Consider the following 115,343-nt stretch of genomic DNA (forward strand, 5'->3'; position numbering starts at 1 on the left):
CCTGACTGGTCGGTCCGGCCGGGTCCTGGCGGCGGAAGGCGGCCGTCGGTGACGGAAGGCAGCCTCGGTGACGGTTCCGGCGGGGACGAATCGGGTCGGCACCACCGATGCCGCCGAAGCGGTCGGGCGAAGGGACGCACGGGCGGGGCGGCACGTCGGGACCGACGCCCGGACTGGTACAGAGCACCAGGGGCTGGAGGGAGCCGTCGGCGTCCGACCGGGGCAGCCGACCGGGGTGTCCGACCGGGGCAGGATCGCCGTTCGCGGACTGGTGAGTCCACAGGTTGGGTGGAAGTTTTCCACAGAATTGTCCACAGGGGGAGACGGCTTTCGGCGAGCAGAGGTAGCGTCATCGCGATCGATCTGCGACGGGGCGCAGGGCCGGTGGCAGGACGGACTCGGGGGAGGCTGCGCGGCATGCGCGACATCGAAGCGACCGCGTCGGGGCGGGAGGCGGCGGGCCGGGCGACGGTGCCGGACGGAGCGGCGGCGCCGGATCAGGGGTCGGCGGCCGGGCGTCCGCGCATTCCGGCCGTGCCCGGATTCGTGCCTCGGGTGCGCACGGTGGCCAGGGGCGGCGGGCAGGTGTCGCGGTCGCCCAAGGCGGCGGGCAAGGCGCTGCGGGAGCGGGTGCCCAGGGCCTCGCACTCGTCCTTGGTCCTTCCGTCCGCTCGGCCCGATGCCGTGCGAGCGGTCGAACAGTCGAATCTGGGCAGGGTTCCCGCTCTCGCCCCGATACGGGTGGGGCGGATGGCGGCCACACCGTTCGCCTTCCTGCGTGGCTCGGCCGGACTGATGGCGCACGACCTGGTGGGCACGCCGGTCAGCGGGGTGGGTGCCCAGCTCTGCGGCGATGCGCATGCGGCCAATTTCGGGTTGTACGGCGATGCGCGGGGCAGCCTCGTCATCGACCTGAACGACTTCGACGAGACCGTGTTCGGCCCCTGGGAATGGGACCTCAAGCGCCTCGTCACCTCGCTGGTGCTGGCCGGGCGGGAGGCCGGGGCGGACGAGGACACCTGCCGCCGGGGCGCGTACGACACGGTGGGCGCCTACCGGCGGACGATGCGGCTGCTGGCCGGACTGCCCGCGCTCGACGCCTGGAACGCCATCGCGGACGAGGAACTCGTCTCGCACACGGACGCGCGGGATCTGCTCGGCACGCTGGAGCGCGTCTCGGAGAAGGCCCGCAGCAACACCAGCGCCCGTTTCGCCGCCAAGTCCACCGAGGACTCCGGGGAGGGAGGCCGCCGCTTCGTCGACGCCCCGCCCGTGCTGCGGAGGGTTCCGGACGAGGAGGCCGCGGCGGTGGCGGCGGCGCTGGGCGGCTACCTGGACACGATCCCCGAGGAGCTCGTGCCGCTCCTGGGCAGGTACGCCATACACGACGTGGCGTTCCGGGTGGTCGGTACGGGGAGCGTCGGCACCCGGTCGTACGTGGTGCTCCTGCTCGATCACCGGGGCGAGCCCCTGGTGCTCCAGGTGAAGGAGGCACGGCCCTCCGCACTCGCGCCGTACCTGCCGGCCATCGGGTTCGACGTGCCGGAGGTGGCGCACGAGGGGCGCCGGGTGGTGTCGGGGCAGAGACGAATGCAGGTCGTGAGCGACATCCTGCTGGGCTGGGCCACCGTGGACGGGCGTCCCTACCAGGTACGGCAGTTCAGGAACCGCAAGGGCAGCGTGGACCCGGCGGCTCTGGCGGCCGACCTGGTGGACGACTACGGCCGGATGACCGGGGCGCTGTTGGCGCGGGCCCATGCGCACAGCGCCGACCCGCGACTGATCGCCGGATACTGCGGCAAGAACGATGAACTGGACACGGCGGTGGCCGCGTTCGCGGTGACGTACGCGGACCGTACGGAGGCGGACCACGCTGAGTTGCTGCGGGCCATAGCGGCGGGACGGATAGCCGCCGAGCGGGGCGTGTAGGGCGTGCGGAGGCGGTGTCGCGCCACCGTGTGTCCTCGGGGCGGCGGCGGTGCCCATACGCTGGTCGGGTGACGCACGAAGCCGCCGGGGTGCCGACCACCCGGAACGACGATGACCGACAGGACGACGACCGGCAGTACGAGCAGCACGCCCGGCCCGAGCGGGACGGTCGGCCGGCCGACGGTGGGCCGGAGACCGGCGCCGCCGGGAGCACGGGAGCCGCGGACGGGGCGGCCGAGGAGCAACGGCCCGAGGCGCGGCTCGCCAGGGCTGTACGGGCGGCGGAGCAGGCGCTGATCGAGTTCGAGATCGCGGTGGAGACCTTCCGGGTCGAGATCGAGAACTTCTCCCGGCTGCACCACCAGAAGCTCGGGCCGATGTACGCGCGTCTCGACGAGCTCGATGCGCAGATCTTGGAGGCCCGGGCCGCCAGAACGGGTGATCCCGAGGATCTGCGCAAGGCTCGGGAGGCTCGGGCGGCCGTGATGCCGATGCCGGGTGTCGACGAGCTGTTCTACGACTGGATCGATTCCGATGGGCTGTCCCCCGAGGCGGCGGCGATGCTGAACGAGCAGCCGGTACGGCCGCCGAAGCGGGTCCGGCCGACCGAGGAGGCGCGCAAGCTCTACCGTGAGCTGGCGCGCAAGGCCCACCCGGACCTGGCTCAGGACGAGACGGAGCGGGCCCGCCGGGAGGAGTTCATCACCCGCGTCAACGCCGCGTACGGGCGTGGGGACGAGGTGCTGCTGGCGGAGCTGGCGCAGGAGTGGGCGGCGGGTCCGGCGGTGCCGGAGGCGGAGCCGAGCGAGAGCGAGGAGCTCTACGCCCGGCTGAACTGGCTGGCCGAGCGCAAGGAACTCCTGACGGCGCTGGCGCGCGAGCTGGAGGAGAGCGCCATCGGGGCCATGCTGCGGATGGCGCCCGACGATCCGGACCGGCTGCTCGACGAGATCGCCGATCAGTTGCTGACCGAGGTCGCCCGGCGCGAGGAGGAGCTGGCGGAACTGGTGCAGTAGCGTTCCTGGTGACTCAGGAGCGTTCGTACGAGAGAAGGAACCCCCCATGAATTTCGCCCCGCTGCCCTCGTTGGATGCCGCGGCGGTTCCGTCGGACGGCTTCGTGCTGGACGTCCGGGAGGAGGACGAGTGGGCGGCCGGGCACGTCGAAGGCGCCCTGCACATTCCGATGAGTGACTTCGTGGGGCGTTTCGGCGAGCTGACCGAGGCCGTCGGGGACGGTCGGCGCGTGCATGTGATGTGCCGGGTGGGCGGCCGGTCCGCCCAGGTCACCCAGTACCTGGTGGGCCAGGGCATCGATGCCGTCAACATCGACGGCGGCATGCTCGCCTGGGAGGGCGCCGGGCGCCCGATGGTCACCGACAACGGCAGCCCGGCCGTCGTGCTCTGAGACGGCCCGGCGCGTCCACTCGAACCGGAGAAATCCTGAGCCAGCGACATCCTGAAGCCGGAGGCGTCCTGGACCGGGGGTGCTGAACGAGGGGTCTCCCGAACCGGGAGGCGTGCCGGTGCCGTCCGGCCGGCGTGCCGTGGAGGTCAGCCGAGGAGGTGGGCGGCCAGCAGGTCGCCCAGTGCTTCCTCGTGCGCGGCCGCCGGGCCGAGGGAGAGTTCCACCTGTTTCGCCCAGGCATGGAAGCGGTGCAGTGGGTAGTCGGTGTCCGCGCCGAAGCCTCCATGCAGATGCTGTGCCGTCTGCACGACCCGTCGCACACCGTCCGAAGCCCAGATCTTCGCCACGGCGATGTCGCCCTCGACCGGAAGGGCGCCACCGGCCCCGGTGGACAGGCGCCAGGCCGCCTGCCAGAGCGTGACCTCCATGGCCTGAAGGTCGATGTAGCGGTCCGCGGCCTGTACGGCGACGGCCTGGAAGGTCGCGATCGGATGGCCGAACTGCTCGCGTCTGCCGGTGTATTCGCTCGTCATGGCGAGCACGGCCTCGCCCAGTCCCAGTGCGAGTGCGCACGTTCCGGTGGTGAGCAGGGCGCGCAGCCACTCCCAGGCCCCGGGAGTGTCGATCAGCGCGTCGCTGCCGACGCGTACGGAATCCAGCCGGACCTCGGCGAACGGTTCACCATTGGTGGAGATCTGCTCGGCCAGGGTGATGCCTTTCTGGGAGGGCCGGACGAGGGCGAGGACCGTTTGGCCCTCGTCCGTACGGGCGGGAACGGCGATCCAGTCCGCGGATCCCGCCCACGGCACCCCCGTCTGCACTCCGTCCAGCACCCAGACGGAGTCGTCGCACCCGCGGTCGGCCGCGTCACGGCGATCGCCACCGGGAGCATCATCCGGGGCGCCACGGGGGGCATCTCCCGCGATGCTCCCGGTGGGGGCGTCGGTGGCGCTCCCGGCGCCTTCGACACGGTCCCGGCCGGTGGAGCTCCCACTCGCACGGCCTTCGCCGGATCGTTCGTCGTTCGCCCCTCGGCCCATTCCGGGGGCCGTTCCACAGTCCGCCATCCGGGCCTGCCGACGGGCGGTGACGGCGAGATCCGCCGGGTCGTGGCCGGAGCGGCCGTTGGCCCCGACGGTGAGGACCAGTTCCCCCCGGCCGACCCGGGGCAGCAGGCCGGCGGCAAGCGAGGGGTCGCCGTAGCGCTGGAGCGCCATCGCGACCGCGCTCGTCTCCAGCAGCGGTACCCGAGCGAGCACCTTCGCGGACTCCCGCAGCACCAGGCAGAGCGCGACGGGATCCAGCCCCGCTCCGCCGTGCTCCGGCGACAGCGTCAGGCTCAGCAAGTCGCTCGCGGCGAGCCGGGCCCACAGAGGCCGGTCGATGTCATCGGCCACCGCTCCCGCCACGAGGGCTGGGCTGGGCACACCGTCGGGTGCGACACCCGAGAAGACCGCTTCCGCGGCCTCCGCGGCCGCCTGCTGTTCCTCGGTGAAGGTGAAGTCCATCGTCCCGTCCTTCCGCGAACCGCCGTTCCTGTGCCCGTACCTGACGGAGCGTCAACTTAGAACAAATTCTACGGGAAGGGAACAGGAAGGCGTGAGCGGGCGTGCGAGGGGCGGGTGGAGGCCGAAGCGGGGTGAGCGGAGCCGGTGCGGCGGAGCGGGCGGATGTCGCGGGCGGGGTCAGCGGTCGAAGTCCAGCTCCACCTCCGGTGTCGCCGGATGGGACTGGCATGCCAGCACATATCCCGCGTCCGTCTCTTCGGGTTCCAGCGCGAAGTTGCGGTCCATCCGGACCTCGCCCGACACCAGGAACGCCCGGCAGGTCCCGCACACACCGCCCTTGCAGGCGTACGGCGCGTCGGAGCGGCTGCGCAGGATCGTCTCCAGCAGCGACTCGCCCTCCGGCACCGGCCAGGTGCCGGACCGGCCGTGCAGGGTGGCTGTGAGGCTGCTGTGGGCAGGCGCTTCGGGCCGGGGCCCGGTGACCGTCTCCGGGCCGTCGTCCACGTGGAAGATCTCTTGGTGGATGCGCGAACGGTCGACGCCCAACCCGCGCAGCGCGCCCTTTGCCGCCTGCACCAGTCCGAACGGCCCGCACAGATACCAGCCGTCCACCTCCGCCACCGGGAGCAGCGCCGGCAGCAGCCGGCCGAGCCGGTCCCGGTCCAGTCGGCCGGAGGGCAGGCCCGCTTGCTGCTCCTCCCGGGAGAGCGCCGTGACCAGTTGGAACCTGTCAGGGTGGCGGTCCTTCAGGTCGGCGACCTCGTCCAGGAACATCGTCGATCCGGCCGTCCGGTCGCTCCGGATCAGGCAGAAGGAGGCGTCCGGCTCCCGTTCCAGGAGCGTTGAGGCCATCGACAGCACCGGGGTGATTCCGCTGCCCCCGACGATCGCCGCGAAGCGCCCGGGGCGCGGCATGAGCACGAAACCGCCCATCGGGGGCATGGCCTCGACCACGTCGCCCACGACGAGTTCCTTCAGCGCGTAGGTGGAGAACACGCCGCCGTCGACGAGCCGGATGCCCACGCGCAGTGTCGGACCGGCCTGCTCCCCGGTGGCCGGGGAGCAGATCGAGTACGAACGGCGGATCTCCTCGCCGTCGACGGTGTAGCGGACATTGAGGTGCTGACCGGGTTTGTGGCGGAAGGTCTCGCGCAGCCCGGGCGGCACGGCGAGGGTGACGGCCGCCGAATCATCCGTGAGCCGTTCGATCGCGTGGACCCGGAGCGGATGGAACATCTACAACTCCTTGAAGTGGTCGAACGGTTCGTGACACGTCACGCACCGGCGCAGCGCCTTGCACGCCGTGGAGGAGAACCGGCTCAGCAGTTCCGTTTCGGCCGAGCCGCAATGCGGGCAGCGGACCGAGAGTGTGAGCGGGACCGGACCGCCGGCGGGGGCCGCGGCCGTGGCGTCGCACGGGCGCGGGGGCGCGATGCCGGACTCGGCCAGCTTGCGCCGACCCTCCGCGCTGATGTCGTCCGTGGACCATGCCGGGGAGAGCACGGTGACCACGGAGACGTCCGGTATGCCGTGGTCGTTCAGTACCCGCTGGATGTCGGCGGACATGGCCTCGATCGCCGGGCAGCCGGTGTACGTCGGGGTGAGGCGCACGGTGACCCGTCCGGGGGCGAGCACCTGCACGCCGCGCAGTACGCCCAGCTCCTCCAGTGTCAGCACGGGCATCTCGGGATCGGGCACGGAGCCCGCCAGCCGGTGCAGTTCCGCTTCGAGAGGGGTCTCGGTCACCATGTCGCCCCCGGGTGGCTGCGATGCAGATGCTGCATCTCGGCGAGCATCCGGCCGAAGGGTTCGGTGTGGATGCCCTGACGTCCGGCACCCGCCGTCCAGGCCGTGCACCGGGGGCCGTCCGGCACGGTCAGCGTGGCCCGCTCCAGCACGTCCGTGACGGATTTCGCCCAACCGTCCCGCAGCGACGGCCAGTCGACCTCCACCCCCTCGACGGGCTGGAACAGCTCGCCGGTGAACCGCCAGAGGGAGTCCACGGCGCGCTGCATCCGCTCATGACTCTCGGCCGTGCCGTCGCCGAGCCGCAGGGTCCAGTGCTCCGCGTGGTCCAGGTGGTACGCGACCTCCTTGACCGCCTTCGCCGCCAGACCCGCGAACGGGCCGTCGCCCACCGCCAGTTGCCCGTACAGCAGGTGCTGGTAGGCGGAGAAGTAGAGCTGCCGGGCGATGGTGTGGGCGAAGTCGCCGTTCGGCAGCTCGACCAGTTGGACGTTGCGGAAGGCGCGTTCTTCGCGCAGATACGCCAGTTCGTCCTCATCGCCCACGAGGGAGAGCAGCACACGCGCCTGCCCCAGCAGATCCAGTGCGATGTTGGCCAGCGCCACCTCCTCTTCCAGCACGGGGGCGTGGCCGGCCCATTCCCCCAGCCGGTGCGAGAGCACCAGCGCGTCGTCGCCGAGGGCGAGTGCCGCGGTCACAGGTGCTTCACCCCTTCGGGGATCTCGTAGAACGTCGGGTGCCGGTAGGGCTTGTCGGCGGCCGGTTCGAAGAACGAGTCCTTCTCGTCCGGCGAGGAGGCCGTCACCTGGGTGGACGGAACGACCCAGATGGAGACGCCCTCGGACCGGCGCGTGTACAGATCGCGTGCGTTGCGCAGGGCCATCTCCGCGTCCGGGGCGTGCAGGCTGCCCGCGTGGGTGTGGGACAGTCCGCGGCGCGAACGCACGAACACCTCCCACAGCGGCCAATCGGTCGAGCTGCTCATGCCGTCGCCTCCCCGTTGTTCCGTACCGGTGTGTGCTTCGCGGCGTACGCGGTTGCCGCGTCCCTGACCCAGGCGCCTTCCTCGTGCGCCCGGCGGCGTTGGCCGATGCGCTGCTCGTTGCACGGGCCGTTGCCCTTGAGGACCTCCTGGAACTCCGTCCAGTCGATCGTCCCGAAGTCGTGGTGTCCGTGCTGCTCGTTCCACCGCAGGTCCGGGTCCGGGAGGGTGAGGCCCAGGGCCTCGGCCTGCGGGACGCATATGTCCACGAAGCGCTGCCGCAGTTCGTCGTTGGAATGCCGCTTGATCTTCCAGGCCATCGACCGCGCCGAGTGGGCCGAGGCGTCGTCCGGCGGGCCGAACATCATCAGGGAAGGCCACCACCAGCGGTTCACCGCGTCCTGCGCCATTTCGTGCTGGGCCGGGGTGCCGCGGCTGAGGGCGAGCAGCAGCTCGTACCCCTGGCGCTGGTGGAACGACTCCTCCTTGCAGATGCGGACCATCGCCCGGGCGTAGGGGCCGTAGGAGCAGCGGCAGAGCGGCACCTGGTTGGTGATCGCGGCGCCGTCCACCAGCCAGCCGATCGCTCCGACGTCCGCCCAGGTCAGCGTGGGGTAGTTGAAGATCGATGAATACCGCTGGCGGCCCGCGTGAAGCTTGTCGAGCAGCTCGTCACGGCCGACGCCCAGCGTCTCCGTGGCGCTGTACAGGTAGAGCCCGTGTCCTGCCTCGTCCTGCACCTTGGCCATCAGGATCGCCTTGCGGCGCAGCGAGGGTGCCCGCGAGATCCAGTTGGCCTCCGGCTGCATGCCGATGATCTCGGAATGGGCGTGCTGGGCCATCTGCCGGATCAGCGAGGCGCGGTACGCGTCAGGCATCCAGTCGCGCGGCTCGATGCGCTCGTCGGCCGCCACCGCGGCGTCGAAAGCCGCTTGGAGCGCCTCCTCGGCCCCCCCGGCCCCACCCGCTTCCGTCTGCGTCGTCTGGCCCGCAGTCACTGCCGTCATCCCGGACTCCCTACCGACCGACCGATCGTTCGGTTCGCTGTCTACAATGGTGAGTCGACGGCCCGTAGGGTGTCAACCCTGTGGACAACTCACCGGGATCGACGGGGATCGGGGCGGGATGGATTCGTACGACCAAACGGACGGCGAGAACGCGAACGGGGGAGCTTCGCCGGGACCGGTGCGGGGGCGGCACGGGCCCGGCGAGACCACGTCGGCCGCCGATCCGGAACCCGGCCGAGCCTCCCCGGGCGGTATCGCCGCACTCTCCCTTCCGTACCAGGCCGTCGCGGCGATCGCGCTGTCGGTGATCGGGCTGGTCGCCTGCGCCCATCTGGCCATGGTCTTCCTGCACGTCGCACCGTCCAACACCCTGACCAAGCAGCACGGCGAAGCGGTCGACGACTGGATCTATCCGGAGTTCGAACAGAACTGGAAGCTGTTCGCCCCGAACCCGCTCCAGCAGAACGTGGCGGTGCACGTACGGGCCGAGGTGTCGGGAGCCGACGGCCGGCAGCACACCACCGCCTGGACCAACCTGACCGGCGAGGACATCGAGGCGATACGCGGCAACGTCATACCCAGCCACATCCACCAGAACGAACTGCGGCGCGCCTGGGACTTCTACATCAACTCCCACGACAACCAGAACCGGGCCAACGGCCTGCGCGGTGAGCTGTCCGAGCGCTACATCCGCCGCATCGCGATGCGGCGCCTCGCCGGACACGACTACGGCGGGACCGTCGAGCGCATTCAGCTCCGTTCCGAGGTGCGGTCCGTCGAGGCACCCGACTGGAGCAACGAGAAGATCGGCACCAAGCCGTCCTACCGGGTGCTGCCGTGGTGGGCCGTGACCCCCGCCGACCTTCCCGGGAAGGCCGAGGGGAGCGACAAGTGAACAAGGCATCCCTCGAACGCGGGCTCGCGCGGGCCATTCAGCGCATCACCTCCTCGGCCCTCGGCCCGTATCAGAGCGCCGTCATCCGGATCGGTTTCTCCGCCACCTATCTGCTGTTCCTGCTGCGCGAGATACCGAACCGCCATGAGATGTACGGTCCCGAAGCCCCCTGGCACTGGGACATGGCGCAGCGGCTCATATCGGGCAACCAGGCGTTCACCGCGCTCATGTGGTCGGACAGCACGGCCTGGTTCGAGATCGTGTACGCGGTCGCCGTGCTCTCGGCGGCGCTGCTGATGGTGGGATGGCGCACCCGTGCCGTGTCGGTCCTCTTCATGGCCGGTGTGCTCTCCCTGCAGAACCGCAGCATCTTCATGGGTGACGGCGGTGACAACGTCATCCACCTGATGGCGATCTACCTTGTCCTGACACGCTGCGGGCAGGTGTGGTCGCTGGACGCGCGACGCGCGGCCCGTACGGCGCGCGCCGCCCGGGCCGCGGTGCTGCCGCGATCGGCAGGCGTGGAAGCACCGGTGCGGGAGGGAGCGTCCGAGGGGGCGCCGACAGGGCCGGGTGCCCTTGCGGGGTCGCCCATCGGGCCGGGCACGTCTGCGGGGGTGCCGGGCAGCGATCCGGTGAGGCCGGTACGGCGGGATGTGATCGGCCCGGCCCTCTGGGGGGCGCTGGGCCTGGTCCTGATCGCGGCCACTTTGACCAGCGGCCTCGGCGGCACCTGGTGGTTCCCGACCCTCCTGTGGGTCCTCTGGGCGGGCCACGGGCTCTGGTGGATCGTGAACCGGCGCGCTCCGCAGGGCGAGGTGCGCACCCTGCTCGATGTCCTCGCCAACCTCGTCCACAACGCCACCCTCGCCGTGATCATGGCCGAGGTCTGCCTGATCTACGCGACGGCCGGGTGGTACAAGATCCAGGGTTCGCGGTGGCAGGACGGCACGGCCTTGTACTACCCGCTGAACCTCGACTACTTCACGCCATGGCCCGCGCTGTCGGACGTTCTCGCGTCCAGCGGTCTGATCGTGATGCTGGTGAGCTACGGCACGGTGATCGTGCAGGTCGCGTTCCCCTTCACCCTCTTCAACCGGAGGGTGAAGAACGTCCTGATCGTGGCCATGATCTGTGAGCACGCCGGCATCGCTCTGCTGCTCGGGCTGCCCTTCTTCTCCATGGCGATGATCGCCGCCGACTCGGTGTTCCTGCCGACCGCCTTCCTGGTGTGGCTCGGCGACCGGGTGTCCCTCGGGTGGCGGTTGCTGCTCGGGCGCGAGGTCGACGTGCCCGGCCAGCGGCGGTCCGCCGAGGTCGAGGAGGCCCCGCAGCGAAGCAGGGGCGAAGGCCATACGCTCGTCGGGTGAGTAGTGAGAACGGCAGCAGCACCGACGGCATCGGTCACACCGGTGGTTTCGGCGGCTCCTCGGACGGCGGGAAACGGCCGACCGGGGAACTGCCCGAACCCAGGACGTCCGACGTGCCCGTAGCGGCGGTGGAGCCGACGCAGTACGACGAGGGGTACGGAACGCAGGTCGGGGTCGGGCCGCATCCGCTTCCCTGGCCCGTTGGGGAGCGATACGACCCGGAGCTGCTTGCCCAGGGGGACCGGCGCAACGTCGCCGACGCCTACCGCTACTGGACGCGGGAGGCGATCGTCGCCGACCTGGATCTGCGGCGGCACGACTTCCACGTGGCGGTCGAGAACTGGGGGCACGACTTCAACATCGGCTCCGTGGTGCGCACCGCGAACGCGTTCCTCGCCAAGGGGGTCCACATCGTGGGGCGGCGGCGCTGGAACCGGCGCGGTGCGATGGTCACCGACCGGTACCAGCATGTGCGCCACCACCCCGACACGGAGTCGCTGACCGCGTGGGCGGCGGCGGAGGGGCTGCCGATCATCGGTATCGACAACCTCCCCGGCTCGGTGCCGCTGGAGCGGACCGAGCTGCCGCGGCGGTGCGTGCTGCTCTTCGGCCAGGAAGGGCCCGGTCTGACCGAAGAAGCCCGCGAGCACGCTGCCATGGTGTGCTCCATCGCGCAGTTCGGATCGACACGGTCGATCAACGCCGGCGCCGCCGCCGCGATCGCCATGCACGCGTGGGTGCAGAGGTATGCGGAGATCCCGGCGGCGGGGCAGGGGTTCTGACAGGAGCGTGATCCCGTCGGCGGGATCACGCCTGGCGGCGGACCTCCACCATGCGGAAGCGGTTGGCCACGAAGGCGCCGTCGCACAGGGCCGCGTTCGCCGCCGGGTTGCCGCCCGAGCCGTGGAAGTCGGAGAACGCCGCGGTCTGGTTGACGTACACGCCACCGGTGAGGTTCAGCGACAGCTGGGCCGGCTCGTCCAGACAGATGTCCTCCACGGCGCGCTCCACCTCCGGGGAAGTGGTGTACGCGCCGACCGTCATCGCGCCCTTGTCGCGGATCGTGCGGCGGAGCAGTTCCACGGCGTCGGCCGTCGAGTCGACGGCGACGGCGAAGGAGACGGGGCCGAAGCACTCCGACATGTAGTGCTCCGAGTGGTCCGGCTTGTTGCCGTCCAGCTTGACGACCGTGGGCGTGCGGACCACGGCGTCGGGGAACTCCGCGTTGGCCACCTCGCGGGAGGGCAGGGCGACCTCGCCCAGCCCCGCTGTCGCCTCCAGCCGGGCTTTCACATCGGGGTTGACGAGGGCACCCAGCAGGGCGCTCGCGCGCGCGTCGTCGCCCAGCAGGCCGTCGACCGCCGCACCGATGTCGGCGACGACCTCGTCGTACGTCTTGTGGCCGGCGTCGGTCGCGATGCCGTTGCGGGGGATCAGCAGGTTCTGCGGGGTGGTGCACATCTGGCCGCTGTACAGCGACAGGGAGAAGGCCAGGTTGGCGAGCATGCCCCGGTAGTCGTCGGTGGAGTCGAGGACGATCGTGTTGACCCCGGCCTTCTCCGTGTAGACCTGGGCCTGGCGGGCGTTGGTCTCCAGCCAGTCGCCGAAGGCGGTGGACCCGGTGTAGTCGATGATCTTGATCTCGGGGCGTACGGCGAGGGCCTTCGCGATGCCTTCGTCGGGCCGTTCGGCAGCCAGGGCGACCAGGTTGGCGTCGAAGCCCGCCTCGGCGAGCACCTCGCGGGCCAGCCCGACCGTGAGGGCGAGCGGGAGCACGGCGCGCGGATGCGGCTTGACCAGGACGGGATTGCCCGTGGCCAGCGAGGCGAACAGCCCGGGATAGCCGTTCCACGTGGGGAACGTGTTGCAGCCGATCAGCAGCGAGATGCCACGCGGCGTGGCGGTGAACGACTTGTGCAGCCGGAGCGGATCGCGTTTGCCCTGCGGCTTGGACCAGTCGGCGCTCCGCGGGGTGCGGACCTGCTCGGCGTAGGCGTATGCCACGGCCTCCAGCCCGCGGTCCTGGGCGTGTGGACCGCCCGCCTGGAACGCCATCATGAATGCCTGGCCGCTGGTGTGCATCACGGCGTGGGCGAACTCGTGGGTCCTTGCGCTGATCCGCGAAAGGATCTCCAGGCAGACCAGGGCTCTGGTCTCGGGGCCCGCCGCCCGCCAGGCGGCCATGCCGGCGCGCATCGCCGGGAGCAGTACGTCCGGGTCGGTGTGCGGGTACTCGACGCCCAGCTCCGGCCCGTAGGGGGAGACCTCCTTGCCCGTCCAGCCGTCGGTGCCCGGCTGGTCGAGGTCGAATCGGGTGTGCAGCACGGCGTCGAAGGCCGCCTTGCCCTCGGCGGGGCTCAGGCTGCCTGGGGCGCCGCCGTCGCCGTACGCCTTCGGATGCTCGGGATGCGGGGACCAGTACGCGCGCGTGCGGATCGCGTCGAGGGCCTGGTCGAGCGTGGGGCGGTGCTTCTCGGAAAGCAGATGCGGGGTGAGCTCGTCGGCCATGACGGACCAACTCCTCATCGAGCTGGGCAGGGACGGATGGACAGAGTTAGAGTAACCGAACGATCGGTCGGGACAAGGGGGCCCGCCAAACCTGTGGACAACTCGTAGGGGAGGATCGCGGACATGACCACGGCCAAGCGGGACACGTACACACCGGAGACCCTGCTCACCGTCGCCGTCCGTGTCTTCAACGAGCGCGGCTACGACGGCACGTCGATGGAGCATCTCTCCAGGGCGGCGGGCATCTCCAAGTCCTCCATCTACCACCACGTCACGGGCAAGGAGGACCTGCTCCACCGTGCGGTGAGCCGGGCGCTGGACGGGCTCTTTGGCATTCTCGACGAACCCGGCGCGACGCAGGGGCGGGCGATCGAGCGCGTCGAGTACGTCACGCGTCGAACCGTCGACGTGCTGATAGCCGAGCTCCCCTACGTCACCCTGTTGCTGCGTGTGCGGGGCAACACGAAGACGGAGCGCTGGGCGATGGAGCGGCGGCGCGAGTTCGACCAGCGGGTGACCGAGCTGCTCGGGGCGGCCGTCGCCGAAGGCGATCTCCGCTCCGACATGGACATACGACTGGTGACGCGGCTGCTGTTCGGAATGGTCAACTCCCTGGTGGAGTGGTACCGACCGCAGCCGGACGGCGGCGTTGACGGCGAGCGGCTGGCGGACACGCTCGTGCGGGTGGCCTTCGAGGGGATGCGCTCCAGCGGCTGAGGCCCGGCACCCGAGACCTGGCGGGTGGGAGCGGGGCGTCCGCCCCGGCGGTCGGGGGACCGTGCCGGGCGGGATCGGGTGCCCACTATCCGGTGGCGGCTGGTCGGGCGGGGTGGGGGAACCGGTGAGCGCCGGCCGGTGGAGTGCGGCGGACGGGCCGGCTCGGCGAGGTCCGGTCGTGGTTCTGCCCGCGGAAATCCTGGCGCCCCGGCCGTCGACGGCGGAACCGCCCTCGTCATCCGCCGCTCTTCGCGGGCGCCCGGGCTGCCCGCGCGGCCCTGGCCACCGTCAGGTGAGCTCGGTGGGCTGGTCCGGACCCGGGCCCAGGTCCGTCTCCTCGAACACGAGAAGCGTGCGGGTGGAGAGCACCTCCGGAATGGCCTGGATCTTCGTCAGGACCAGTTCGCGCAGCGACCGGTTGTCCGGGGTGTGCACGAGCAGCAGGACATCGAAGTCGCCGCTGACGAGCGCGATGTGGGTCGCACCCGGCAGGGCCTGGAGTTGCTCGCGCACGGTGCGCCAGGAATTCTGGACGATCTTGAGCGTGATGTAGGCGGAGGCGCCCTGGCCTGCCCGTTCGTGGTTGACGCGGGCACTGAAACCACGGATCACGCCGTCGTCGATGAGCCGGTTGATCCGCGCGTACGCGTTGGCGCGGGACACATGAACGCGTTCGGCCACCGACCGTATCGAGGCGCGGCCGTCCGTCTGGAGCAGCCGCAGGATGTCCCGGTCGATGGCGTCGAGCGGACGCGCCGGCGGTATCCGGTCGGATACCTCGGTCTCCTCGGCCATTTGTTCAGCTGCCATGTGTCCGCGCCTCCTCGTCCTGGACGACCTGCCCCTATCCCAGGCTGTGGATAACCGTTTGTCCACAGGCTGAAGGCGCCTGTAGCCAAAATGCGCTCGCGACCGAACAATCGGTAGGTGAGGAGCGCCACAGCCGCCCCTCGACAGCACTCGACATTTCGATGTATTTCGACACCCCTCGGTTTCGGACGATCCCCGACGCCGACAGACGCCGCTCGAAACCCTCGACGCCAGGAGGTGCTTGTCATGACGGTCCAAGAGCTGCCCGGCGCGGCGGCTTACCGCCCCACGCCGCCCCCGGCCTGGAAGCCGCTCACCGATCCCGCGCCGCTGCTCCCGGACCCCGAGCCGTACCGTGTGCTCGGCACGGACGCCGCGGGCGACGCCGATCCCGGTCTGCTGCTCCGTCTCTACGGGGAACTGGTCCGCGGCCGCAGGTACAACGCGCAGGCCACCGCCCTGACCAAGCAGGGGCGGCTTGCCGTCTACCCGTCGAGCACCGGGCAGGAGGCCTGCGAGATCGCGGCCGCGCTGGTGCTGGAAGACCGGGATTGGCTCTTCCCGAGCTACCGGGACACGCTGGCGGCCGTGGCGCGCGGTCTGGACCCGGTCGAGGCCCTGACGCTGCTCCGGGGCGACCGGCACAGCGGTTACGACCCGCGTGAGCACCGCATCGCACCGCTCTGCACCCCGCTCGCCACCCAGCTGCCGCATGCCGTGGGGCTGGCGCACGCGGCGCGCCTCCGGGGTGACGACGTCGTGGCCCTGGCCATGGTCGGCGACGGCGGCACCAGCGAGGGGGACTTCCACGAGGCGCTCAATTTCGCGGCCGTCTGGCGGGCGCCGGTCGTCTTCTTCGTGCAGAACAACGGCTTCGCGATCTCCGTGCCGCTGGCGAAGCAGACCGCCGCCCCGTCCTTGGCGCACAAGGCCGTGGGGTACGGGATGCCGGGCCGGCTGGTGGACGGCAATGACGCGGCGGCCGTGCACCAGGTCCTCGGCGAGGCGGTGGCGAGAGCACGGAACGGCGGCGGTCCGACGCTCGTCGAGGCGGTGACGTACCGCATGGACGCCCACACGAACGCCGACGACGCCACGCGCTACCGCACCGACAGCGAAGTGGAGGCGTGGCGCGCGCACGATCCGATCCGGTTGCTGGAACGGGAGCTGACCGAGCGGGGGCTGCTCGACGACGCCGGGAAGGAGAAGGCGCGGGAGGCCGCCGAGCGGATGGCGGCGGCGCTGCGCGAGCGGATGAACACCGATCCGGTGCTGGACCCGATGGATCTCTTCGCCCATGTCTACGCGGAACGAACCCCGCAACTGCGAGAGCAGGAGGCCCTGTTGCGCGCCGAGTCGGAGGCCGGGCAGGACCGACAGCAGGACCAGCACATCCGTGACGAGGCGAAGGAGGGGCGATGACCACCGCAGCGGCGCCGATCGGCGGGCGGACCGCGAAGGCCAGACCCGCCACGATGGCGCAGGCCCTCGGGCGGGCGCTGCGTGACTCGATGGCCGAAGATCCCACGATGCACGTCCTCGGTGAGGACGTCGGCACGCTCGGCGGGGTCTTCCGGATCACCGACGGCCTGGCGAAGGAGTTCGGCGATGACCGTTGCACGGACACCCCGCTGGCCGAGGCGGGCATCCTCGGCACGGCTGTCGGCATGGCGATGTACGGGCTGCGGCCCGTGGTGGAGATGCAGTTCGACGCGTTCGCGTACCCGGCGTTCGAGCAGCTCATCAGCCACGTCGCCAAGATGCGGAACCGGACCGGCGGTGCCATGCCGCTGCCGATCACGGTCCGGATGCCCTACGGCGGCGGGATCGGCGGGGTCGAGCACCACAGCGACTCCTCGGAGGCGTACTACATGGCGACGCCGGGCCTCCATGTCGTCACACCGGCCACGGTCGAGGACGCGTACGGGCTGCTGAGGGCGTCGATCGCCTCCGACGACCCGGTGGTCTTCATGGAGCCGAAACGGCTCTACTGGTCGAAGGCGGACTGGTCGCCGGACGCCCCCGTGGCCGTCGAGCCGATCGGCCGGGCCGTCGTCCGCCGACGGGGGCGCAGCGCGACGCTGATCACGTACGGGCCGTCGCTGTCGGTCTGCATGGAGGCGGCGGAAGCGGCCGTCGAGGAGGGTTGGGACCTCGAGGTCGTCGATCTGCGCTCATTGGTGCCGTTCGACGACGAGACGGTCAATGCCTCGGTGCGGCGTACGGGGCGCGCGGTCGTCGTCCACGAGTCCTCCGGGTTCGGCGGTCCGGGCGGCGAGATAGCGGCGCGGGTCACCGAACGGTGCTTCCACCATCTGGAGGCCCCGGTGCTGCGGGTCGCCGGCTTCGACATCCCGTACCCGCCACCGATGCAGGAGCGGCACCACCTGCCGGGCGTGGACCGGGTGCTCGACGCGGTCGCCCGTCTGCAGTGGGAGGCGGAGAGCTGATGGCCCAGGTACTCGAATTCAGGCTGCCGGACCTCGGCGAGGGCCTCACAGAGGCGGAGATTGTGCGCTGGCTGGTGGAGGTCGGCGATGTCGTCACCATCGATCAGCCGGTCGTCGAGGTCGAGACGGCCAAGGCGATGGTGGAGGTGCCGTGCCCGTACGGGGGCGTGGTGACGGCGCGGTTCGGTGAGGAGGGCGCGGAACTTCCTGTCGGGGCACCACTGTTGACCGTGGCGGTGGGCTCCGGGGAGGACGGGGGGAGCGGGACGCCCGCAGGGGGTGAGGGGCCTGAGAGGTCCATGGGAGCTGAGGGGAGTGGAGACTCTGCGGGGTCTGCCGGACCCAGAGGGGCAGTGGGGACTTCAGGGGCCGGTGGGTTGCCGGGTGCGAGCGCGGGGTCTGGTGAGGCGGCGGGGGCCGGTGCCGGGAGGTCCGCGGAGGCGTCCGGAGGCGGTGCGACGGAGAAGTCCGGGAATGTGCTGGTCGGGTACGGGACAGGTGCGCCGGTGGCCCGTCGCCGACGCGTGCGTCCAGCGGCGTGGGCGTTGCCGGGCGTCGCGCGGGATGCGGGTGTTTCGGCCGGGTCCGTCCCGACCGCTTCCGCCGCCGTTCCGACCGCTTCCGCCGCCGTTCCGGATGCGGCGCAGGGGCCGGTGGCCGTCGTCTCGCCGCTGGTGAGGAAGTTGGCGCGACAGCACGGCCTCGATCTGCGCCGACTGACGGGGTCCGGGCGCGAGGGGCTGATTCTCCGGTCCGATGTCGAGGCCGCGATCAGAGCGCTGGCGGAGGCTCCGGCGTCCCGGACGGTGGGCCCCGCGCCCGTCACCGCCGCTTCTTTGGCCCCGCAGGCGGTTGCGGGCCCGGGGACGGCGGCGGCAGCGGCGCCGTCGGGGCGGCCGTCGTCGGTGGGCGGCACGGTCCCGGCAGCGGAGCGGATTCCGTTGCGCGGGGTACGGGGCGCGGTCGCCGAGAAGCTGGCGCGCAGTCGTCGGGAGATTCCCGATGCCACATGCTGGGTCGATGCGGATGCCACCGAGCTGATGGCGGCCAGAGCCGCGATGAACGGCGCGGGCGGCTCGGCGGCGGGGCCCAAGGTGTCGGTGCTGGCCCTGCTGGCACGCATCTGCACCGCCGCGCTGGCGCGGTTCCCGGAGCTCAACTCCACGGTGGACACCGAGGCGCGGGAGATCGTGCGGCTGCCGGAGGTCCACCTCGGGTTCGCGGCCCAGACCGAGCGCGGGTTGGTCGTTCCCGTCGTGCGGGACGCGCATGCCCGGAACGTGGAGTCGATCGGGACCGAGATAGGCCGGCTGACCGAGGCGGCACGGGCCGGGACGCTCACCCCGGCGGAGCTGACCGGAGGCACGTTCACGCTGAACAACTACGGGGTGTTCGGCGTCGACGGGTCGACCCCGATCATCAACCACCCGGAGGCGGCGATGCTCGGCGTCGGCCGGATCGTGCCCAAGCCGTGGGTGCACCGGGGCGAACTCGCCGTACGCCAGGTCGTCCAGCTCTCGCTGACCTTCGACCACCGGGTCTGCGACGGTGGGACGGCGGGAGGGTTCCTGCGCTACGTGGCCGACTGCGTGGAGCAACCGGCGGTCCTGCTGCGCACGTTGTAGCGGGGCGGTCGAGGGGACGCGGTGGGGAACGGTCGCGGTTTTCCGCTCCCCACCGGGCCCCCTCCATTCCTCTCTGTAGTTCCTTTCTTGTAGTTCCTTCCCGCCCGTGTAGTTCCTTTCCTCCCCGTCCGGGGGTCCGCCTGTGGTCGTGAGCGAGGACGCGGCCGGGGAGGAAAGCGCCCGGAGCGCCCGCAGTACCCGGCGGTCTGGGGGCGTGGTGGGGCCGGGGGCCGGGAGGACCCGTGGGAGGCCGCTGCCCGCATACTCGGGTGCATGACCGCGTATGACGCCATCGTCCTTGCCGGAGGGGCCGCCGCACGGCTCGGTGGAGCGGACAAGCCCGGGATCCGGGTCGGTGGCCGCACGCTGCTCGACCGGGTGCTCGCGGCGTGTGCGGGTGCCTCGACCACCGTGGTGGTGGGCACGCGCCGGCCCACGACGCGAGACGTGACCTGGACACGCGAGGTGCCGCCGGGCGGTGGGCCCTTGGCCGCGCTGGACGCCGGGGTCCGGTGCACCGGTGCGGAACGGTTGCTCGTGCTCTCCGCCGACCTGCCGTTCCTCGGGGAGAGCGCCGTCGCGGCACTGCTGGACGCCCTCGGCGACGGGGAACAGGAGGGAGCGCTGTGCACGGATCAGACGGGGCGCGACCAGCCTCTCGTCGCCGTCTACCGGGCCGAGCCGCTGCGCCGTGAACTCGCCCTGATCGCCGCGGAGCGCAGCGGCCTGTCCGGGCTGCCGCTGCGGCTGCTGACGGACGGACTGGACCTCGTGCGGGTGCCGGCCGACCCGCTGGCTTCCTTCGACTGCGACACCTGGGAGGACATCGCGCGGGCCCGGGACCGGATCAGGGAGCATGGGGCCGTGCTGGACGAATGGATCACCGCAGTCAAGAACGAACTGGGCATCGAACTCGACGTGGACACCGATGTCCTGCTCGACCTGGCCCGCGATGCCGCCCATGGCGTCGCTCGGCCCGCAGCGCCGTTGACGACCTTCCTGGTCGGTTACGCGGCGGCGAAGGCGGGCGGTGAGGGCGGCGGTCCGGCGGCGGTGGCCGAGGCAGCCCGCAAGGCTGCCGCGCTGGCCCGGCGGTGGGCGGACGAGAACGAGAGCCGATGATGACCCGGGACGGCAGACCCGACCCGCTTGCGGCGGAGCCGCTGCCGACACTGGGTCCGAGCCCGAGCCCGAGCCCGAGTCTGGGACCGGAACCGAGTCTGGGACCGAGACCGGGATCGGAGCCGGGACCAGGGTCGGGAGGGCGGTCGGAACCGAGGGCGGGTTCATGCCTGGGCACGGGTACGGGCACGGGTACGAGTCCGGAGCCGGTCGCAGGCACGGAACCGGTCGCGAGTCCGGAGGAGATGCGGGCAGCCGAGGAGGAGCTGGCCGTCGAGCAGGCCCTTGCCCTGGTGAGGAACCAGTCGTCGGGTGAGCCCCGTCCCGCCGGTCGGTGTGCCGCGGCGGACCAGGGCTCCGGAGCCCATTGGGCCGCCTCCGCCGGGCAGGGGCCCGAGGCCGGTCGTCCGGGCTCCGCGGCGGAGCAGGCGCACGCGGCCCGGTCCTCGGCCTCGAACGACCGCGGTGATCGGCCCTCGGCCCCGAATGGCCACGACGACCGGTCCTCGACCCCGAACCAGCGCACCGACCGTCCACAGGGGCGGGAATGGCGCGAGCGGGCGACCCCCTGGCGAGAGGCCCGCGCTCGTGCCGCCCGGTCGGGCCGCAGCGTTCCCGCACGCGCCCAGCGCCTCCCCCTTGACCAGACGCTCGGGCACGTACTCGCCGAACCGCTCGTGGCACTCACCGACCTGCCGCCCTTCGACACCTCCGCCATGGACGGCTGGGTCGTCAGCGGGCCGGGACCGTGGACCATCCGTGAGACGGCGGAGACCGGGGAAGGTCTCGCAGAAGCCGGGGAGGCGGCGGAGGCCGCAGTACCGGGCGCGCAAACCCGTCCGGGGCAGGGGTTGGGGATCCTCGCAGGGCGCCGCGCTCCCGCCAGGCTCCCCGACGGGGATGCCGTACGGATCGCCACCGGGGCGCGTATCCCGGCGGATGCCAACGCCGTGATCCGCAGCGAACACGGCCATGTCGACGAGGCCAAGGGACTGCTCCACGCGCGCTACCGGGTACACCCCGGGCAGGACATCAGGCCCCGCGGGCAGGAGTGCCGCTCGGGCGATGTGCTCCTGCCCGCCGGAGCCGTGGTGACCCCCGCCGTCCTCGGTCTGGCCGCCGCCGCGGGGTACGACGAACTGGTCGCCGTTCCCCGCCCCCGCGTCGACGTTCTCGTTCTCGGTGACGAACTGCTGACCGGTGGTCTGCCGCACGACGGGCTGATCCGTGACGCGCTCGGACCGATGATCGGTCCCTGGCTTCGGGCGCTGGGTGCCGTCGTCTCCGCTCCGCGGCGTCTCGGCGACGACGCTGTGGCCCTGCGGCACGCTCTCAGCGGCTCCGATGCCGATCTGGTCGTCACCACGGGGGGTACGGCCTCGGGGCCTGTCGATCACGTCCACCCGGTGCTTGCCGAGCTCGGCGCCGAATTGCTGGTCGACGGTGTCGCCGTCCGACCAGGCCACCCGATGCTGCTGGCCAGACTCAAGGCAGTCGGCCCCAGAGGAACGGGACCTAGAGGAACAGGACCCGCCGGACTTGCTGGACCCGCTGGAACCGGAACCGGGGCAGACGCTAGGGAAAGGACAGAGACCGGTCTGTACGTCGTCGGGCTGCCGGGCAATCCGCTCGCTGCCGTGTCGGGTCTCCTCACACTTGCCGAACCGTTGCTTCACGGTCTGGCAGGCCATGTTCCGTGTGAGCCCTACTGGGCCGTCATGCGCGACGAGCTACAGGGGCATCCGCATGACACCCGGCTGGTGCCCGTCGTCCACCGCGCGTCGGCGCCTCGCGACGCGGCCGGTGGCCGACGGAACGGTGGGCAGGGGGCCGTCGGCCCGGGAGCGGGTGGGGCGGGAACCGGAGGCGTCGCCGAGTACGTCGTACCGCTGCGCTACGACGGTCCGGCGATGCTGCGGGGCATCGCCGCAGCGGACGGGCTGGCCGTGGTGCCGCCGGGCGGGGTACGGTCCGGCACCGAGGTGGAGATCCTCGAACTACCGTGGGCGTCGGCGACGCCGTGGACGGAAGGGTGTTTCACGTGAAACTTCCCGGCCACGATGCGATGGCCAGGCGCGCTGACGAGCATGTCGTCCCCACGAGGGTGCAGCTACCGCGCAGGGTCGTCGATCGCCCGGCCCGGCAGGTGGCCAAACGGCTGTTGATGGCACTGCTGGTGCTGGCCATCACCGTGGTGATCGTCTATGTGGACCGCGACGGATACCACGACGGTGCCGATGACAAGGTGGACCTGCTGGACGCCGTGTATTACACGACGGTCACCCTCTCCACCACCGGATACGGCGACATCACCCCGTACAGCGACAGTGCCCGGCTCGCCAATGTGGTGCTCGTGACGCCGCTGCGGGTGCTCTTCCTGATCATCCTGGTCGGCACCACCCTTGAGGTCCTGGCGGAACGGACCAGGGAGGACTTCCGGCTGAAGCGTTGGAGAACCAACTTGCGTGACCACACCATCATCGTCGGTTTCGGCACGAAGGGCCGTTCGGCCATCCAGACCCTGCGTTCCTCCGGTCTGAGAAACGAGCAGATCGTCGTCGTCGACCCGGTGAGCAAGGTGATAGAGATCGCCAACGCCGAGGGGTTCGTGGGAGTGGTCGGTGACGCGACACGCAGCGAGGTGCTGTTGCGGGCCGAGCTTCAGAAGGCGCGCCAGATCATCATCGCCACTCAGCGCGACGACACGGCGGTACTGGTGACGCTGACGGCGCGACAACTCAACCGGGGCGCGAAGATCGTCGCCGCAGTGCGCGAGGAGGAGAACGCCCCGCTGCTGCGGCAGTCCGGCGCCGACGCCGTGATCACCAGCGCCAGCGCGGCCGGTCGGCTGCTCGGACTCTCTGTCCTCAGCCCCAGCGCGGGCACGGTGATGGAGGACCTGATCCAGCAGGGAAGCGGTCTCGACCTCGTCGAGCGGCCGGTGATAAAGGCCGAGGTGGGCAAGAGCGTCCGGGAAGTGGACGATCTCGTGGTGAGTGTGCTGCGCGGGCATCGACTGCTCGCCTACGACGACCCGGCGGCGAGTCCGTTGCAGTTGACGGACCGCGTGATCACCATCGTGCGCCTCCCCAGAGAGCAGGCACTCGGCACCCCGGCGCCCGGCGGTCCGCGCCCGTAGTCGTGGTCTGATCGCGGCCCTGGTCGGCGGCTGCGCGGTGCTGTACGCGTCCCCTGAGCCCCGGATCGGTGCCGGAGGCGACGCCCCGAGCCGCTGCCCGGACGTATCGCTCGCACGTATCGCCTGCAGGCATCGCCCGGACGTATCGCCCGGACGTATCGCCCGCACCGCGTGTCGGCGGGTTTGCCGACGGGTACGCGGAGCGGTGTGGACGGGTACCGCGTCACGCGTGCTGCCGGGGTCGTGCGGTGGCGCTGCCCGGTCCGTGTCCGGTGTGGCTGCCCGCCCTGCCGCGATGTTGTCGGGGCCGTGTGGCGGTGCTCCGGGTCCGTGACAGGGTTGTCCGGCTCGCGTCAGGCCGTCCGGCTCGCGGTACGGAGTAGCCTCGCGGCCATGTATGCGATCACGATCCCCCAACCCGGTGGCCCCGAGGCACTCGTGTGGGCCGAGGTACCCGATCCGGTGGTCGGCGAGGGCGAGGTCCTCGTCGATGTCGTGTCCAGCGCGGTCAATCGCGCCGACGTGCTGCAGCGGCAGGGGTTCTACAACCCGCCGCCCGGTGCGTCACCGTTCCCGGGCCTGGAGTGCGCCGGCCGTATCTCGGCGGTGGGGCCCGGCGTCAGTGGCTGGTCGGTCGGCGACGAGGTGTGCGCGCTGCTCGCGGGCGGCGGATATGCGGAGAAGGTCGCCGTGCCCGCGGGGCAGCTGCTGCCGGTGCCGGAGGGAGTCGACCTGGCGACGGCCGCGGCGCTGCCCGAGGTGACGGCCACGGTCTGGTCGAACGTGTTCATGGTGGCTCATCTGCGTCCCGGTGAGACGCTGCTGGTGCACGGCGGGTCCAGCGGCATCGGCACGATGGCGATCCAGCTCGCCAAGGCGGTGGGCGCGCGGGTCGCGGTGACCGCGGGTGGACCGGAGAAGCTGGCGCGCTGCGCGGAGCTCGGGGCCGATGTCCTGATCGACTATCGGGAACAGGACTTCGTCCAGGAACTGCGCAGGGCGACGGACGGGGCGGGCGCGGACGTCATCCTCGACATCATCGGTGCGAAGTACCTGGACCGGAACGTGAAGGCGCTCGCGGTCAACGGCCGACTGGCCATCATCGGCCTTCAGGGCGGAGTGAAGGGCGAGTTGAACCTGAACGCCCTGCTGCGCAAGCGGGCCGCGATCACGGCGACCTCACTGCGGGGTCGCCCGCTCGCCGAGAAGGCGGCGATCGTCGCCGCGGTGCGCGAGCACGTCTGGCCGCTGATCGCCGGTGGCGTCGTCCGACCGATCGTGGACCGCTCACTGCCGCTGCCGGACGCCGCCGAGGCGCACCGGGTGCTGGAGTCCAGCGCCCACATCGGAAAGGTGCTGCTGAGAAACCCCGCAGCCTGACGGTGCCCGCGGCCTGACGGTGCCCGCGGCCTGACGGTGCCCGCGGCCTGACGGCACCAGCCGCTTGACGGCAGCCTGGGCGTCCGGCGGCGCTTCGCGCGCCCAGGAGCCGTGTCGTGCGGCCGGTGCCGTGCCGATGGCTTACGGGCCCCCTCGTCTGAGGGGCCGTGCTGCGTGGCCGGAATGCCATGTCTTTGGGCTCTGGACAGCCACCCCATGGCTCTTGCGGCCCTGCGGCGTGCCTGATGGGCGTGGGGCGGGCCTGGTACCCGTGCCGACCCCGATCTTGCTGGGGCTGCGTATGTCCGATGGCCCGTCGCGCGCGCCGCCCGCCCGGCACGTACATGAGAAGACCCGGAACCACGAGGAGGCCCGGCGCACCGGTTGTCGACCGTGTGCGCCGGGCCTCCCGTTCCTTGTGTTCGAGGTGCTGCATGTGATCGCGCGGTGCGGACCGAACGACCGGGGTACGACCCGCGGGGCACTGGCTCGGCCAGAGAACCGGCTACGAGCGCGGGCCCGAGGACAGGCGGATCCGAGGGCCGGTGGATCCGAGGACCCGCGAGTCCGAGGACCGCGGTCCGGGGATCAGTGGCCCGGGATCAGAGGTACGGGCCGGTCCGGATGGCTCCGCCCTGGTCCGGGCTACCGTCCGGCTCCTCATGCATGCCGCCCGACGGAAGGGCGCGGCGCATCTGCTCAAGCTGGGCCCGCGCCGCCATCTGCTGGGCGAACAACGCGGTCTGGATGCCGTGGAACAGGCCCTCCAGCCAGCCCACCAACTGCGCCTGCGCGATCCGGAGTTCCGCCTCGGACGGCACCGCGTCCTCGGTGAACGGCAGGGAGAGCCGCTCCAGTTCCTCCACCAGCTCCGGCGCGAGCCCGTCCTCCAGCTCCTTCACGGAGCCGGCGTGGATCTCCTTGAGCCTGACCCGGCTCGCCTCGTCGAGAGGAGCCGCCCTGACCTCTTCCAGGAGTTGCTTGATCATGCTGCCGATGCGCATGACCTTCGCGGGCTGCTCGACCATCTCCGTCACCGGGACCTCACGCGACTCGTCGTCCGCGCCACCGCCGCCGATCGCCATGCCGTCCTGCCCCACCACGAGGACCTGGGGGTGCTCCTGCGACCGTTCATTCCTCGGCATCTCCATGGCGTCATTGTCTCCCACACTCACCGTCCGACACGGCGGTGCCCCCGCAAACGCTGGATCTGCCGATTGCGAGGGCACTGGAACGGCCTGGTCAGACCGGACACGCGGCACAGCGGACGCGCGGCATATCGGACGCCCTCGGCACCTGTCGGCGTCCGCCCGCCAGCGTCCGCCCGCCAGCGTCCGCCCGCCCCTGCTGCCCGCCGGCGGGCGGACGTCAGCAGGTCCGCGTGTCCGTCAGCAGGGCCAGGGCGTCAGCAGGGCCGGGGCGTCCGCGCCGTGCCGCCGGAGCGTGCCGTCAGCCGGCCCGTCGGGTCAGGGTCTGACGCGACCGGGTGATCGCCGCCGCGAGAGCCCCGGCGATCAGCGGAACGCCCACGACCAGCACGGCGAGCGTGCCCCAGGGCAGCACGATCGGCGTGTACGCCGATTCCATCGGTTCGGCCCGCATCGCCTCCATTGCCGCGCGCAGGTCGACGAGGCGCAGGGCCACCGCGGGCACCAGGCCCGTGATCGTGCCCAGGACCACACCCGTGAGCGCCACCACCAGGCACTGGAAGCCGGTCAGCGCCCGTCGCACGCTCGGGGGTGCGCCAACCGCGCTCAGCGTGGTCAGGTCCGCTTCCGCGTCCGCCTTCGCGAGGCCGGTCGTGATCGCCGCCGCGCCCAGCGTGACCACACCGGCGAACAGCGTCAGGACCAGCATGGTCGCGCTCTCCTGCCGCACGGGGCCGGTATCGAACTGGGCCCAGAAGCCGCCGCCCGCCTGGTCGAGCGCCGCGTTGGTCCGCTGCTCCTCGACGCCCGTCGGCGTATGCGAGACGGCATACATGCTGCCGGCCGGTTCGGTGTGAAGGCCGAGCCGGTCCGCGGTCTTCTGCGGGAGGATCAGCCGGATACCGGGGGTCGCGGCGTACTGCGGGGAGGCCACGTACACCTTCAGCCGGTCCGTGGTGGTCCGTGCCTTGCCCGGGTGCAGCTTCCGGTTCTCCTTGTCGCGTTCGTTGTACTTGTGGACCGCGGTGAGGGTGATCTCACCGTCCTTGGCGTACGCCGGGTTGAGCAGCACCGGGGTGCCGGCGGCCAGGGCATCGGCGGCCGCGGGGTCGTCGAGCTTCACGTAGGTACTGAGGATGTTCACGTCGGCCACGAGGATCTCGTCCTCGCCGCTGGGGAGCGCGTGCGAGGGCATGTACTCGCCCAGGCAGACCGGGGAGTTCATCAGCTCCCTGTGCTCGTCCGCGGAGAGCCGCGCCGCGAGTTCCCGGGCGCCCTTGCCCTTGAGGGGGCAGGTGTGGCCCTCGCCGGTGGGCTTGACCAGCTTCAAGGTGCCGCAGTCGTTCTCCTCCTCGTAGTAGACGCTGCAGTCGCTGCCCGCCCAGACCCGCTTGAATTCGGCGTGTCCGCCGCTGACGGGCATGTTCCGCTCGACGGCGGCGCGGGCCAGCGGCAGCCGTTCGACCGACCCGTCGCTGTTCGCCATGACGGAGAGGGTGCCCGGGGTGAGCGAGGGCGTGTACTGGTACTGGCTCTCGGCGACTCTGCTGGACATGAAGGTGGCGATCGCCACTGAACCGGCCACGGCGGCCATCACCGCGGCGACCGCAGGGGCGGTGCGACCACGGTTGCGGGCCGCGTCGCGCAGCGCCATGCGGGGCGAGAGCGGCAGCCTGCGGCCGAGCCGCCCGAGAAGGCCGACCACCACCGGGATGCAGCCGAGCATTCCCAGTTCGGCGACGACCGAGCCGACGGCGACCAGGGAGCCGTCCCCGCTGGTGGCGCCGTACGCGGCGGCGACGCAGCCGAGCGCCAGCACGCAGGCGCCCACGATGGGCAGCACCCGGGAGGAGCGCCGGACGCCGCGACGGCCGCTGAGCGACTCCAGCACGGACTGCCGACTGGCCACGACGGCCGGGGCGAACGCCGCCAGAAGGCCGGTGACCAGGCCGACCGCGGCGATGATGAGCAGGTCCGTCGGCCGCATGACGAGGGAGGCGAAACGGTGTCCGGCCCAGTCCTCCAGCATGGGCCGGAACACCGCGGTGAGCCCGAGACCGAGCACCACACCGGTCACGGCGCCGATGCCGCCGAGCACCAGACCGCCACCGAGCACCACGGCCCGAACGTGCTGCCGGTCCCCGCCGCAGGTGCCCAGCAGGCCGAGCTGGCGGCGGGAGCGGCGCGCGCCGACCGCGAACGCGGGCCCGGCGAGCAGCACGATCTCCAGGACCGCCATGGAGACCACGGTGAGGAGGGCGGCACTCCACTCACCACTCGAATCGCCCCAGGACGGGCGTTCCCCCTTCTTGAGCAGCGGGACCTCGGAGTCCGGCGGCGGGTCGAGGACGACCTGACGGGAGGTGACGAGGACGCCCGCCCTGTTGGCCTCCAGAATGTCGGGCCAGGTCACTCCCACCCCGGCCGGACCCTTGACCAGCCATTCCTTGGGGCTGGCGTTCGGCGGCAGCACCTTCTTGTCGTGGTCGGCCTTCGCCTTCCACGGGGCGATGACCGTTCCCGGGTCGGCGAACAGGGCGTTGCTCTTCAGCTCGTCCGGTCGTTCGATCACGCCGGTGATCGTGAACTTCGCCCCGTAGTTGCGCACGGTGGTCGTCGAGCCGACGCTCAGGCCGGTTTCCTTGAGGAACATTTCGGTGGCGGCCACCTCCCCCGCGCCGTGCGGGTAGGAGCCGCGCACGAGATCGGTCTTGCCGCGCGCCATTCCGTCCGAGGTACGGAATTCGTAGATGTCCGTGTCGGCGATGCCGTACTTGGAGGTGACGTTCGCCGGTACGGACTGGATGCTGATCGCGCGCGCGCCCTTGGGGAACGTGGTCGTGACATCGACCGGGGGCGGGGGCTCGTAGGGCCCCGGGCCGTCCGGCTCGACCTGCTCGTACATCTCCGCGTCGGGCATCTGCTGCAGCGGGCCCATTTGCTGGTCGGTGAAGTGGGCGTCCGCCGCACCCATCTGGGCGGTCAGCTTCTCGGCGGTGCTCGGCGTCATGCTGCGGTACGTGACGTCGAGGGCCGTGACGCCCAGCACCGGCACCGCGATCATCGCGACCACCAGCGCGCTGCGGCCCTTGGCGCGCATCGCGTCGCGTCCGGCTATCCGGAGGGCGGCACGCCAGCCCGTGAACACGCTCACTTGGCGCCCTCGCCGGTCAGCAGCGCGTCGGCCCCGACGGTGAGCGCCTGGTCGACGATCGAGCCGTCCCGCAGGAACACGACCCGGTCCGCCCAGGCCGCGAACCGCGGTTCGTGCGTCACCATCACGGCCGCGGCCCCCTGGTCGCAGCGGCTGCGCAGCAGCGCCAGCACGCTCTCGCCGGTCTCGGAGTCCAGCGCCCCGGTCGGCTCGTCGGCGAGCACGAGGCGCCGGTCGCCGACCAGGGCGCGGGCGATCGCCACGCGCTGCTGCTGGCCGCCGGACATCTCGTCGGGGAACCGGTCGGCGACCTGGAGAAGGTTCATCTCCTCCAGCGCCGCGCGCGCCTCCTTGCGGGCCTTGCGCACGGAGACCCCGTCGAGCTCGCGCGGCAGGGCGATGTTCTCGGCCGCGGTGAGCGCCGGGATCAGGTTGTAGTCCTGGAAGACGTAGCCGACGCTGCGGCGGCGCAGGGCGGCGATCCCCTTGCGGCCGAGACGGGATATGTCCTGCCCCTCGATGATCACCTGGCCGCTGGTCGCGGTGTCGAGCCCGCCGGCGATGGTCAGCAGGGTGGACTTGCCGGAACCGGACGGGCCCATCACCGCGACGAGTTCACCCGGGTACACGGACAGGTCGATGCCGCGCAGGGCGTGCACTTCGGCGACGCCGCTGCCGTGGGTGCGGGTGAGGGCCCGCAGTTCGAGCACCGGTGGGCCGCCCGGTACAGGGGAGCCCGGCGGGACGGTGGCCGGGGATTCGGGTCGGGACGGGGTGTGTGCGGACATGGTGGTGGTTCCCCCCTGTGACGGTTCTGTGGTGCGGCGCCGGACGCCGAGGCGGTCCGTTCGCCGGTGATGGCGGGTGCGTGTGCGGGGCGCCCGTGACGGGCGGGTGCGTTGTGGCGGGCCGCCCGTGGCGGGATGCGCCGGGATGGCCTTCAGCGGCCTTCTCGCGGCCTCTGCGGCCCCGGTGTTCCCCGGCCCGACGCGGGTGGTTCCCGGACGGTGCAGGTGTTCTCGGGCCGGCGCAGGTGTTCCCCGGCCGGTGCCGGGTGCTTCCCGGCCGGTCCGGTCGGCCTCGGCGGTCCCGGTGGTGCCGGGCGGCTGTGCGGTCGACCGGTGGTGCGGTCAGTCCCGGCCGCGCGGGCGGCCGATGCGGGCAGGCGTACGGGCCGAGGAGCGGGCCGGGCCACGGAGCGGGGCACGTGGCTCGGGCGCCGGCTCCGTGGTGGCGGCCTCGGCGAGGCGGACCAGCCGGGACTCGCAGTGGTCCAGCCAGCGCGCCTCGGCCTCCGCCTGGAAGATCAGCTGTTCGAGCACGAGCAGCCAGGCGACCTCGTCGCGGTTGGCCGGGACGTCTGCCAGGGCCTGCGCCTTGAGGCGGGTGTAGTCCTGCATCGCCTTCACGGTGTGGTGGCGCTGCGCCTGGATGACGGCCCGGATGTCCACGCCCGGCGCACCGACCGCCATGGCGAGTTTGATGGCCAGTTCGTCGCGGGGCGGACTGCTGCGGTTGACGGGTGTCTCGAACCAGTTCCGCAGCTCAGCTCGGCCGTCGTCGGTGATCGCGTAGAGGGTGTGCCCCTGGTCGTCCTCGTCGTCCTGGACGACCAGGCCGTCGCGCTCCAGACGGCTCAGCGTCGTGTACACCTGACCGACGTTGAGCGGCCACGTGGAGCCGGTGCGCGACTCGAATTCGGTACGGAGCTGGGAGCCGTATCTGGGGCCCCGCTCCAGCAGGGCCAAGAGCCCATGGCGGATCGACATACTGAGTATGTATACCGAGTATGCTGGCCAGCGCAAGTCGCCATCGGGGAGCGAGATCGCTGGTGGGAAGGGCGGAGGAGGGGTCAGTCCGGGCGGCGGAAGCGCAGGGCCAGAAAGCCCAGACCCAGCCCTATCAGCGCGATTCCCGCACCCATCGACACCTGCCGGGCCTGTCGCACCGCAGGGCCGTCGAGGGCCTCCGAGGTGCTCCGGTCGCCTCCGGGGGGTGTGCTCGGCGCCGGCTCCCCGGCGGGCATCACGGGTGCCGGATCGGAGGCCGCGGGGCGTGCGTCGTACGCGCCGAGCTCGCCGGGTCCGGTGGCCTCGTCGAGCTCGTCGAGCTCGTCGAGTGCGTCGGATTCGACTCCGACGGAACCGGACCCGTCGGGCGAACTGTCCGCCGGTGCGACCTCCTGCGCGGGGTCCTGTGTGAGTTCCTGCGAGCTTCCCTGTGGTGAGAGCGGTCGGCCGGGTCGCGGTCGCCCCTCCCCGGCCTCGCGCCCGGCCAGTGGAGGCTGCGCATCCGGATGCGTCGACGCCTCGTCGGTGGAGGCGGAGGAGGCGGCAGTGGCGGAGGCGGCAGCAGTGGCGGAGGCGGCGGTGGGGGTGGCTGGGGAGGCCGGGGGCGGCGTGGGCCCCGGAGTGGTTGTAGAGGTTGCAGGGGTGGGAGCCGCGGGGGTGGAGGCCGCGGCGGAGGGAAGCGCGAAGGGGGATGCGAAGGGGGATATGGATCGGGGCGGAAGCGACAGGTGGGACGGGGGAAGCGGAGGCGGTCCGGGCGCCGGGCGGGCGAAGGCGGCCGGGTCGTCCTCGGGGGGTGCGGCCGTGGGTATCGCGGACGGATCGGCTGAAGGAGTGAGACTTCTGTCCGTCGGCTCGGCACCGGGGGCCGGGGAGGGGCGGGCGAGGGGCGCGGGGGCCCCGGACGCCGGTGACGTCACGGGCGTGCCGGCCGACCCCGGTATGTCGCCGGCCGGGCGTCGGCCCATGTGTGCCTCACCGGCCGCGGCCCCCAGTGCCGCGCCCGCTGAGAGTATGAGGCAGGCCACACATCTCGTGGATCGCGAGGGCAGAAGTCCTTGAGCCATGAAGTCAGCGTCACATGGGGCCTTATGTCCGGCATCTCGGACATAAGGGGTGCTATGTGCCCGATGTGCCGTCACACGGATGCCTCCTGAGCCGACCCGCACGCCGCTCGCCCCGCCATACCCGGGGCCGCGCCCACCACGCCGACCGGCCCCGGGCGCGACTCCCGCTCCCATGGCCAGGTCCGGCCCCAGGATGACTCCTGCCCCACTGCGGCCGGCCCGGCCGCGACCACGCCGGCCAGCCCCGGTCCGTGACCCAGCCCCGGTCCGTCACACCGCCCACACCGCCGCTCGGCGGGGCCGGACCGCTCAGGCCGGGTCGCCCGTCGCGACGCGCAGCTCGAACTTGGCACCCACCTTGTCCACGGCGGTGCCGGCGGAGGGGAACTGGTCGATGATCTGGTCCTCGGCGTACGTGTTCCCCGGCACTTCGATCTTCTTGACGATCCAGCCGGCCGCGTCCGCGCACGCCTTGGCGGAGAGGAAGTCCTTGTAGAGGAACTTCGGCGCGTCGACCTTGTCCGGGTCGTCGGTGCTCTCCAGGGGGTCCGTGCACTTCTCGGTCCGCATCGTCCGGTTCCGCTCCGGGGGCTTGTGCTCATCCGTCGCGGCCGGGTTCTCGTTCGCGGTGGTGTTCCCGACCTTGTCCGAGCTGCGCAGCGAGAGCACGGTGATCACCCCGCCTACCGCGACCAGCGCGACCACGATCGCGCCGACGAGCACCGACAGGGACCGCTTCGGCCTGCCCCCGCCCGACATGGGCTGCGGCTGCGTCTGCGGTCCGACCGCGTACGGCGGAGGGGTCTGCTGCATCGACGGCACCGATGACATCGCCGGCTGGTTCTGGTACGCCGGGGCCGCCTGTGGGTAGCCGTACGCGGGCGCGGGCGCGGGGGCCGGGGTCGCCGGACCGTACGGGCCCGGCTGGTACGGAGTCTGGACGCTCTGCGGTGCCGGGACGCCCTGGTCGATCGGCGGGAAGACCGTCGAGCCGACGCCCGAGCCGCTGTTCACCGGCCCGCCGCCCGCGACGATCGCCGGGGCGCCCGTCTGCCCGCCCGCGTTCAGCACGCGCGCGATCTCGTCCTGCATCGCCGCGGCGCTCGGGAAACGTTCGTTGGGGTTCTTCCTCAACGCCCGGGCGACGAGCGCGTCCATCGCCGGGGTGATCGCGCGGTTGATGGTGGAGGGCGCGACCGGCTCCTCCTGGACGTGCGCGTACGCGATGGCGAGCGGCGAGTCCGCGTCGAACGGGAGGCGGCCGGTCAGCAGCTGGAACAGCATGATGCCGACCGAGTACAGGTCGGAGCGGGCGTCCACACTGCGGCCCAGCGCCTGCTCGGGGGAGAGGTACTGCGGGGTGCCGACGACCATGCCGGTCTGCGTCATCGACGTGACACCGGACTGCATCGCGCGGGCGATGCCGAAGTCCATGACCTTCACGACACCGCGCTTGGTCATCATCACGTTGCCCGGCTTGATGTCGCGGTGGACCAGCCCCATCTCATGGCTGGTGTCCAGCGCGGCCAGCACGTCGGACGTCACCTTGAGCGCCTTGTCGGCGGGCATCGCCCCGTACTTCTGGATGTCCGCCTGGAGCACGGAGCCGAGCGGCTGCCCCTCCACGTACTCCATGACGATGTACGGCATCAGCGCGCCGCCGAGCTCGTCCTCGCCGGTGTCGAAGACCGAGACGATGTTGGTGTGCTGCAGTTTGGCGACGGCCTGCGCCTCGCGGCGGAACCGCTCGCGGAACGACTGCTCGCGGCCCAGCTCCGTGTGGAGTGTCTTGATGGCGACCTGTCGGTCCAGCGCGGCGTCGTACGCCAGGTACACGGACGCCATGCCGCCTTCGCCGAGCAGGTCGCGCAGCTGGTAGCGGCCGCCGGCTATCGCACCGCCCGCATAGCGGCCCTGCGTGCCCTGTGCGCCGTGTGCGCCGTCCTGGCTCATGACTTGCTTCCCCCTCGGCGCGTGAGTCACGCGGTGACGCCTATTACGCGCCAAGTCTGCCCGAGGGGTACGACACGTCAAGCCGGGGTGCCCGTTCCGTGACCCTCCGCACAAGAAGCGTTCCGGAAGCGTCACAAGAACCGCATGGAATACACGCGCGCTCCCCACCCGCCGGTTCCGGCCCCGCTCCCTCTCGGGAACGGGGTGTCCGCCAAAGGCTGTAGCGTGACGTGGCAATGCAGCTAGACACCGTGAGAACCCGCGGACGCGCGGACAGATACGACGGCGAGGACTGATGGCACCCGATTCCGAAGCAAACGGCGGCGGAGTCTCGGATGGCACCGACTCCTGGGGCATCGGCGGCGTCGTCGGTGACGGTCGCTACCGGATGACCCACCGCCTCGGCCGGGGCGGCATGGCGGAGGTCTTCGCGGCCGAGGACGTCAGACTGGGACGCACGGTCGCGGTGAAGCTTCTGCGCTCCGATCTCGCCGAGGACCCGGTTTCCAAGGCCCGGTTCACGCGCGAGGCGCAGTCGGTGGCCGGTCTCAACCACCACGCGATCGTCGCGGTGTACGACTCCGGCGAGGACGTCGTGGGCAGTCAGACCGTCCCCTACATCGTGATGGAGCTGGTCGAGGGCCGCACCATCCGCGATCTGCTCCTCAACGCCGATGCCCCGCCGCCCGAGCAGGCGCTGATCATCGTCTCGGGGGTGCTGGAGGCGCTGGCGTACTCGCACCAGCACGGCATCGTGCACCGCGACATCAAGCCCGCCAACGTGATCATCACGAACTCGGGCGCGGTCAAGGTGATGGACTTCGGCATCGCCCGCGCGCTGCACGGCGCGCAGTCGACGATGACGCAGACCGGCATGGTCATGGGCACGCCGCAGTACCTCTCCCCGGAGCAGGCTCTGGGCAAGGCCGTCGACCACCGCTCCGACCTCTACGCGACCGGCTGCCTGCTGTACGAACTCCTCGCGCTGCGGCCCCCGTTCACGGGTGAGACCCCGCTCTCCGTCGTGTACCAGCATGTGCAGGACACCGCGGTTCCGCCGTCCCAGGTGCTGGAGGCGGCCCCGCCGGAGCTGGACGGGCTGGTCATGCGCTCGCTCGCGAAGGACCCGGACGACCGGTTCCAGAGCGCCGAGGAGATGCGCGGGCTCATCCAGTACAGCCTGCAGATGCTCCAGGCACAGGGCGGCCACACCGGCACGTGGAACACCGGTCCGGTCGCGGCGCACGAGGCCGGTCACACCCCGCCCATGGGCGTCACCGGTGCCACGATGGCGATGAACCACCCCCACCCCGGCGACACCTCGCAGGGCCCGATCCTGCCGCCGATGAACCCGGACGACGGCGGCTACGAGGGTGGGCACCAGGCCGGTGGCGGGCGCGGCAAGCTGTGGCTGTTCGTCGTGCTCGCGCTGATCGCCATCGGCTCCGGGGTCGCCCTCGCGGTGAATGCCGCGAAGGGCAGCGACGACCAGCACAAGAAGCAGCCGGCTCCGGTCTCCAGTACGACGTCCTCGCCGGAGAGTTCGCCGAAGCCGAGCGACGAGGAGACCGAGCAGAACCAGCAGCCGGAGAACTCCAACGGGGACCAGCAGGGAACGTGGCCCCGCCACTCCTACACCCCGCCGGTCCGGCCGAGCGAGCCGAGCGAGCCGTCCTCCGACGAGCCGTCGACCCCGGAGACGGGCGGTGCGGCGGACGGCGGCACGGGCTCGGCCGACGGCGGCACGGGGACGAATGAGGGCACCAGCCCCGGTTCGAGCGAGGGCACGAGCACGGGTACCGGCGACGGCGGCACCGGTCCCGGCACGGGCACCGGATCGGGCAGTGGCAGTGGCAGCGGCGGTGACGGAGGGTCCGGTACGGCGGAAGGCAGTGTCGGCGGGCCGATGGGGACCAACTCCGGCCCGCTGGGAACCTCGACCGGCACCACCTCGTGACCCTCCGGGCCGCCCCGGGCCGTTGAACCACACGTGAATCACACGCCCGGGGCGGCCCGGGAGGGCGGTCCCGCAGGGCCCGAGGCGGTGAACTCCGCCCAGCCCGGGGCCGCCCGTGCGCGACTGCCCGTCGGCCCCGCCGCGGGCCGCCCGACGGGCTTCCCCCTGGAACGGCCTCATGCGTGAACGGGCCCGCTCCTGGACGAGGCATCCACGGGCGGGCCTCGTCCCGGGACGAACCACGCGCGTGACCGGGACGACCGTGACCGGGACGACTATGAACGGGACGACCGCGTGACCGGGACGATCGCGAACGGTCTCATGCGCGACCGGGCGACGCCGGAACAGGCCACGTATGAACGGGCCTCACCCCGTGAAAGCCTCGCGCACCGCGTCGTACTCGCGCGTCCACCAGACCGCCAGGGCCGACACCGCAGGAAACTGCGGGTCGGCCCTCCGGTCGTGCAGGCAGTAGCGCCAGCGCAGCATCCAGAAGTCGTTGAGCCGTTCCCACCAGACCCGGTGCACCGCCGCGGCCAGTTCGGCCGCCCCCGCCCCGGCCGCTCGCCGGTAGGCGCCCGCGTACGCCCGTACCTTCGCCAGCTCCAGTTTTCCGCCCGGCTGCACGAAGAAGATCGCCGCGGCCCGCACCGCCTCCTCCGCCCGGGGCTGGACCCCCAGCCGGTCCCAGTCGAGGATCGCGACCGGGTCCGTGCCCCGGTAGAGGACGTTCAGCGGATGGAAGTCGCCGTGCACCCAGCCGGTGGCCGGGACGTCCGGGGCGGGCGGGCGGCGGTCGGCGTGCCGCTCCAGCAGGGCGCGGCGTTCCCGGAGCCGGTGTTCGGCCAGTTCGTCGAAGCAGTCGCGGTGGCGCCGCCCGCGCGCGGCGGCCAGCAGTTCGTCGATCAGCGTGAAGGTGTCGACGGGGTCGGGGCTCGGGTGCCGGCCGGACCGGCCGCCCGGCTCGGGCGCCGCACCCATGACCCGCTCCAGGCCGGTGTGCACGGCCCCCAGCAGGGCGCCGAGCCGCCGTGACTCGGCGCGGGTCAACTGGTCACCGGTCCGGTGCAGTCCGTCGACCCAGGGGTGCAGGGCATAGCACCGGCCGCCGATCTCCGTGACCGTGTCGCCCTCGACGTCCTCGACGGGCGGGGCGACCGGTAAACCGAGCGACTGGAGGCGCCGGGTGGCGCGGTGCTGGCGGACGATCGTGGCCCGGTCGCCGGTGGAGGCGTCGAGGTGGTGCTTGAGGAAGTAGGAGCCGCGTGTGGTGGAGACCCGGTAGCCGTGGTTGAGCAGGCCCTGCGTGACGGGCTCGCAGGCGAGCGGCGCACCGGCGTGCGGGTGGCGGCGCAGCACCTCTTCCACCGGCGGCACGGGCGGGCGCGGCACGGCTGGGTGGTTCGTCGCCGGGTGGTGCGCGTGCGGACGGCTCGTGTCCGCGCGGCTCGCGGCCGGGCGGGCGGCCGCCGCACGGCCCGGGGCCGTGCGGTCCGCCGTCGCGCCGCCCGGCACCGTGGGGCCGGTCCGAGCACGTTCCGTGACCGGACGGCGAGGTGCGGCCGGGCGAGGCACCGTCGGGCCAGGCGCCCTGTCGGTCGATGGGGCGGAGGTGACCTGCGGAGACGAGGAAAGCGATACAGATGAGCGCGCCACTCGTCAGATGTTAGATCACGCTGTGTTGCGGATCGGCTGACTTGCGTGGAAGTCCGGGGTGTGCGTGGAAGCCGGTGGTGTGCACGGTGACGAAGTGCGGGACGACCGAGAGGTAGGCCGGGGCGAAGGGCTCCCCGTTGACCACGGCGGGCGCGGTGCCGAAGCGTTCCCGCTGCCCGGGGGTCGGGTGCACGATCTGCGCGGGGCCGGTGAACTGCACGGACCACAGCTCGTCGTCGCTCTCCGAGGGCGCGGTGTTGTAGTTGTCCGCTCCGTACGCCACCACCGTGCCGTCACAGGCGTCGTGATAGCCGAGGCCCTCGTGCATCCGCAGGACGACGCGGCCGTCGGCCACGATGTGACGGGCCACCGCCAGTATCGGAAGGGCCCGCATGCTCGTCGCCAGTCGGCCGTATGCGACGCGGCCGAGCAGTTCGAGCGCGTGGAGATCCTCGGAGGGCATGCCCCCACTCTCCGTCACGGCGACGGACGGCCGGAAGAGACCGCCGCCCCGGTTGGACCGGGACCAAAGTCCCGAAGGCCACCGTGATCCCAAGGCGACCGGGAGGCTGGTGGGAGGCCACCGGGAGGCCACCGGGAGGCCGGCGGAGGCCACCGGGAGGCCGGCAGGGCCGCCGACGACCGGCCGGGTCGCCACGCGGGCCGCTCCGGCGATGCCGGGGCCGTTCAGCGCTTCTGCGCCTGGAGCCTGGCCACGTACGCGGCGGCCTGCGAGCGCCGTTCCATGCCCAGCTTGGCGAGCAGGCTGGATACGTAGTTCTTGATGGTCTTCTCCGCGAGGTGCAGCCGCTCGCCGATCGCGCGGTTGGTCAGCCCTTCCCCGATCAGGTCGAGGATCTTGCGCTCCTGTTCGGTGAGCGTGTCGAGCCGCCCGTCGCCCCCGCCCTTCTTCCCTTCGCGCAGGCGCTCCAGCACCTGGGCGGTCGCTACCGGGTCCAGCAGCGACTTCCCGGCCGCCACATCCCGCACCGCGTTCAGCAGTTCGGTGCCGCGAATCGCCTTCAGCACATATCCCGAGGCGCCCGCCATGATGGCGTCGAAGAGCGCCTCGTCATCGGCGTACGAGGTCAGCATCAGGCACTTGATGCCGTCGTCCTGGGAGCGGATCTCCCGGCAGACCTCCACCCCGCTCCCGTCCGGCAACCGTACGTCGAGCACGGCCACGTCCGGCCGGGTCGCCGGGATGCGGACCAGCGCGTCCGCCGCCGTACCGGCCTCGCCGACCACCTCGATGTCGTCCTCGCCCGACAGCAATTCGTGGACCCCGCGCCGGACCACTTCGTGGTCGTCCAGCAGAAAAACGGTGATTTTTCCTTGTTCGCGCACAAAACGAAGTCTCACACACTCGCCTCTTCCCTGCCGCCGAACGGCGGGATAACGTGCCGGTGTTCCGGCAGCCCGCAAGGCTGTTCCCAGGGCTGTGACCAGCGAGAGTTCCCTACTTTTTCGATTTACTTGGAAATCCAAGCAAAATCGCAGGTCAGATAGGGTTTCGCAGTTATGCGGCGCACTGGGTAACGTGCTTTTGACAGGGCGCTCGCCGGGGCACCTGTCACGCCTGCTCCCCGAACCGAGCGGCACCCACCCCGTGCACGGGTACGGGCGCAGGCGAGCCGCACTGGCTTCCCGGCAGACCCCGGGGGCCGGACCGACGGAGGAGCACGCACGTGACCGTGGAGAGCACTGCCGCGCGCACACCGCGACGCAGCAGCAAGCGGACCAGCGCCGTGAAGACGACGAAGACGGCCTCGAAGGCGACCGCTAAGAAGCCCGCCAAGGCCGCCACCGGGACGACCGCGAAGAAGTCCGCCAGGACCCCGCGGAATTCCGAGCCCGAGCTCGTACAGCTGCTGACGCCCGAGGGCGAACGCGTCGAGCACCCCGACTACGGGGTGGACCTGACCGCCGAGGAACTGCGCGGGCTGTACCGGGACATGGTCCTCACACGCCGCTTCGACGCCGAGGCCACCGCCCTCCAGCGCCAGGGCGAACTGGGCCTGTGGGCCTCGCTGCTCGGCCAGGAGGCCGCCCAGATCGGCTCCGGCCGGGCCCTTCGCGACGACGACTACGTCTTCCCGACCTACCGCGAGCACGGCGTGGCCTGGTGCCGGGGCGTCGACCCGACCAACCTCCTCGGCATGTTCCGCGGCGTGAACCACGGCGGCTGGGACCCCAACAGCAACAACTTCCACCTGTACACGATCGTCATCGGCTCGCAGACCCTGCACGCCGCCGGCTACGCCATGGGCATCGCCAAGGACGGCGCGGACTCGGCCGTGATCGCGTACTTCGGTGACGGCGCCTCCAGCCAGGGGGACGTCGCCGAGTCCTTCACGTTCTCCGCCGTCTACAACGCCCCGGTCGTCTTCTTCTGCCAGAACAACCAGTGGGCCATCTCCGAGCCGACCGAGAAGCAGACCCGCGTCCCGCTCTACCAGCGCGCCCAGGGCTTCGGCTTCCCCGGTGTCCGGGTCGACGGCAACGACGTGCTCGCCTGCCTGGCCGTCACCAGGGCGGCGCTGGAGCGGGCCCGCCGGGGCGAGGGGCCCATGCTGATCGAGGCCTTCACCTACCGCATGGGTGCGCACACCACCTCCGACGACCCGACGAAGTACCGGTCGGACGAGGAGCGCGCCGCCTGGGAGGCCAAGGACCCGATCCTGCGGTTGCGCAGGTACCTGGAGAAGGAGGGCTCCGCCGACGAGGCGTTCTTCGCCGGTCTCGAGGCCGAGAGCGAGGCCCTCGGCAAGCGCGTGCGGGAGGCGGTGCGGGCGATGCCCGATCCGGACCCGATGGCCATGTTCGACCACGTCTACGCCGACGGGAACCCGCTCGTCGACGAGGAGCGCGCACAGTTCGCCGCGTACCAGGCATCGTTCGCGGACGCCGAGGAGGGCAAGTAGCCATGGCCGTGGAAAAGATGTCGATCGCGAAGGCGCTCAACGAGTCGCTGCGCAAGGCCCTCGACACCGACCCCAAGGTCCTCATCATGGGTGAGGACGTCGGCAAGCTCGGTGGCGTCTTCCGGATCACCGACGGACTCCAGAAGGACTTCGGCGAGGACCGGGTGATCGACACCCCGCTCGCCGAGTCCGGCATCGTCGGCACCGCGATCGGTCTGGCCCTGCGCGGCTACCGGCCGATCGTGGAGATCCAGTTCGACGGCTTCGTCTTCCCCGCCTACGACCAGATCGTCACCCAGCTCGCCAAGATGCACGCCCGCGCGCTCGGCAAGGTCAAGCTGCCGGTCGTCGTGCGGATCCCCTACGGCGGCGGCATCGGCGCGGTCGAGCACCACAGCGAGTCCCCCGAGGCGCTGTTCGCGCACGTCGCGGGCCTGAAGGTGGTCTCGCCGTCGAACGCGAACGATGCGTACTGGATGATGCAGCAGGCCGTCCAGAGCGACGACCCGATCATCTTCTTCGAGCCGAAGCGTCGCTACTGGGACAAGGGCGAGGTCGTGACCGACGCCATCCCCGGCCCGCTGCACCGGGCGGCGGTGGTGCGCACCGGCTCCGACCTCACGCTCGCCGCGTACGGACCGATGGTGAAGGTCTGCCAGGCGGCGGCCGAGGCGGCGCAGGAGGAGGGCCGGTCGATCGAGGTCCTGGACCTGCGCTCGATGTCCCCGATCGACTTCGACACCATTCAGGCGTCGGTCGAGAAGACCGGCCGGCTCGTGGTGGTCCACGAGGCACCGGTGTTCTACGGCTCCGGGGCCGAGATCGCCGCTCACATCACGGAGCGCTGCTTCTACCACCTGGAGGCACCGGTGCTGAGGGTCGGCGGCTACCACGCCCCGTATCCGCCGGCGCGGCTGGAGGACGAATACCTGCCGGGTCTCGACCGTGTGCTCGACGCCGTCGACCGCTCGCTGGCGTACTGAGGACTGGGGCGTGACAACGATGACGACCGACACTTCCAACGGTGCCCGCGTCCGCGAGTTCAAGATGCCCGACGTGGGCGAGGGCCTGACCGAGGCCGAGATCCTCAAGTGGTACGTCCAGCCGGGTGACACGGTCACCGACGGCCAGGTCGTGTGCGAGGTGGAGACGGCGAAGGCGGCCGTGGAGCTGCCGATCCCCTTCGACGGGGTGGTGCACGAGCTGCGCTTCCCCGAGGGCACGACCGTCGACGTCGGCGAGGTGATCATCGCGGTGGACGTGGCGCCGGGCGGTGAGGCGCCGTCCGCGTCCGCGCCTGCTGCCGAGCCCGCACCTGGGCCTTCGGAGCCCGCGACGGGCTCGGGCCGTCAGCCGGTCCTGGTGGGGTACGGCGTCGCCGAGACCTCCACCAAGCGGCGCGCCCGCAAGGGCGACGCGGCGGCGGCCCGTACGGCTGCCGCGACCGCGGCGGCAGCGGTGCAGGGCGAGCTGAACGGCCACGGCTCCGGCTCCGGCTCCGTGGCGACGGCCGTCCGCGAGAGCCGGCCGCTCGCCAAGCCGCCGGTCCGCAAGCTGGCCAAGGACCTGGGCATCGACCTGGCGACGGTCGTCCCGACGGGCGCGGGCGGGATCATCACCCGCGAGGACGTCCACGCGGCGGCCCGCCCCGTACCGGCCCAGGCGCAGCCGACGCCGGTCGCCGCGGCGGCACCGGCCGAGCCCGCCCCGGTGGCGTACGCCCCGGCCCCGGCCGCCGCTCCCGTGTCCGGCGAGGAGCAGCCCCTCGCGGGCGCCAGGGAGACCCGTATTCCGGTCAAGGGCGTACGGAAGGCCATCGCCCAGGCGATGGTCGGCAGCGCCTTCACCGCGCCGCACGTCACGGAGTTCGTGACCGTCGACGTGACGCGGACGATGAAGCTGGTCGCGGAGCTCAAGGAGGACAAGGACCTCGCGGGGGTCCGGGTCAACCCGCTCCTGATCATCGCCAAGGCGTTCCTGGTCGCGATCCGCCGCAACCCGGACATCAACGCCGCCTGGGACGAGGCGAACCAGGAGATCGTGCGCAAGCACTACGTCAACCTGGGCATCGCCGCCGCCACCCCGCGCGGCCTGATCGTGCCGAACATCAAGGACGCGCACGACAAGACCCTGCCCGAACTCGCCGCCGCACTGGGCGAGCTGGTCGCCACGGCACGTGACGGCAAGACGTCCCCCGCGGCCATGGCGGGCGGCACGGTGACGATCACCAACGTCGGCGTCTTCGGCGTCGACACGGGCACACCGATCCTCAACCCCGGCGAGTCCGCGATCCTCGCGGTCGGTGCGATCAAGCTCCAGCCGTGGGTCCACAAGGGCAAGGTGAAGCCCCGTCAGGTCACCACGCTGGCTCTGTCGTTCGACCACCGCCTGGTCGACGGCGAGCTCGGCTCCAAGGTCCTGGCGGACGTCGCCGCGATCCTGGAACAGCCGAAGCGGCTGATCACCTGGGCGTAGGGGTTTCAGCGGTACGCGTGCCTTCGGCGGTACGCGTACGAGGTGGGTCCGCGCGGAGTTCGCGCGGACCCACCTTCCGTTCGTGCCCTGCCGCCGTCAGGGGCGGGGCGGGGCGGTCCGGCCGCGCACACGAGCGGAGGCAAGGAGACGCCGCTGCATCGATCGGACCCCGGTGGCAATTTCCGGCATTCAGTGCGAAAAGAGGACGGTGGTCCCTCGTGAAAGCCATTGAGCACGCCTTCTTCGGACGCGTGGAAACAAGTGCGCTGGATGGCGCGGATGTCGTCTGGGAAAGCACCTCACGACTTGGAGAGGGTGAGGTGGAGGTCCAGTTGTGGGCCGGACCGTCCAGCGAGCCGGACGCCGAAGAGCTGGACGCATGTGCAGCATGCGTGACCGGCCTGTCGGCTCTCGACACAGCGGCTCGCACGGCGCTGCGAACGTACCTGCACGAGGATCGCTACTTCATCGACTTCCATGTTGAGGAGCTTGAAGACAGTGAGACGGTTGTTCGTCTTGTACGGGACGCAGCCGACGAAGCGGTCGGAGTCGATTCCTTCGTCGCCGCCATGCGCCTGAGCAGTGTCGGCCTATGGCTGAGCGACCTGTCCGATGAGCCCCCTGTCATCTTGGACTACATGTTTGATCCCGATCTCAGTGATCAAATACTCGCCGTCAAGTTGACTCGGGACGGGACGGTGGTTTCCGTCGATTGGGAGAGCTGACGCATTCATCACCGCACGGAGCGACAACCCGTGCGGGCGCGACAGCGATATCGCCGCCGATATGGCGTGCTCCTCGCGGGAGCGGGGCACCTCTGGGGGCGTGGGGCGGCAGTCGGGCCGATTGCCGTTCATTCGCTGGTCAACATGCTCATCCTCACCGGTAATTGGGCCGAGGAGGAACGTTGTTAGAGTGGTTCGATGGCATCGGTCAAGAAGCTCCAGGTCACTTTCGACTGCGCAGAACCCGAGCATGTGGCTCGTTTTTGGTGCGAGGTGTTGGGGTACGTCATAACGCTGCCTTCCGATGGGCAGGGATCATGGGCCGTGTGCTCCGATCCCACGGGTGAGGGCCCGCGCATGTACTTCCAGCGCGTTCCCGAGGGGAAGGTCGCCAAGAACCGGGTGCATCTCGACGTGCGGGCCGGCACCGGGCTCGTGGGCGAGGAGCGCCTGGCCACCCTTGAGGCCGAACGCGATCGGCTGATCGCGCTCGGCGCGGTGTGCGTGCAGGTGCTGTATGCCGATGACGAAAACGAATCGTGCATTGTGATGCAGGACGTCGAGGGCAACGAGTTCTGTCTCGACTGAGCGTTCTTCGGAGACGGCGCAAGGCCAGCGGATGGTGGAACCAGTACCCGCAGCTTCAGTCCATGGTGGAGTACGTGGCACTTGAGGACATCGCCACTGGTCTGCGTACCTGGCAACTTTCCATCGTGCCTGGCCTGCTCCAGACCGCCGACTACCGTGTGCGCTCGCTGTGGGCAACGGCTCCTGGGATGATCCGGACGAGATCGAGCCCTTCGTGGAGTCCAGGATGGCCCGCCGGGCGCGTTTGACCGGGCAACGACCGCTGGAACTGTGGGCGGTGATGAGCGAAGGCGCGCTGCGTCAACTGGTCGGCGGCAGGGACGTCATGCGGGAGCAGCTTGGGCGCTTGCTGGACGTGTCCCGGCCGCCGAACGTGAAACTTCAGGTGGTGCCCTGCCTCGCGGGTGCCCCGTGTCGAGGTTGCCCGCAACGTCCCCGGAGCCGTCGCCGTCCGTGACTCCAAGGACCCCGTCGGCCCGGTCCTGGTCGTGACGCCCGCTGCCTGGGACGCCTTCCGGGCGGGGCTGGATCAGTGGCACTGACCTTGAAACGGCCGATGCTTTCGAGGCATCGGCCTTCGTCGGGCTTCGAGAGACGCGGCGCGCGCCGGGTGCGTCAGGTTGCCCAGGCCGACATCCCCGCGTGGCCGAGGGGGGTGTGCTCCTGCCAACGCGCTCTTGACGCTGATCACGCGCGGGCTGAGGCTCGTCCACATCGGTGGAACCCATTCGATGTGGGAGTGATCGCGTGACCCTGAAGTTTCTCGGCATCATTCCGAACACGCCGACCGATGAATCTCCGACGATGTGGCTTCACGAGGAGACCGGCGACCTTCTGATTCAGTCGTACAAGGCGACCGAAGAGGAAGTGAGGGCTTGCCAGGAAGCCGGATCGATCCCCGGTCATTCCACGGACGTGCCAGCACACGAGACGATCATCAGGCTTCCGGCAGTGATGTTGAAGTACATCCCCCGCCCGGCCGACAGCAACGGAGAGACAGCAAGTGCAACCCCCGGCGCGTAACGCCCTGGCGCAGGCCCAACGCTCGGCGATCCACCTTGAGCTGCGAGATTCGTACATGCTCGATGACCCCGAGTTCACCGCGTGGCAGAACGGCAAGCGGCTCGACCCCGCCGATCGGTCGTCGTGGTGGGGCGGATGGCACGATGCCGTGCGTGACGCCGTCGCACGCGGGGTCGCTATCCGGCGTGCGCGGATCGTCTCTGAGCCGATCAGTGATTACGTGCGGTACGAGTACGACTGCACGTTCACCAATGTCGCGGCGGGTGAGCTTGTCTGCTGGCTGCCCAGGCGACAGGCGACCGATCTCGCCCTGCCCGTTACGGACTTCTGGGTATTCGACGGCGCGCAGGTGCTGTTCCACCACTTCACGGGGGATGGTCAGTTGGACCAGGACGGCCGGGAGTACACGGACGATCCCGCGCTGGTGAAGCTCTGCGCAGAAGCCTTTGAGGCTGTGTGGCAACGCGCGGTCCCGCATGAGGAGTACCGGCCCCGCTGATCCGCCGGAACCATGGCCGTCTCCCCGTCCTCAAGTGCTCAGCAGGCCCGGCAGGCTCTCGCGGATCGCCTTGGGGCGGGCGGCTGACGGTCGGGGAACGTACGGCCGACCTGTCCGCCGTACGCGCCCTGTACCACCGTCGGCCGAGTCCCTACCCGACGGGTAACGGCGAGCAGGCGGCCCGGTTCGCCGCGCAGGAGAACCGGCGCGGCCTGGGCGGTGTGCTGGGCGCGCTGCCGGGGTGCCTGTACCTGAGCCACCCGCAGGCCATCGCGCGGGCCGAGTACAAGCCTGCGCAGTTGTCCGCAGCGCTCCGGGCCGGGCTCACGGTCCCGGCCACCCTGATCACGAACGATCCGATGGAGGCCAAGGCGTTCTGCGCCGCACAACCGACCATCTACAAGCCGTTGCACGCGGGGGCGTACGAGGCCGAGGGCGAGCCTGCCGGAATCTGGGCCGCCCCGGTCGAGGCGGGCGGGGTCGACGGCGCGGTGAGCCACAGTGCGCACCTGTTCCAGGCACAGGTGCCCAAGGCGGCGGACGTGCGCGCGGTCGTCGTCGGCGAGCAGGTGTTCAGTGCCCGGATCACCGCGCCGCCTGGGGTCGTGGACTGGAGAGCCGAATACCGGAGCCTCACCTATGAGCCGGTCGTCTGCCCGGAGGAGATGCACGGGGCGCTGGCGCGGTTCCTCACCGCCTTCGGGCTGGACTTCGGCGCCTTCGACTTCGCCGTGACCGCGGACGGCGGATGGTGGTTTCTGGAGTGCAACCCCAACGGCCAGTGGGCGTGGCTCGAAGACGCCGCCGGACTGCCGATCACCACCGCCATCGCAGACCTGTTGGAGAACGGAGCGAGTCAGCATGAGTGACCCCCTGCCGTCGGAACACCTACGGGCCGACCTCGCTCGGCGCCTGTCCAAGGCCGGTGCTCTGCGCGGCCCGGAATGGGAAGCGGCCGTGTTGTCCGTGCCCCGTGAGGCGTTCCTCTCGCGTGGCTGGTTCGAGTACGAAGAAGGCGGCTGGTACCGGCCCGCGGCCGGAGACTCCGCTGAAGGACTCGCGCGCATCTACCAAGACGACACCCTCGTGACGCAGGTGGCCGGGGGCGTCTTCCCCCACCAGGTCGCGGGGCGCATCGCCGCAGCCCCCTCGTCGTCGTCCACCCTGCCGAGTCTGGTCGTGCGGATGCTCGAAGACCTGCGGGCGACCGAGGGGATGCGGGTTCTGGAGATCGGCACGGGCACGGGCTACTCAACCGCGCTGCTGTGCCATGTCGTCGGTGAGGACAACGTGACCACGGTCGAGGTCGACGCGGAGGTGTCCGCCCGTGCCGGGATCGCGCTCGCGGGCGTCGGGTATTGGCCTGTCCGCGTGGTCGGTGACGGCTTGGCGGGCTGCGAGGAGGGCGGCCCGTACGATCGCGTGATCGCCACGTGCGGTGTGCACACGGTACCGGCCGACTGGCTCGCGCAGACCCGGCCCGGCGGTGAGGTCCTGGTCACGGTCGGCGGTTGGATGCACGCATCCGAACTCGTACGACTCACGGTCGCGGACGACGGAACGGCCAGCGGTCCGGTTCTCGGCGGACAGGTCTCGTTCATGCTGGCCCGCCCCCACCTTCCGCCTCCGTTCGGGATCTTGCCGAACCTCAGCGAGGGCGAGGAGGTGCCCGCGGAGTTGGGCGCGGATGTGCTCGACGACTGGTCCGCCCGGTTCGTCGCGCAGTTCGCCGCACCGCGCGCACAGCGGCTCACACTGGAACGCGACGGGCGGACGGAACACGTCGTGATCGACGTGGACGCCGAGACGTGGGCGGTCGTCTTCCGAGACGGCGCGCGGTGGATGGTCCGACAGGGCGGCACGGGGCGCCTGTGGGACGAGATCACCGAACGCCTTGCACAGTGGAAGGCGGACGGACGCCCGTCCACCGACCGTATGCGGCTGCACGTCGGTCCCGACGGGCAACGCCTCACCTGGGCGCGTGCTCGCACGTCTTGTCCATGACCCTCATGACGCCGAACCGTGTTCGACTCTGGCCTCCTACGCGAACAGCCGCTGACTGCGGGCCGCCTCGCCGTCATCCGCATCCTCCCGCCCGTGCGGTGCCGGGCGGGAGTGGCCCGCCATGCTGCCCGACCGTCGCCCACGTCGTTCACCGTCGCCGGTCGGGTACCCGGACCATGCCCCGTGCCTCGTACCCCGGCATCGTCTCGACCTCGGTCGCCACCTCCGCGCCGAGCTCCCGGCGTACGAGCCACAGCGCGAGGTCGAGACCGGAGGTGATGCCGCCCGCCGTGACCAGGTCGCCGTCGTCCACGACCCCGGCGTTCTTGAGTACGCCGCCCTGGTTCTCCAGATCGGCCCCATCGTGAACGTCACGCCGTCGACTCGGACGCCCCGGGCCCGTTCGTCGGCGGTGAGGACCAGCTCTTCCAGCTCTGCCACGGCGATCACGCTGCCAACCGCCAGATCGGGAAACCGAGTGTGTTGGACGTGGTACGTTCAGTCACCTTGAACTCAATAAGGCGACCCCGGCAGCGCGCCAACGCCCCGGGGTCCGGCACAAGGAGAAAGAGCTCCTCATGCAGATTCATCGTAGCCGCCACACGTGCGGTTTCACGGTCCTGTCCAACGCGTTGTTGCAGGATCGGCGGTTGTCGTACACCGCTCGTGGTTTGTTGGCCGATCTTCTGTCCCGTCCGGACGGTTGGTGCGAGGACGGCCGACGGATGGCGGATACGAGTCCGCAGGGGCGGTCGGCGGTGGCGAAGGCGCTGCGGGAGCTGACGGCCTTCGGGTACTACCGGGTCCACAAAATCCGTCGTGAGGACGGGACGTTCGTCAGCGAGGCCCATGTCTACGACACCCCGCAGCCCGTCTCGGGATCGGGTTCGGGCGTGATGTGCCAGGTGGTACCGGGTACCAGCCGTCCGGGTTCCGGTGGGCCGACCGCCGGTGGGCCGGGCGCCAACCCCGTAAAGAACCGGAGGAAAACACCCTCCCTCCCCGGTCGGCGTCGGCGACCGGGCCGGGCCGAAGCGGCGAGCGTGCCCACCAGTGCGGGAGAGCCACCGGAGGTGCCCACGGTGCCGGGGCTTCCGGTGGCGCTGAAGACACCTGCGGCCCGGGGGGTAGCCACGGCAGGGGAGGCATTCGGAGCCGGAGCCGGAGCCGGAGCCGGAGCGGGGACCGGGCCTGGGGCTGAGGCTGGTGCGGAGGCCGGACCTGGGGCCGCTCGGGACCTTGTCGATCCGTCGGCTGCCGAGGCACACGGTGCGGCCGAGGCTCATGGTGCGGCCGAGACCCATGGTGCGGCCGAGACCCATGGTGCTGCCGAGGCTCACGGTGCGGCCGTGGCCACGCTGTTGCGGGTGATCGCGCCGGAAAGGCGCCTGCGGCTCGGCGTGGTCGAAACGCTCGACCTGGCACCCCTCGTCTCGGCCTGGCTGGAACGCGGCTACGACCACCGCGACTTGGCCGGGGCCCTGCTGGGCGGGCTGCCCGCCCGTATCCACTCCGCCTCGGCGCTCCTGCGCAACCGCCTGACTCGGAAGTTGCCCCCGCCGCCGGAATCCGAGGTGCTTGGGGCGCTCAGGACCTCGCGCCCGACCGTGGCGTGCTGGGACGAGTGCGAAGCTTGCGGCCGGCTGGTCCCGGACAAGGGCGCCTGTCACTGCACCCGCCCAACCGGCGAATCCCGACCCGACGACGACCGTGCCCGCCGCGCGCGGACGACCGCCAGAGGCCGCGCCCTGGTGCGCGCCGCGCTGCGGACGGCGGACCAGGTGGAGCCCGCCGTCAGCGGAGTCTGACCGCGACCGTCACGCCCGGCCGCGACCGCGGCCCGTTACGACGTCGGCGCCGGTGGTGAAAGTGCCGGTCACGATCGGCCCGGCGCTCGGGAGCGGCGTCGTTGTCAGTGGTGTCGTGCATGATCGGTGCGTCAGTTCTTCTACAGGGACGGGTCGCTATGCCGATCACAAACCAGCAGATAACGGAGCGCGCCTTTCTGGGGCCGCTGTACGCGGACTCGTACTTCCCCGATCACGTCGTCGACAAGGGCAGGGCGATCCTGCTGCGGCTGTGCGAGCGGATCGAGGCTGAGCAGCCGTCGGATCTGGCGGCCCTCTATGCGCTCACCCACGCCGCGACGGAGGAGTTCAACCTTCTGGAGGCGGAGTTCGAAGCGGCCGGGAGTGAGATCGAGACGGTTGCCCGCGAGGAGATCGGTGAGGACTTCTGGTTTGTCGCCTCGGCCTACGGGTTCGCGGACGCGGACGCGGAGGAGCTGATCGCCACCCGGGACTGGTGAGCTGCGACCGGTGGGACTGATCCGCTGCCAACGACGTAACACCTGAGCGCCGGGCCCACGCCATGCCCGCCCCGCGACCGGCAACCGTCACCACCGGACCACCGCCGCCAGTGCGGCCCAGCCCAGCCCAGCCAAGCGAAACAGGGAGCCAGTTGTATTGCTCTGTGGGATGAGGGCCGCGGCCGGCAGCGGATTTCGCCACGGGGCGAGGCTCAGACGATCGGGGTGGTCAGGGTGCCGATTCCGTCGATGGTCACCTCGACCACGTCGCCGGACTTCAGGTACCACCGCGGGGTGCGGGCCCTTCCCACGCCTCCGGGGGTGCCGGTGAGGAGCAGGTCGCCGGGGCGGAGCGGCAGCATGGTGGAGATGTACGCGACCAGTCGGGCGGGGGTGAAGAGGAGGTCGGCGATCGCGTGTTCCTGCACGGTCGTGCCGTTGACCGTGGTGCACAGCGTCGCGGTGTCGGGGTCGAAGGCGTCGGACGTGGTGAGGTACGGGCCCACGGGGGTGGTGCGGGCCCAGATCTTGCCCTGGAGCCATTCCGTGGTGCGGTACTGCCAGCCACGCATCGAAATGTCGTTGGCCACGGTGTACCCGGCGATGCAGTCGGCCGCCTCGTCCTCGTCCACCTGGTACGCGGTGCGGCCGATGACGACGGCGAGTTCGCCCTCCCAGTCCATCTCCGGGTCCTCCGGCACGGCGGCCACGGCATCGGTGGGGCCGGTCAGGGTGTCGGCGAACTTCGCGAACAGGGTGGGGTGGGAGGGCAGGCCCCGGCCCATCTCCTCGATGTGCCCGGTGTAGTTGAGGCCGGTGCACAGCACCTTCGAAGGGTTCGGCACGATCGTGTCGAGTTCGGCCCCGGCGGCCGGGATGCGACGTCCGGTGGCGTCGGCCGCGAGCTGCCGCCAGTTCTCCTCCCGCAGCAGGGCGCCGATGTCGGCATGACCGGGGATCTCGGTGAACACCTCGCCGTCCAGGCGGGCCGCGATCGTTCCGTCGGCGGTGCGCACGGTTGCCAGTTTCATCTCGTTCTCTTTCTCTTCCCGCGGGGCGTGTTCCTTCCCGCGGGGCGTGTTCCTTCCCGCGGGGCGTGTTCCCTCGCGCGGGGCGTGTTCAGGCGTCTACGGCGGAGTGCTCGGGGACGACCAGGTCGAAGAATCCCCAGTGCGCGCCCGTGGGCAGGGTGCCCGACAACATCCGGCCGCACTTCTGCGTCACGATGTGCGAGGAGCCCCGGTGCTGGCTGCCGGCGTGGCTGTCACGGAAGAAGCGCTGCAGTACGCCGTCGCGCATGACCCGTGCTCCCGCGAAACGGTGCACGAGTTGACTGATCTCCACCGCGGTCCGGCCGGCGAGACTGCACGCGAGGCGCGACATGGTCTCCTGCTCGTCGCTGAGCCGCGCTCCGGTGGCGAGGGTCGATTCGTTGTCGCGCCAGGTCTCGCGGAGCAGCGCCATCGTGCCGCGCACGTGCGAGAAGTGGCGGGCGAACTCGCCGAAGAACTCGTCGCTGGTGACCGGGGACTCCTGCGCGGGGTCCTTGCGCAGGGTCAGCTCGCGCAGCTCGTCGAGCATGCGCCGGGCGACCCCCTGCGACCAGGCGGCCTGGTGCAGTCCCGCGGAAAGGGCGGGGCTCAGCCGGTTCGCGGGGCGGCCCCGCCGGGCGTTCCCCGGGCCGATGCCGTACACGTACGCGTCCTCGACCAGCACGTCCTCGGCCTGGTAGTCCAGGCTCGCGGTCGCGCGCAGCCCGAGCATGTCCCAGTTGTCGCTGACCCGCACGGCGGTACGGGGGACGAGACAGACCACCCGTTCCCCGGTTCCCTCGACCGTGGCGGCGAGGTTGAGGTGCGTGGCCATGGACACGCCGGGGGCGAACTGCCAGGCGCCGCTGACCCGGTAGCCGCCCTCGACGCGCACCGCCCGGCCGGTGTACGAGGTGGACTGGCCCGCCACCAGCGGATGCGTGCCGTCGGCGAAGAGTTCGGCCACGGCCGCGTCGCCCAGGTAGGCGGCGGCGGTCGCGGTCTCGCTGGTCAGGGCACGGACCAGCCAGCCCAGCGAGGCGTCCGTGTGGGACAGCTTCTCCATCACCTCCAGGACCTGGAGCGGGGAGGCGTCCAGACCCCCGAGTTCGGCGGGCACGGTCAGCCGGAAGATGCCGCTGCCGCGGAGCGCGTCCTGGACCGCGGGCGTCGGGCGGCGCAGCCGTTCGCTGTCGCCGGCCTCGCTCAGCAGCAGGGGGAGGATCGCGTCCAGGTCCGTGAGGAGCGCGGAGACGTCGGAGGATGCGTGGGTGGTGGACCGCGTCACGGTCAGCTCCTTTCGGAACGGGCGCCGTTTGCGGTGCCGTCCTCGGATTCCTGGGCCAGTGCGCTCCACTGGCCGCGGTAGAAGAGCAGCGGCCGGGCGTCGTCCTGCTGGCCGTACGCCGTCACGCGGCCGAGCACCAGGACGTGGTCACCGCCGTCGTAGCCCGCCCAGGGCGTGCACTGGAGGTAGGCCGGTGAGCCGCCGATGCGCGGTGCCGGGCCGTCCGTGACCCAGTCGACGGGGCGGGACTGCGGCTTGCCCGCGAAGTGGAGCGCGGTGTCGAGCTGGTTGTCCCCGAGGACGTTGACCGCGAAGGGGCGTTCCAGCAGGTAGGCCAGGGCGCGCGAGGTGCGCTGCATGGACACCAGCACCAGCGGCGGGTCCAGGGACACGGAGGTGAAGGAGTTCACGGTGACGCCGTAGAAGTCCTCGCCCGCCTGGTAGGTGAGGACGACGACGCCGGTGGCGAAGTTGCCCAGGGTGTTGCGGAGTTGGCGGGGGTCGCAGATCGGGGGAAGGGCGGTGTCCGACGCGGGGGGCCTGGCGTCGGCGGCCTTCTCGTAGATCTCGGCGTCCCACATGACGTCGGTCATCGGCGAACCTCCTGGATGGGGTCGTGGGGCCCGCGGACGGAGCCGGAGCGGGCGGGCGTGCGGAAAGGGAAGCGGGGGCGAGGGCGCGAGGGGAGGGGTGGGGAGCGGAAGCGGCGGGCAGCCGCGCTGATCGGACGCGGCCGCCCGGTGGCCCGGGTCAGAGGGCTTCTTCGACGGCCTCCTCACTGGCGGCGAAGGAGGTGCCCGTGCCCTCGGGCAGCCATGCCCGCAGCAGCGGGTAGAGGAGGAGTGCCAGGGCGAACGACACCAGGAAGCCGAGGGCGAAGACGTCGGTGGCCATCAGGACCATGCCGACGGCGGCGGACACCGCCAGCGTGATGACGCCGGCCCAGTTCCACTGCTCCACCCGGTGGGCGCTGCTGTCGTACCGGGCTTTGCGCACCAGGTAGTAGTCGGCGATCATCACGCCGCACATGCCCAGGGTCATGGCGCCCAGGTACGCGAGGTAGGTGGAGAACTTCTCCAGGATCCCGGCGCCGATCATCACCAGGGCGATGATGTTTCCGACGATCACCATCACGGCCCTGCCGGGCTTCCAGCCGGTGAGGGCGTCGACCAGGTTGACCAGCGAGAGCGAGCCGGAGTAGGCGTTGATGGCCTGTGCTTTGGCCTGCGCCGCGTAGATGGTGACGAAGCCCATCCAGGCGGCGAAGATCACGAAGAAGGCGCCGGTGTTCTCCATGACGAAGGTGCTGCCCGCCGCACCGGCCGCCTCCGGAGTCATGCTCGGGTCGTGGTCCATGAGGTACTTGACGACGTCGGGCATGCCGCCGATGACGACGAGCGATCCCAGCACGGTCATCAGGATGTTCTGGGTGATCGGTCCGGCGGAGGCCAGGACGGTGACGTCGCGACGGGTCCGGCAGTAGCGGGCGAAGTCCGTGGTGACGAGGGCGATGGTTCCGGCGGTGGCGCCCATGACCGAGAGCGCGGCCTCGAACCTCGGCCACAGGCCCCCGGGGACGACGCCCGCGTAGCGGAACACGTCCATCGGGTCGGCGCCCTTGACCACGTAGATGTGGATGATCATGTAGATCGTGACGAGGAGCGTGACCGCCGTCAGCACGCCGGAGGCGCGCAGCGCGAGCTTGAGCCCGAAGATGGCGAGCGTGATCCACAGCACGGTCATGAGGCCGTAGAGCAGGATGCGAACCGCCCAGGAGTCGGGCAGGTCGAACATCAGGAGGGTGCCCTGGTAGAGCAGGGCGGACTCCACGGCCAGGAAGCCGAGGATCATGAACGCGAAGATCGCCGAGCCGATCGACGATCCCCTGAGGCCGAATCCGAAGAACCGGGAGGTGATGGTGCTGGACATGCCGGTCTCGAAGGCCATCCGCCCGAGAGCCTTGCCGAGGAACACCCCGAAGGCCGCGACGAGGGCTCCGACGATCAGTCCCACGGTGAAACCCGCGAGGACGACGGTGAAGCCCGCGATGGCGAAGACGACGAGTGCGGTGGCGACGCTGACCGGGCTGAGGGCGAGCTGGTATCCGCTTCGGCGCTCGGCCGCCGGGACGCTGACCAGGGCATGGTCCTCAGCCGCGGCGGACAGCGTCGAGTCGATGGATCTCGCGGGGTTCGATGTTGATGACGACACAGTTCCTACCCATCGGAGAAGAGAGGGCGCCCACGGCGCGTTCCGCGGGGGAACGCGCCGGGTGTCGCCGTGTTCGATCAGTCCTTGCTGCAGCCCGCGATCGCGATGGCCTCGATCTCGACCAGGATTTCCGGCTTGGCCAGGGCGGCGACCTGGACCAGCGAGCAGGCCGGGAAGTTGCCGGTGAAGAACTCCGCGCGGGCCTTCCACACCTGGGCGTTGTCACTCATGTCCGTGACGAAGATGGTCATCTTGACGACGTCGTCCATCGCGCCGCCGGCCGCCTCGACCAGGTCCTTGATCTTCTGGAAGACGGCCTTGGCCTGCTCGTAGGCGGTGTCGCCGAGGAGGCTGTCCCCGTCCATGCCGCGCGCGGTCATGCCGGAGATCAGGATCAGGTCGTCGACGCGGAGGCAGTTCGACCAGGTCTTGTCCGCCGGCTCGCGCACGGCATCGGAGAAGAAACGTTCCTTCTTCATGGTTGCGGTGATCCTCACAGGTCGATTCGGCTGTCCCAGGCGGACGTTCCGCCCCAGTTCACGCACACGCTCTGGCGGCGCATGAATCCCTGCCAGGCGGTGGAACCGGCCGTACGGCCGCCGCCGGTCTCCTTCTCGCCGCCGAACGCGGCGCCGACGTCGGCACCCGTGGTGCCCATGTTCACGCGCACGATGCCGCAGTCGCTGCCCCGGGCGGACAGGAAGGTCTCGATGTGGTTCAGGTTGGTGCTGTGCATGCCCGAGGCCAGGCCCTGGGCCACGCCGTTATGGATCTCGATGGCCTCGTCGAGGTCGTCGTAGACCAGGACGGAGACGATCGGGACGAAGGTCTCGGACTGGGCGATCGCGAAGTGCGGCTCCACCCCGGTGACGATCGCCGGCTCCACGTACAGCCCCGGCCGGTCGATCACCTGGCCGCCGTACACCACGGTGGCCCCGTCGCGCTCGGCACCGGCGAGGACGGCGCGGTAGTCCTCCACCGCCTGGGCGTCGATCAGGGGGCCGACGACGGTGCCCGGATCCCTCGGGTCCCCGATGGTGATCTGGTCGAAGGCCTTCTTCATCAGCTCGACGAGCTCGTCGGCGATGCTCCGGTGCGCGATGACCCGGCGGGTGCTGGTGCAGCGCTGGCCGGTGGTGCCGACCACGCCGAACGTCAGCGCCTTCGCCGCGAGTTCGAGATCGGCGGTCTCGTCGACGATGCAGCCGTTGTTGCCGGAGCACTCCAGCTGGTAGCGGCGTCCGAGCGTCGATCCGACGATCTCCGCGACCTTGCGCCCCACGCCGGTGGAACCCGTGAAGGAGATCATCGCGACCCGGGCGTCGGCGACCAGCCGCTCGGCGACGGCGTTGTCGGCGGGGATGAACAGGGAGAAGACGCCCTCGCACCCCATCTCCGCCGCGGCCTGGTTGACCAGCTTCTGCACGGCGACGGCGGTGAGCGGCACCTTGGGGCTCGGCTTCCAGACCACCGTGTTGCCGGCGATCGCGGAGAGGAACCCGTTCTGCGCCCAGACGGCGGCCGGGAAGTTGTACGCGCTGATCAGCCCGACCACGCCCAGCGGCAGCCACTGGTCGTACATGCGGTGCTCGGCACGCTGCGACTGCTGGGTGAAGCCGTACATCATCCGTGCCTGGCCCGCGGCCAGCGTGGACATGTCCACCGCCTCGCGCAGCTCGCCCTTGGCCTCCATCGTCGACTTGCCGGTGTCGAGGGAGACGACGGCCGCCAGGCTGTCGATGTTCTCCTCGATCAACTGGCCGATCCGACGCACGAATTCGCCCCGGCGCGGCGGCGGGACCATCCGCCACTTCTTCTGCGTCTCGACGGCGGCGGCCACGATCCGCTCGTAGTCCTCGGCGTCGGAGGACGCGATCCGGCCCACGATCTGCCCGTCGGCGGGGCAGACCGCCTCGATGACCGGACGGTCCTCGACGGCGCCCCAGCCGAGGGAGTCGGCGTAGGTGCCGGAATGCACATGGTCCAGGCCGAACGCGGCCAGCACGCTCTCGGTGTCGAACAGGGCCTCGGCCGTCCGGTTGGTCCTGGTGGTTTCGCTCATCGTCACTTTCCTCACTCCCCCGCCGTGGTCGCGGGCCCGGCGAACTCCTGGCAGCGCGTGGGCGCCTCAGTCCTTCGCAAGGAAGTCCCCGATCGTCTCGTCGGTGTGGTACTCGGGCTTCTCGTAGTAGTGCGGGCCGTCGTAGATCTCGATCAGCACGCTGCGCTCGTGGGCGAGCGTCGGGCCGTGGGGGTGGTCCTTCGGGTTCATGTAGAACGAACCGGGGCGCAGCCGCAGGCCGGAGTCGGTGTACTCGTAGTCGCCTTCGAGGCAGTACATGAACTGGTTCGAGGCGTGCGTGTGCTTGGTCGGGATCGTGCCGCCCTTCTCGTACTCCAGGAGGGCGATGCTGGCGCCGGTCTCGGGGTTCTTGAAGAGGAAGTACTGGCGGAACCCGTAGTCGGGGTAGTCGATCCAGTTCGCCTCGTCGAGGTCGGCGGCGTGGATGAGGACTTCGAGGGACTTCATGGTCGTGGGGTCGATGTCCACTGTTCACTCCAAACCCGGGCGGCCCGATGCCACCCATGTCTCGTATTCCTGGCGGCTCTCCGGCGTGGCGGGGAAGAGCCCGAAGAGGGACCGCCCGCGCCGGATCTCCAGAGCCGCGAACTCCTCGTACGCGGCGGCGTCGGCGGCCCGTGCCGCCACTTCGGCGACCAGATGACGCGGGATCACCGCGACCCCGTCGTCGTCGCCCAGCACCACATCGCCGGGGTAGACCGCCACTCCGCCGCAGCCGACCGGCTCGTCCAGCGCGACCGGGTGCAGGGCGATCGGTGTCGCCGCGGGGGCGTTGCCCCGGTGGAAGCACGGCAGCCCGGTCGCGGCGATGGCGCCGGAGTCCCGGTAGCCGCCGTCCGTGACCACGCCGGACACACCGCGCCGCTTGAGCCGCGCCGCCATCATGTCGCCCATGGACGCCGCCGCCGTGGAGCCGAACGCGTCGATCACGAGCACCGCGCCGGGCGGGCACTCCTCGATCGCGCGGCGGTGCGGGTTCTCGCTGCTCGCGTAGTTGGCGAGGGTGTCCAGGTCCTCGCGCGCCGGGATGAACCGCAGCGTGCTGGCCGGCCCCACCATCGGCTCCCCGCCCGCGGTCAGCGGCCGGACCCCGGCCATCAGGACGTTGCGCAGGCCGTGCCGGAGCAGCATGTTGGCGACGGTGGACGAGCCGGCCCGCGCCAACTGCTCGCGCACGGTCGGCGACAGCGGTGCGTGGACCGACGACGTGGGTTCGGCGCGTGCCGCGCGCGCTTCGCCGCTCACTGGAAGAACTCCAGCGGCGGACGGTTCCCCCACTGCGTGGTGTCGCTGGCGGTGCCGTTGAACTTCCCGGGCCGGTGGTTGCCGTCCACGGTGTCGCCGTCGGTGTAGTGCTCGATGCGGAAGCCGAACGGGTCCTTCCAGTAATCGAAGATCTGGCTGCCGAGCAGATGGCGGCCGACCCCGACGTCCAGGCTGTAGCCCTGCTGGAGGAGGTAGTCGTGCGAGGACATGACCGCGTCCACGTCGGTGACCTCGAACGCGCTGTGGTGCACGCCCACCCAGTCCGACTGGAGCACGAGCATGAAGTGGTGATCCACGAGCTGCTCGCCCAGGTCGAGCCGGACGAACGTGCCGACGACGGGACCGTCCTCGCCCGGCGGGAGGAAGTAGTCGGAGGGCAGGAAGTTGAAGCGCTCGTTCAGCCAGGCCATCGAGGCGTCGTGGTCCTTCACATGGAGCACGAAGTGGCCGAGACGAGCGATGGTGCACGGCGCGACTGGCTGGCGGACGAAGGCGTTCACCCGGTTCTTGTCGCGGATGTTGTTCATCGCGAAGGGTTCCCGGTCGGCGATCGGTTCGACCTTGTCCCGGCCCCAGATCGCCCGGATCTCGATGCCGTCCGGCATGGTCATCGAGACCACCTGTCCGCCGCCGGGCTCGGTCGACTCGGTGACCGGGGAGGACCCTGACAGTGCCGCGAGTTCGACGAGGTCCTGGTACGTGGCGACCTCGATCGAGGCGCCGACGAAGCGCTGCTTGGCAGCCTTGCGGGTGACGTGGATGTGGTGCTGGGTTCCGGTGCCCCGCATGTACAGCGTCCGGTCGTCGCTGCCCTCGGCCCTGGTCATGCCGAACGCGGTGAGGAACTTCTCCATCACTTCGAGATCAGGCGCCTCGTAGGTGACGTGGGCAGCATCGATTGCCGTGGCCACGGGTCCTCCTGTGGTGGGTGGGAGCGGGTCGGTGCGCTCGGGGCGTCGCCGACGGGTGGGGCGGGCTCCCGCGGCGGGGAGCCGTGCGGACGGGGCTCGGCCGCCGGCCGAGGCCGCCGGTCCGTCGGCCGGCGCCCGGTCGTGGACGACCGGTGGTCAGCGCTTGAGGATGCTGACGTCGTCCGGCCCGATCAGGTCCGGCACGGTCCAGCCGTCCAGGTCGTACTCGTCCATGGCGCTCTGCGCGAAGTCCTTGCAGTAGTCGAGGAGACCGCTGCCCCGCGCGCCGAACAGGTTGGTCTGCCGGGTCACGTCGTTGCTGCCGATGTAGTTGATCTCGTACAGCTCGTGGCGGGCCCCGAACTCGGTGCCGATGGAGTCCCAGAGCATCTTCATGACCTTGACGCGTTCCTCGGCGTCGATGCCGCCGGTGCCGCGCAGGTAGGTGTCCAGGTAGCCGCGGATCTCGGGGGTCTTGAAGTCGTCGGCGTGCGAGTTGAGGTAGATCAGCCCACTGGCCACGACCTGCTCGATGATGTTCTTGATCTTCGGCATGGCGAGCTGGTTCATCACGCGGTAGGCCCCGGCGAACTGCGGGTCGGGCTGGATCATGCCGCCCTTCCACGGCACCGCGCTCTTCGCCATCGCGTCCGACAGCGCCCAGAACGTGTTGCGCCAGGCGATGACCTCGCCGAGCTGCGACATGACGCCGTGGAACTGTCCGGCCCCGGTGACGTCGAGGGCACGGGCCAGCATGCCGACCAGGAAGTCCATCTTGACGGCGAAGCGGGTGCAGCCGTGCAGGGAGGCGCGCTCCAGGTAGCCCGAGTGGATGTTGTACTTGTTGGCCTGCTCCAGGTCGTTGTAGATGAACGCGTTCTCCCAGGGGATGAACACGTCGTCGAGGACCAGGATCGCGTCGTTCTCGTCCAGGCGGCTGGACAGCGGGTAGTCGAACGGACTGCCCAGCACGGCCGCCCGGTACTCGTTGGATGTGCGGCAGAGCAGCTTCACGCCGGGAGCGTTCGTCGGCATGATGAACACCGGCGAGTAGGCCGGGTCCTGCACGGCGACCTGGCCGACGTGGCCGACGAAGGTGTAGTGGGTCAGGGCCGAGCCCGTGGCCACCACCTTGGCGCCGCTGACGTAGAAGCCCGCGTCGGTCTCCCGGGTGACCCGGATGAACACGTCCTTGCCCGCGTCGGCGCCGAGACCGCGGTCGACCGGCGGGTTCATGATCGCGTGGTTGATGTACCAGGTCTTCTGTTGAGCCTTGCGGTACCAGTTGCGCGCGTTGTCCTCGAACCCGCGGTAGAACTCCGCGTTGGCGCCCAGCGTGCCGAGGAAACAGCCCTTGTAATCGGGGGAGCGGCCCATCCAGCCCCAGGTGATCTTCTGCCACTCGGCGATCGCGTCGCGCGCGGCCACCTGCTCCTCGACGGTCTTCGGAGCCTGGTAGAAGCGGTGGGTGAACCCGCCCCAGTCGGTGGGCGCGGTCAGGATGTCCTTGCGCGCCGGGTCGTGGAGGGCGTCGTACATGCGGGCGATCATGCGGGCCGAATTGCGGAATGCGGGGTGCTCGGCGATGTTCTCGACCCGCTCCCCGTAGATCCAGACCTCGCGCCCGTCGTTCAGGCTCTCCAGATACTCCGCACCGGTAAAGGGGATGTTTTCACGGTCGGCGGGGTCGTGTGCCGACTGATTTGAATTTCCCGTGTTCATGGACCGAAACCCCATCTTCTCCCCGACGGAATGGACCACGTCGCCGGAACAGGCCATACGCGATCAGCTGCCCGTGAAGAGGGATTTGTTGTGCCGATCGGAAGCCGCCTGCGGCGTCGAATTGCCGGGAAGACTTGCACGGGGGGTAGAGCCGGGCAATAGACGGCAGGAACGGACGGGAGGCGCGGGGGCGTCGGCCGTCGAGCCGCCCACCAAGCGGTGAACGGTCGGCAAAACGGCTCTGAACTGGCCTTTTCTGCTCCGGTGGGCAGGTCAAGGGCCGACCGGGACACCCTTGAAAGTGACGCACGTCACATGGAATTCATCTCGTTTTACGAGATACCTCGGAGCTTTTTCCCGCGCGATCCATATGCGGTGCGATAGAGGGGGGCATAGTTTCGTGTATGGCATCATTCGGGTGCCGCCTCTTCAGGTGCCCGGTGTTCGGCGCCCGTTGTCCCGTACATTCCGGAACGCCGTCCGCGGACGCTGCGTCCGTGGACGGTCTCGCTCAGGACCTGAGCGCGCGCCGGTGTTCGGCGACCACGCGGGTCGCCTCCATCCAGTGCCGCATCAGCGGACTGATCTCGCCCTCACGCCGCCACAGCAGCGTGGCCTGCATGGGTGCGAGCCAGCGCGGGGGATCGAGGAGGGTCACCGCGTCGGTCCGGCCCGCGATGCGCCGGCTCACGGGGGCCACGCCGAGCCCGGCCGCGACGAAGGCGACGGCGGTCTGCGGCGTGGACACTTCGAGGACCTCGAAGGTCTCGTCGCCGACGAGGGCGTTTCCGACGACCTCGGGCATTCCCACGAATGCTGGAATCCGATAAGGCAGAATCCAGCGCCCCCATCCTTTTCCGCCGGGGTGGTCCTCGCGCGCGCGATACCGGGGGACGGCGAGTTTCAGGTCGATTCCCATGATGGGATACGAATCGCAGAAGTCGGTGACAAAACCGGCGAACTGGCTGGGGCCGAAGGGAATGCATCCCATGTCCAGCCGGCCGTCCCGGATGCCCTGCACGATGAGATCGGGGGTGACGTCGGTCAGGCTGACGCGGGCCCCTGGAGCCTGGTCCAGGAACTCGGCCAGCACATCGGCGACGACCTCGTTGATGACCATGGGCTCCACACCGATGCGCAGGTCACCGACCGCGCCTTCGCCCATCAGCTTCAGCGTCTCCACGGCGCGGTCCCGGTCGGCCACCAGGCGCCCGCCCTTGGACAGCAGGTAGAGCCCGGCCGGGGTGGGGTGGACGCCCTTCGCCGTGCGTTCGAGGAGGCGTACCCCGAGTTCGCTCTCCAGCTTCGCGATGGCATGGCTCACCGGCGGCTGCGTCATGTTGAGGTTCTTGGCGGCCTGTGAAACCGATCCGGCCTCGACGACGGCCTTGAAGTACTGGATCTGACGAAAGTCCATGCTCGCTGCCCTTCACGACCTCCGACATGTGCCGACAAGCAGGCAGATTAGCCCCGATACCGGTGATGCGGATGCCGGCCCTCGCGGGCGCGCAGCGGCCTGCGTGGCGGTGCGTACGACAGGAGGGGCCCCGCACGGTGCGGGGCCCCTCCTCATGCGTGCGCCGTCGGCCGGCGCGTGTGACGCGGACCGGGCTACTTCTTGAAGCCGTAGTCCATGATTTTCTTCATGTCCGCCGAGCGGGTGGTCGCGCTCGTGGAGCCGAGCACGGTGCCGACGACCGTCTTGCCGTTGCGGGTCGCGGCGAAGACCAGGCAGTACTTGGCCGCCGGGCCGGAGCCGGTCTTGATGCCGATCGCCCCGCTGTAGCTGCTGAGCATCGTGTTGGTGTTGGACCACGACATGTAGCGGTAGCCACCGGACTTCGTGGTGACCTTCTGCTTCGTCGACTTGGTCTTCACGATCGTGCGGAACGTGGAGTTCTTCATCGCACTGGAGGCGATCTTCGTCAGGTCGCGCGGCGTCGAGTAGTTCGAACCGTTTCCGATGCCGTCGAACGAGTCGAAGTGAGTGTTCTTCAGGCCGAGGGCCTTGGCGGAGGTGTTCATCTTGCCGACGAACGACTTCACGCGCGCCGCACGGGTGGAGCCGGAGCCGAACTTGTCGGCCAGCGCGTACGCGGCGTCGCAGCCGGACGGCAGCATCAGGCCGTAGAGCAGCTGGCGGACCGTGACCTTGTCGCCCACGATCAGACGGGCCGACGAGGCGCCCTTGGAGACGATGTAGTCGCTGTACGCCTTCTGGATCGTGACCTTGGAGTCCAGGTTGAGGTTCTTCTGCTCCAGGACGACCTTGGCGGTCATGATCTTGGTGGTGGAACCGGTGGAGCGGCGGGTGTCCGCGGTTTTGGCGAACAGCGCCTTGCCGTTTCCGTTGTTCATCACGAAACCGCCCTTGGCGGTGATCGTCGGATTGGGCAGTGCGGCGGCCTGTGCTGTGGAGGCGAACACGCTGCCCGCGATGACGGCACCCGCCGTGAGGGCCACGGTGGCAGTGGCAGAAACGCGGTGTATGCCCTTAATGCCGATTTTCAACTTGAGTGCTCCCAAATGCCCCTGAAATGCGGCCACATGAAGATGCCGCTCGGTGATGAGACGCGCGAGGTGCGGGAAAGGATGCGCTGATTCCTGGGGTTTCCGGGGCAATTTCGGGGTCAAGTGGGTTTTGGCGGGAGGTCGGGACGGGGTGTCGAGGGGGTGGGCGGGGCCCGTCGAGGGAGATGCCGCGCGGCTACGGGCGGACATGCCGGACGGGATCAGCCCGGAACCTGCTCGGATGCCCGTCCGCGGGTTGGACGATTTTCATGATGTACGCATGTTGTATCTATCATGTGTGCATGCCCTCCCCCCTCCCAGTCGTGAAGATCCTTGCCGAGTCCGCAACCGAGTCCACCGTGAAGACCGCCGTGAAGGCGCCCGCGAAGCCGACAGGGGGGACGGGGGAGGCGAAGCCGGCCGCGACCAAGCAGCCGCCCGCCGCCGAGCGCGTCTACACCCACGTCAAGGAAGCGGTACTGGGCCGCCGTTACGAGGGCGGCACGCTGCTCACCGAAGGCCATCTCGCCGAGGCGGTCGGGGTCTCGCGCACCCCGGTGCGCGAGGCGCTGCTCCGGCTGGAGGTCGAGGGGCTGATCAAGCTCTACCCGAAGAAGGGCGCCCTCGTGCTCGCCGTCTCCGCGCAGGAGATCGCCGACGTGGTGGAGACCCGGCTGCTGGTCGAGGAGTTCGCGGCGCGCAAGGCCGTGCCCGCCTCGGCGCGGCTGATCGAGCGGCTCGAAGAACTCCTCGAAGAGCAGCGGCAGTTGGCCCAGGAGGGTGACCTGGCCGCGGTGGCCGTCAAAGACCGCTGCTTCCACGCGGAGATCGTGCGCAACGCGGGCAACGACATCCTCGCCCGTCTCTACGACCAGTTGCGCGACCGGCAGTTGAGAATGGGGGTCGCCGTGATGGAGGCACATCCGGACAGGATCGCCGCGAACATCACCGAGCACGGCGAGCTGCTGGAGGCGATCAGGTCCGGCGACGCGGACGGTGCCGCGCAGGCCGTGCGGCGCCACGTCGGCCGGGTCAAGGTGCTGGTCAGGGGTGAGGACCGGTGAGTTCCGCCGCTCCCGCCCCGTCCCTGCCCGGCGACCCACCCGGCGGCCGACGCGCCGCGTGGGTGTGGGGCATCGGCGTCGCCGTCTACTTCGTCGCCATCATCTTCCGCACCAGCCTGGGCGTCGCCGGGCTCGACGCCGCCGACCGCTTCCACGTCAACGCCTCCGCGCTCTCCACGTTCTCCATCCTCCAACTGCTCGTCTACGCCGGCATGCAGATACCCGTCGGCCTGATGATCGACCGGCTCGGCACCAAGAAGGTCCTCGCCCTGGGAGCCGTCCTGTTCACGCTGGGCCAGCTCGGCTTCGCGCTCTCGCCCTCGTACGGCATGGCGCTGGTGTCCAGGGGCCTGCTCGGCTGCGGCGACGCGATGACGTTCATCAGCGTGCTGCGGCTCGGCACCCGCTGGTTCCCGGCCCGGCGCGGTCCGCTGATCGGACAGGTCGCGGCGCTGTTCGGGATGGCGGGCAACCTCGTCTCCACGCTTCTCATCGCGCGGGCCCTGCACGGACTCGGCTGGACCACCACCTTCGTCGGCAGCGCCGCCGCCGGGGTCGTCGTCCTGGTGCTCCTGCTGCTGTTCCTGAAGGACCACCCCGAGGGGCACGAGCCGCCGCCCGCCACGCACAAGGGGTCCGCCTTCGTGCGCCGGCAGATCGGCGCCTCCTGGCGGGAGCCCGGCACCCGGCTCGGCATGTGGGTGCACTTCACCACGCAGTTCCCGGCCATGGTGTTCCTGCTGCTGTGGGGGCTGCCGTTCCTGGTGGAGGCGCAGGGGCTCAGCCGGTCCACCGCCGGTGAGCTGCTCACCCTGGTGGTGCTCTCCACCATGGTGTTCGGACTGGTCTACGGGCAGATCGTCGCCCGGCACCATGAGGCCAGGATCCCGCTGGCTCTCGGGACGGTCGCGGCGACCGCCCTGCTCTGGGCGTCGACCATTTTCTACCCCGCCGCCCACGCGCCGACCTGGCTGCTGATCGTGCTGTGCGTGGTGCTCGGCGCCTGCGGTCCCGCCTCGATGATCGGCTTCGACTTCGCGCGGCCCGCGAACCCGCCGGAGCGCCAGGGCACCGCCTCGGGCATCGTCAACATGGGCGGCTTCATCGCGTCGATGACCACCCTGCTCGCCGTCGGCGTGCTGCTGGACGCCACCGGGGACGACTACCGGATCGCGTTCGCCTCGGTCTTCGTGCTGGAGGCGGTCGGTGTCGTCCAGATCCTGCGGCTGCGCTCCCGGGCCGCACACCGCGAGCGCGAGCAGCGCGTGATCAGCCGCGTGGAGGCCGTGCACGTGCCCGCGTGAGCCCTTTGCCGCGGGGGCCCGCCCGGCCTCCCGCTCGCGTGACGCCCGCAGGGCACCCATCACGCCGGATCGGCGGCGCGCCCGTCCCCGTCCGACGGGCGTCGCCGATCCCGGTGGTCGCGGCCGACAGGCGCCGGGGCGTCACGGTGTCAGCGGGCCGAGCCGTGCGCGGCACCGTGTCGGGGCGTCATCCTGCTGGAGCTGTACGGCGGCACCGCGTCACCATGAGTGGCGGCACCGCGTCACCGCGTCGTGGCAGCGGTGTGTCACCGCGTCACGGCAGCGGCGCGTGGCATCACGGTGTCACGGCGTCACGGCGAAGTTCCGCAGGATCGCGTCCGCCAGCTCCGGGTCGCCCTCGACCTTCATGCGGTCCGCCACCGCGCCCGCGCGCACCCGCCCGCAGGCCAGCCGGGAGTACGTCTCCCAGTCCGTCGCCAGGGTCACCACCGGACCGAGCGACGGCGAACCGTCCACCGAACCCCGGCCCTCCGCGTCCACCCTGACGGTGCGCAGGAACTCCACCGGACCGTGCACATCGATCACCACCGCCGAATTCGGAGGCACCCCCGCGTCCTTGGCGACCACCTTCGGCAACGCCTCCAGCAGGACGTCCCGGGCGATGGTGGCGCCGGGGGAGTCCAGGTTGCCGGGCCGGCCCAGCGCCACCCGCAGGTCCTGCTCGTGCACCCAGACGTCGAACGCCCTCATCCGCAGGGCCACTTCGAGGGTCTGCTCGGCGCCCAGCGGGGCCCTGACCATCGTCTCGGGGGCGCGGTTCTCGTTGCGGAGCTGACGCGCGCGCCGGATGAGCGTGTAATCCAGCTCGGCGAGCATCTCCGGCGAGGTGTGGTGGCGCCGTACGTCGACCTGCATCTCCATGTAACGGGCGAGGTCGTTCTGCATGTGGTACAGGTCGCGCGGCAGTGAGTGGATCGGGCGTGGATCGCCGAGTTGCTCGCATTCCATGCCGATGATGTGCGAGACGATGTCTCGCACCGACCAGGCGGGACACGGCGTACGGCTGTTCCACTCCTCCTCGGCGAGCGGCTTCACCAGCTCGGCTATCGCCTCGATGGAGTGGGTCCAGGCATCGGCGTAGTTCTGAAGACTGGGATGGACGGTCACGGGACCCCTCGTGCGGTTCTGCGGTGCATGGGCTGGAGTGCTGGGCGCGGGCGGCGGACTGCGTGGGAGGCTCGATCGCTAAGTTACGCTGCGAGCAGGCACCCGGGCAGTGCTTTCGTGTGACGATCGTAGGCCCGTGTTGACGACTCGAATGCCAGGACGGTGGTAGTGTGCGCGCCTCCCTCATCCAGATCGCAGTAGACCCGGACGAATCGGTTGATTCCCGCAGGCAGCGCGCTGCTTCGCTGGTCTCGGCGCAGCGCGGCGCGGACCTGGTCGTCCTGCCCGAGCTCTGGCCGGTCGGCGCCTTCGCGCACGACTCCTTCCGGAACGAGGCCGAACCGCTCCAGGGGCCCACCCACGAGATCATGGCGAAGGCCGCGGCCGACGCCGGGGTCTGGCTGCACGCGGGCTCCTTCGTCGAGCGCGCGCCCGACGGCACGCTCTACAACACCGCACTCGTCTTCACGCCCGAGGGCGAGCGGGCCGCCGTGTACCGCAAGATCCACCTCTTCGGCTTCGACGAGGGCGAGGCGGTCATGATGGGGGCGGGCGAGGAACTGGTCACGGTGGCTCTGCCGCACACCACTCTGGGCCTCGCCACCTGCTACGACCTGCGCTTCCCGGAGCTGTTCCGCAGTCTGGTGGACGCGGGCGCCCAGACCCTGGTCGTCGCGGCGGGCTGGCCCGAGCGGCGCCGCGCCCACTGGACGCTGCTGGCCCGGGCCCGCGCCGTCGAGAACCAGGCGTACGTCCTGGGGGTCGCCACCGCCGGCACCCACGCCGGGGTCGAGCAGGCCGGCCACAGCATCGTCGTCGACCCCTGGGGCGAGACGCTCGCGGAGGCGGGCGCGGACGAGGAGGTGCTGAGCGTGGAGTTCGACCCGGCGAGGGTGGCGACGACCCGCGCGCAGTTCCCCGCGCTCAAGGACCGTCGCCTGGGCCTCGCCGCGCCCACGACCCGCCCGTAGCCGCGACCCGGCGGCACCCGGCGGGGCGGTGGGGCTCAACGGCCGACCGCGGCCCCGTGCGCGGCCACTCACCGGCCCCGGTGCCGCAGCGGGGCCCACGGGTGCGCGGACGCGTCCGCCGGCGTGCTCGCCGGGCACGGGGCATGTCCGGCGGACGCCCGCCCCGTTCACCCGGAGCCGGACGGGGCCGTGCCGGGCCCGGTCAGCCCTCGTGCTCCTTCTCCGCGAGCACGATGACGCACACCGATACGGCGATGAGCAGCGCCGCGTCCGCGTCCTCCCGCACGATGTCGATGCCGTAGGTGTCCCGGACCGTCAGCCAGCGCCGCGAGATCTGGGCCAACAGCTCCCCGTCGTACTCGATGGAGAACTCGTGGTCCAGGATCCTGCCGCTGACGTCCAGGTCGGTGCCCTCGATCAGGGCGACCCGGTAGTGGTTGCGCAGTAGCGACAGCCGTTTGCGCTTGACCGTGGCGAGCCGTTCGCCGTCGCGCTCGATGATCATGGTGTCGCGCAGACTGAGCAGTTTCTTGTGGATCTCGACCAGCACGCGGCCATCGGTGTCCTTCAGTTCGAAGGTGTCCCGCACCCGCATGGCCTTGCCGTCGACGAGGAAGACCTTGCGGCCGTCCGCGTCCTCGATCCAGTAGTCGTCACCGATGCCGAAGAGGCGTTCACGCACCAGGAATCTCATGGCCCACAGGTTCCCCCATGATCCCCCGCAACACGTGGACCTTCCGGAACGCGTGGCCCATGCGGAGCTCGCGGCTCTCCGGAGCGGGGTGCCCGTCCGGAACGGGCGGACCCCGTGGGACGGGCGGACCCGCCGGAATGCGCGGCCTTCGCTGAACTGGAGCGGGACATGATCGTGGAGCGCACTCGGCGCGCCTGGGCGCTGCCCAAGGCGCAGGGGCGTACGGGGGAGTCCGTCTGTGATGGACGCGGACAAGCCCGCTGTTCATGCACGGGATGCGAGGTGCCAAGGCGCAGCCCGCTCCCACAGCTCCTCGCCGTGTTCCGCGAACCGGTCGAACATGCCCCCGCTGTCGTGGCGACGCAGATGCAGGAGGGGCGAGTCGTGGCCGACGAGGCGGGCGAGATGCGGTGTCACCAGGGCTTCGTCATCGAAGCGGAACACGGACAGGCTCACGTGATTGATGGCGTCCAGCGGGGTGGAGACACGCGCCTCCACCCCTTTGAGGGGCCCCAGACGTTCCAGGTGCTCCCCTGTGATCCTGATGCGCGTGGAGACGGACAGGGCCACGTCCTCGATCGCCTCCCGCTGGTGGGTCACCTCCCCGTCCGGGTCTCCCACGAGGAACCGCACGCGGCACCCTGCCTCGGCCTTGCGTCGGATCGTCTCCGCGAAGTGGGGGACCTGCGTCCAGAAGAAGTAGTTCGTGTAGCCGGCGAGGAAGATTTCCGTGCGCGCCGACTCCACAAGTTCCGTCCAGACCGTTGACGGGCATGCGGATCGGTAGGGATAGCTGTGGACCAGCTCACGATCGGTGCCGGTCTTCACGCGTTCCTGTACAGCCTTCGGCCACAACATCTCTTCGTCCACTCCCAGCGCTCGGCAGGCGTCCGCTCGGTTTCTTGCGTGTGGTGTCAGATCAGCATTGCTCAGCCATCGTTCCACCTGCTTCGCGGATACCCCCACCCGGTACGCCAGCTGACGCGTGGACACCCCGGTGCGTTCCATCGCGGACTGAAGAGCAGCGTTCAAGTCAACCCCCTCGCCGTGACCTTTTGGGCTTTCTCCGACCCTGGTGTCGAACGTCTCAACTGTCTGGTGAGCAGGGGGAGATACGTCCGAGAGGGTGGGTGACGCTCTCCTCGTGACCGAACCGAAGCGCTACAGCGCCCCACCGATCGAACTGCCCTTGAACCTGGAGTCGGAGCCGGCCCCGGTGGAGGGGTGTGCAGGCTGCGCCGAACTGGCCGACGTGCGCTCCCGCGCCCGAGCCGGAGGCGACATGACCACGGTGTCCGACTGCAACGTCTACATGCGGCGCCACCCCGAGGGACACTGATGCTCACAGGCGAATGGCACTCTTGGTGCATGAACGATGATTCCTCCGCTCCGCGCCGTGCCCGTGGCCGTGTCCGTGCCCCTGAGCTGATCGGCAAGGGCGGGTGGCTCAACACGGGTGGCAGGAATCTGACCCTCGCCGACCTCCGAGGTAAGTGTGTTGTTGTAGATTTCTGGACCTTCTGTTGCGTGAACTGCCTGCACGTTCTCGACGAGCTGCGCGAGCTGGAGGAGAAGCACCGCGACACCGTCGTGATCATCGGCGTCCACTCGCCGAAGTTCGTCCACGAGGCCGACCACGAGGCGGTCGTCGACGCCGTCGAGCGGTACGAGGTCCGGCACCCGGTCCTCGACGATCCGGAGCTGGAGACCTGGAAGCAGTACGCCGTACGGGCCTGGCCCACGCTGGTCGTGATCGACCCCGAGGGCTATGTCGTCGCCCAGCACGCGGGCGAGGGGCATGCGCACGCCATCGAGAAGCTGGTCGAGGAGCTGGAGGCCGAGCACGCGGCGAAGGGCACGCTGCGGCGCGGCGACGGGCCGTACGTTCCGCCCGAGCCGGTCGCCACGCACCTGCGGTTCCCCGGCAAGGTCCTGCTGCTGCCCGACGGCGGATTCCTCGTCTCCGACACCACCCGGCACCGCCTGGTCGAGATCGAAGCCGACGGCGAGACGGTGCGCCGCCACATCGGAACGGGGGAGCGGGGGATCGTCGACGGCGGTCCCGGCGAGGCGCGGTTCTCCGAACCCCAGGGCCTGGCCGTGCTGCCCGACGGGCGGATCGCGGTCGCGGACACCGTGAACCACGCGATCCGTGCCCTCGATCCCGCCACCGGCGAGACCAGCACCCTCGCCGGTACCGGCCGCCAGTGGTGGCAGGGGTCGCCGACGAGCGGTCCGGCCCGCGAGGTCGATCTCTCCTCGCCCTGGGACCTCGCCTGGTTCGCTGACCGGCTGTGGATCGCCATGGCCGGGGTCCACCAGCTCTGGACGTACGACCCCGCGACGGACACCGTCCGGGTCGCCGCGGGCACGACCAACGAGGGCCTGGTCGACGGGCCGGCCGAGGAGGCGTGGTTCGCGCAGCCGTCCGGGCTGGCCGCCTCGGCCGACGGGGAGCGGCTGTGGGTCGCCGACTCGGAGACGTCCGCCCTGCGCTACGCCGAGCGGGACGGCACCGGCTTCGTCGTCCGTACGACCGTCGGCACCGGCCTCTTCGACTTCGGCCACCGCGACGGCCCCGCCGGCCAGGCGCTGTTCCAGCACCCGCTGGGCGTGACCGCGCTGCCCGACGGCTCGGTCGCCGTCTGCGACACGTACAACCACGCGCTGCGGCGCTACGACCCCGTGAGCGGCGAGGTCACCACCCTCGCGACGGATCTGCGCGAGCCCAGCGACGCCGTCCTGGCCGACGGCGATCTCGTCGTCGTCGAGTCCGCCCGGCACCGGCTGACCCGGCTGCGGCTCCCGGAGGAGGCCGTACGCGTCGCCGGCCAGGCGCATCACACGCAGCGCGCGGCCACCGAGATCGCCCCGGGCACGCTCCGGCTCGACGTGGTCTTCCAGGCGCCCGCCGGGCAGAAGCTGGACACCCGGTACGGTCCTTCGACCCGGCTGCTGGTCTCGGCGACCCCGCCCGAGCTGCTGGCGGAGGGCTCCGGCGCCGGTACGAACCTGTTCCGTGATCTGGTCCTGGCCGACGGCGTCACCGAGGGCGTGCTGCACGTGTCCGCGATGGCGGCATCCTGCGACGACGACCCGGAGAACGAGTACCCGGCCTGCCACGTCCACCAGCAGGACTGGGGCGTCCCCGTCCGCGTGACCGCCGGGGGAACGCCCCGGCTGCCGCTGGTGCTGGCGGGCATGGACGAGCAGGGCTGAGCACGGCAGCGGGCGGAGCCCTGGACGCGGAGGGCGTTCCGCGCCGGGTGCGGTGGGTGCGGCGAGGAAGGGTCCGCGCCCCGCGGGGCGCCGTCCCGCGGGGCGCGTCGTACGGCCCGGCTCAGCGGGCCGGGATGTTCCCGACCGAGGTCAGGAGGTGCCCGCCTGCTGCATGGAGCTCACCGCGTCGGCGACCGTGCTCCGGTACAGGCCCAGCTTCGGGTCGAGCACCTTCACATCGGGGCCGAGCGAGAAGTTCTTCGTGTCCGCGTTGGCCATGTGGTCGCCGTCGGCGAGCACGCTCATCTCGTTGACCCAGGTCATGCCGTCGCCGCCCTTCGGGTTGAGGTCGATCACCGCGATGGCGGCCGTCTTCGGCTTGACCGGGTAGGCCGGTGCGCCGCCCAGGCCACCGGGAACCGCCGGCTGGACGTCCCCGCTGTGGTCCGTGGCCTTCGCGGCGCCCAGACTGACCAGCGGGAAGTAGCTCAGGCCGCAGGAGTTCGCGCCGACGTTGTTGACCTCGATCACATGCTGGGTGGCCGAGCCCTCGCGGGGGTACACGCGCACCGACAGGTCCCCGATCTTGCACGGGTGCTTGTAGGCGTAGCTGTCGCTGGTGTTTCCGCCCGTCTTGGCGCTGCTGCCGGACGCGCCGGTCTTCGAGGTGCCCGTCTTCGCGGCTTCGGCGTTCTGCGCGGCATCGCCGGTCTTCGCGGTGTTCGTGGTCGTCGCGTCGGCGGCGGGCTGGGAGGCGTCCGCCGGAGCGGTGGCCGATGCGGTGTCGTTCGCCTGGCCGGCGGACTGGGTGCCGGTGCCGTCGTCGGTGCAGGCGGTGAGGGCCAGGGCGAGCACGGCGGTGGTGGCGGCCGCGAGGGCGGCGGAGCGGTTGCGGAAGGCAGGCATGGGAGTCCCCCGGGTGTAGGGAGGCGGACGCCCGGTCCTGTGGCGAATGCCTCCGGCTTGCTGACACCCATGACTCTGGCGGCCGCCGCTCATGTTCCGCTGTCGTCCCGCTGACGTACCGCTGATGTCCCCGCCGGTGGGACCTGACACCCCCGCAACCACGGGGCGCGCGGGTGTCAGACGTCGTCGGCGGTGAGCCGGCTGACCGCCTGTTCGTGCCGCCGGATGTGGTCCGGGCGGGCCGTGACCCGCAGCAGCGCTCCGAGGGCCCGCGCCGCGCCCTCGTCGTACCCGGCCTGTTCCGCCTCCCCGGCCGCCAGGTCCAGCAGACGGATGCCCTCGTCCTCGTCGCCCAGTGCCAGCCGGGCCTCGCCGCTGATGGTCAGCAGCAGCACCCGGCGGACAGGCTCCCCGTGCTCGGGCCCGAGGCCCAGCGCGGTGCGGGCGGAGTCGAGGGCTTCCCACGGCCGGTCCGTGGTGAGCTGCATCCGGGCGAGGTGTTGCAGGGCGAGCATCTCGGTGTGCGCGTCGTCCTCCTCGCGGGCCAGGGCGACGGCGCGCGCGCAGCCCTCCAGCGCCGCGTCGAGCGCGCCGTCCTCGGCCTGGACCACCGCCAGATTGACCAGCGCGGTCGCCTCCCCGAGCCGGTCACCGGACCGTCGGGCGAGACCGGGCGAACGCTCCAGCAGGGCGAGCGCCTCGGCGGTCCTGCCCTCTTCGGTCAGCACCCAGCCCAGCAGGTTGAGCACCCGCGACTCCGCGTAAGGGTCCTTCTCGGCACGGGCGGAGTCCAGGGCCAGCTCCAGCGGCGGGGACCAGCCGTCCCGTACCCGCCACACCACCTGCGGCCACTGGAGCAGGACGAGGCGCCAGGCCCGGTCGTGCAGCCCCGCCGCACGGGCGGCCACGGTGGCCAGTGCGAGGTCGTCACGTTCGGCGGCCAGCCAGCTCATGGCCGCCGAACGGTCGGCGAAGTCCCGGACGGCGGCCGGGGCGCGGTGGTCGTCGGGCAGCACGAAGCAGGGTTCACCGCCGGGCTCGGCCGTGTCGGCGGCGGCCAGCGCGGTGGCGATGTAGTGGTCGAGGACCCCGTGCAGCGCCTCGCTTGCGGACGAGGGGTCCAGGCCCCGGGCGTAGAGGCGCACCAGATCGTGCAGCACCCAGCGACCGGGCGCCGTCTCGGCGACGAGGTGGGCGGTGGCGAGCCGTCCCAGCGCCGCCGTGGCCACGACCGGGTCCGTACCGGCGAGGGCGGCGGCCGTGTACGCGTCGAAGTGGCTGCCGGGGTGGTGCCCGAGCCGGGTGAACTGGTGCACGGCGTCCGGCGGGAGCTGCTGCACGGTCAGCCGGAGCGCGGCCGGCACACCGGTGTCGTCCACGTCGAGGTACGTCAACCGGCTGCGTTCGTCCGCGAGTTCGTCGGCGAGACCGGCCAGTGTCCACCGGGGTCGCCCCGCCAGCCGGGCCGCGGTGACCCGCAGGGCCAGTGGCAGACCCCCGCACAGCTCGGCGAGCCTGAGGGCGGCCATGGGCTCGGTGCGGACCCGCTCCTCGCCGAGGACCCCGGCCAGCAGGGCGGTGCCGTCCCGTGGTTCGAGGACGTCGACCGGCACGGGACGGGCGGCGTCCGAGGCGATGAGGCCCTCCAGCCGGTTGCGGCTGGTGACCAGCGTGACGCAGTCGGCGCCGCCCGGCAGCAGCGGCCGGACGGCGGCGGAGTCCCGGGCGTTGTCGAGCACGACGAGCAGGCGGCGCCGGTCGGTCAGCGACCGGAACAACGCGGCGGCGGCGGCCTCGGACTCCGGGACGCGACGCGGTGCGACGCCCAGCGCCAGCAGGAACTCGCGCAGGACCTCCGTGGGCGAGGGTTCGCCGGTGTTGCTGAACCCGCGCAGATCGGCGAAGAGCCGCCCGTCCGGGAAGGCCGCGGCGCTGCGGTGCGCCCACTGGAGGGCCAGCGCGGTCTTCCCCACCCCGGCCGGTCCGGTGACCAGGCAGACGGGCGCCTCGCCCGCCGAGGCCCGGCCGAGCGCGGCCAGTTCGGCAGCCCGCCCGTGGAAGCCGCGGGGGGCACGGGGGAGCAGATCGGCGGGGAGCGTTCCGCCGGTCCCGGGGGCCGGTGCGGCGGCGGGCGGCCGGGCGGGCGGCTGGGCGACCGGTGCGGCGGCGGTACGGGACGGCGGTGGAGCGTGAGCCCCGCCCGTGCCGCCCACGCCAGCTGTGTCGGCCGCGCGGTCCGTACCGTCTCTTCCGTGCGGGTCGGTCGTGCGGCCCGTGCTGCGGGTACGGTCCGGCCCGTCCGTCCGATTCGTGTCGTCCGCCCGGTCCGGTCCGCCGGTACGAGCCGGTCCGGACGATTCGGTGCGGAGGTCCGGGCCGGGGTCGCCGCGCAGGATCAGCGCGTACGCGTCGGCCAGTTCGTGCCCCGGATCGACACCCAGTTCGTCGGCGAGCAGCCGCCGGGTGCGGTGGAACCAGTCCAGCGCCTCGGATTGGCGCCCCGCCTGGTAGAGCGCCGTCATCAGCGCGGCGGCCAGCGACTCACGCATCGGGTGCGCGACCGCTTCCGCGCGCAGTACCGCCACCGCCTGGCTGTGGTTCGCCAACTCTCCGTAGAAGCAGGCGAGCTGTTCGACCGCCGACAGGCGTGACTCCTCCAGCGCGTGCGCGGCGGCCCGGAGCGGCGGGGCGGCGGCCACCCCGGTGAGTGCCGGGCCCTGCCACAGGGACAGGGCCTCCTTGAGCATCAGTACGGAGTCGGCGGGGTCGCGCTGTTCCCGAGCCAGTGACAGGAGTTCCTCGAACCGGTGCGAGTCCAGCAGAGTCTCCGGAACCCGCAGCAGATAGGCGTCGCCGAGCGTGACCAGCTCCACCCCGTATGCCTGGGCGTCCGCGCCGACCAGGAGGGCGCGAAGGCGCGACACATGCCCCTGGATGACGCCGCGGGCGTGCAACGGCGGGGTGTCGTCCCACAGCGAGTCCGTCAACCGGGCGATGGAGACAGGGGTATTGGCGGACAGCAGCAGCGCCGCGAGCAGGCTGCGGCGCTTCGCGGGACCGAGCGGCAGCAACCCGCTGTGCGTCTCGACGGAGACGGTGCCGAGCAGCCGGAACTCCACGGGCGGCTCCCCTTCCGGACAGGATGCGCCCCGGAGGGGGCACTGCAAAGCGTCAGGATATCGGGGGTGCCGGAACGCCGAGAGCGGCGATTCCCGCCAGTTAAGGGGCCGTTGCCGCGAAGTCCCCGGTCGGCTACGGCGCCGCCGGCCCGGGTGCCGAGCCGCGGGGCGGGCGGTGTGTGGGGGCGTGGTTGCCGTGGGGCTGTCGACCGGGTGCCGGGCGGGCCGGGACGGCCAGGGGGCGGGGGCCGGTCCTCCGGCCCCGCCCCCGTTCACGGCCTCCCGGCCTGCGCCGGACCGGTCCCGGGTTTGCGTGGTATCAGCTTCCGGCATGCCGGGCCGGAGCCGGACCCCCGTTGCCGGGCCGGAGCCGTTGCCGGACCCGCTGCCCGGCCCCGGCCCCGCGGCCTGCGCCGGATCAGCCCGCCAGGAACGCCGAGAGCGCGTTGGCCAGCAGGTACGGATCATCCGCGCCGCAGAGTTCGCGGGCGCTGTGCATCGACAGGATCGGGGCCCCGATGTCCACGGTCTGGATGCCGTGCCGGGCGGCGGTGATCGGCCCGATGGTGGTGCCGCAGGGCATCGAGTTGTTGGAGACGAACGTCTGCCACGGCACGTCCGCCTTCCGGCACGCCTCCGCGAACACGGCCCGGCCGCCGCCGTCGGTCGCGTACCGCATGTTGACGTTGACCTTGAGGATCGGGCCGCCGTTGACCACCGGGTGGTGGGTCGGGTCGTGGCGCTCGGCGTAGTTGGGGTGGATGGCGTGGCCGGTGTCGGAGGAGAGGCAGATGGTCCCGGCGAACGCCCGTGCGCGGTCCTCGTACGAACCGCCGCGCGCGAACACCGAACGCTCCAGCACCGTGCCCAGCAGCGGCCCGTCGGCGCCGGTGTCCGACTGGGAGCCGTTCTCCTCGTGGTCGAAGGCCGCCATGACCGGGATGTGCGGAAGCTCGGCGTCCGGCTGCTCGGCGACGGCGGCGAGCGCGGCGGTCGCCGCGTGCACGGAGAGCAGGTTGTCCATCCGCGGGCCGGCCAGCAGCTCGCGGTCCCGCCCCAGATAGGCCGGCGGCTCGACGGGGTGCGGCATCAGGTCCCAGCCGATGACGTCCTCGGCGTCGACCCCGGCCTCCTGGGCGACGAACCGGATCAGGTCACCCTCCTCGACGTCCCCGAGGCCCCAGATCGGTTGCATGTGCTTCTGCCGGTCGAGCTTCAGGCCGTCCGGATTGGCCGACCGGTCCAGGTGCACGGCCAGCTGCGGCACGCGCAGCAGCGGCCGGTCGATGTTCACCAGCCGGTGGGTGCCCCCGCGCAGCGAGATCCGCCCGGCGAGGCCGAGGTCGCGGTCGAGCCAGGTGTTGAGGAGCGTTCCGCCGTAGATCTCCACGGCGACCTGACGCCAGCCGTGCACCCCGGTGTCGGGCAGCGGCTTGACCCGCAGGTTCGGCGAGTCGGTGTGCGCGCCGACGATCCGGTACGGGGTGTGCGCCTCGGCGCCCTCCGGCACGTACCAGGCGATGATCGCGCCGCCGCGCAGGACGTACTTCCCCCCGCTGGTGCCGTCCCAGGCCGCGGTCTCCTCGACCTGCCGGAAGCCGGCCTTCTCCAGCCGCGCGGCCGCCGTGGCCACCGCGTGGTACGGGGAGGGGGAGGCCATCAGGAAGGCCATCAGGTCGTCGGTGTGCCCGCGGTCGAAGCGGAGGGAGGAACTCATGTTCTTCACTGTAACGAGGCCGGACCGGATCCTTTCCTCGCCGTCGATGGTCCGTCCGCGCCAATGCCCGGCGACCATCGGGACGATCTCCCCGCCGCACCGGAATGCACAGTTCCGGAGGTCGTCCGATTCCGGGCCAAAGCTTGTCGATGGCGGTCAGATCGATGTCGATGTCATAGGGGGTGGAGGGCTTCAGCCGGTCGTGTGGACACCGGTGGAGACGTACTGCTTGCGCACGGGGTCCAGCTCATAGGTCCAGACCACGAGTCGGTCGTTCTCCGCCATTTCGACGAGCCAGGTTCGACGAGCCGGAAATTCGGGATGCCCGCCCCCGCGTACTGGTGCGGCTTGGTGTCGCGGTCGCGGGCCTCGGAGTCGGGCGGGACGACGGCGACCGCGAGCAGGACATCGGTAGTCGTGGTTCTGCCCGTGAACGGGATTCTCGGCCGTGTCCCCGGCGCACCCAGCCCGTACGACGGCACCGCCACCCGAAAGCGCGTACGGGTGGCGGTGTCGGCTGATGACCCCGGGAGGAGCCTCGGAGTGGAGCCGGGAGTCCTTCTTGGAAGGACTCCCGGCGGGAACGTCCGACGGGAACGTCCGACGGGAGCGCCCGACGGGACCGTCCGACTAGAACGCGGCCTCGTCCAGCTCCATCAGCGAGTTGTCGACGGACTCCGCGATGGCCCGCTCGGTGGCGACGCCGGGCAGGACGTTCGCGGCGAAGAACTTCGCGGCGGCGATCTTGCCCTGGTAGAAGGCGACGTCCTTCGCGGAGGCGGTCGGCAGCTTCTGGGCCGCGATGTGCGCGCCCTTCAGTAGCAGGTAGCCGACGATGACATCGCCGGAGGCCATCAGCAGACGGGTGGTGTTCAGGCCCACCTTGTAGATGTTCTTGACGTCCTCGCCGGTCGCGGTGAGGTCGGTGATCATCCGGCCGACGATCGCCTCCAGGTCCACGGCCGCCTTGGCGAGCGAGTTCAGCGCCCCGGCCAGCTGCTCGTCGCCCTGGGCATCCTTGAGGAACTGCTTGATCTCCTCGGACAGGGCGTTCAGCGAGGCACCCTGGTCGCGGACGATCTTCCGGAAGAAGAAGTCCTGGCCCTGGATCGCCGTCGTGCCCTCGTAGAGCGTGTCGATCTTGGCGTCACGGATGTACTGCTCGATCGGGTACTCCTGGAGGTACCCGGAGCCGCCGAACGTCTGGAGCGACTGCGCCAGCTGCTCGTACGACTTCTCGGAGCCGTAGCCCTTCACGATCGGGAGCAGCAGGTCGTTCAGACCGTGCAGCGCCTTGGCATCCTCGCCCGCGGCCTCCTTCTCCTGGATCGCGTCCTGGACGGTGGCGGTGTACAGGACGAGGGAGCGCATGCCCTCCGCGTACGCCTTCTGCGTCATGAGGGAGCGGCGCACGTCGGGGTGGTGCGTGATGGTGACCTTGGGCGCGGCCTTGTCCGTGAACTGCGACAGGTCGCTGCCCTGGACGCGCTCCTTGGCGTACTCCAGGGCGTTCAGGTAACCGGTCGACAGGGTCGCGATGGCCTTCGTGCCGACCATCATGCGGGCGAACTCGATGATGCGGAACATCTGGCGGATGCCCTCGTGCTTGTCACCGATCAGCCAGCCCTTGGCCGGGTGCTTGTCGCCGAACGTCATCTCGCAGGTGTTGGACGCCTTGAGGCCCATCTTGTGCTCGACGTTCGTCGCGTACACGCCGTTGCGCTCGCCCAGCTCGCCGGTCTCCCAGTCGAAGTGGAACTTGGGGACGAGGAAGAGCGAGAGGCCCTTGGTGCCGGCGCCGGCCCCCTCGGGACGGGCCAGCACGTAGTGGAGGATGTTCTCGGACATGTCGTGCTCGCCCGAGGTGATGAAGCGCTTCACGCCCTCGATGTGCCAGGAGCCGTCCTCCTGCTGGACGGCCTTCGAACGGCCCGCGCCGACGTCCGAACCGGCGTCCGGCTCGGTCAGCACCATCGTCGAGCCCCACTGCCTCTCGACGGCGATCTCGGCGACCTTCTTTTGTGCCTCGTTGCCCTCGTCGAAAAGAATGCCGGCGAACGCCGGGCCGGAGGAGTACATCCAGATGGCCGGGTTCGAGCCGAGCAGCAGCTCCGCGTAGGCCCAGATGAGGGAGCGCGGCGAGGTGGTGCCGCCGATCTCCTCGGGCAGGCCCAGGCGCCAGTACTCGGAGTCCATGAACGCCTGGTACGACTTCTTGAAGGTGTCCGGGACCGGCGCGGTGTTGGTCTCCGGGGCGAAGACCGGCGGGTTGCGGTCGGCGTCGGCGAAGGACTCGGCCAGCTCGTTCTCCGCGAGGCGGGTGACCTCGTCGAGGATGCTCTTCGCCGTCTCGACGTCCATCTCGGCGAACGGTCCGGTCCCGTACGTCTTGTCGCGACCGAGAACCTCGAAGAGGTTGAACTCGATGTCGCGGAGATTCGACTTGTAGTGCCCCATGGAAGGCTCCGTAATCACTAGCAGTGGCACGCGACGCCTCGGGCACGGCGTGCGAGCCGGGCGGGCGACGAGCTGGCGGTGCGTATATCAGCTGACCTCTCCGATGATGCTACCCGCCAGTAATAAGACGCAACCCCTCAAGGGTGCGATGTGTCCGATTACTCTTTGGCGCATGTACGGCTACGACCAGAACCCGGGCGCACAGCAGCAGATGGGCGGCGGCTACGGCGAGCAGCCGCTGTACCCCGAGCCCTCGCCGCCGTCTCTCCGGGACGCGGTGCGGGCCTTCACCACCGGCTCGCTGTCCGCCGAGGACTTCCAGCAGATCTTCGCGACGTCGAAGGTCTACTGCCCGCGCGGCGACAACCCGGGATTCCTTGCGCTGCACAACACGCAGCAACCGGTGATCCCGATGTTCACCACGCTCAAGGAGTTGCGGCGGTACGCGGGCAAGGAGTCCAAGTACTTCGTGATCACCGGAGCCGAGGTGATCGACCTGCTGCCGACCGGGTACGGCTTCGTCCTCGACATGGAGGGCGACCACCGCATGGTCTTCGACGCCAAGGCCGTGGAGCAGATGGTCGACTACGCGATGCGTCGCATGTACGGCTGAGGCGCCGTCGGTGCGGCCGAGGCGCCGCATGCAGGGCTGAGGCGCGCTTGTGTGTGCGGCTGACGTCCGCGCTCGCACGAGGAGCCCGTACCGCGTTCGGACACCGCCGGTGAACAGCCGGCGGCATCCGGGCGCGGTGCGGGCTCCTGGCCGTTTCGGCGCGCGGGCGACCGGGGGCGATCAGGGGCGACCGGAGACGACGGGAGGTGGGGGCGGAGGGCTTCGGGGTGGTGGACGCGACGGGCGTGGGGGCGATCAGTGAGGGGTGGCGGGCGTAGGGCGGTGCCCGGGCCGGGGTGGCGGGTCCAGGAGGAGCGGGCTCCGGATGGCGGGTGGTGGGGGTGGTGGGAGCCGGGCTCCGGGCGGCGGGAATGCCGGATGCCTTGCAAGATGTTCAGTGTTCAACTAAATTGGATGCAGGACAAACCGGAGGTGGCTCTCATGCCCGCAGTGACCGTCGAAAACCCGCTGACCCTGCCCAAGGTCGCCGCGTCCGCCGACGCCGTGGCCCGTCCCGTGCTCACCGTCACGACCGCGCCGAGCGGCTACGAGGGTGAGGGCTTCCCGGTTCGTCGTGCGTTCGCCGGGATCAACTACAGGCACCTCGACCCGTTCATCATGATGGACCAGATGGGCGAGGTGGAGTACGCGGCGGGCGAGCCGAAGGGCACCCCGTGGCACCCGCACCGGGGCTTCGAGACCGTCACGTACCTGATCGACGGCACCTTCGTCCACCAGGACTCCAACGGCGGTGGCGGCACCATCCAGAACGGTGACACCCAGTGGATGACGGCCGGTTCCGGGCTCCTGCACATCGAGGCTCCGCCGGAGTCCCTCGTGATGTCGGGCGGGCTCTTCCACGGCCTCCAGCTCTGGGTGAACCTGCCCAGGTCCCACAAGATGATGGACCCCCGCTACCAGGACATCCGCGGCGGCCAGGTCCAGCTCCTCGCCTCCCCGGACGGTGGCGCGCTGATCCGCGTCATCGCCGGTGAGCTCGACGGGCACGAGGGCCCCGGCATCACCCACACCCCGATCACGATGATCCACGCCACCATCCGCCCCGGCGCCGAGCTGACCCTGCCGTGGCGCGAGGACTTCAACGGGCTCGCCTACGTGATGGCGGGGCGCGGCAGCGTCGGCGCGGAGCGCCGTCCGATCCGCCTGGGGCAGACCGCGGTCTTCGGCGCTGGTTCCTCGCTGACCGTCCGCGCGGACGAGAAGCAGGACGGCAACACCCCGGACCTGGAGGTCGTGCTGCTCGGTGGCCGCCCGATCCGCGAGCCGATGGCGCACTACGGGCCGTTCGTGATGAACAGCCAGGAAGAACTGCGGCAGGCGTTCGAGGATTTCCAGGCCGGCCGGCTCGGCCAGGTGCCCGCCGTCCACGGCATGTGAGCCGACCGCTTCGGGCGGGATGCCTGACGAACGGCATCCGCTGACGCAGGGCACCCCCTGGTGGAGGGCATCCTCCTGACGGAGCGTGCCCTCCGTCGGGCCCGGGCCCTCGTCAGCTGTGGCCGTGCGGGAACGTTGTCCCGTGCCGGAACATGTCCGTGACGAACGGATGTGACAGCCGATCACCCATACGACGGCGCGGGCGAGACACGGCCTCCGCACCGTGATCGGGTGGGGAGGGTGCAGACCCAGAAGCCCCTTCTGCCCGACGGCGCCCGGCGCACGGCCGCCTGGTGCGGTGTCGTCCTTCTCGTCAGCGGGGTCGCGGCAATCGCCGTCTGGTTGTGCGTCGCCTTCAAGACGGCCGTCACACCCGTACTGCTCGCCCTGCTCGGTACGGCCCTGCTCGGTCCGGTCCACCGCAGGCTGACCGCCCGCGGTCTGAACCGCTCGCTCTCCGCGGGGCTCACCTGCGCCCTGCTCGTCGCGGTGGTCGGCGGCGCCGGATACATCGTCGTCACCGCGCTCGTCGACAGCGGCCCGCAGATCCTCCGTTCGCTCAAGCGCATCGGGCAGTGGCTCGTCGACCACCTCGGGATCAGCGGGACCACCGATGTGGACGCTCTCGCCGCCAACGCCCAGAAGATCCTGGAGAAGTTCGGCGCGAGCGCCGCGGGCGGGCTCCTCTCCGGGATCAGCCTGATCGGTTCGCTGATCGCGACGGGCCTCCTCGCCATGCTGCTGACCTTCTTCTTCCTGCGTGACTCCGACCGGGCCGCCGGTCTCGCCCACGCGGTCGCCCCGCGCGGGACGGGCGAGCTGGTCGAGGCGATGGGGCGACGGGCCTTCGAGGCGGTCCAGGGCTTCATGCGCGGCACCACGGTCATCGCCCTGATCGACGCGGTCTGCATCACCATCGGCCTGCTGATCCTGCGGGTACCCGGTGCGGTGGGGCTGGGCGCACTGGTCTTAGTCGGCGCGTACATCCCGTACCTCGGGGCGTTCATCTCCGGTACCGTCGCGGTCCTGGTGGCGGTCGCCGACCGGGGGGTGGTGATCGGACTGTGGGCGCTGGGCGTCGTGCTCGCCGTACAGGTGCTGGAGGGGCACGTCCTGCAACCGATGATTCAGAGCCGTACGGTCCAGATGCACCCGGCCACGATCATGATCGCGCTCACCGCGGGCGCCGGGGTGGCGGGACTGCTGGGCATGCTGCTCGCCGTACCGCTGTGCGCGGCGGCCTTCGGGGTCATCGGCGAACTGCGCGGGGAGCACCCCGGCCCGGCCGGGTCCGCCGGGGAGCCCGGCCCTGCGGGGCCCGCAGGTTCTGCGGGGCCTTCCGGTTCTGCTGGTTCCGGTCAGGCCGAGGGCTGAGCCTTTCGGTCCCGGTCGGCCGGTCGGCCCGAGGCGGGGCCTTCCGGTTCCGCCGGGCCTGCTGATTCTGCCGGTTCTCCCGGGTCTTCTGCTTCCGCCAGGTCTTCCAATTCGGCGGGGACCTCGGGGGCCGTTCCCGCCCCGGTCGCCGTCGCCGTGGCCGTCACCGGTGTCGTGGCCGCCGTCGCCCCCGCGTCCTGGTCCGGTTCCGGTTCCTGGTCCGATGTCGCTTCCGCAGCCGTGTCCGTGACGGTCCCTGCTTCCGCCTTCGCGCCCGGTTCGTACAGCTCGAACCAGATCAGCTTCCCCGCGCCCCGGGGGTCCACCCCCCACGCGTCGGCGAGCATCTCCAGCAGCACCAGCCCCCGCCCGCTGGAAGCCAGTTCTCCCGGGTACCGCCGGTGCGGCAGCTCGTCGCTGCCGTCGGCCACCTCGACCCTGAGCCGCCGTTCGCCCGGCTCCCCCGTCGCCCGGACGACCATCAACGCGTCCCCGTCCGTGTGGACGAGGACGTTGGTGGTCATCTCGGAGACCATCAGCACCGCCGCGTCGACCTGCTCAGGATCCTCCCAGTCGTACAACAGCTCCCGCAGCTGCTGCCGCGCCGTCGAGATCTGATCCGGTTCGGCCTGTGCGATCGCCAGCGTGGCCCGGCGCGTCGTCGTCCGTGACGGTCCGCCGTCGCGCCGCAGCAGCAGTACGGCGACGTCGTCCTCGCGGCGGTCCGCCAGCGGGCCCGTCATGTAGCGGGACGCCGGTCCGTGCACTGCCTGCACCAGGGTGTCGGCGAGCTTCTCCAGGTCGGCCGTCTGCTGCTCCAGGACCGACCGCAGCCGGAGCCAGCCCGTCGCCATGTCATGGCCGCCGGTCTCGATCAGCCCGTCGGTGCAGAGCATGATCGTCTCCCCGGGCTCCAGGGTGAGCCGGCTCGTCGGGTAGTCCGCGTCCGACTCGATGCCGAGCGGCAGTCCGCCGTCGGTGAAACGGATCGTCGCGGTCCCGTCGGCCGTCACCACCACGGGGTGGGGGTGGCCGGCCCGCGCGATGTCGAGGGTTCCGGTCTCCGGGTCGGCCTCCGCGTACAGGCAGGTCGCGAAGCGCGGCCCGGTCTGCTCCCCGCCCTCGTAGGCGTCGGTGAGCCCGGAGAGGAAACGGGACGCGCGGGAGAGCACCGCGTCCGGCCGGTGCCCCTCGGCGGCGTACGCGCGCAGGGCGATCCGCAACTGCCCCATCAGCCCCGCGGCCCGCACGTCATGGCCCTGCACGTCACCGATGACGAGGGCGATGCGGCCGTTGGGGAGCGGGATCATGTCGTACCAGTCGCCGCCGACCTGGAGCCCGCCGCCGGTCGGGACGTAGCGGGCGGCGACCGTCATCCCGGGAACCCCGGGCCCGAGGGACGGCATCATCGAGCGCTGCAGCCCCAGTGAGAGTTCGCGTTCGGTCTCGGCGACCCCGGCGCGGGCCAGGGCCTGGGCGAGCATGCGCGCCACCGTCGTCAGCACCGACCGCTCGTCCGCCGTGAACGTGACCGGGTGGCGGAACGCCGCCAGCCAGGCACCCATCGTCCGCCCCGCCACCGTCAGCGGCAGAAAGGCCCAGGAACGGCGGCCGAACACGCTGGCGAGCGGCCAGGTCTCCGGGTAACGGCGCCGGTACTCCTCGGGCGAGGGCAGATAGATCGCCTGCCCCGTCCGTATGACCTCGGCGGCGGGGTAGTCGGCGTCCAGGGGCATGCCGTTGAACGGGCGGTCGTCCCCCGCCTTGTGCCCATGATGTCCGGTGATTGTCAGCCGGTCGCCTGCGATGCCGAAGACCGCCAGGCCGTCCGGCGAGAACCCGGGCATGGAGAGGGAGGAGGCGACCCGCAGCACTTCCTCGGTGGACCGGGCCTCGGCCAGCGCGCGGCCCGCGTCCAGCAGGAACGCCTCGCGGGAGCGGCGCCAGTCCCCGGTGACGGGGGTGTCCCCGGCGGCGCTGTGCTGTCGTTCGGCGACCTCCTGGAGAGTGCCGATCAAGACAAAGGAGAAGCCGCCCGGCTTCCTGGGCGGCACCAACGCGTCCTCGGACCCCTCGCCGTCTCCGGGCGGCGCGGGAGCGGCGGGCTGCGCGCGGTTCGCGGGGCTCACGGGAGCTGTGGGGTTTGCGGCGGCCGTGGGGCTTTGGTGGGGCACGGGGTTTGCGGGGGACGTGCGGCTTGTGCGGGGCACGGATGACGCTTCGGCCGGCCGATGGTCGCCCGGGGACGGCGTGCGGGGCGGCAGCGCCTCGTCCACGGGCGGCAGCGCCTTGTCCACCGGCGGCAGCGCCTCGTTCTCAAGCGTGAGCGGCTTGGACCTGCTGCGTACCGTGCGCAGCACCCGTCCTTGCGGGTCCACGACCCGCAACCGGGCCTCGGCGAAGGTGCCCTCGGCGAGGGCGAGTCCCACCACCCCGTGGATCTCGTTCCAGTCCACCGGGTGGAACCGGGAACGCACCGCCGACTCGCGGAAGACACCGGGTTTCGCGGGCAGCCCGAGCAGCCGGGCCGCCTCCGTGTCAAGCGTCACGGTCCGGGCTCCGCTGTCCCAGCGCCACAGGCCGGTCGCGGTCGCGGCCAGGACGTCTTCGGTACGCATTGCCCTACTTTAAGAAGATGTGCTCGGTAAACGCCACTGTGGGCGGCCATCCAGGACCGCTCCGGGCGGCGCCGGGCGGGACCTGGCCGGGACCTGGCCGGGACCTGGCCGGGACCCGGCCGGGACCCGGCGGAGGTGCCGGGGTGATGTCCGGCGGGCCGCGGTCCGCCGGATGCGTCCGCGCCCTGTGGTCCCGCTGGGGTGTGCAACCGCGGTGAGATGTCCTGGTTGTCCGGAGTGCTGTGGTCATGACGCATCGGAGTGTCCGGGCTGTGGGTCATGGGCGTCTGTCCGCCTCCGGGCGATCTTGAAATGTCAATGTCAATGTTTTGGGGCGGGCGCGGGCGGTAGCCTGGGGTGGTTGAATCCACCCCGAATCGCGAAGACTGGATGAACGACGATGCATCGGTACAGGTCCCACACCTGCGGCGAGCTCCGCGCCTCTGACGTCGGCACCGACGTCCGGCTGAGCGGCTGGCTGCACAATCGCCGAGACCTGGGCGGCATCCTCTTCATCGATCTGCGCGACCACTACGGTCTGGTGCAGCTCGTCGCCCGCCCCGGCACCCCTGCCAACGAGGCGCTGGCGAAGCTCACCAAGGAGACCGTCGTACGCGTCGACGGCAAGGTCTCCGCGCGTGGCGCCGAGAACATCAACCCGGAGCTGCCGACCGGCGACATCGAGATCGAGGTCACCGAGGTCGAGGTACTGGGCGAGGCCGCCCCGCTGCCGTTCACGATCAACACCGAGGACGGGGTCAACGAGGAGCGGCGCCTGGAGTACCGCTTCCTCGACCTGCGCCGCGAGCGCATGCACCGCAACATCATGCTGCGCTCGGCCGTCATCGCCTCCATCCGCGCCAAGATGGTGGCCCTCGGCTTCAACGAGATGGCGACGCCGATCCTCACCGCGACCTCCCCCGAGGGCGCCCGTGACTTCGTCGTTCCGTCCCGCCTGAACCCGGGCAAGTTCTACGCGCTGCCGCAGGCCCCGCAGCAGTTCAAGCAGCTGCTGATGATCTCCGGCTTCGACCGCTACTTCCAGATCGCGCCGTGCTTCCGCGACGAGGACGCCCGCGCCGACCGCTCGCCCGGCGAGTTCTACCAGCTCGACGTCGAGATGTCGTTCGTCGAGCAGGAGGACGTCTTCCAGCCGATCGAGAAGCTCATGACCGAGCTCTTCGAGGAGTTCGGCAACGGCCGCCACGTCACCTCGCCGTTCCCGCGCATCCCGTTCCGCGAGTCGATGCTGAAGTACGGCAACGACAAGCCGGACCTGCGCGCCAAGCTGGAACTGGTCGACATCTCCGACATCTTCGCCGACTCGGAGTTCAAGGCGTTCGCCGGCAAGCACGTCCGCGCCCTGCCGGTCCCGGACACCGCGGGCCAGTCCCGGAAGTTCTTCGACGGCCTCGGCGCCTACGCCGTCCAGCACGGCGCCAAGGGCCTGGCCTGGGTCCGGGTCGCCGAGGACGGTGCGCTCACCGGACCGATCGCCAAGTTCCTCACCGAGAACGACGTCAAGACGCTCACCGAGCGCCTGTCCCTCGTCCCGGGCCACGCCGTCTTCTTCGGTGCGGGCGAGTTCGACGAGGTTTCCAAGATCATGTCCGTCGTCCGCGTCGAGGCCGCCAAGCGCGCCGGCCACTTCGAGGAGGACGTCTTCCGGTTCTGCTGGATCGTCGACTTCCCGATGTACGAGAAGGACGAGGACACCGGAAGGATCGACTTCTCGCACAACCCCTTCTCGATGCCCCAGGGCGGCATGAAGGACCTGGAGGAGAAGGACCCGCTCGACATCCTGGCCTGGCAGTACGACATCGTCTGCAACGGCATCGAGCTGTCCTCCGGCGCCATCCGCAACCATGAGCCCGATGTCATGCTCAAGGCGTTCGAGATCGCCGGTTACGACCGCGAGACCGTCGAGCACGAGTTCGCGGGCATGCTCCGCGCCTTCCGCCTCGGCGCCCCGCCGCACGGCGGCATCGCCCCGGGCGTCGACCGCATCGTAATGCTCCTCGCGGACGAGCCGAACATCCGCGAGACGATCGCCTTCCCGCTCAACGGCAACGCCCAGGACCTGATGATGGGTGCCCCGACGGAGCTGGACGAGTCCCGCCTGCGCGAGCTGAACATCCAGCTCCGCAAGCCGGTCGAGGCGAAGGACAAGGGCTGACGGCGAACCCCTCGTCCGTCGGTGTCCGACACCCGATTCCTGAGCCCCTGACGTCCGGGTGCTTCGGGTTCCACGTGAAACAGCTCCCGGCCGGATTCCTCCGGCCGGGAGCTGTTCGCTTGCACGCAGCGGGTGGCGGGCGACGGATGGCCTTCCACCTGCGAAGACATATGGGCCCGCACCTGCGAGGTCATCAGGACAACGGGGCGCGGCTCACGCAGTCGAGTCGTGTGCCGAGCGCGAATGACGTTTGGCTCGGGACCGGAAAGGTCACCGGGAGCGCCTCTGTGTTTTGGATTGCATCACCAAGGCGTAGACATAGCCGATCACGAGAAGTAGTCCCAGTACGCCGATCCCGAGGAACGGAAGGATTTCACCGGCCCCTTCCCCGTCGGAGATTCCGAAGATCGTCCCCATCACGCCCACCGCGAGCCCGATGAACCCCATGAGTAGGGTCCTGTGATTCCCGAGGAACCCGACGATCAGGAACCGCTTGATTCGCTCCGACATGCTTCGATTCCCCTTCCGCTTTTTATGCGCCTACTTCCAGTGAACATTCCCTGGGTCCTTTGGTGTCATGATCTTCGCGTTGGGTCCTTCCGAAGCATGCTGTGCGGGAGTGTAATAGAAATCCAGTCCAGTGGCGACGAGCGCGACAGGGACACCGAAAACCTTCCCGCCCAGGCTTCCAACTCTGTTCATCAAGGTCGGCTTTCGGTGCCGCCCCCCGCCGCCGGAGGTCTCCAAGAGCGAGGCCTCCATGCCGGCCGCATAGGCTGGTGTTCCGTCGATGAAATAGGACTTGGCGCTGGCCCAGTCCCTCTTGCCGACACTGTCGACGCTGTTCAGCCAAGCCCTGTATCCGAGGAATTCTGCGGCAGGCTTGATGGTGCTGTTACCGAACTTGCCGCGGGAAGCGTTATCGATCCGAGTTTGAATCTCCTTGTCGGAGAGCTCCTTGAGGGATATTTTCCCCTTGTCTCCCGAAATTTCCATGGAGATTTCATTGCGCATCTGCCGGGCTTCAGCGAGAGAGGCCGGGGCTGTGGGGAGAAACCCGATGTCGTAGCTCTCGCTCATGCTCTGCAATGCCCAACGAAGCGTGAAATCTGCTTCGTCGGCATCCTGTAGAGCCTGAAGGGTTCTTTCCTTGTACGAGGCTATGGTGGGTTGATATGCCACCGCCAAGCGGTCGAAATCGTCCGGTTCAACTTTTTTCGGGTCCAGAAAAACCAGCCCGTGAGGGTTGATCGAAAGATGCTCATGCCCGGCCAGGCCGTTGGTTATGTTCTCCAGCTCGCCTTTTGTCGAGCGAAATATGTCGAGGCAGTTGCTCAAGAGCTTATGGACGCTCTTCGCCTCGTTCTCAGAATTATCGATCTGGTTTGAAATCCCGTTGAGGGAAGTGAAAGCGGCCTGCGCCGCTTCCCCCTCCCAATCCGACTCTCGGAGTCCTTTTGCCACCTCATTCTTGAAGGTCCAGGCAGCACTACGAATAAGTGTCGGCAGGTTCGCCCAGGCGTCGACAGCGGCTGAGAGCTTTTCGAGATTCACTTCAGTGAGTTCTGAGTATGTCAATGGCATATATCAGTCTTCCAAGGGTTTTCTGTAACTGCTGATCATGGATGAGATCTCGACTTCACCGGCCGCGCCGGTGTGCCCTCAACGGCCGTGCGGGCGTGCCGCATGGCGATCGCCCTTCCGTGCGTATGTGCACATGCGATGCGCGCACATGGCCGAAGGCCGGCGGGGCCCTCAGATGACGTCGCCCGGCTTGTACGTGGGCACACTGCGCATGCTGTCCCGCCTTGCTTGGTCTTCGGTGACGAAGCAGTCCGCAGCCGACCTGAGATTCTTGGCGAGCCCGTCACTCCCGATTTGGCCGGAGACGTATTTGACCCCGTTCTTCCAGGATTCGATGAAGCTGGTGAGCGCCTCATCGCAAGTGAATCCCTTCATGGAGCCGGACACCTCGGAGGTCTTGGAAACCGCGACTGAATGCGCCTCCCGGAATTCTTTCGCGGCCTTTTCCTCCGCCTTCTTCGCGAAGCTCCTAAGGACCGACGGGGTAACGTGCAACTTCCCCTTGGAACCCTGGCCTCCTCCACCATCGGCCTGATTCAGACGCATGCGCGCGGAACGTTCCGCACGCGCCTCAGCTTTGAGTTGCGCCCATTCGTCCTCGAAAGACATCTGCCCTCCCAAGGGCTTTCTGTTCAACTGCCGCTGCTCAAGCCCCCGTTCGCGGCCTCCGGAGAACGAGGACCCGGTATGCACGGTAGCCGACGGCAGAGACTGCCCGGCGCCCTCTTGTCCAGATGCGGAATCAGCCATAAGCGGAGGCGCTGCAGCATCGGACAACCCGAGTGTCAAGTGGGCCTCGAAGGCTCTGGGCGCAGGTGGTCGGGTGCCGGCGCAGATCGGGCGGTTCACTGATGGCGATGCGGTGGCTGGCGGACGGAGGGTGGTCGGGCGTACCGTCGGCCGGCTCGAACGGTGACCGAACACTATGGGCGGGCGGCGCGGTCGGGGCGAGTGGGGGAGCGGGACCCGGAAGCGGCGTGTGTACCGCCGTATGGCCCCCGTGTGGGTTCGCGTTCCCGTGACTCGTCGTTAACTGGGGTCGGCGGGGCCAGGTGTGACGGCGAATCCCATCGCGTCCGCGTGTCCACGACCACCCGTGCCACCCCACGTGCCGCGCCGCCCCCGTCGCTCCACGACGGCTGAGTGGCCCCACGACCGCTGAGGAGAGAGCCCGTGTCCGTGCCCCGTACGTCGGCCGCCCGGCGTCGCCCCCCGTACGCAGTCCGGGCCTGCGCCTGTCTCGCCGCGCTCCTGTCGCTCGCTGCCTGCGGCGACACCTCCGGCACCGACACCGCCGCCGTTTCCGACGCCGCCTCCCACGCCTCCCCGGCGCCCTCCACCTCCTCCACCTCCTCCACCGGCGACGGCGCGCAGGCCGGGGACGCGCGGGGCAGTGGAAAGGCGTTCGGCGGGGCGCAGGCGGACGGGCCGCCGGGGCAGGCCGCCGCTCCCGCGCCACGGGCCCCGGGCATCCGCCCCGCGCTGATCCCCGGGCTGGGGCTGCGGACCGCGGGCAGGATCCCGGTCGACACCCGGCAGGCGCTCGTCGTGACCGGTGAAGCGTACGGGTCCAGCCAGTCCACCGCCGTCCTGTACACCCGCGAAGACCCCGCCAAGGGCTGGCGGGCGGTCACGTCCCGTTGGCCGACCCACAACGGCCTGAACGGATGGACGGACGAACACTGGGAGGGCGACCTGCGCACTCCGGTCGGGGTCTACGGGCTGACGGCGGCCGGCGGGCTGTTCAAGCCGCCGGAGACCGTGTTCCCGTACGAACAGAACCCCGCCTACACCGTGAGTGGCGAGGGGTTCGAGGGTGAACCCCTCGAAGGCTCTTTCGATTATGTGGTCGCGATCGACTACAACCGGACCCCCGGCGTCTCGCCCCTGGACCGTGAACGCCCGCTCGGCCAGGAACGGGGCGGCGGCATCTGGCTCCACGTGGACCACGGCGGTCCCACGCAGGGCTGTGTCTCGCTGTCCGTGAACCACATGAAGGAGCTGCTGAGGCTGCTGGACCCGCGGAAGAACCCGGTGGTGGTGATGGGGGACGCCGAGTGGCTGGAGCGGTGATCCGGCCCCGGCCAGGGCGTGTGTCCGTACGCCGGACGCAGTCCGGTTTCCCGCAGGAAGCAGTGATGACCATGGTCGACCGGTTGGTCTGCGTACACGGGTGAGGGCCGGGACGTCTGCGTGAAGCAGATGTCCCGGCCCTCACGACGCGGGAGTGGTGTTACGCGGGCTTCTCCTCCAGGCGGGGGAAGAGCACCGCGCCCTTCGTGACCGTCGCGCCCACCGGGAGGCGGCCCCAGTCGCCCGCGTCCTGGACGCGCTGGTCGGACAGTGCGCCGAGGGACGCCTCGGCACCGAGGGAGTCCCACAGCTTCTGCGAGGTCTCCGGCATCACGGCGTTCAGCAGCACCGCGACTCCGCGCAGCGACTCCGCGGCCGTGTACAGGATCGTCGCGAGGCGGGCCTGTCCCTCCGGAGAGGTGTCCTTGGCGACCTTCCAGGGCTCCTGCTCCGTGATGTAGCCGTTGACCTGCTTCACGAAGTCGAAGATCGCCAGGATGCCGGCCTGGAAGTCCAGCTCCTCGCCGATCTTCTGGTCCGCCGTGGCGACGGCCTTCGCCAGCCCCTCCTGGACGGCCTTCTCGACGTCACCAGCGGTGGTGGCCTCCGGGAGCGTCCCGCCGAAGTACTTGCCGACCATGGCGGCGACGCGCGAGGCGAGGTTGCCGTAGTCGTTGGCGAGCTCGGAGGTGTAGCGGGCGGAGAAGTCCTCCCAGGAGAACGAGCCGTCGCTGCCGAACGCGATGGCGCGCAGGAAGTACCAGCGGTACGCGTCCACGCCGAAGTGCGAGGTCAGGTCCTGCGGCTTGATGCCGGTCAGGTTCGACTTCGACATCTTCTCGCCGCCGACCATCAGCCAGCCGTTGGCCGCGACCCTGCCCGGCAGCGGCAGACCCTGAGCCATCAGCATCGCGGGCCAGATCACCGCGTGGAAGCGGAGGATGTCCTTGCCCACCAGGTGCACGTTGGCGGGGAACGTCGCGTCGAACTTCTCCTGGTCGGCGCCGTAGCCGACCGCCGTCGCGTAGTTCAGCAGCGCGTCGACCCACACGTAGATGACGTGCTTCTCGTCCCACGGCACCGGGACGCCCCAGTCGAAGGTGGAACGGGAGATGGACAGGTCCTGGAGACCCTGCTTGACGAAGCTCATGACCTCGTTGCGGGCGGACTCGGGCTGGATGAAGCCGGGGTTGTTCGCGTAGAACTCCATCAGCTTCGGGCCGTACGCGCTCAGCTTGAAGAAGTAGTTCTCCTCCTTGAGGATCTCCACCGGCTTCTTGTGGATCGGGCACAGCTTGACGCCGTCCTCGTCCTCGATCAGGTCGCCGGGGAGCTTGTACTCCTCGCAGCCCACGCAGTAAGGGCCCTCGTAACCGCCCTTGTAGATCTCACCCTTGTCGTACAGGTCCTGCACGAACTCCTGCACGCGGTCGGTGTGCCGCTTCTCCGTCGTACGGATGAAGTCGTCGTTCGCGATGCCCAGGTGCTCCCAGAGGGGCTTCCAGGCCTCCTCGACGAGCTTGTCGCACCATTCCTGCGGGGTGACGTCGTTCGCCTCGGCAGTGCGCATGATCTTCTGACCGTGCTCGTCCGTGCCGGTGAGGAACCACACCTTCTCGCCACGCTGGCGGTGCCAGCGCGTGAGCACGTCGCCTGCGACGGTCGTGTAGGCGTGGCCCAGGTGAGGAGCGTCATTGACGTAGTAGATGGGGGTCGAGACGTAGTACGCCGTCGCCCCCTGCTTCTCGGATCCAGTGGCCGCCATGGGCAAAATCCTAACGGCCCGCTGAAGAACGACTTACATCGATTACGGCTGGTCGCGCTCGCTGGTCATGGTCGCTGGTCATGGTCGGGCAGCAGGCGGGGGCGTGCGCCCAGTGAGCCCGGTGCACCGGCGCGGGCGGGGCGGTCGGACAGGCGTGCGGCCGGACGGGCGTGCGGAGACCTCAGCGAAACATGCCTTCCCCTATCAAAGACGCATCCTGGGAGGGAGTGGACACGCATGCACGGGGCACACGAGGCAGAGGACATCACGATGCGCGTACTTGTCGCCGAGGACGAGGAGATGCTGGCGGAGCTGGTGGCCACCGGCCTTCGACGGGCCGGATTCGCCGTCGACACCGTGTACAGCGGCGACGCCGCCCTCGCCTACCTGGGGCTGCACGACTACGACGTCGTCGTCCTCGACCGCGATCTGCCGCGGGTGCACGGCGACGACGTGGCGCGCAAGCTGGTCGCCGCCGGTTCCCGCACCAGGATCCTCATGCTCACGGCCGCCGGGTCGATGGAGGACCGGGTCGCCGGGCTCGATCTCGGTGCCGACGACTACCTGGGCAAGCCCTTCGAGTTCCCCGAACTGGTCTCACGGGTACGCGCGTTGCGGCGGCGCAGCGCCCGCCCCGTGCCGCCGCAGCTGCAACGGCACGGCATCCGGCTCGACACCGTGCGGCGCACCGCATACCGGGACGGCAGGGAGCTCGACCTCTCGCCGAAGGAGTTCTCGGTGCTCCAGCTGCTGCTGGAGGCCGACGGCGGGACCGTCAGCGCGGAGGAGCTGCTGGAGCGGGCCTGGGACGCCAACGCCGATCCCTTCACCGGCGCGGTCCGGGTCTGCATGAGCAAGCTGCGCGGGAAGCTCGGGGAACCGGCGCTGATCCGTACGGTGCAGGGCGTGGGGTACGCCCTGTGAAGGCCCGCCCCGCCCGCGTTCCCCGTGACGCCGCGCGCGTCCCCCACAAGGGTGGCCGCGTGCCACGTGATGCCGCGCGTGTGCCGTGTGACGGCGGACGTGTGCCGCACGATGGCGCGCGTGTGCCGCGCCCGCCGCGTGCGCCGCGAACGTCTCGTGAGCGGGGGGCGGATTCCCGGGTTTCGCGCGCCCTGCGCGCTCTGCGGCTGCCGGGGCCGCCGCGTGTCCGGTACACCACGATCCGCACCCGGATCGCGCTCGTGTACGGCGGGGTCTTCCTGGTGCTGGGTACGGCGCTGCTCGCCACGGTCAACCTCGCCTCCCGCGCGGGCACGGACTCCCGGGCGCGGGACATCGCGCGCACGGCGGCGGTGGTCCAGCCCGGTTACGCCGTCAACGGCCCCCTCATCACCCGGCGCACGCTCGGGCCGCCCACCGTCTACGACCTCACCGACCATGTCAGCGACGCCGCCGGTCACCAGTTGCTCATCTGGTCCGTCGCCGCGTTGCTCGTCATGACGGCGTGCGCGGTCGGCGTGGGTTGGTGGACCGCGGGGCGGGTCCTGCGCCCCGTCCACACCATGACCGCCAAGGCGCGCAGGCTCTCCGAGCACACCCTCCACGAACGCATCACGGCCAACGGCCCCGACGACGAGCTGAAGGAACTCGGCGACACCCTCGACGCCCTGCTGGCCCGGCTGGAGAAGGCGTTCGACAGCCAGCGGCGGTTCATCGCCAACGCCTCGCACGAACTGCGGACCCCGCTCGCCACCCAGCGGGCCGCGATCCAGATCGGCCTGGACGACCCGTCCCCGGAAGATCTCGTACGGACCAGGCAGACCCTGCTGGACAACAACCGGCGCAGTGAACGGCTCATCGAGGGACTGCTGGTCCTGGCGCGCAGCGAACGCGGGCTCGCGGTGACCGAGCGGGAAGAGGTGGACTTCGCACGGGTCGTGGCGGAGGAGGCGGCCCGGCATCCGGGCGTGCGGGTCGACGCCGGACCGTGCACCGTACGGGGGAAGCGGATGCTGCTCGCCCAACTGGTGGCGAATCTGCTGGTCAACGCGGTTACGTACAACGTGCCCGACGGGACCGTGGAGGTGTCGGCGGTGACAGTCGGTCACGGCGTGTTGCTGAAGGTGTGCAACACGGGGCCGGTGGTGGACGCGGAGGACATCCCCGGACTGTTCGAGCCGTTCCGGCGCGGTGAGGGCCGGGACCGGATGGGGCGGGGGTCGGGGCTCGGCCTGTCCATCGTGCGCTCCATCGCGGAGGCGCACGGCGGAACGGTCACGGCGGTTCCGGGCCCTGAGGGCGGGCTCGCCGTGACCGTACGCCTGCCGAGCGATCAGCCCTCGGTGGCCGCCTCGCGGGCCGTGAACCAGGCGGGGAGGGCGGCGAGGACCTCGCGGTAGAAGGTGGTGTCCGGCACCTCGCGGGGGGCCGGGCCCGCGTGGAAGAACCCGGCGTTCGGCACGTCCAGCTTCCGCAGGAAGTCGAAGCCCTTCGCGTCCTCGTCGCCGAACGCGACGAACTGGAAGAACAGCGGCAGCTGTGCCGCGTCGGCGAGCGCCTGCCTCGCGGCCTGCTTGGCGTCCGGCGGGCCGTCCGTCTGGAAGACCACCAGGGCGGGCCCGGTCGCCCCCGACTTCTCGTAGTGCGTGACGACCTCTTCGACGGCGCGGTGGTAGTTCGTCCGGCCGAGGCGGCCCAGCCCCGCGTTCATCTCGTCGATGCGGCCCTCGTGGTCGGCGAACTCGACCGTTCCGGTGCCGTCGATGTCGGTCGAGAAGAAGACGACCTGGACGGTGGCCGTCTCGTCCAGGTGCGCGGCGAGCGCCACGGCGCGGTCGCCGAGGTGCTGGGCACTGCCGTCCTTGTAGAACGGGCGCATGGAGCCGGAGCGGTCGAGGACCAGGTAGACGGTGGCGCGCAGCCCGGTCAGCCCATGCGCCTTCAGCCCGGCCTGGGCGGCCTTGTACGCGCCGACGAGACCGGGGGCGCGCGTCTTGACCCGGGCGAGCGAGAGGGCCGGCTTGTCGGCCGCCGCAGCGGGGGCCGCAGCGGCGGGGATGGCCTCCGCAGCGGCGGGGGTCTGCTCCGGGGTGGCGGCCTGGGCGATGGCCGGTTCGGGGGCGGGCTCCACGGTCCGAGCGGCGTCGTCCCGGGGGGCTTCGGCCCGAGCGGCGTCGGTCGGGACGGGGGCGGTCTGAGCGTCGTCGGTCCGGGCGGCGGACGGCTGGGGCTCGGCTGCCGGTTCGGGGGTGTGGACGGTGGGCTCGACCGTGGGCTCGGTCTCGGTGGGAGCTTCGGCCGTGGGCTCGCCCTCGCCCTCGGGCTCGGACCTGATACCCGGTTCCGGCTCGGCCGCGAGCGCCGCAGGTGCCGGTTCCGCCGATACCGGTTCCGACTCGGGTTCCGGCTCGGTCTCGGTGGCGGGGGCCGTGGCCGGTTCCGGCTGTGCGGCTACCGGGGCGATCGGTTCGGCCTCGGCGAGAACCTCGGGCTCGGCATCGGCCTTGGGCCTGGAAAGCCCCGTCTCCGAGGTCTTCGTCTCCGGGGTCTCCTTCTCGGCGGTCTCCGTCTTCGCGTCGTCCGTCTTCGCGTCTTCCAACTCAGCCGTCTCCGGCTCCGAGGCCTCCAGCCCCGCAGCCTCCGGCTTCGCGACCTCCGGTTCCGCGAGGGCCTGTTCGGCCGTCTCCGGCTCCGGCTCCGACTCGGTTTTCGGCTCCGACTCGGCCGTCGGCCCGTCAGATGCCGACTCCGACTCCGACTCCGGCTTCGACTCCGACGCCGACTCCGGCTTCGGCTCGGGCGCCGTTTCCTTCTCCGGATTCGGGGTCGAGCCCTGCGACGGGACCGTGGGGATGGACGCCTTGTCGAAGGCGGCCGCCACCAGGTCCGAGGCCAGGCTGCTCTCTTCGACTGACCTGGGGGAGGTGGGGGCCGGGATCGAGGCCTTGGGGCCCGCGTCGGTTTCGCGTGCCGGGGCCTTCTCCGTGGTCGGCTCGTCCGTCGGTGTCGTGACCGGCTCCGACTCCGCGGGCGCGGTGCGTTCGGTCTGAGGCGGGACCGTGGCCGTCGACGCGTCCCGCTCCGCGCGGTCACGGCCGAACACCTTGCGCAGCAAGCTCCGAATGCCCATGGGCGAGGCCTTTCGCGTGAGTTGGGGGAAGAGGAATGTCCGACCTGTGGGAATTGATCCCTGGCCAGGGCGGATACGTAAGGTTAGCGGCCGGATCGGGACCTTCGTCGGCACGGCCCGCCCGTGTGAAAAGCGATCCTGCGATTGATCCAGAACCGGTGGCTTCCCGAATCCTCGCAGCATCCTCGGCCAGCGCCGCGGGTACGCCGCGCTGGGCCTGACGTGTGTCGTTCAAGCATGTTCCAGCCAACCGGAATTGTCTTGTCGGTGCGGGCGCTTTGGCTGATGGGGCGTCAAGTGAGTCTTCGCCCGTGCCGCACCGACGTGGTCTTTGACCTCGGGGTCCGAGGCCGCAGACAACGGGGCCGCTTCACGCACCCACCAGTATCAACCTCAAGGCCCAGCCGGTAATGCCGCACATGTGCCCGCTCCGGTACAGGGTCCCTGCCGCCCCGGCCCCGACCTCTGCCCTATCGGGGCACGGCACACTGCCCGGCCATACCTCGCCCTGGGACGACCGATCGCGTACACAAGGGAGTCCGGGTTCGTACACGAGGAGAGACAGCCTTGCGCGATCGCGATGGCGCCTACACGACCGAGGCCAGGGACGGCCGGGACACCGCTCGTATAGTCGCAAGCGATAGGTCGCCCCAGGGCCTTCTCGCGCTCCAGGCCACGGTCGGCAACGCCGCCGTCGTCCAGCTGCTCCGCGCGGCCGGGCACCCCGGGGCACGGCCCCAGGTGCAGCGCTCCGCCGTCCACGATATCCTACACGCCCCTGGCCGCCCTCTCGACGACAGTACGCGCGCGGACATGGAGGCCCGGTTCGACGCGGACTTCTCCGACGTCCGCATTCACGACGACACCGCCGCCCGTGCCTCCGCCGCCGGTATCGGTGCCCGTGCCTACACCTCCGGCAGCCATGTGGTTATCGGTGACGGCGGCGCCGACCGGCACACGCTTGCCCACGAGCTGACCCATGTGATCCAGCAGCGCTCGGGCCCGGTGGCGGGTACCGACCGGGGAAACGGGCTGCGCGTCTCCGACCCCGGCGACCGCTTCGAGCGCGAAGCCGAGCAACACGCCACGCGTGTCCTGGGGAGCAGTCCGGCGGCACACGTGGCGCACACACCGGCGGAGCACACCGGACACACGCACACCGGACACGCGGCGCGGCCGGGATCGGCGGTGCAGCGTGTGGTCTACGGGACCAACAAGGAGCAGAAAGACCAGCGGGAGCAACTGGAAAACCTTCCCGCGATGTGGGTACCGGTCGAGGAGTTCGACGAGGACGGGAACCCCAGACCACGACCGACCGTCGCTTACACCGGCCAGCGCGACGGATACGGAATGGACGCACTGCGCGTCGAGCGCACCTTCGCTCTGCCCTCGAGGACGGCGACCCGCTCAGGCATCCTGTTGGTGGACAACTGGGAGATCGAGTACCAGACCTCGTTCTTCGTCTACAAGGTACAGGCGATCAACGACCGCCACCGGCAGCACTCCCGCATACTGATCAACCCGGACCAGCCCTTCGCGGTCGTCGGCAGGGTCGCCAAGGGATCGCAGGGCCGGTCGATGGGGCGGCCCTACCGGTTCGGGGACTACTGGGACGTCAACCCGGATTTCCGGGGCGGCCCGGACTCATCTGTGGACCACGACATGGACATGGAGGAGCTGATCGCGAGGCGGGGCCTGAAGGAGGACAACCGCGTCAGGAGCGCGGACCGCGACTCACTCGTACAACTGCCCAGTGACCCGTACCAGCCGTTCCTCTTCTACACGCGCGACATCACCGACCCGAATTTCACGCACCCGGGCGGGGCGCGCAAGGATGACCGCCGTTTCCTGCTCCCGGCCGACTTCGACCACCTGGCAGGACAGGCCCGGGCGGCCGGGAAGACGCGCGATCAGGTGGGACTGAGCAAGCAGCCGGTAGCGGGCCGGCAGGACGCCGGTCGCGACCCCTCCAAGGGGATGGGCGGCTTCCGTGCGCACGCCATCATGCCGGTTTCCGGCCACGGCGCTACCGGAGGGCGCCTCGCGCACCTCGCCTCGCACGAGTGGTGCCATCTCATCGGCGACAACGACGGCGGCCCTGCCATCTTCCACAATCTGGTGGTCGGCACCAACGCGGTCAACACCGAACAACTGGCTATGGAGTCCGCCCTGCGCGACTTCCGGCCGCGCATGGATGGGCTCGGGTGCGCGATACGGCTGAGGGTCGAAGCGATCGTCGAGGAGGCCGAGTTGGAGGAGCCGGGCATACCCGGAGGCTCCTACCACAAGGCCGATTGGATCAGCTTTACGATTGATATCGTCGACAAGGATCCGAGCGCCGGCGCCGTGGAAACGAGGCCCTCGGTGGGCGAGGTCGTACATCGGCAGATCATGGACGCGAATCGCGGCACCATCACCGAGTCGGAGTTCAACAGCCTGCATCACCAGGTACGCAATCTGCTGCACGCGGAGCACCTCCGGCTGAAGGAGAAACAGCGGGCCGAGCCCGCGTGGCAGGGTTCTCCCATGTCCATCGACTAGCTAAGGGCCGTCCCGGGATCCCCGGCGGGTGCGCGACGTCGGCTACGGCATCTCGCCGCGTTGTCGGAACGTCCGCATACATCCAGTATGTGGACGTCCCTCCGCCTTGCGATGCACCGCATCCGACGCCGCGCGCTGGTCCAGCGCGGATTGCGGGAAGCCCTTACAGTCGGACGCATGGTTTCCGGTGAGGCGCCGCAGGCGGAGGGCAGTACCCGGGTCGATGTCTGGATCTGGTCGGTCCGGCTGACGAAGACCCGTTCGCAGGCCGCTGCCGCATGTCGCGCGGGTCATGTGAAGGTCGCCGGTGAGCGTGCCAAGCCCGCTCAGGCGGTGCGCGTCGGCGACGAGGTACGGCTTCGGCACGCGGGCCGCGACCGGATCGTGGTCGTGTCGAAGATCGTGAAGAAGCGGGTCGGTGCGCCGGTGGCGGCCGAGTGCTTCATCGACAACAGCCCGCCTCCGCCGCCGCGCGAGGTGGCGTTGCAGGTGCCGGTACGGGACCGGGGCGCGGGCCGGCCGACGAAGCGGGACCGGCGCGAGATGGAGCGGCTGCGAGGCGGCGGTGGAGGCGGCGGCGATCTCCCGAGGTGACCGGCGGTCCCGGCCGCCAGCCTGCGGTTTCCCGAGGTGACCGAAGGCCCTGGGCGTCACCTTGTGGGTAGGGCCGGGCCGGGTGACCGGAGGTTCCGGTCGTCCCGTGTGGGTAGGGCCCCGGCTCGGATGGCCGGCGGTCCCGGTCGTCGGTCTGCGGCCGTGGTCTGGGACGCCAGCCCACGGCTATGGCTGCGGGGAGGCGATGGCCCGCGCCGCCGCCACCTCCCGGCGCAGGGGAGCCAGCACCCCCTCCTCGTCGCCCGGCAGTTCGGTGCGTACCTCCACCAGGACCTCGCTCGATCGGATCCCGTCGGCGAGTTCCAGCAACTGCCGCCGGATCTCCGCCACTTCCTCCGCCGCTGGTTCCGGTGCTCCGTGGTTGACCCGAACCCGGGCCGCCGTTGTCGCGTCCACGATGCGCTCGACGGCGACGACCAGCGGCCACCAGGCCGCCGCCCGGTTGCCGACCGGGGGAGGTTCCGTCAGCGCGCGCTGGAACTCGGAGCGCACGACCGACAGATCGCGGTAGATGCGACGCCGAGCCCGCAAGCGCTCCGCCCGGTCGCCCGCACCAGCGCTTCCGAGGGCCTGGGTGCTCCCACCGCTCCCACCACCCCCGGCATTCCCACCGCTTCCACCGTTTTCACCGACTCTGCCAGTCCTACTGGTCCCGCCAGTCCCGCCAGTCCCGCCAGTCCCGCCAGTCCTGCCAGACCCGCCGGTCCCACCGGTCCCATCGGTTTCAGTGGTTCTCCCGTTCCCGGCGTTCCCTCCCACGCCGGCCCCCGCACCTGTACCGGACGTGCCGGAGCCTGTGCCCGTGCCGACGTTCCCGCCGTACGTGCCCGGCCCGAACGCGCACGTCACATAGTCGGCGATGTCCGTCACCACGTCCGCGAGCCGGTGCCCGACGCGGACGTGCCAGCTCTCCGGCCACAGGAGGTAGCCCGCCACGAGCACGATGGCGCAGCCGATCAGGCTGTCCAGGAAACGCGGCCAGACCAGGTCGAAGCCCTCGTGGTTCAGCAGGTCGGACAGGAGCAGGATGACCGGGGTGATGGCCGCGGTCTGGAAGGCGTACCCCTTCGCCGTGAACGCTGGGATCAGGGCCGCGAGCAGCATCATCACCGGCACGTCCCACCAGCCGATCGGCACCGCGGCGAGCACCGGTGCCGCGACCACGAGACCGGCCGCCGTACCCACCGAGCGCAGCACGGCCCGCGAGAACACCGAACCGAAGTCCGGCTTGAGGACGAACGTAACGGTCAGCGCGACCCAGTAGGAGCGCGGCACCGGTATCAGCGAGGTCAGGGCCTGGGCGAGGCCGATGCACAGGGCGAGGCGCAGCCCGTATCGCCAGGAGGCACCGGAGAACAGCACGCTGCGGGCGGTGCGCCGGACGCGTACCCCGAGTGCCGCGGGGCGTCCGAGCCGGTCGTCGACGTTGTACGGGTCGGGGTCGGCCTTGTGCACGACGGTCGCGGCGTGCCGCAGCGCGCTGTCCACCGCCCGGGTCGCGGGTGAGTCCGGGGCGGGCAGGCTGAGTTCAGGGCGACCGGTCCGGCTCTCCTCGACCGCGGCGGCCAGTTCGCGTACCGCCTCGGGGATCGCGTCGGGCAGCCGGATTCCGCGCACATGCACCGCGGGCGCCGCTTCGACGAGCGGGATGACGACGTTGAGCTGGGCGAGCAGCCGCACCATGGCGCTGCTGCGGCCGTGGTAGCGGGCCCGACGCGCCAGGATCAGGTCGTACGAGGTGTTGAGGGACTGGGTGACGGCCTGGCGCCGTTCCTCGTACGCGTCACCGCCCGCGGCGGCCAGCAGGTCGGCGACCGCGAGATAGGTGCCCGCGACCGCGACCCGCTCCGGCAGTTTCCGCCGCAGCGGCCAGGCCAGCAGGGTCAGGACGAGGACGAAGAGACCGCCCACCGTGAGCAGCAGCGGGGCCACCCACCAGGGTTCGGGCAGCGGGAGGCCGGCGCCGACCACCGCGTTGAGCAGGAGCAGCAGCCCGGACACGGAGGCGATCGCGCCGATCGTCGACATCATCCCGGAGACCAGACCGACCACCGTCAGCGCGGCGACCGCCGCCCAGCCGGTCCCGTACACCAGCGTGCCGAGCATGACGCCGAGCGCGCCGAAGAGCTGTGGTACGGCGATGTTGAGGACGCGCATGCGGTACGCGTCCGCGGTGTCACCGATGACGCCGGACAGCGCGCCCATGGAGACGAGCGCGCCGTACGCCGGGCGGTCCAGCGCGAAGCCGACGGCGAGCGGTCCAGCCAGGGAGACGGCGGCGCGGAGAGCCGCCGCCCAGGGCACCGGGGCGGAGGGCTGGGGGCGGAGCCCGCTCATCAGCCAGAAGGGCGGTGTGATGCGCCTGCGGCCGTTCCCGGTCTCCGTCTGGGTCAACGAGTCCCCCTCGGTGGTACGTGCTTGGTCGCGGCTTCGGTTTCCATAGCCATCGACCGTTCAGTTCTGGTCAGTCTCGGTCAGCTTTGGTACCCCTCGACCTCGTCGGCGGATCGGATCCTCGCGGTGGAGGGGTCCTCACCGGCTTCGATCAGTGCGCGGCGCTGCCGGAGCAGATCCCAGCACTGGTCGAGGCGGATCTCGACCTCGCGGAGCCGTGACCTCTCGTCCGGGGCGAGGCCCGTCTCCTGCGAGGAGCGGTCGCGAAGGTTTCGTTCCTCCTCGATGAGGATGCCGATGTCCTCAATAATGTCGTGTTCCTGGTCGTCCATGGTGTTTTCCTCCGGGAAGGGCGATACGGGGGCGGGGCGCCGGGCCTGGGACGTGTGCGCATCGCGCGACCGGGACCGGGGTCGGGGCCGGGGCCGGTGAAGGGGCTGTGCTGGGGCACCGGGCGTGGACGCGGCGTCAGAGGCCGACGGGCCGGCGCGCTGAGCATCATGCGGACGGGGCACCGGGCGTCGGGTGCCGCGCGTTGGGCGTCGGCCGGTCGGCCGGTCGGGCGGACGCCGTCGCAGAGTGCCGGGTGCTCCGGTGCCGGGTGTCGGTCGGACGCCGGGTACTGGACGTCGGGTGTCGGTCGGACGCCGGGTACTGGACGTCGGGTGCCGGGCGCAGGAGGCCGGAAGCCAGGCGTGTGAGGGCGGGGCTCAGAGCGCGATGATGGTCTTGCCACGTGCGCCACCCGCCCGGTTCCGGTCGAGGGCCCGTGGGACCTCCTCCAGCCGGAGTTCGGCATCGATGGGCACGCGCAGCACACCTTCGGCGACGCCCGCCGCCAGGACGTCGAGCAGGACCGGCGTGGGTTCGAGCCGGAAGTCGATGCCGGTCACGCCTGCGGGAAGCGCGGCTTTCGCTGCGGCGCCGCGCGTGCTGAGGGCGATGCCGTCGACGCGCACGGGTGCGGCACGGGCGGAGAACTCGTCCGGCGTGGCGGAGACCAGGTCGACGAGCGCGTCGACGCCGTCCGGGCACACCTCCCGTACCGCTGTTTCGAGGGGGCCGGCCAGCGTGTCGACGGTTACGGCGGCGCCCAGAGCCGCCATGCGCGTGCGCTCGGCACCGCGGACGGCCGCGATCACGCGGATGTCCCGGGCCGCCGCGAGCTGGGTGAGAAAGCTGCCGACACCGCCCGCCGCCCCGATGACCAGCAGGCTCTCGTGCCCCCGGAGCGCCACGGTCTCCAGGATCTGGGCGGCGGCCATCCCCGCGGTCGGCAGTGCCGCCGCGATCTTGGAGGGGAGGCCGGGCGGGATGAGCGTGATGGCGGAGTCCTGCGGAACGGTCATGTAGTCGCAGTAGGTGCCGGTCACGGCGGCGGCGCCGGCTGCGGCGGTGCTGCCCGGACCTGCGGCGGTGGCGGTCTCCGCACCCGCACCCGCACGCGTGCCTGTGCTCGTATGCGTTCCTGTACCTGCACGCGTGCCTGTGCCCGTACGCGTGCCTGCACCCGTCGCCGCGTCCGCGTCCACGTCGGTGCCGGCGACGGGCCCGGTGGTCCGGCCGAACACCTGGTCACCGACCCGGAAACGATTCGGGCCGCTGCCGATCTTGTCCACCCGGCCGGCGAAGTCCACACCGAGGACCAGAGGGAAGGCGGGGGCGGTGGGCGTGTCCGGGGAACCCTGTGCGCTCTGCCAGTCGCAGGGATTGAGCGCGGCGTACGTGACCCTGACCCGGACCTCCCCGGCCCCCGGTTCCGGCTTGGGTATCTCGACCAGTTCGGGCGGGGCCCGGAACGCGTTGACGGCTATGGCTCGCATGTGGATGACCTCTCAGTCGTCCCCGATCCGGCAGTCACGTCAACCACTCTTCCCCGGCCCGTTCGGCGCCGCATGTCGAGTCCGCCCCGCCCCTGCCGGGCCGCCGCCCCGCCGGACGAGCACCGCGCACAGCGCCACCGCCAGCCCGGCGCCGAGCACGGTCCACGCCGTCGTGCGCAGCGAACCCGTCAACGCGTCGTACACCGCCGCTGCGGCGCCCGTCTCGCCGGGCGGCACCTCGGCCAGCACCCGGTTCCGGGCGATCGCGAGCACCAGGCGCAGCACCAGCGCCCCCAGCGCGAAACCGAGCCCGACCGCCGTCGTGGCCGCGAGCGCGCCCGTCGTGCCCCGGCCGCCGCGCGCCCGGACCGCGAGCCCGGCCCCGGTCACGGTCAGGGCGGCGAACGCCACCGTGGCCACGGCAGGCCAGAGGCTTCCGGCACGCAGCAGGCGAAAGGTCTGGCGCAACTGGTCGGCACGATCGGCGGAGACGAGCGTGATGTCCGTGTGCTGGACCGGGATCCGGTCGGCGAACAGCACTCCGTTCTTCAGCAGGTCCCTCTTGACCTGCTCGGTCACGGGCGCCAGATCGATGGTGACGGCCTCGCCCGTGTGGTTCTTCAGCGCGGTGGTGACGGCCTCGTGGGCGGTGCGGTTGGCGGTGTTCCACGCGGCCTGGAAGGCGCCGGTGGTGGTGAAGGACAAGACCGCCTGGTGCAGGAAGTCACGCACGATGTCGTGGATCGGCCCGGTGTCGATCTGCTGCATCGTCGCTTCGGTGATCCGATCGGCGACCGTGCCGCGCACCTCCGGGTCGGAGGCGAGCGGTGCCACCGCGGCGACGTACCGGTCCGTGTCGTCGATCTCCAGATCCACCCAGGCGCACAGCGCGCTCAGCGGGACGAGCACGGCGAGCAGCACCGCGACCACCGCCGACAGCGTCACCGAGAGATACGTCCGCACCCTTCCAGGGAAGCCCGTACGGCGGCTGCGCGCTCCGGGCGGTAGGCCGTCCGAGTTGCCGTGCGGGGCGGCCGGGTGTGCTCTGGAGTGACATGACGAGGTGCTCGGCGAATGACGAGGTGCTCGGTGACGGAAGGAGCTCTCCGCCATGGCCACTCACGCAGCGATGCCGACACGCGGCCGGGCCCGCGGCCGGGGCCGGAGACCCGCGCGTCGGCGCACCATGCTCTCCTGGGCGATACCCGCCGTACTGGGCGCGGCTTACGGGCTGTACGCGTCGTTCATTCTCCGCAACAACGGCGCGAGCGGCGGCCGGCAGTTCTGGTACGGCCTGATCACGGCCGTGGTCCTCGCGGTGCTCTGCTACGCCTTGGCCCGGATTCAGCACGGTCTGATACCGCTGGTGCGCGGGGTGGCCTACGGAGCATTGACCGCCGCGTCGATCGGCCTGCTCGTCGGGCTGACCGGGTCGAGCGTGCTGCGGTCCTCGGCGCTGGGGCTGGCGGTCGGCCTCGGGATGTTCGTCACGGCGTTCTACCTCTTCTACACGCACGAGAAGACGTGAACTTCTACACGCACGAGAAGACGTGAACCCTTACACGCATGAGAAGACGTGAACCCTTCCGCGCTCCGCGCCCGCGTACCTGCGCGCCGGAGAGGGTACGGCGGCGGGCCCGCACGAAAATCGTGCGGGCCCGTCCCGGGTTGGTCGGTGCGCTGGGCGTATCAGTCGCGCACGACCGTCACCGGGCACGGTGCGTGCTGGGTGACGTGGAGGCTGACCGAGCCGAGCAGGGTCGCCTTGAATCCGCTGTAGCCGCGCGCCCCCACGACCAGCAGGTTCGCGCCCTTGGCCCGCTCCAGCAGGGACTGGGCCGGGTTGCCGATCACCACGACCTTGCTCACCTTGGCCGCGCCCTCGGCGCCCAGGGCCTCCTCCAGCGCCTCGTTGAGCGACACGGTCGCCAGCGCCTGCGGGTCGAAGTCCTCCGGCATGCCGGGCATCATGGACGCCCAACTGGTCGCCGGGTACTCCCAGCTGTTGACGGCTTCCACCGCGTCGCCGGTCAGCTCGGCCTGGCGTACGGCCCAGTGCAGTGCCTTGATCGACGACTCGGAGCCGTCGACGCCCACCACGATCCTGCCCATCTCTGCCTCCAGCTCGGTTCGGCTCAGTGCGCAGAGGCGCCGTGCGCGGCATTCCCGCACGGGTAGTGACGGGGACGTCGCACGACGCGTCTTTCGCGTCAACTCTAATCAAGGCGGACAGGAGTGCGAGGGAGGGGTCCCGGCCCGGTCGCCGGACGCGTACCCGAGGAACGGGCCGGGGAAACGGTGTCGGCGAACGGACCGAAAGAGTGAGCCTCGGGAACGGACTGTCCGGACCGGACTGCCGGAGCAGACGGTCGGACCGGACTGTCCGCACCAGACTGTCGGAACGGCGCCGGGAAACGGGCGCTCGCCGAGCGGCCCGGTCGCCGTGCGGACCGGTCAGTCCAGCCGCAGGTCGGAGAGCTGCTGCTCGAACGGTATGACCTCGTCGTCGAGACCGAGCGTCCTCGGCGCCCTGGAGGCCGCCCGGCCGCCCGTGAGCGTGGTGGCGAGTTCGCCGCCCGCCCGCCGGATGCGGGCCGGAAGCCCTTCGGTGTACTCGTCGCCGGACGAGCCCCAGTCCTCCGACGCCGCGTACACGGAGGTGGGCAGGACACTTGCCCGCAGGTAGGCGAAGAGTGGCCGCATCGCGTGCTCCAGGACCAGCGAGTGGCGGGCGGTCCCGCCCGTCGCCGCGATGACGACCGGCTTGCCCGTGAGCGCGGTGTTGTCGATCAGGTCGAAGAACGACTTGAACAGTCCGCTGTACGACGCGGTGAAGACGGGTGAGACGGCGATCAGGCCGTCGGCCTCCGTCACCTCCTTGATCGCTTTCTCCAGGGTGGCCGGCGGGAAGCCGGTCACCAGGTGGTTGGCGATGTCCACGGCCAGGTCGCGCAGCTCGATCAGCTGGACCTCGACCGTGCGGTCCTGCTCGGCCTGGAGCCGATCGCGGGCCGCTCCGGCCAGCCGTTCCGCCAGCAGCCGGGTGGACGAGGGGCTGCTCAGGCCCGCCGACACGGCGACGATCCGCAGCGGCTCGGCGGTGGACACGGTGGACGTGTCGGACGGCGTGGGCACGGCGATCAGGCCCCCTTCGCGGCAGTCGCGGCAGTCGCGGCAGTCGTGGCGGTCGTGGTGGTGGTGTCGGTCGCGGTGCCGCGGGCGGCGGCGACGGCCGGGTGGACGGGGGCGGCCTCCGGGACCCCGGCCGGTCGCATGGCCGCGAACTCCTTGCGCAGCACCGGGACGACCTCCTCGCCGAGGATGTCGAGCTGCTCCAGGACCGTCTTCAGCGGCAGACCCGCGTGGTCCATCAGGAACAACTGGCGCTGGTAGTCGCCCACGGCGTCCCGGAAGGTCAGGGTCCGCTCGATGACCTGCTGCGGGGAACCGACGGTCAGCGGGGTCTCCCGGGTGAAGTCCTCCAGCGAGGGCCCGTGCCCGTAGACCGGTGCGTTGTCGAAGTACGGGCGGAACTCCCGTACCGCTTCCTGCGAGTTCTTCCGCATGAACACCTGGCCGCCGAGGCCGACGATGGCCTGCTCGGCGGTTCCGTGCCCGTAGTGCGCATACCGCCGGCGGTAGAGGTTCACCATCTTCTTGGTGTGCTCCATGGGCCAGAAGATGTTGTTGTGGAAGAAGCCGTCGCCGTAGTACGCGGCCTGTTCGGCGATTTCCGGGGAGCGGATCGAGCCGTGCCAGACGAACGGTGGGACGCCGTCCAGCGGGCGCGGGGTCGCGGTGAACGACTGCAGCGGCGTACGGAACTTGCCCTCCCAGTCGACGACGTCCTCGCGCCACAGCTTGTGCAGCAGGGCGTAGTTCTCGATGGCGAGCGGGATGCCCTGGCGGATGTCCTTGCCGAACCAGGGGTAGACCGGGCCGGTGTTGCCCCGGCCCATCATCAGGTCGACGCGGCCGTCCGCGAGGTGCTGGAGCGTCGCGTAGTCCTCGGCGATCTTCACCGGGTCGTTGGTCGTGATCAGCGTGGTGGACGTGGACAGGGTGATGCGGTCGGTGCGGGCGGCGATGAAGCCGAGGGTGGTCGTCGGCGAGGACGGGACGAACGGCGGGTTGTGGTGCTCGCCGGTCGCGAACACGTCCAAGCCGACCTCCTCCGCCTTCTGCGCGATCGCGAGCGTCGCCTTGATCCGCTCGTTCTCGGTCGGTGTCCTGCCGGTCGTCGGGTCCGTGGTGACGTCTCCGACGGTGAAGATCCCGAACTCCATGACCCGCCTCCAGTTTGTTGAAGATTGAACTATGTGAACACTATAACGGGACGGCCCCCCGGGCTATTCCGAGGGGGTGTGTCGCTGTTCTGCAGGGGTGCGCCGCTGTTCCGAGGGGGCGTGCCGGGGGCTGCGCGTACTCTGGGCGGGGCGCGCGGGGTCGCGCGCGGCCCGTGCCGGACGGGTACGGAGAGGTTGGGCGGAGGTGGAGAAGCTGTGAGCGGGAGCGGCGGGGGGCGCGACATTGAGCGCTGGAAGGAGCGCGGCGTCGCGCTGCGCGTCTTCGTCTATGTCTTCGCCACGCACCTCTTCGCCGGTTTCGTCTATCTCCTGTTCTACGTGGGCGAGCACGCCAAGAAGTGACCGGGGCCGGCTTTCTGTGGCTCCCCTCACACATGCCGAAGCACCCGCCGCCGTGATCACGGGCGACGGGTGCTTGAGGGCTGGGGTGTGGCTCAGGCGTCGAGGCCGGCCTTGAGGGCCGAAGCGATCTTGACGACGCGCTCGGCCTGGTGGCGCGCGGCATTGCGGGTCTGCTCGGCGATCGGGTTGTTGCCCTGGGCGTCGACGTGGGAGGTGCCGTACGGGTTGCCGTCGACGAACTTCACCGCGTCGGTGTAGCCGGGGGCGACGACCAGGCCGCCGAAGTGGTGGATGGAGTTGTACAGGGCGAGCAGCGTCGACTCCTGGCCACCGTGGGTGGTGGCGGACGTCACGAAGCCGCTGTACACCTTGTCGGCCAGGGCGCCACGGGCCCACAGGCCACCGAGCGTGTCCAGGAACTGCTTGAGCTGCGAGGACACGTTGCCGAAGCGGGTCGGCGTACCGAAGATCACGGCGTCGGCCCACTCGACGTCGTCCGGCGTGGCGACCGGGATGTCGGCACTGGCAGCGGCGTGCGCGGCCCATGCCTCGTTGGAGGCGATGGCCGCCTCCGGGGCGAGCTCGGCGGTCTTCAGCAGGCGCACCTCGGCACCGGCCTTGGCGCCCGCCTCCGCGATCTCCTTGGCGATCTCGGCGCTGAAGCCGGTGGACGAGTAGTAGATGACAGCAAGCTTCACTGCGGAAGACATAGGGGGCTTATCTCCGTTCGGTTCAGTGCGTACGAGACAAGCCGGGCGATGGCCCGCGCCTGTTTGGTTCACCATTGAAGCATTTGGTTCACGTTTCAACAAATCTGGATCGGCGCACCCGGAGCCCTGGTCGGCATGCCGGGGCGCGGGGTGTGAGCCGTTCCCGTGCCGCCGGGGCCACCGGCGCGCTAGCATCGCGTCCATGACCTATGCACCGTGCCGGAACTGGTGGCGCTCCTTCTAGGAGCGGCCACTCCACGCGCACGGAATCAGGGCCGTTCGAAACGGACGGCCCTTCTCTCTGCCCTCGTACGGGTACGGAAGCCGGTGCCCCCGGCGGGCCGTCCTCCACACAGCCGGCACCCGCGAGGAGAGAGCCCCATGAACCCGATCACCGCACCCGCACCCGCCTCCGCAGCCGAGGCCGACATCGCGTCCCTCACCGACGACACCGCCCTGCGGCGCTCCGCCGAACTGGAGCGGCAGATCCGGCAGGCCCCTCGGCGCTTCCGGGTGATGACCGGGGACCGGCCCACCGGGCCGCTGCACCTCGGGCACTACTTCGGCACCCTTCACAACCGCGTGCGGCTCCAGGACCTCGGCGTGGACGTCTTCGTGATCATCGCCGACTACCAGGTGCTCACCGACCGGGACGTCGCCGACCGGCTCGACGAGTCCATGGAGGCGATGGTCCTGGACTACCTGGCCATCGGCATCGACCCCGAGCGCTCGACGGTCTTCAACCACAGTGCCGTGCCCGCGCTCAACCAGTTGATGCTGCCCTTCCTCAGCCTGGTCTCGGTGGCCGAGCTGAGCCGCAACCCCACCGTCAAGGACGAGATCGCGCACTCGCGGCAGTCGGCCGTGAGCGGGCTGATGTTCACGTACCCGGTGCACCAGGCCGCCGACATCCTGTTCTGCAAGGGCGATCTGGTGCCGGTCGGGCGGGACCAACTGCCACACCTCGAAGTGACGCGGACCATCGCCCGCCGCTTCAACGAGCGGTACGGGCAGGTCTTCCCGGAGCCGGACGCGCTGCTCTCCGCCGCGCCGCTGCTGCTCGGTACCGACGGCACCAAGATGAGCAAGAGCCGGGGCAACTCCATCGCTCTCGGCGCCACCGCCGATGAGACGGCGCGGCTGATCAAGGGCGCGAGAACGGACGCCGACCGGCACATCACGTACGAGCCGGAGACCCGGCCCGGCGTGTCCTCGCTCGTCCTGCTGGCCGCCCTCTGCCTGGACCGCGACCCGCACGAGGTGGCGGAGGAGATCGGCGACGGGGGTGCCGCCGCGCTCAAGCGGACCGTGACCGAGGCGGTCAACAGCCGGATGGCGCCCATCCGGGCCCGACGGGCCGAGTTTGCGCGGGACATGGGCTATGTGCGGTCCGTGCTGCGGGCCGGGAACGCGCGGGCCAACGAGATCGCCGGGGCCACGCTGGACGAGGTGCGGGGCGTGATGGGCGGGGTGCTGTAGCGGCTCACCCGCCATGGCCGTAACCGCCCCGCCTCTCCGCCGCCTCTCCGCCGCCTCTCCCCTGCCTCTCCCGGCCGCTCCGTCAGGGGCGGGGTTCCCGTAGTGCGGCGCGTACCAGGGCGCGGCCCCTGGTGGTCGTCTCCGCGCGGCGGGTGTCCTCGGCGTCGGCATCGGCGTCGGAACCGGTACGGGCACGGGGAGGGGTGTCGGGGCTGGTGGTGAGTGGGGGAGCGCAGTGGGAGCAGAGGCTTGTGGTGCGGGGGATGGGGTGGCCGCATTCCTCGCATTCGTCCCAGCGCGGCTTGCCCTTGCCCTTGTTCTTGTCCTGTCCGGGTTGTTTGGGTGTGGAACAGCCGGGGCTCGTGGCCTCGGAGGGCGGGGGGAGTTTTCTGGTCAGGCGGTCGCGCAGGAGTGCCGAGGTGGAGTGGATGCGGGCGGGTAATCCGCCCAGCAGGGCCCCGGTCAGGTCGCGTTGGTCGTAGCCGCGTTCCAGCCAGGTGGCGACCAGCGGTGCGAGGGCGAGTGCCTCGACCGTGCCCAGCCGCAGACGCGGTTCCGGACCGATCACCCGGAACAACGTGGCGACCGCCACCCCGTGCCCCTCGGCAGTCCGCTCGGCAGCCCTTTTGTCGGCGCGGCTCCGACCGGCCCCGGGTTCGTTCCCGGCATCGCTCTCTGGGCCGGGCCCGTCTCCGAAGGCCTCCATGACCGTGCGCGCCTCCCCGGCCGTACGTACGCCACCGGCCACGGGCGCCTCCGCCGCACTCGCCGTGTCCGCAGGAACCTCGGCCGCACCCGCAGGAGCGTCCGTCGCACCGACCATGGTCGGTCGCCGACGCCGGCCGGGGAGGGAGGGATTTTCCCTTCGGTCCTTTACGGGGTGGGAACCCGAATCCCCAGCAGTCGGCTCACCGGAACCCGGACAACCGGCACCCGGTACCACCTGGCACAACACACCCGAACCCGAACCCGCACCGGCGGTGGGCTGAGGGGTGTCGTAGACATGGGCCTCGCTGAAGAACGTCCCGTCCTCACGACGGAACTTGAGAACCCGGTAGTACCCGAAGGCCGTCAGCTCCCGCAGCGCCTTCGCCACCGCCGACCGGCCCTGCGGACTCGTATCGGCCATCCGTCGACCGTCCTCGGACCAACCGTCCGGACGGGAAAGAAGATCGGCAAGAAGGCCACGGGCGGTGTACGACAACCGCCGATCCTGCAACAACGTGTTGGGCAGGACCGTGAAACCGCGCGTGTGGCGGCTACGATGAATCTGCATGAGGAGGTCTGCTCCTTGTGCCAGACCCCGGGGCGTTGGCGCGCTGCCGGGGTCACCTTATTGAGTTCAGTGTCACTCAACGTACCACGCCCAGCACACAGCGAGACCGTACGCGCGGTATGCGGTCCAGGTGGGGCCGATCACAGTGGGTCCGTATCGCCTTCGCGCTGGTGGTCCGCGTCCTCGGGGGCAGGCCGTGCTCCGTCCTCGATCCCTCTCACGAGCAGGTCCCGGAGGGGCCTAGGACTGGCCTAGGACCGGACCACCCCTGATCGCTGTCCAGGCTGAGGGGCGGTCCGGTCTCCTGCTGTTGGCGCTCGTCGCTCGTCGCTCGTGGCACGAGCAGCGAGCGACGAGCACCGGGGAAGCTGTACCGCCGTCTCGCGGAACGATGGCTGTACGGCTGGCTTGTTACGGCCGTGTGGCGGCTGCCATCACCCGTGAGCGCAGAGGTTCGGTGGTCAGCATGTCCGCGAACTGCCAGGAGTAGTTGGTGACTTCTTCCTCTTGCAACTCGACCGCATCGACGGTGGTCCGGAACAGGAAGCGGAAGTCGAAGTGCAGGTGCTCGGGCTCGCCCTTGGCGTCGTTCGCCGGGATCGAGTGAACGTCGATGTGCAGAGGCACGTCACCGCTCGGCTTGACCCGGTCTTCGCTGATGCCGGTTTCCTCGGCCAGTTCGCGCAGGGCGGCATCCTGAAGGGTCGCGTCGCCCGGCTCGACGTGTCCGCCGGGCAGCAACCACTTGCGCAGTGCCCGGTGCTCGATGGTGAGGACGCGTCCGTCCGGGCGGACCAGGGCGGTACCGGCGGTGACGTGTCCGCGGAACTCCTTGCGAGAGGCGATCGTGTCGCCAGCCTGCGCGATGGCCTCGGACAGGGCCGAGAGAGCGTCCTTCTCATCCGGGTGGTCGGCCAGGTAAGCAGCGACGGTGTCGCTCACGTGCTGCGCGGTGATAGGCATGGGGTTGCTTCTCCTAGCGGTTGAAGTAGTTCAGCCACGTTCCGGCGATGGCCGCGCGGTCGGTGGCGTCGACCTCGTGCATACCGGGACCGAGGTTGCCGCGGGCCAGGTTTCGGACGCCCGCGAGTATCTCGGCCTGAACGAGGTAGATGAACGGGCCGACGCTGGCGCCGTGCAGGAAGTTGACGGCGTTGCCGCCGTTGAGCAGGTAGAAGTAGTGCCCCGTCGTCTGGTAGCGCGTGATGTGCTCTCCGTTCGGAGTCCGCTGGTACACGTCGGGTAGACCGGCCAGGTCGAGTTCGTCTTCGCTGCTGGTGACCGTGGCGACGTAGGCGCCGTTCCGCAGGGCCGAGAAGTCTTCTCCCCGAAGCGCCACGGCACCGGTCGCGCAGAGGATCAGACCAGCCCCGTGCAAGGCGGTGTCGCGGTCCCTGGCAACGGTGAAGCCCTGCGAGAGCGCTTGTGTGCGGCGTACGGGGTCGAGGTCGTAGACGGTGACCTGTACGCCCTTGGCGTGCAGCAGACGGGCGATGCTGGAGCCGAGTTTGCCGAAGCCGATCACGAGGGCCGGGCGGCCGTGCAGGATGTCCCCACGGCTGCGCATCAGGGCTTCCGTCGAGAAGACCACTGACTGACCCACCAAGAAGTCTTCGGGGTCCTTCAGCGGGGAGCGGGCGACGGAGACGACCGGACAGGGCAGCTTCTCCGCGTTGGCGTACCGCTTATGTCCGTTCTCCGTGTCTTCGACAACGCCCAGGACGCGACCCGAAAAGCGTTCGCACAGGGCGTCAAGGGCCGGCGCGAAGTACCCACCGACGTCGAGCAGCACGACGGCTTCACCACCGGCCCGCGACTCGACGTAGTCGATCGCGCTGTCAGCGTTCTCGAACAGGTCCCGTGAGAGGGCGTCGCACTGCGTCGTCTTCTCGATCTCACGGCGGGCGGTGAGGTCGACGGACTTGGGCTTGGGCAGTACGGCCCGCAGCTTGGCGCTGATGCCTACAGCACGCACGAACGCGGGCCGCTCGGGCAGCAGGTGTGTGATCAGGAAGGCCGACGGTCTTTCCGCCGGGACGAAGGTCTCCGCCACACGCGCGAAGTACGAATCGAGACGTGCACGCTCGAACTGTTCCACAGGCTCACTTCCCTTGGTTGGGCGGTAAGGCTCAGGACAGGTGGTGAACTCGCCCCCGTGTCGGGGAGAGGGGGAGCGAGGAGGCGGGAGTCTTCGGGGGGTGCGCCGTCCTTGGGGTCTCCGGTGACGGCCCGTCCCCGCCGGGGAGCGGGGTGGGCGCCGGGCTTGTGGCGGTGCCTGTCGGCGGGTGGGTGGCGGATACACCGGAGGGAGTACCGGGCGTCGTAGTCCGTCACGGCGAACCCGACGGCGCGGCCTGCGGCGAGGGCGCGTATTGCGTGCTCGTACGCCAGGTCACTGCTGGCCCATGCCCGCAGCTCGGCGTCAGGGCGAGGCATGTCCGGCTCTGCGGTGGTGAGCGGCGCATCCCGGAGGAACATGGCTCCGGGGTCCGGGCACAACAGGCGGGCGAGGTGAAGTGCTTCGGCGCGTAGCCAGCGGGCGGCGAGACGGGGGGAACGGCCGCGGTAGGTGGCGAGCAGGATTTCGCGGGTGCCGCTGAGGTCGTGGGCGGTCGTCTCACAGCGGAAGGCGATGGGCGACCGCATCGGGATGCGTGCAGAGGCCGACGGAGCGAGCGTCAGCACGGCCGGGGTGACCTTTCGTGCTCCTGAGTC

General features: G+C 70.5%; 97 protein-coding genes and 3 pseudogenes (1 of these 100 only partly in view). 45 read left to right on the plus strand and 55 right to left on the minus strand.

The genetic code is table 11. The features are described 5' to 3' along the window. Positions 1-417 precede the first annotated feature (417 nt). The 3 genes from ACIHCL_RS14505 to ACIHCL_RS14515 all read left to right on the plus strand — a co-directional run bounded on the left by ACIHCL_RS14505 (position 418) and on the right by ACIHCL_RS14515 (position 3,336). Positions 418-1,929: a DUF2252 domain-containing protein gene (locus ACIHCL_RS14505; RefSeq protein WP_399861381.1), complete on the plus strand. Its 1,512-nt coding sequence runs from the start codon at positions 418-420 to the stop codon at positions 1,927-1,929. A 68-nt stretch (positions 1,930-1,997) separates the two neighbouring features. Then, the gene (locus ACIHCL_RS14510) at positions 1,998-2,945 is read left to right on the plus strand and encodes a J domain-containing protein (protein WP_399861383.1); all 948 of its coding nucleotides are present in this window, start codon (positions 1,998-2,000) and stop codon (positions 2,943-2,945) included. 46 nt (positions 2,946-2,991) lie between these two features. Then, positions 2,992-3,336, plus strand: a complete 345-nt coding sequence (locus ACIHCL_RS14515; protein WP_399861386.1) for a rhodanese-like domain-containing protein — start codon at positions 2,992-2,994, stop codon at positions 3,334-3,336. A gap of 146 nt (positions 3,337-3,482) precedes the next feature. On the opposite strand, the gene ACIHCL_RS14520 is transcribed toward ACIHCL_RS14515, so the two are convergent. The 6 genes from ACIHCL_RS14520 to paaA all read right to left on the minus strand — a co-directional run bounded on the left by ACIHCL_RS14520 (position 3,483) and on the right by paaA (position 8,579). After that, positions 3,483-4,844 (minus strand): acyl-CoA dehydrogenase family protein, encoded by a 1,362-nt coding sequence (locus ACIHCL_RS14520; RefSeq protein WP_399861388.1) that lies wholly within the window; start codon positions 4,842-4,844, stop codon positions 3,483-3,485. 177 nt (positions 4,845-5,021) lie between these two features. Further along, on the minus strand, positions 5,022-6,080 hold the full coding sequence (locus ACIHCL_RS14525; RefSeq protein ID WP_399861390.1) for a 2Fe-2S iron-sulfur cluster-binding protein: 1,059 nt from the start codon (positions 6,078-6,080) through the stop codon (positions 5,022-5,024). After that, positions 6,081-6,593, minus strand: a complete 513-nt coding sequence (gene paaD / locus ACIHCL_RS14530; protein ID WP_399861393.1) for a 1,2-phenylacetyl-CoA epoxidase subunit PaaD — start codon at positions 6,591-6,593, stop codon at positions 6,081-6,083. After that, the gene (paaC, locus tag ACIHCL_RS14535; protein ID WP_399861396.1) at positions 6,587-7,288 is read right to left on the minus strand and encodes a 1,2-phenylacetyl-CoA epoxidase subunit PaaC; all 702 of its coding nucleotides are present in this window, start codon (positions 7,286-7,288) and stop codon (positions 6,587-6,589) included. Before paaC ends, paaD begins: the two co-directional genes overlap by 7 nt. Beyond that, on the minus strand, positions 7,285-7,575 hold the full coding sequence (paaB, locus tag ACIHCL_RS14540; RefSeq protein ID WP_399861398.1) for a 1,2-phenylacetyl-CoA epoxidase subunit PaaB: 291 nt from the start codon (positions 7,573-7,575) through the stop codon (positions 7,285-7,287). Before paaB ends, paaC begins: the two co-directional genes overlap by 4 nt. Continuing rightward, complete coding sequence (gene paaA / locus ACIHCL_RS14545) at positions 7,572-8,579, minus strand: 1,2-phenylacetyl-CoA epoxidase subunit PaaA (RefSeq protein ID WP_399861401.1); 1,008 nt, start codon at positions 8,577-8,579, stop codon at positions 7,572-7,574. The genes paaB and paaA overlap by 4 nt, the downstream gene beginning before the upstream one ends. Before the next feature lie 118 nt (positions 8,580-8,697). Here paaA and ACIHCL_RS14550 point away from each other — a divergent pair, with 118 nt between their 5' ends. The 3 genes from ACIHCL_RS14550 to ACIHCL_RS14560 all read left to right on the plus strand — a co-directional run bounded on the left by ACIHCL_RS14550 (position 8,698) and on the right by ACIHCL_RS14560 (position 11,626). Beyond that, the gene (locus ACIHCL_RS14550) at positions 8,698-9,474 is read left to right on the plus strand and encodes a DUF5819 family protein (RefSeq protein ID WP_399861404.1); all 777 of its coding nucleotides are present in this window, start codon (positions 8,698-8,700) and stop codon (positions 9,472-9,474) included. Continuing rightward, the gene (locus ACIHCL_RS14555; protein ID WP_399861407.1) at positions 9,471-10,844 is read left to right on the plus strand and encodes an HTTM domain-containing protein; all 1,374 of its coding nucleotides are present in this window, start codon (positions 9,471-9,473) and stop codon (positions 10,842-10,844) included. The genes ACIHCL_RS14550 and ACIHCL_RS14555 overlap by 4 nt, the downstream gene beginning before the upstream one ends. A gap of 89 nt (positions 10,845-10,933) precedes the next feature. Beyond that, entirely contained in the window at positions 10,934-11,626 is a 693-nt protein-coding gene (locus tag ACIHCL_RS14560; protein ID WP_399861857.1) for a TrmH family RNA methyltransferase, read from the plus strand. A gap of 25 nt (positions 11,627-11,651) precedes the next feature. On the opposite strand, the gene paaN is transcribed toward ACIHCL_RS14560, so the two are convergent. Then, the gene (paaN, locus tag ACIHCL_RS14565) at positions 11,652-13,352 is read right to left on the minus strand and encodes a phenylacetic acid degradation protein PaaN (protein WP_399861409.1); all 1,701 of its coding nucleotides are present in this window, start codon (positions 13,350-13,352) and stop codon (positions 11,652-11,654) included. A gap of 123 nt (positions 13,353-13,475) precedes the next feature. Here paaN and ACIHCL_RS14570 point away from each other — a divergent pair, with 123 nt between their 5' ends. After that, positions 13,476-14,069 carry a TetR/AcrR family transcriptional regulator gene (locus ACIHCL_RS14570; RefSeq protein WP_399861410.1) on the plus strand — a complete coding sequence of 198 codons (594 nt, stop codon included), beginning with the start codon at positions 13,476-13,478 and terminating at the stop codon, positions 14,067-14,069. A 288-nt stretch (positions 14,070-14,357) separates the two neighbouring features. Here ACIHCL_RS14570 and ACIHCL_RS14575 read toward each other — a convergent pair whose 3' ends face one another. Continuing rightward, positions 14,358-14,879 (minus strand): Lrp/AsnC family transcriptional regulator, encoded by a 522-nt coding sequence (locus ACIHCL_RS14575; RefSeq protein WP_399861414.1) that lies wholly within the window; start codon positions 14,877-14,879, stop codon positions 14,358-14,360. 246 nt (positions 14,880-15,125) lie between these two features. Between ACIHCL_RS14575 and pdhA (ACIHCL_RS14580) the strand changes: the two genes are divergently transcribed. The 7 genes from pdhA (ACIHCL_RS14580) (at position 15,126) to ACIHCL_RS14610 (ending at position 24,595) form a co-directional block, all read left to right on the plus strand. Next, positions 15,126-16,301, plus strand: coding sequence for a pyruvate dehydrogenase (acetyl-transferring) E1 component subunit alpha (gene pdhA, locus ACIHCL_RS14580; protein WP_399861416.1), 1,176 nt, complete (start codon positions 15,126-15,128; stop codon positions 16,299-16,301). After that, complete coding sequence (locus ACIHCL_RS14585; protein WP_399861418.1) at positions 16,298-17,329, plus strand: alpha-ketoacid dehydrogenase subunit beta; 1,032 nt, start codon at positions 16,298-16,300, stop codon at positions 17,327-17,329. The genes pdhA (ACIHCL_RS14580) and ACIHCL_RS14585 overlap by 4 nt, the downstream gene beginning before the upstream one ends. After that, positions 17,329-18,954, plus strand: a complete 1,626-nt coding sequence (locus ACIHCL_RS14590) for a dihydrolipoamide acetyltransferase family protein (protein WP_399861420.1) — start codon at positions 17,329-17,331, stop codon at positions 18,952-18,954. Before ACIHCL_RS14585 ends, ACIHCL_RS14590 begins: the two co-directional genes overlap by 1 nt. A gap of 273 nt (positions 18,955-19,227) precedes the next feature. Further along, entirely contained in the window at positions 19,228-20,076 is an 849-nt protein-coding gene (locus tag ACIHCL_RS14595) for a DUF6457 domain-containing protein (protein WP_399861422.1), read from the plus strand. Between the two features lie 245 nt (positions 20,077-20,321). Continuing rightward, positions 20,322-22,121, plus strand: a complete 1,800-nt coding sequence (locus ACIHCL_RS14600) for a molybdopterin molybdotransferase MoeA (RefSeq protein ID WP_399861425.1) — start codon at positions 20,322-20,324, stop codon at positions 22,119-22,121. Next, positions 22,079-23,215, plus strand: a complete 1,137-nt coding sequence (locus ACIHCL_RS14605; protein WP_399861427.1) for a potassium channel family protein — start codon at positions 22,079-22,081, stop codon at positions 23,213-23,215. Before ACIHCL_RS14600 ends, ACIHCL_RS14605 begins: the two co-directional genes overlap by 43 nt. Positions 23,216-23,608: 393 nt before the next feature. Continuing rightward, positions 23,609-24,595, plus strand: a complete 987-nt coding sequence (locus ACIHCL_RS14610) for an NAD(P)H-quinone oxidoreductase (protein ID WP_399861430.1) — start codon at positions 23,609-23,611, stop codon at positions 24,593-24,595. 602 nt (positions 24,596-25,197) lie between these two features. Here ACIHCL_RS14610 and ACIHCL_RS14615 read toward each other — a convergent pair. From ACIHCL_RS14615 to ACIHCL_RS14640, 6 genes are all read right to left on the minus strand, one after another. Then, a complete protein-coding gene (locus tag ACIHCL_RS14615; protein WP_399861860.1) occupies positions 25,198-25,680 on the minus strand; it encodes a bacterial proteasome activator family protein in 483 nt (160 codons plus the stop codon). A 364-nt stretch (positions 25,681-26,044) separates the two neighbouring features. Then, entirely contained in the window at positions 26,045-28,897 is a 2,853-nt protein-coding gene (locus ACIHCL_RS14620; protein WP_399861433.1) for an FtsX-like permease family protein, read from the minus strand. Next, positions 28,894-29,685, minus strand: coding sequence for an ABC transporter ATP-binding protein (locus ACIHCL_RS14625; protein ID WP_399861436.1), 792 nt, complete (start codon positions 29,683-29,685; stop codon positions 28,894-28,896). The genes ACIHCL_RS14620 and ACIHCL_RS14625 overlap by 4 nt, the downstream gene beginning before the upstream one ends. A 342-nt stretch (positions 29,686-30,027) precedes the next feature. Then, positions 30,028-30,666, minus strand: a complete 639-nt coding sequence (locus ACIHCL_RS14630) for a PadR family transcriptional regulator (RefSeq protein WP_399861439.1) — start codon at positions 30,664-30,666, stop codon at positions 30,028-30,030. An 83-nt stretch (positions 30,667-30,749) separates the two neighbouring features. Then, entirely contained in the window at positions 30,750-31,607 is an 858-nt protein-coding gene (locus ACIHCL_RS14635; protein WP_399861442.1) for a hypothetical protein, read from the minus strand. A gap of 456 nt (positions 31,608-32,063) precedes the next feature. Further along, positions 32,064-33,707 carry a protein kinase gene (locus ACIHCL_RS14640; RefSeq protein ID WP_399861445.1) on the minus strand — a complete coding sequence of 548 codons (1,644 nt, stop codon included), beginning with the start codon at positions 33,705-33,707 and terminating at the stop codon, positions 32,064-32,066. A 295-nt stretch (positions 33,708-34,002) separates the two neighbouring features. On the opposite strand from ACIHCL_RS14640, the gene ACIHCL_RS14645 reads away from it, so the two are divergent. Continuing rightward, positions 34,003-35,664 (plus strand): protein kinase, encoded by a 1,662-nt coding sequence (locus ACIHCL_RS14645; RefSeq protein ID WP_399861447.1) that lies wholly within the window; start codon positions 34,003-34,005, stop codon positions 35,662-35,664. 366 nt (positions 35,665-36,030) lie between these two features. Here ACIHCL_RS14645 and ACIHCL_RS14650 read toward each other — a convergent pair whose 3' ends face one another. The 3 genes from ACIHCL_RS14650 to ACIHCL_RS14660 all read right to left on the minus strand — a co-directional run bounded on the left by ACIHCL_RS14650 (position 36,031) and on the right by ACIHCL_RS14660 (position 38,667). Further along, the gene (locus ACIHCL_RS14650; RefSeq protein ID WP_399861862.1) at positions 36,031-37,023 is read right to left on the minus strand and encodes a phosphotransferase; all 993 of its coding nucleotides are present in this window, start codon (positions 37,021-37,023) and stop codon (positions 36,031-36,033) included. Between the two features lie 307 nt (positions 37,024-37,330). Next, on the minus strand, positions 37,331-37,783 hold the full coding sequence (locus ACIHCL_RS14655) for a pyridoxamine 5'-phosphate oxidase family protein (protein ID WP_399861449.1): 453 nt from the start codon (positions 37,781-37,783) through the stop codon (positions 37,331-37,333). Positions 37,784-38,007: 224 nt separating this feature from the next. Then, positions 38,008-38,667, minus strand: a complete 660-nt coding sequence (locus ACIHCL_RS14660; protein ID WP_399861451.1) for a response regulator — start codon at positions 38,665-38,667, stop codon at positions 38,008-38,010. 341 nt (positions 38,668-39,008) lie between these two features. Here ACIHCL_RS14660 and pdhA (ACIHCL_RS14665) point away from each other — a divergent pair, with 341 nt between their 5' ends. The 11 genes and pseudogenes from pdhA (ACIHCL_RS14665) (at position 39,009) to tgmC (ending at position 47,558) form a co-directional block, all read left to right on the plus strand. Then, on the plus strand, positions 39,009-40,244 hold the full coding sequence (gene pdhA, locus ACIHCL_RS14665) for a pyruvate dehydrogenase (acetyl-transferring) E1 component subunit alpha (RefSeq protein ID WP_399861453.1): 1,236 nt from the start codon (positions 39,009-39,011) through the stop codon (positions 40,242-40,244). A 2-nt stretch (positions 40,245-40,246) separates the two neighbouring features. Next, positions 40,247-41,227, plus strand: a complete 981-nt coding sequence (locus tag ACIHCL_RS14670; RefSeq protein WP_399861457.1) for an alpha-ketoacid dehydrogenase subunit beta — start codon at positions 40,247-40,249, stop codon at positions 41,225-41,227. A 19-nt stretch (positions 41,228-41,246) separates the two neighbouring features. Next, complete coding sequence (locus ACIHCL_RS14675) at positions 41,247-42,719, plus strand: dihydrolipoamide acetyltransferase family protein (RefSeq protein ID WP_399861864.1); 1,473 nt, start codon at positions 41,247-41,249, stop codon at positions 42,717-42,719. Positions 42,720-42,937: 218 nt separating this feature from the next. Further along, a complete protein-coding gene (locus ACIHCL_RS14680) occupies positions 42,938-43,444 on the plus strand; it encodes a DUF2004 domain-containing protein (RefSeq protein WP_399861460.1) in 507 nt (168 codons plus the stop codon). Between the two features lie 198 nt (positions 43,445-43,642). Then, the gene (locus tag ACIHCL_RS14685) at positions 43,643-44,032 is read left to right on the plus strand and encodes a VOC family protein (protein ID WP_399861461.1); all 390 of its coding nucleotides are present in this window, start codon (positions 43,643-43,645) and stop codon (positions 44,030-44,032) included. Positions 44,033-44,040: 8 nt separating this feature from the next. Beyond that, a pseudogene (locus tag ACIHCL_RS14690) lies at positions 44,041-44,441 on the plus strand (DUF5753 domain-containing protein); the annotation flags it as partial. 4 nt (positions 44,442-44,445) lie between these two features. Further along, a pseudogene (locus tag ACIHCL_RS14695) lies at positions 44,446-44,574 on the plus strand (DUF397 domain-containing protein); the annotation flags it as partial. A gap of 205 nt (positions 44,575-44,779) precedes the next feature. Further along, positions 44,780-45,055 carry a hypothetical protein gene (locus tag ACIHCL_RS14700; protein ID WP_399861464.1) on the plus strand — a complete coding sequence of 92 codons (276 nt, stop codon included), beginning with the start codon at positions 44,780-44,782 and terminating at the stop codon, positions 45,053-45,055. Continuing rightward, on the plus strand, positions 45,036-45,554 hold the full coding sequence (locus ACIHCL_RS14705; RefSeq protein WP_399861465.1) for a DUF6879 family protein: 519 nt from the start codon (positions 45,036-45,038) through the stop codon (positions 45,552-45,554). Before ACIHCL_RS14700 ends, ACIHCL_RS14705 begins: the two co-directional genes overlap by 20 nt. 299 nt (positions 45,555-45,853) lie before the next feature. Then, positions 45,854-46,423: a hypothetical protein gene (locus tag ACIHCL_RS14710; protein WP_399861468.1), complete on the plus strand. Its 570-nt coding sequence runs from the start codon at positions 45,854-45,856 to the stop codon at positions 46,421-46,423. Beyond that, positions 46,416-47,558 (plus strand): ATP-grasp peptide maturase system methyltransferase, encoded by a 1,143-nt coding sequence (tgmC, locus tag ACIHCL_RS14715; protein ID WP_399861469.1) that lies wholly within the window; start codon positions 46,416-46,418, stop codon positions 47,556-47,558. The genes ACIHCL_RS14710 and tgmC overlap by 8 nt, the downstream gene beginning before the upstream one ends. A 148-nt stretch (positions 47,559-47,706) precedes the next feature. Here tgmC and ACIHCL_RS14720 read toward each other — a convergent pair whose 3' ends face one another. After that, positions 47,707-47,871 carry a hypothetical protein gene (locus ACIHCL_RS14720; RefSeq protein WP_399861471.1) on the minus strand — a complete coding sequence of 55 codons (165 nt, stop codon included), beginning with the start codon at positions 47,869-47,871 and terminating at the stop codon, positions 47,707-47,709. A 1,036-nt stretch (positions 47,872-48,907) separates the two neighbouring features. Here ACIHCL_RS14720 and ACIHCL_RS14725 point away from each other — a divergent pair. Further along, positions 48,908-49,366 carry a hypothetical protein gene (locus ACIHCL_RS14725; protein WP_399861474.1) on the plus strand — a complete coding sequence of 153 codons (459 nt, stop codon included), beginning with the start codon at positions 48,908-48,910 and terminating at the stop codon, positions 49,364-49,366. Between the two features lie 158 nt (positions 49,367-49,524). Continuing rightward, on the plus strand, positions 49,525-49,866 hold the full coding sequence (locus ACIHCL_RS14730; protein ID WP_399861477.1) for a DUF5713 family protein: 342 nt from the start codon (positions 49,525-49,527) through the stop codon (positions 49,864-49,866). 212 nt (positions 49,867-50,078) lie between these two features. Here ACIHCL_RS14730 and ACIHCL_RS14735 read toward each other — a convergent pair whose 3' ends face one another. The 12 genes from ACIHCL_RS14735 to ACIHCL_RS14790 form a co-directional block, all read right to left on the minus strand. Beyond that, positions 50,079-50,897: a fumarylacetoacetate hydrolase family protein gene (locus ACIHCL_RS14735; RefSeq protein WP_399861479.1), complete on the minus strand. Its 819-nt coding sequence runs from the start codon at positions 50,895-50,897 to the stop codon at positions 50,079-50,081. 88 nt (positions 50,898-50,985) lie between these two features. Next, a complete protein-coding gene (locus ACIHCL_RS14740) occupies positions 50,986-52,185 on the minus strand; it encodes an acyl-CoA dehydrogenase family protein (RefSeq protein ID WP_399861482.1) in 1,200 nt (399 codons plus the stop codon). A gap of 2 nt (positions 52,186-52,187) precedes the next feature. Then, positions 52,188-52,778, minus strand: a complete 591-nt coding sequence (locus tag ACIHCL_RS14745) for a flavin reductase family protein (RefSeq protein WP_399861485.1) — start codon at positions 52,776-52,778, stop codon at positions 52,188-52,190. A gap of 157 nt (positions 52,779-52,935) precedes the next feature. Beyond that, positions 52,936-54,396 carry a purine-cytosine permease family protein gene (locus tag ACIHCL_RS14750; protein ID WP_399861488.1) on the minus strand — a complete coding sequence of 487 codons (1,461 nt, stop codon included), beginning with the start codon at positions 54,394-54,396 and terminating at the stop codon, positions 52,936-52,938. 77 nt (positions 54,397-54,473) lie between these two features. Beyond that, positions 54,474-54,875, minus strand: a complete 402-nt coding sequence (locus ACIHCL_RS14755) for a RidA family protein (protein WP_399861490.1) — start codon at positions 54,873-54,875, stop codon at positions 54,474-54,476. A gap of 14 nt (positions 54,876-54,889) precedes the next feature. Beyond that, the gene (locus ACIHCL_RS14760; RefSeq protein WP_399861492.1) at positions 54,890-56,458 is read right to left on the minus strand and encodes an aldehyde dehydrogenase family protein; all 1,569 of its coding nucleotides are present in this window, start codon (positions 56,456-56,458) and stop codon (positions 54,890-54,892) included. Between the two features lie 66 nt (positions 56,459-56,524). Continuing rightward, positions 56,525-56,947 (minus strand): cupin domain-containing protein, encoded by a 423-nt coding sequence (locus ACIHCL_RS14765; RefSeq protein ID WP_399861494.1) that lies wholly within the window; start codon positions 56,945-56,947, stop codon positions 56,525-56,527. 3 nt (positions 56,948-56,950) lie between these two features. After that, positions 56,951-57,724 carry a dimethylmenaquinone methyltransferase gene (locus ACIHCL_RS14770; RefSeq protein WP_399861496.1) on the minus strand — a complete coding sequence of 258 codons (774 nt, stop codon included), beginning with the start codon at positions 57,722-57,724 and terminating at the stop codon, positions 56,951-56,953. Next, a complete protein-coding gene (locus tag ACIHCL_RS14775) occupies positions 57,721-58,656 on the minus strand; it encodes a VOC family protein (RefSeq protein ID WP_399861499.1) in 936 nt (311 codons plus the stop codon). Before ACIHCL_RS14775 ends, ACIHCL_RS14770 begins: the two co-directional genes overlap by 4 nt. 156 nt (positions 58,657-58,812) lie before the next feature. Next, a complete protein-coding gene (locus ACIHCL_RS14780) occupies positions 58,813-60,378 on the minus strand; it encodes a 4-hydroxyphenylacetate 3-hydroxylase N-terminal domain-containing protein (protein WP_399861501.1) in 1,566 nt (521 codons plus the stop codon). Between the two features lie 511 nt (positions 60,379-60,889). After that, complete coding sequence (locus ACIHCL_RS14785) at positions 60,890-61,795, minus strand: LysR family transcriptional regulator (RefSeq protein ID WP_399861504.1); 906 nt, start codon at positions 61,793-61,795, stop codon at positions 60,890-60,892. A 194-nt stretch (positions 61,796-61,989) separates the two neighbouring features. Beyond that, positions 61,990-62,889, minus strand: coding sequence for a D-alanyl-D-alanine carboxypeptidase family protein (locus tag ACIHCL_RS14790; RefSeq protein WP_399861506.1), 900 nt, complete (start codon positions 62,887-62,889; stop codon positions 61,990-61,992). A 371-nt stretch (positions 62,890-63,260) separates the two neighbouring features. On the opposite strand from ACIHCL_RS14790, the gene ACIHCL_RS14795 reads away from it, so the two are divergent. Next, positions 63,261-63,953: a GntR family transcriptional regulator gene (locus ACIHCL_RS14795; protein ID WP_399861866.1), complete on the plus strand. Its 693-nt coding sequence runs from the start codon at positions 63,261-63,263 to the stop codon at positions 63,951-63,953. Next, entirely contained in the window at positions 63,950-65,257 is a 1,308-nt protein-coding gene (locus ACIHCL_RS14800) for a nitrate/nitrite transporter (RefSeq protein WP_399861508.1), read from the plus strand. The genes ACIHCL_RS14795 and ACIHCL_RS14800 overlap by 4 nt, the downstream gene beginning before the upstream one ends. 303 nt (positions 65,258-65,560) lie before the next feature. On the opposite strand, the gene ACIHCL_RS14805 is transcribed toward ACIHCL_RS14800, so the two are convergent. Further along, on the minus strand, positions 65,561-66,385 hold the full coding sequence (locus tag ACIHCL_RS14805) for a maleylpyruvate isomerase family mycothiol-dependent enzyme (protein WP_399861510.1): 825 nt from the start codon (positions 66,383-66,385) through the stop codon (positions 65,561-65,563). Between the two features lie 170 nt (positions 66,386-66,555). Between ACIHCL_RS14805 and ACIHCL_RS14810 the strand changes: the two genes are divergently transcribed. Then, on the plus strand, positions 66,556-67,356 hold the full coding sequence (locus ACIHCL_RS14810; protein ID WP_399861513.1) for a carbon-nitrogen family hydrolase: 801 nt from the start codon (positions 66,556-66,558) through the stop codon (positions 67,354-67,356). Between the two features lie 202 nt (positions 67,357-67,558). Here the strand turns inward: ACIHCL_RS14810 and ACIHCL_RS14815 are convergent, their stop codons facing one another. Continuing rightward, on the minus strand, positions 67,559-68,050 hold the full coding sequence (locus ACIHCL_RS14815; RefSeq protein WP_399861516.1) for an LURP-one-related/scramblase family protein: 492 nt from the start codon (positions 68,048-68,050) through the stop codon (positions 67,559-67,561). Positions 68,051-68,314: 264 nt separating this feature from the next. Next, positions 68,315-68,908, minus strand: a complete 594-nt coding sequence (locus tag ACIHCL_RS14820) for an XRE family transcriptional regulator (protein WP_399861518.1) — start codon at positions 68,906-68,908, stop codon at positions 68,315-68,317. 286 nt (positions 68,909-69,194) lie between these two features. Between ACIHCL_RS14820 and ACIHCL_RS14825 the strand changes: the two genes are divergently transcribed. Both ACIHCL_RS14825 and ACIHCL_RS14830 read left to right on the plus strand, forming a co-directional pair. Beyond that, a complete protein-coding gene (locus tag ACIHCL_RS14825) occupies positions 69,195-69,389 on the plus strand; it encodes a hypothetical protein (protein WP_399861520.1) in 195 nt (64 codons plus the stop codon). Positions 69,390-69,418: 29 nt separating this feature from the next. Further along, the gene (locus ACIHCL_RS14830) at positions 69,419-71,269 is read left to right on the plus strand and encodes an NHL domain-containing thioredoxin family protein (RefSeq protein WP_399861522.1); all 1,851 of its coding nucleotides are present in this window, start codon (positions 69,419-69,421) and stop codon (positions 71,267-71,269) included. A gap of 150 nt (positions 71,270-71,419) precedes the next feature. On the opposite strand, the gene ACIHCL_RS14835 is transcribed toward ACIHCL_RS14830, so the two are convergent. The 4 genes from ACIHCL_RS14835 to ACIHCL_RS14850 form a co-directional block, all read right to left on the minus strand. After that, complete coding sequence (locus tag ACIHCL_RS14835; RefSeq protein ID WP_399861525.1) at positions 71,420-72,175, minus strand: DUF4232 domain-containing protein; 756 nt, start codon at positions 72,173-72,175, stop codon at positions 71,420-71,422. A gap of 176 nt (positions 72,176-72,351) precedes the next feature. After that, positions 72,352-75,294 carry an AfsR/SARP family transcriptional regulator gene (locus tag ACIHCL_RS14840; RefSeq protein WP_399861527.1) on the minus strand — a complete coding sequence of 981 codons (2,943 nt, stop codon included), beginning with the start codon at positions 75,292-75,294 and terminating at the stop codon, positions 72,352-72,354. A gap of 418 nt (positions 75,295-75,712) precedes the next feature. Next, complete coding sequence (locus ACIHCL_RS14845; RefSeq protein WP_399861530.1) at positions 75,713-77,011, minus strand: M18 family aminopeptidase; 1,299 nt, start codon at positions 77,009-77,011, stop codon at positions 75,713-75,715. A 630-nt stretch (positions 77,012-77,641) separates the two neighbouring features. Continuing rightward, positions 77,642-79,468, minus strand: coding sequence for an acyl-CoA dehydrogenase (locus tag ACIHCL_RS14850; protein WP_399861533.1), 1,827 nt, complete (start codon positions 79,466-79,468; stop codon positions 77,642-77,644). A 172-nt stretch (positions 79,469-79,640) separates the two neighbouring features. On the opposite strand from ACIHCL_RS14850, the gene ACIHCL_RS14855 reads away from it, so the two are divergent. The 3 genes from ACIHCL_RS14855 to ACIHCL_RS14865 all read left to right on the plus strand — a co-directional run bounded on the left by ACIHCL_RS14855 (position 79,641) and on the right by ACIHCL_RS14865 (position 82,853). Then, positions 79,641-80,081 (plus strand): SseB family protein, encoded by a 441-nt coding sequence (locus tag ACIHCL_RS14855; RefSeq protein ID WP_399861536.1) that lies wholly within the window; start codon positions 79,641-79,643, stop codon positions 80,079-80,081. Positions 80,082-80,522: 441 nt separating this feature from the next. Then, positions 80,523-81,479 (plus strand): pirin family protein, encoded by a 957-nt coding sequence (locus ACIHCL_RS14860; protein WP_399861539.1) that lies wholly within the window; start codon positions 80,523-80,525, stop codon positions 81,477-81,479. Positions 81,480-81,719: 240 nt separating this feature from the next. Continuing rightward, positions 81,720-82,853 (plus strand): AI-2E family transporter, encoded by a 1,134-nt coding sequence (locus tag ACIHCL_RS14865; RefSeq protein ID WP_399861542.1) that lies wholly within the window; start codon positions 81,720-81,722, stop codon positions 82,851-82,853. Between the two features lie 260 nt (positions 82,854-83,113). Here ACIHCL_RS14865 and ACIHCL_RS14870 read toward each other — a convergent pair. After that, positions 83,114-85,471, minus strand: a pseudogene (locus tag ACIHCL_RS14870) (SpoIIE family protein phosphatase); the annotation flags it as partial. A 400-nt stretch (positions 85,472-85,871) separates the two neighbouring features. Here ACIHCL_RS14870 and aspS point away from each other — a divergent pair. After that, a complete protein-coding gene (gene aspS, locus ACIHCL_RS14875) occupies positions 85,872-87,647 on the plus strand; it encodes an aspartate--tRNA ligase (RefSeq protein WP_399861544.1) in 1,776 nt (591 codons plus the stop codon). Between the two features lie 270 nt (positions 87,648-87,917). On the opposite strand, the gene ACIHCL_RS14880 is transcribed toward aspS, so the two are convergent. From ACIHCL_RS14880 to ACIHCL_RS14890, 3 genes are all read right to left on the minus strand, one after another. After that, the gene (locus tag ACIHCL_RS14880; protein ID WP_399861546.1) at positions 87,918-88,157 is read right to left on the minus strand and encodes a hypothetical protein; all 240 of its coding nucleotides are present in this window, start codon (positions 88,155-88,157) and stop codon (positions 87,918-87,920) included. 30 nt (positions 88,158-88,187) lie between these two features. Next, positions 88,188-89,201 carry a hypothetical protein gene (locus ACIHCL_RS14885; RefSeq protein WP_399861549.1) on the minus strand — a complete coding sequence of 338 codons (1,014 nt, stop codon included), beginning with the start codon at positions 89,199-89,201 and terminating at the stop codon, positions 88,188-88,190. A 201-nt stretch (positions 89,202-89,402) separates the two neighbouring features. Then, entirely contained in the window at positions 89,403-89,840 is a 438-nt protein-coding gene (locus ACIHCL_RS14890) for a type VII secretion target (RefSeq protein WP_399861551.1), read from the minus strand. Between the two features lie 564 nt (positions 89,841-90,404). Between ACIHCL_RS14890 and ACIHCL_RS14895 the strand changes: the two genes are divergently transcribed. Continuing rightward, positions 90,405-91,304 (plus strand): L,D-transpeptidase family protein, encoded by a 900-nt coding sequence (locus tag ACIHCL_RS14895; RefSeq protein WP_399861554.1) that lies wholly within the window; start codon positions 90,405-90,407, stop codon positions 91,302-91,304. 160 nt (positions 91,305-91,464) lie between these two features. Here the strand turns inward: ACIHCL_RS14895 and metG are convergent, their stop codons facing one another. Beyond that, positions 91,465-93,069 (minus strand): methionine--tRNA ligase, encoded by a 1,605-nt coding sequence (gene metG / locus ACIHCL_RS14900; RefSeq protein ID WP_399861557.1) that lies wholly within the window; start codon positions 93,067-93,069, stop codon positions 91,465-91,467. Positions 93,070-93,339: 270 nt separating this feature from the next. On the opposite strand from metG, the gene ACIHCL_RS14905 reads away from it, so the two are divergent. Beyond that, on the plus strand, positions 93,340-93,993 hold the full coding sequence (locus tag ACIHCL_RS14905) for a response regulator transcription factor (RefSeq protein ID WP_399861868.1): 654 nt from the start codon (positions 93,340-93,342) through the stop codon (positions 93,991-93,993). 206 nt (positions 93,994-94,199) lie between these two features. After that, positions 94,200-95,411, plus strand: a complete 1,212-nt coding sequence (locus ACIHCL_RS14910) for a sensor histidine kinase (protein ID WP_399861870.1) — start codon at positions 94,200-94,202, stop codon at positions 95,409-95,411. On the opposite strand, the gene ACIHCL_RS14915 is transcribed toward ACIHCL_RS14910, so the two are convergent. After that, positions 95,345-97,141: a VWA domain-containing protein gene (locus ACIHCL_RS14915; protein WP_399861560.1), complete on the minus strand. Its 1,797-nt coding sequence runs from the start codon at positions 97,139-97,141 to the stop codon at positions 95,345-95,347. The genes ACIHCL_RS14910 and ACIHCL_RS14915 overlap by 67 nt on opposite strands. A 567-nt stretch (positions 97,142-97,708) precedes the next feature. On the opposite strand from ACIHCL_RS14915, the gene ACIHCL_RS14920 reads away from it, so the two are divergent. Further along, a complete protein-coding gene (locus tag ACIHCL_RS14920; protein WP_399861562.1) occupies positions 97,709-99,682 on the plus strand; it encodes a DUF4157 domain-containing protein in 1,974 nt (657 codons plus the stop codon). 177 nt (positions 99,683-99,859) lie between these two features. Beyond that, a complete protein-coding gene (locus tag ACIHCL_RS14925) occupies positions 99,860-100,276 on the plus strand; it encodes an RNA-binding S4 domain-containing protein (RefSeq protein ID WP_399861565.1) in 417 nt (138 codons plus the stop codon). A gap of 186 nt (positions 100,277-100,462) precedes the next feature. Here the strand turns inward: ACIHCL_RS14925 and ACIHCL_RS14930 are convergent, their stop codons facing one another. From ACIHCL_RS14930 to ACIHCL_RS14945, 4 genes are all read right to left on the minus strand, one after another. Then, positions 100,463-102,634 (minus strand): FUSC family protein, encoded by a 2,172-nt coding sequence (locus ACIHCL_RS14930; protein ID WP_399861871.1) that lies wholly within the window; start codon positions 102,632-102,634, stop codon positions 100,463-100,465. A 137-nt stretch (positions 102,635-102,771) separates the two neighbouring features. After that, positions 102,772-103,023, minus strand: coding sequence for a DUF2630 family protein (locus tag ACIHCL_RS14935; protein ID WP_399861567.1), 252 nt, complete (start codon positions 103,021-103,023; stop codon positions 102,772-102,774). 378 nt (positions 103,024-103,401) lie between these two features. Further along, complete coding sequence (locus ACIHCL_RS14940; protein ID WP_399861569.1) at positions 103,402-104,514, minus strand: NADP-dependent oxidoreductase; 1,113 nt, start codon at positions 104,512-104,514, stop codon at positions 103,402-103,404. A 39-nt stretch (positions 104,515-104,553) separates the two neighbouring features. After that, positions 104,554-105,477 carry a hypothetical protein gene (locus tag ACIHCL_RS14945; protein WP_399861572.1) on the minus strand — a complete coding sequence of 308 codons (924 nt, stop codon included), beginning with the start codon at positions 105,475-105,477 and terminating at the stop codon, positions 104,554-104,556. A 148-nt stretch (positions 105,478-105,625) separates the two neighbouring features. On the opposite strand from ACIHCL_RS14945, the gene ACIHCL_RS14950 reads away from it, so the two are divergent. Further along, positions 105,626-106,042 (plus strand): hypothetical protein, encoded by a 417-nt coding sequence (locus ACIHCL_RS14950; protein ID WP_399861574.1) that lies wholly within the window; start codon positions 105,626-105,628, stop codon positions 106,040-106,042. A 161-nt stretch (positions 106,043-106,203) separates the two neighbouring features. Here the strand turns inward: ACIHCL_RS14950 and ACIHCL_RS14955 are convergent, their stop codons facing one another. The 3 genes from ACIHCL_RS14955 to ACIHCL_RS14965 form a co-directional block, all read right to left on the minus strand. Further along, the gene (locus ACIHCL_RS14955; protein WP_399861576.1) at positions 106,204-106,626 is read right to left on the minus strand and encodes a universal stress protein; all 423 of its coding nucleotides are present in this window, start codon (positions 106,624-106,626) and stop codon (positions 106,204-106,206) included. Between the two features lie 342 nt (positions 106,627-106,968). Further along, positions 106,969-107,622: an FMN reductase gene (locus ACIHCL_RS14960; RefSeq protein ID WP_399861873.1), complete on the minus strand. Its 654-nt coding sequence runs from the start codon at positions 107,620-107,622 to the stop codon at positions 106,969-106,971. Positions 107,623-107,654: 32 nt separating this feature from the next. Continuing rightward, positions 107,655-108,800 (minus strand): LLM class flavin-dependent oxidoreductase, encoded by a 1,146-nt coding sequence (locus ACIHCL_RS14965; RefSeq protein WP_399861579.1) that lies wholly within the window; start codon positions 108,798-108,800, stop codon positions 107,655-107,657. A gap of 216 nt (positions 108,801-109,016) precedes the next feature. Here ACIHCL_RS14965 and ACIHCL_RS14970 point away from each other — a divergent pair, with 216 nt between their 5' ends. After that, positions 109,017-109,163: a DUF6126 family protein gene (locus ACIHCL_RS14970; protein WP_399861581.1), complete on the plus strand. Its 147-nt coding sequence runs from the start codon at positions 109,017-109,019 to the stop codon at positions 109,161-109,163. A 92-nt stretch (positions 109,164-109,255) separates the two neighbouring features. Here ACIHCL_RS14970 and wrbA read toward each other — a convergent pair whose 3' ends face one another. Then, on the minus strand, positions 109,256-109,873 hold the full coding sequence (gene wrbA, locus ACIHCL_RS14975; RefSeq protein ID WP_399861584.1) for an NAD(P)H:quinone oxidoreductase: 618 nt from the start codon (positions 109,871-109,873) through the stop codon (positions 109,256-109,258). Between the two features lie 390 nt (positions 109,874-110,263). On the opposite strand from wrbA, the gene trpS reads away from it, so the two are divergent. After that, positions 110,264-111,352, plus strand: a complete 1,089-nt coding sequence (gene trpS / locus ACIHCL_RS14980; RefSeq protein ID WP_399861875.1) for a tryptophan--tRNA ligase — start codon at positions 110,264-110,266, stop codon at positions 111,350-111,352. 82 nt (positions 111,353-111,434) lie between these two features. On the opposite strand, the gene ACIHCL_RS14985 is transcribed toward trpS, so the two are convergent. The 4 genes from ACIHCL_RS14985 to ACIHCL_RS15000 all read right to left on the minus strand — a co-directional run. After that, a complete protein-coding gene (locus ACIHCL_RS14985; RefSeq protein ID WP_399861586.1) occupies positions 111,435-112,481 on the minus strand; it encodes a hypothetical protein in 1,047 nt (348 codons plus the stop codon). Between the two features lie 558 nt (positions 112,482-113,039). Continuing rightward, on the minus strand, positions 113,040-113,591 hold the full coding sequence (locus ACIHCL_RS14990) for an NUDIX hydrolase (RefSeq protein WP_399861589.1): 552 nt from the start codon (positions 113,589-113,591) through the stop codon (positions 113,040-113,042). Between the two features lie 13 nt (positions 113,592-113,604). Then, the gene (locus ACIHCL_RS14995) at positions 113,605-114,726 is read right to left on the minus strand and encodes an adenosylhomocysteinase (RefSeq protein WP_399861592.1); all 1,122 of its coding nucleotides are present in this window, start codon (positions 114,724-114,726) and stop codon (positions 113,605-113,607) included. 580 nt (positions 114,727-115,306) lie between these two features. Continuing rightward, positions 115,307-115,343, minus strand: the 3' end of a protein-coding gene (locus ACIHCL_RS15000) for a hypothetical protein (protein WP_399861594.1). Its footprint extends 419 nt past the window's final position; 37 of the gene's 456 nt are visible here — the last part of the coding sequence; its start codon lies off the right edge, out of view; the stop codon is at positions 115,307-115,309.

It is taken from the genome of Streptomyces sp. NPDC052042 (genome assembly GCF_044548345.1).
In the GTDB taxonomy this organism is placed as follows: Bacteria; Actinomycetota; Actinomycetes; order Streptomycetales; family Streptomycetaceae; genus Streptomyces.

Coding starts and splice junctions, on each gene's coding strand:
- ACIHCL_RS14880 (WP_399861546.1), bottom strand. CDS start 88,157: ATGTCGGAGCGAATCAAGCGGTTCCTGATCGTCGGGTTCCTCGGGAAT.
- ACIHCL_RS14610 (WP_399861430.1), top strand. CDS start 23,609: ATGTATGCGATCACGATCCCCCAACCCGGTGGCCCCGAGGCACTCGTG.
- ACIHCL_RS14550 (WP_399861404.1), top strand. CDS start 8,698: ATGGATTCGTACGACCAAACGGACGGCGAGAACGCGAACGGGGGAGCT.
- aspS (WP_399861544.1), top strand. CDS start 85,872: ATGCATCGGTACAGGTCCCACACCTGCGGCGAGCTCCGCGCCTCTGAC.
- paaB (WP_399861398.1), bottom strand. CDS start 7,575: ATGAGCAGCTCGACCGATTGGCCGCTGTGGGAGGTGTTCGTGCGTTCG.
- ACIHCL_RS14520 (WP_399861388.1), bottom strand. CDS start 4,844: ATGGACTTCACCTTCACCGAGGAACAGCAGGCGGCCGCGGAGGCCGCG.
- ACIHCL_RS14845 (WP_399861530.1), bottom strand. CDS start 77,011: ATGAGTTCCTCCCTCCGCTTCGACCGCGGGCACACCGACGACCTGATG.
- wrbA (WP_399861584.1), bottom strand. CDS start 109,873: ATGTCTTCCGCAGTGAAGCTTGCTGTCATCTACTACTCGTCCACCGGC.
- ACIHCL_RS14515 (WP_399861386.1), top strand. CDS start 2,992: ATGAATTTCGCCCCGCTGCCCTCGTTGGATGCCGCGGCGGTTCCGTCG.
- ACIHCL_RS14685 (WP_399861461.1), top strand. CDS start 43,643: ATGGCATCGGTCAAGAAGCTCCAGGTCACTTTCGACTGCGCAGAACCC.
- tgmC (WP_399861469.1), top strand. CDS start 46,416: ATGAGTGACCCCCTGCCGTCGGAACACCTACGGGCCGACCTCGCTCGG.
- ACIHCL_RS14850 (WP_399861533.1), bottom strand. CDS start 79,468: ATGGGGCACTACAAGTCGAATCTCCGCGACATCGAGTTCAACCTCTTC.
- ACIHCL_RS14745 (WP_399861485.1), bottom strand. CDS start 52,778: ATGACCGACGTCATGTGGGACGCCGAGATCTACGAGAAGGCCGCCGAC.
- ACIHCL_RS14615 (WP_399861860.1), bottom strand. CDS start 25,680: ATGGCGATCGGCGGCGGTGGCGCGGACGACGAGTCGCGTGAGGTCCCG.
- ACIHCL_RS14640 (WP_399861445.1), bottom strand. CDS start 33,707: ATGAGCCAGGACGGCGCACACGGCGCACAGGGCACGCAGGGCCGCTAT.
- ACIHCL_RS14815 (WP_399861516.1), bottom strand. CDS start 68,050: ATGAGATTCCTGGTGCGTGAACGCCTCTTCGGCATCGGTGACGACTAC.
- pdhA (WP_399861416.1), top strand. CDS start 15,126: ATGACGGTCCAAGAGCTGCCCGGCGCGGCGGCTTACCGCCCCACGCCG.
- ACIHCL_RS14935 (WP_399861567.1), bottom strand. CDS start 103,023: ATGGACGACCAGGAACACGACATTATTGAGGACATCGGCATCCTCATC.
- ACIHCL_RS14575 (WP_399861414.1), bottom strand. CDS start 14,879: ATGGCAGCTGAACAAATGGCCGAGGAGACCGAGGTATCCGACCGGATA.
- ACIHCL_RS14505 (WP_399861381.1), top strand. CDS start 418: ATGCGCGACATCGAAGCGACCGCGTCGGGGCGGGAGGCGGCGGGCCGG.
- ACIHCL_RS14585 (WP_399861418.1), top strand. CDS start 16,298: ATGACCACCGCAGCGGCGCCGATCGGCGGGCGGACCGCGAAGGCCAGA.
- ACIHCL_RS14645 (WP_399861447.1), top strand. CDS start 34,003: ATGGCACCCGATTCCGAAGCAAACGGCGGCGGAGTCTCGGATGGCACC.
- ACIHCL_RS14595 (WP_399861422.1), top strand. CDS start 19,228: ATGACCGCGTATGACGCCATCGTCCTTGCCGGAGGGGCCGCCGCACGG.
- ACIHCL_RS14860 (WP_399861539.1), top strand. CDS start 80,523: ATGCCCGCAGTGACCGTCGAAAACCCGCTGACCCTGCCCAAGGTCGCC.
- ACIHCL_RS14830 (WP_399861522.1), top strand. CDS start 69,419: ATGAACGATGATTCCTCCGCTCCGCGCCGTGCCCGTGGCCGTGTCCGT.
- ACIHCL_RS14525 (WP_399861390.1), bottom strand. CDS start 6,080: ATGTTCCATCCGCTCCGGGTCCACGCGATCGAACGGCTCACGGATGAT.
- ACIHCL_RS14670 (WP_399861457.1), top strand. CDS start 40,247: ATGGCCGTGGAAAAGATGTCGATCGCGAAGGCGCTCAACGAGTCGCTG.
- paaA (WP_399861401.1), bottom strand. CDS start 8,579: ATGACGGCAGTGACTGCGGGCCAGACGACGCAGACGGAAGCGGGTGGG.
- ACIHCL_RS14905 (WP_399861868.1), top strand. CDS start 93,340: ATGCGCGTACTTGTCGCCGAGGACGAGGAGATGCTGGCGGAGCTGGTG.
- ACIHCL_RS14890 (WP_399861551.1), bottom strand. CDS start 89,840: ATGTCTTTCGAGGACGAATGGGCGCAACTCAAAGCTGAGGCGCGTGCG.
- paaD (WP_399861393.1), bottom strand. CDS start 6,593: ATGGTGACCGAGACCCCTCTCGAAGCGGAACTGCACCGGCTGGCGGGC.
- ACIHCL_RS14965 (WP_399861579.1), bottom strand. CDS start 108,800: ATGGAGTTCGGGATCTTCACCGTCGGAGACGTCACCACGGACCCGACG.
- ACIHCL_RS14655 (WP_399861449.1), bottom strand. CDS start 37,783: ATGCCCTCCGAGGATCTCCACGCGCTCGAACTGCTCGGCCGCGTCGCA.
- ACIHCL_RS14675 (WP_399861864.1), top strand. CDS start 41,247: ATGACGACCGACACTTCCAACGGTGCCCGCGTCCGCGAGTTCAAGATG.
- ACIHCL_RS14990 (WP_399861589.1), bottom strand. CDS start 113,591: ATGCCTATCACCGCGCAGCACGTGAGCGACACCGTCGCTGCTTACCTG.
- ACIHCL_RS14630 (WP_399861439.1), bottom strand. CDS start 30,666: ATGTCGATCCGCCATGGGCTCTTGGCCCTGCTGGAGCGGGGCCCCAGA.
- paaN (WP_399861409.1), bottom strand. CDS start 13,352: ATGGCCGACGAGCTCACCCCGCATCTGCTTTCCGAGAAGCACCGCCCC.
- ACIHCL_RS14915 (WP_399861560.1), bottom strand. CDS start 97,141: ATGGGCATTCGGAGCTTGCTGCGCAAGGTGTTCGGCCGTGACCGCGCG.
- ACIHCL_RS14785 (WP_399861504.1), bottom strand. CDS start 61,795: ATGGACTTTCGTCAGATCCAGTACTTCAAGGCCGTCGTCGAGGCCGGA.
- ACIHCL_RS14820 (WP_399861518.1), bottom strand. CDS start 68,908: ATGTTGTGGCCGAAGGCTGTACAGGAACGCGTGAAGACCGGCACCGAT.
- ACIHCL_RS14950 (WP_399861574.1), top strand. CDS start 105,626: ATGGCCACTCACGCAGCGATGCCGACACGCGGCCGGGCCCGCGGCCGG.
- ACIHCL_RS14930 (WP_399861871.1), bottom strand. CDS start 102,634: ATGAGCGGGCTCCGCCCCCAGCCCTCCGCCCCGGTGCCCTGGGCGGCG.
- metG (WP_399861557.1), bottom strand. CDS start 93,069: ATGGCGGCCACTGGATCCGAGAAGCAGGGGGCGACGGCGTACTACGTC.
- ACIHCL_RS14590 (WP_399861420.1), top strand. CDS start 17,329: ATGGCCCAGGTACTCGAATTCAGGCTGCCGGACCTCGGCGAGGGCCTC.
- ACIHCL_RS14940 (WP_399861569.1), bottom strand. CDS start 104,514: ATGCGAGCCATAGCCGTCAACGCGTTCCGGGCCCCGCCCGAACTGGTC.
- ACIHCL_RS14625 (WP_399861436.1), bottom strand. CDS start 29,685: ATGTCCGCACACACCCCGTCCCGACCCGAATCCCCGGCCACCGTCCCG.
- ACIHCL_RS14955 (WP_399861576.1), bottom strand. CDS start 106,626: ATGGGCAGGATCGTGGTGGGCGTCGACGGCTCCGAGTCGTCGATCAAG.
- ACIHCL_RS14925 (WP_399861565.1), top strand. CDS start 99,860: ATGGTTTCCGGTGAGGCGCCGCAGGCGGAGGGCAGTACCCGGGTCGAT.
- ACIHCL_RS14730 (WP_399861477.1), top strand. CDS start 49,525: ATGCCGATCACAAACCAGCAGATAACGGAGCGCGCCTTTCTGGGGCCG.
- ACIHCL_RS14835 (WP_399861525.1), bottom strand. CDS start 72,175: ATGCCTGCCTTCCGCAACCGCTCCGCCGCCCTCGCGGCCGCCACCACC.
- ACIHCL_RS14985 (WP_399861586.1), bottom strand. CDS start 112,481: ATGGCCGATACGAGTCCGCAGGGCCGGTCGGCGGTGGCGAAGGCGCTG.
- ACIHCL_RS14760 (WP_399861492.1), bottom strand. CDS start 56,458: ATGAGCGAAACCACCAGGACCAACCGGACGGCCGAGGCCCTGTTCGAC.
- ACIHCL_RS14755 (WP_399861490.1), bottom strand. CDS start 54,875: ATGAAGAAGGAACGTTTCTTCTCCGATGCCGTGCGCGAGCCGGCGGAC.
- ACIHCL_RS14600 (WP_399861425.1), top strand. CDS start 20,322: ATGCGGGCAGCCGAGGAGGAGCTGGCCGTCGAGCAGGCCCTTGCCCTG.
- ACIHCL_RS14855 (WP_399861536.1), top strand. CDS start 79,641: ATGTACGGCTACGACCAGAACCCGGGCGCACAGCAGCAGATGGGCGGC.
- ACIHCL_RS14570 (WP_399861410.1), top strand. CDS start 13,476: ATGACCACGGCCAAGCGGGACACGTACACACCGGAGACCCTGCTCACC.
- ACIHCL_RS14735 (WP_399861479.1), bottom strand. CDS start 50,897: ATGAAACTGGCAACCGTGCGCACCGCCGACGGAACGATCGCGGCCCGC.
- ACIHCL_RS14780 (WP_399861501.1), bottom strand. CDS start 60,378: ATGAACACGGGAAATTCAAATCAGTCGGCACACGACCCCGCCGACCGT.